This is a genomic window from Acinetobacter sp. C13 (assembly GCF_016809775.1).
Classification (GTDB): domain Bacteria; phylum Pseudomonadota; class Gammaproteobacteria; order Pseudomonadales; family Moraxellaceae; genus Acinetobacter; species Acinetobacter pittii.
In genome coordinates, this window is the sequence record NZ_JAFBJL010000005.1 from 57,672 (window position 1) to 173,014 (window position 115,343).

General features: G+C 38.6%; 102 protein-coding genes, 6 tRNA genes, 2 pseudogenes and 1 riboswitch (2 of these 111 cut by a window edge). Of the genes and pseudogenes, 61 read left to right on the forward strand and 49 right to left on the reverse strand.

The genetic code is table 11. From position 1 onward, the window contains the following. Both JGE69_RS14260 and JGE69_RS14265 read right to left on the reverse strand, forming a co-directional pair. On the reverse strand, nucleotides 1-1,021 hold the 5' portion of the coding sequence (locus JGE69_RS14260; RefSeq protein ID WP_199113855.1) for a protein adenylyltransferase SelO. The gene continues 422 nt to the left of window position 1, outside the view; 1,021 of the gene's 1,443 nt are visible here — the first part of the coding sequence; the start codon lies at nucleotides 1,019-1,021; its stop codon lies off the left edge, out of view. 99 nt (nucleotides 1,022-1,120) lie between these two features. Continuing rightward, nucleotides 1,121-2,293 (reverse strand): acyl-CoA desaturase, encoded by a 1,173-nt coding sequence (locus JGE69_RS14265; protein WP_017385625.1) that lies wholly within the window; start codon nucleotides 2,291-2,293, stop codon nucleotides 1,121-1,123. Nucleotides 2,294-2,501: 208 nt separating this feature from the next. Between JGE69_RS14265 and JGE69_RS14270 the strand changes: the two genes are divergently transcribed. Continuing rightward, nucleotides 2,502-3,035 (forward strand): META domain-containing protein, encoded by a 534-nt coding sequence (locus JGE69_RS14270; protein ID WP_017385624.1) that lies wholly within the window; start codon nucleotides 2,502-2,504, stop codon nucleotides 3,033-3,035. Nucleotides 3,036-3,063: 28 nt separating this feature from the next. Here JGE69_RS14270 and JGE69_RS14275 read toward each other — a convergent pair whose 3' ends face one another. The 3 genes from JGE69_RS14275 to JGE69_RS14285 form a co-directional block, all read right to left on the reverse strand. Further along, nucleotides 3,064-3,777: a glycerophosphodiester phosphodiesterase gene (locus JGE69_RS14275; RefSeq protein WP_017402650.1), complete on the reverse strand. Its 714-nt coding sequence runs from the start codon at nucleotides 3,775-3,777 to the stop codon at nucleotides 3,064-3,066. 74 nt (nucleotides 3,778-3,851) lie between these two features. Continuing rightward, nucleotides 3,852-4,430, reverse strand: coding sequence for a cob(I)yrinic acid a,c-diamide adenosyltransferase (locus JGE69_RS14280; protein WP_069124060.1), 579 nt, complete (start codon nucleotides 4,428-4,430; stop codon nucleotides 3,852-3,854). A gap of 95 nt (nucleotides 4,431-4,525) precedes the next feature. Next, nucleotides 4,526-6,400: a TonB-dependent receptor plug domain-containing protein gene (locus tag JGE69_RS14285; RefSeq protein ID WP_199113857.1), complete on the reverse strand. Its 1,875-nt coding sequence runs from the start codon at nucleotides 6,398-6,400 to the stop codon at nucleotides 4,526-4,528. A gap of 35 nt (nucleotides 6,401-6,435) precedes the next feature. After that, nucleotides 6,436-6,643, reverse strand: a riboswitch (cobalamin riboswitch). Between the two features lie 126 nt (nucleotides 6,644-6,769). Between JGE69_RS14285 and JGE69_RS14290 the strand changes: the two genes are divergently transcribed. The 4 genes from JGE69_RS14290 to JGE69_RS14305 are packed head-to-tail and all read left to right on the forward strand — an operon-like array spanning nucleotide 6,770 to nucleotide 10,197. Further along, entirely contained in the window at nucleotides 6,770-7,429 is a 660-nt protein-coding gene (locus JGE69_RS14290) for a phosphoribosylanthranilate isomerase (protein WP_086443327.1), read from the forward strand. Further along, complete coding sequence (trpB, locus tag JGE69_RS14295) at nucleotides 7,413-8,642, forward strand: tryptophan synthase subunit beta (protein WP_000372737.1); 1,230 nt, start codon at nucleotides 7,413-7,415, stop codon at nucleotides 8,640-8,642. Before JGE69_RS14290 ends, trpB begins: the two co-directional genes overlap by 17 nt. A gap of 9 nt (nucleotides 8,643-8,651) precedes the next feature. After that, nucleotides 8,652-9,164 (forward strand): DUF1543 domain-containing protein, encoded by a 513-nt coding sequence (locus JGE69_RS14300; protein WP_199113859.1) that lies wholly within the window; start codon nucleotides 8,652-8,654, stop codon nucleotides 9,162-9,164. A gap of 37 nt (nucleotides 9,165-9,201) precedes the next feature. Continuing rightward, nucleotides 9,202-10,197, forward strand: a complete 996-nt coding sequence (locus JGE69_RS14305) for a DUF2804 domain-containing protein (RefSeq protein WP_199113861.1) — start codon at nucleotides 9,202-9,204, stop codon at nucleotides 10,195-10,197. An 8-nt stretch (nucleotides 10,198-10,205) separates the two neighbouring features. Here the strand turns inward: JGE69_RS14305 and JGE69_RS14310 are convergent, their stop codons facing one another. Continuing rightward, nucleotides 10,206-11,081 carry a metal-dependent hydrolase gene (locus JGE69_RS14310; protein ID WP_032036968.1) on the reverse strand — a complete coding sequence of 292 codons (876 nt, stop codon included), beginning with the start codon at nucleotides 11,079-11,081 and terminating at the stop codon, nucleotides 10,206-10,208. Between the two features lie 121 nt (nucleotides 11,082-11,202). On the opposite strand from JGE69_RS14310, the gene JGE69_RS14315 reads away from it, so the two are divergent. From JGE69_RS14315 to JGE69_RS14335, 5 genes are all read left to right on the forward strand, one after another. Further along, complete coding sequence (locus JGE69_RS14315) at nucleotides 11,203-12,252, forward strand: AraC family transcriptional regulator (protein WP_017482184.1); 1,050 nt, start codon at nucleotides 11,203-11,205, stop codon at nucleotides 12,250-12,252. 246 nt (nucleotides 12,253-12,498) lie between these two features. Continuing rightward, nucleotides 12,499-13,302 (forward strand): tryptophan synthase subunit alpha, encoded by an 804-nt coding sequence (gene trpA / locus JGE69_RS14320; protein WP_063099583.1) that lies wholly within the window; start codon nucleotides 12,499-12,501, stop codon nucleotides 13,300-13,302. Further along, complete coding sequence (gene accD, locus JGE69_RS14325) at nucleotides 13,299-14,195, forward strand: acetyl-CoA carboxylase, carboxyltransferase subunit beta (protein ID WP_005804699.1); 897 nt, start codon at nucleotides 13,299-13,301, stop codon at nucleotides 14,193-14,195. Before trpA ends, accD begins: the two co-directional genes overlap by 4 nt. After that, nucleotides 14,192-15,478 (forward strand): bifunctional tetrahydrofolate synthase/dihydrofolate synthase, encoded by a 1,287-nt coding sequence (gene folC / locus JGE69_RS14330; protein ID WP_199113863.1) that lies wholly within the window; start codon nucleotides 14,192-14,194, stop codon nucleotides 15,476-15,478. The genes accD and folC overlap by 4 nt, the downstream gene beginning before the upstream one ends. Further along, nucleotides 15,469-16,527, forward strand: a complete 1,059-nt coding sequence (locus JGE69_RS14335) for an SPOR domain-containing protein (RefSeq protein WP_130119485.1) — start codon at nucleotides 15,469-15,471, stop codon at nucleotides 16,525-16,527. Before folC ends, JGE69_RS14335 begins: the two co-directional genes overlap by 10 nt. Before the next feature lie 29 nt (nucleotides 16,528-16,556). Here JGE69_RS14335 and JGE69_RS14340 read toward each other — a convergent pair whose 3' ends face one another. The 3 genes from JGE69_RS14340 to JGE69_RS14350 form a co-directional block, all read right to left on the reverse strand. Further along, complete coding sequence (locus JGE69_RS14340; RefSeq protein ID WP_197738968.1) at nucleotides 16,557-17,135, reverse strand: dual specificity protein phosphatase family protein; 579 nt, start codon at nucleotides 17,133-17,135, stop codon at nucleotides 16,557-16,559. After that, nucleotides 17,132-17,944, reverse strand: coding sequence for an MBL fold metallo-hydrolase (locus JGE69_RS14345; RefSeq protein WP_199113989.1), 813 nt, complete (start codon nucleotides 17,942-17,944; stop codon nucleotides 17,132-17,134). Before JGE69_RS14345 ends, JGE69_RS14340 begins: the two co-directional genes overlap by 4 nt. A 215-nt stretch (nucleotides 17,945-18,159) precedes the next feature. Continuing rightward, on the reverse strand, nucleotides 18,160-18,810 hold the full coding sequence (locus JGE69_RS14350; RefSeq protein ID WP_005050084.1) for a peroxiredoxin: 651 nt from the start codon (nucleotides 18,808-18,810) through the stop codon (nucleotides 18,160-18,162). Nucleotides 18,811-19,216: 406 nt separating this feature from the next. Here JGE69_RS14350 and secA point away from each other — a divergent pair, with 406 nt between their 5' ends. Both secA and JGE69_RS14360 read left to right on the forward strand, forming a co-directional pair. Further along, nucleotides 19,217-21,937, forward strand: coding sequence for a preprotein translocase subunit SecA (gene secA, locus JGE69_RS14355; RefSeq protein WP_068564965.1), 2,721 nt, complete (start codon nucleotides 19,217-19,219; stop codon nucleotides 21,935-21,937). Nucleotides 21,938-22,068: 131 nt separating this feature from the next. Beyond that, nucleotides 22,069-22,512 (forward strand): hypothetical protein, encoded by a 444-nt coding sequence (locus JGE69_RS14360; RefSeq protein WP_033850706.1) that lies wholly within the window; start codon nucleotides 22,069-22,071, stop codon nucleotides 22,510-22,512. 67 nt (nucleotides 22,513-22,579) lie between these two features. Here JGE69_RS14360 and JGE69_RS14365 read toward each other — a convergent pair whose 3' ends face one another. Together JGE69_RS14365 and trhA are read right to left on the reverse strand one after the other, a co-directional pair. Beyond that, nucleotides 22,580-23,890 (reverse strand): MFS transporter, encoded by a 1,311-nt coding sequence (locus JGE69_RS14365; protein WP_002116183.1) that lies wholly within the window; start codon nucleotides 23,888-23,890, stop codon nucleotides 22,580-22,582. Nucleotides 23,891-24,022: 132 nt separating this feature from the next. After that, a complete protein-coding gene (trhA, locus tag JGE69_RS14370; protein ID WP_199113865.1) occupies nucleotides 24,023-24,664 on the reverse strand; it encodes a PAQR family membrane homeostasis protein TrhA in 642 nt (213 codons plus the stop codon). A 128-nt stretch (nucleotides 24,665-24,792) separates the two neighbouring features. Here trhA and JGE69_RS14375 point away from each other — a divergent pair, with 128 nt between their 5' ends. Continuing rightward, nucleotides 24,793-26,004: a class I SAM-dependent methyltransferase gene (locus JGE69_RS14375; RefSeq protein WP_014207603.1), complete on the forward strand. Its 1,212-nt coding sequence runs from the start codon at nucleotides 24,793-24,795 to the stop codon at nucleotides 26,002-26,004. 12 nt (nucleotides 26,005-26,016) lie between these two features. Next, nucleotides 26,017-26,436: a GNAT family N-acetyltransferase gene (locus JGE69_RS14380; RefSeq protein ID WP_086265209.1), complete on the forward strand. Its 420-nt coding sequence runs from the start codon at nucleotides 26,017-26,019 to the stop codon at nucleotides 26,434-26,436. 29 nt (nucleotides 26,437-26,465) lie between these two features. Here JGE69_RS14380 and JGE69_RS14385 read toward each other — a convergent pair whose 3' ends face one another. The 5 genes from JGE69_RS14385 to JGE69_RS14405 all read right to left on the reverse strand — a co-directional run bounded on the left by JGE69_RS14385 (nucleotide 26,466) and on the right by JGE69_RS14405 (nucleotide 32,304). Further along, nucleotides 26,466-27,326, reverse strand: a complete 861-nt coding sequence (locus JGE69_RS14385; RefSeq protein ID WP_069036195.1) for a patatin family protein — start codon at nucleotides 27,324-27,326, stop codon at nucleotides 26,466-26,468. Between the two features lie 15 nt (nucleotides 27,327-27,341). Beyond that, complete coding sequence (locus tag JGE69_RS14390) at nucleotides 27,342-27,599, reverse strand: hypothetical protein (protein ID WP_001280981.1); 258 nt, start codon at nucleotides 27,597-27,599, stop codon at nucleotides 27,342-27,344. A 165-nt stretch (nucleotides 27,600-27,764) separates the two neighbouring features. Continuing rightward, nucleotides 27,765-29,900, reverse strand: coding sequence for a 3-hydroxyacyl-CoA dehydrogenase NAD-binding domain-containing protein (locus JGE69_RS14395; protein ID WP_199113867.1), 2,136 nt, complete (start codon nucleotides 29,898-29,900; stop codon nucleotides 27,765-27,767). Between the two features lie 18 nt (nucleotides 29,901-29,918). Beyond that, nucleotides 29,919-31,124, reverse strand: coding sequence for an acetyl-CoA C-acetyltransferase (locus JGE69_RS14400; protein WP_199113991.1), 1,206 nt, complete (start codon nucleotides 31,122-31,124; stop codon nucleotides 29,919-29,921). A 169-nt stretch (nucleotides 31,125-31,293) separates the two neighbouring features. Then, the gene (locus JGE69_RS14405) at nucleotides 31,294-32,304 is read right to left on the reverse strand and encodes an AraC family transcriptional regulator (RefSeq protein WP_002116561.1); all 1,011 of its coding nucleotides are present in this window, start codon (nucleotides 32,302-32,304) and stop codon (nucleotides 31,294-31,296) included. Nucleotides 32,305-32,514: 210 nt separating this feature from the next. Between JGE69_RS14405 and JGE69_RS14410 the strand changes: the two genes are divergently transcribed. The 6 genes from JGE69_RS14410 to JGE69_RS14435 all read left to right on the forward strand — a co-directional run bounded on the left by JGE69_RS14410 (nucleotide 32,515) and on the right by JGE69_RS14435 (nucleotide 40,322). Continuing rightward, nucleotides 32,515-33,633 carry a CaiB/BaiF CoA transferase family protein gene (locus tag JGE69_RS14410; RefSeq protein ID WP_086265204.1) on the forward strand — a complete coding sequence of 373 codons (1,119 nt, stop codon included), beginning with the start codon at nucleotides 32,515-32,517 and terminating at the stop codon, nucleotides 33,631-33,633. A gap of 155 nt (nucleotides 33,634-33,788) precedes the next feature. Next, nucleotides 33,789-35,021 carry a carbohydrate porin gene (locus JGE69_RS14415; protein ID WP_199113993.1) on the forward strand — a complete coding sequence of 411 codons (1,233 nt, stop codon included), beginning with the start codon at nucleotides 33,789-33,791 and terminating at the stop codon, nucleotides 35,019-35,021. Between the two features lie 174 nt (nucleotides 35,022-35,195). After that, nucleotides 35,196-37,601 carry a glucose/quinate/shikimate family membrane-bound PQQ-dependent dehydrogenase gene (locus JGE69_RS14420; RefSeq protein ID WP_017400275.1) on the forward strand — a complete coding sequence of 802 codons (2,406 nt, stop codon included), beginning with the start codon at nucleotides 35,196-35,198 and terminating at the stop codon, nucleotides 37,599-37,601. Nucleotides 37,602-37,766: 165 nt separating this feature from the next. Further along, a complete protein-coding gene (locus JGE69_RS14425; protein WP_004789205.1) occupies nucleotides 37,767-39,410 on the forward strand; it encodes a nitrite/sulfite reductase in 1,644 nt (547 codons plus the stop codon). Further along, nucleotides 39,403-39,888 carry a DUF934 domain-containing protein gene (locus tag JGE69_RS14430; protein ID WP_130173375.1) on the forward strand — a complete coding sequence of 162 codons (486 nt, stop codon included), beginning with the start codon at nucleotides 39,403-39,405 and terminating at the stop codon, nucleotides 39,886-39,888. The genes JGE69_RS14425 and JGE69_RS14430 overlap by 8 nt, the downstream gene beginning before the upstream one ends. A gap of 80 nt (nucleotides 39,889-39,968) precedes the next feature. Continuing rightward, on the forward strand, nucleotides 39,969-40,322 hold the full coding sequence (locus tag JGE69_RS14435; protein ID WP_199113869.1) for a DMT family transporter: 354 nt from the start codon (nucleotides 39,969-39,971) through the stop codon (nucleotides 40,320-40,322). Nucleotides 40,323-40,373: 51 nt separating this feature from the next. Here the strand turns inward: JGE69_RS14435 and JGE69_RS14440 are convergent, their stop codons facing one another. From JGE69_RS14440 to JGE69_RS14450, 3 genes are all read right to left on the reverse strand, one after another. Continuing rightward, on the reverse strand, nucleotides 40,374-40,817 hold the full coding sequence (locus JGE69_RS14440) for a VOC family protein (protein WP_017392465.1): 444 nt from the start codon (nucleotides 40,815-40,817) through the stop codon (nucleotides 40,374-40,376). A gap of 129 nt (nucleotides 40,818-40,946) precedes the next feature. After that, nucleotides 40,947-42,122 (reverse strand): thiolase family protein, encoded by a 1,176-nt coding sequence (locus tag JGE69_RS14445; RefSeq protein ID WP_014207591.1) that lies wholly within the window; start codon nucleotides 42,120-42,122, stop codon nucleotides 40,947-40,949. 108 nt (nucleotides 42,123-42,230) lie between these two features. Beyond that, nucleotides 42,231-42,746 carry a GspH/FimT family pseudopilin gene (locus JGE69_RS14450; RefSeq protein WP_017385601.1) on the reverse strand — a complete coding sequence of 172 codons (516 nt, stop codon included), beginning with the start codon at nucleotides 42,744-42,746 and terminating at the stop codon, nucleotides 42,231-42,233. A 379-nt stretch (nucleotides 42,747-43,125) separates the two neighbouring features. On the opposite strand from JGE69_RS14450, the gene omp38 reads away from it, so the two are divergent. Continuing rightward, nucleotides 43,126-44,190, forward strand: coding sequence for an outer membrane protein Omp38 (gene omp38, locus JGE69_RS14455; protein ID WP_060466028.1), 1,065 nt, complete (start codon nucleotides 43,126-43,128; stop codon nucleotides 44,188-44,190). A 121-nt stretch (nucleotides 44,191-44,311) separates the two neighbouring features. Here omp38 and JGE69_RS14460 read toward each other — a convergent pair whose 3' ends face one another. From JGE69_RS14460 to JGE69_RS14480, 5 genes are all read right to left on the reverse strand, one after another. Next, entirely contained in the window at nucleotides 44,312-44,470 is a 159-nt protein-coding gene (locus tag JGE69_RS14460; RefSeq protein ID WP_199113873.1) for a hypothetical protein, read from the reverse strand. Nucleotides 44,471-44,473: 3 nt separating this feature from the next. Continuing rightward, nucleotides 44,474-45,679, reverse strand: a complete 1,206-nt coding sequence (locus tag JGE69_RS14465) for an RtcB family protein (protein ID WP_199113875.1) — start codon at nucleotides 45,677-45,679, stop codon at nucleotides 44,474-44,476. 264 nt (nucleotides 45,680-45,943) lie between these two features. After that, nucleotides 45,944-47,404: an amino acid permease gene (locus tag JGE69_RS14470; RefSeq protein ID WP_014207587.1), complete on the reverse strand. Its 1,461-nt coding sequence runs from the start codon at nucleotides 47,402-47,404 to the stop codon at nucleotides 45,944-45,946. A gap of 21 nt (nucleotides 47,405-47,425) precedes the next feature. Next, entirely contained in the window at nucleotides 47,426-48,439 is a 1,014-nt protein-coding gene (locus tag JGE69_RS14475; RefSeq protein WP_199113877.1) for a methyltransferase, read from the reverse strand. A gap of 63 nt (nucleotides 48,440-48,502) precedes the next feature. Beyond that, nucleotides 48,503-49,861, reverse strand: a complete 1,359-nt coding sequence (locus JGE69_RS14480) for a uracil-xanthine permease family protein (protein WP_174723249.1) — start codon at nucleotides 49,859-49,861, stop codon at nucleotides 48,503-48,505. 178 nt (nucleotides 49,862-50,039) lie between these two features. Here JGE69_RS14480 and typA point away from each other — a divergent pair, with 178 nt between their 5' ends. Both typA and mscL read left to right on the forward strand, forming a co-directional pair. Then, nucleotides 50,040-51,875: a translational GTPase TypA gene (gene typA / locus JGE69_RS14485; RefSeq protein ID WP_199113879.1), complete on the forward strand. Its 1,836-nt coding sequence runs from the start codon at nucleotides 50,040-50,042 to the stop codon at nucleotides 51,873-51,875. Nucleotides 51,876-52,131: 256 nt separating this feature from the next. Beyond that, nucleotides 52,132-52,563: a large conductance mechanosensitive channel protein MscL gene (gene mscL, locus JGE69_RS14490; protein ID WP_069124034.1), complete on the forward strand. Its 432-nt coding sequence runs from the start codon at nucleotides 52,132-52,134 to the stop codon at nucleotides 52,561-52,563. Nucleotides 52,564-52,615: 52 nt separating this feature from the next. On the opposite strand, the gene JGE69_RS14495 is transcribed toward mscL, so the two are convergent. Beyond that, nucleotides 52,616-53,317 carry a hypothetical protein gene (locus JGE69_RS14495; RefSeq protein WP_004705745.1) on the reverse strand — a complete coding sequence of 234 codons (702 nt, stop codon included), beginning with the start codon at nucleotides 53,315-53,317 and terminating at the stop codon, nucleotides 52,616-52,618. A 227-nt stretch (nucleotides 53,318-53,544) separates the two neighbouring features. Between JGE69_RS14495 and JGE69_RS14500 the strand changes: the two genes are divergently transcribed. Next, the gene (locus JGE69_RS14500) at nucleotides 53,545-53,898 is read left to right on the forward strand and encodes a gamma-glutamylcyclotransferase family protein (RefSeq protein ID WP_069124032.1); all 354 of its coding nucleotides are present in this window, start codon (nucleotides 53,545-53,547) and stop codon (nucleotides 53,896-53,898) included. Nucleotides 53,899-53,908: 10 nt separating this feature from the next. Here the strand turns inward: JGE69_RS14500 and JGE69_RS14505 are convergent, their stop codons facing one another. Further along, nucleotides 53,909-54,199, reverse strand: coding sequence for a peptidylprolyl isomerase (locus JGE69_RS14505; RefSeq protein ID WP_002051379.1), 291 nt, complete (start codon nucleotides 54,197-54,199; stop codon nucleotides 53,909-53,911). A 19-nt stretch (nucleotides 54,200-54,218) separates the two neighbouring features. After that, nucleotides 54,219-55,043, reverse strand: a complete 825-nt coding sequence (gene mutM, locus JGE69_RS14510; RefSeq protein WP_032005485.1) for a bifunctional DNA-formamidopyrimidine glycosylase/DNA-(apurinic or apyrimidinic site) lyase — start codon at nucleotides 55,041-55,043, stop codon at nucleotides 54,219-54,221. 75 nt (nucleotides 55,044-55,118) lie between these two features. Between mutM and JGE69_RS14515 the strand changes: the two genes are divergently transcribed. The 4 genes from JGE69_RS14515 (at nucleotide 55,119) to JGE69_RS14530 (ending at nucleotide 60,105) form a co-directional block, all read left to right on the forward strand. After that, nucleotides 55,119-55,685 carry a DNA-3-methyladenine glycosylase gene (locus tag JGE69_RS14515; protein ID WP_199113881.1) on the forward strand — a complete coding sequence of 189 codons (567 nt, stop codon included), beginning with the start codon at nucleotides 55,119-55,121 and terminating at the stop codon, nucleotides 55,683-55,685. Between the two features lie 134 nt (nucleotides 55,686-55,819). Further along, nucleotides 55,820-58,006, forward strand: coding sequence for a TonB-dependent receptor family protein (locus tag JGE69_RS14520; RefSeq protein WP_199113883.1), 2,187 nt, complete (start codon nucleotides 55,820-55,822; stop codon nucleotides 58,004-58,006). A 9-nt stretch (nucleotides 58,007-58,015) separates the two neighbouring features. Continuing rightward, nucleotides 58,016-59,125, forward strand: a complete 1,110-nt coding sequence (locus JGE69_RS14525; RefSeq protein WP_199113885.1) for an NADH:flavin oxidoreductase/NADH oxidase — start codon at nucleotides 58,016-58,018, stop codon at nucleotides 59,123-59,125. A 56-nt stretch (nucleotides 59,126-59,181) separates the two neighbouring features. After that, complete coding sequence (locus JGE69_RS14530) at nucleotides 59,182-60,105, forward strand: AEC family transporter (protein ID WP_199113887.1); 924 nt, start codon at nucleotides 59,182-59,184, stop codon at nucleotides 60,103-60,105. 31 nt (nucleotides 60,106-60,136) lie between these two features. On the opposite strand, the gene JGE69_RS14535 is transcribed toward JGE69_RS14530, so the two are convergent. From JGE69_RS14535 to JGE69_RS18085, 4 genes and pseudogenes are all read right to left on the reverse strand, one after another. Further along, nucleotides 60,137-60,961: a tetratricopeptide repeat protein gene (locus JGE69_RS14535; RefSeq protein WP_199113889.1), complete on the reverse strand. Its 825-nt coding sequence runs from the start codon at nucleotides 60,959-60,961 to the stop codon at nucleotides 60,137-60,139. Between the two features lie 184 nt (nucleotides 60,962-61,145). After that, nucleotides 61,146-61,856 (reverse strand): DsbC family protein, encoded by a 711-nt coding sequence (locus JGE69_RS14540; protein WP_199113891.1) that lies wholly within the window; start codon nucleotides 61,854-61,856, stop codon nucleotides 61,146-61,148. Nucleotides 61,857-62,003: 147 nt separating this feature from the next. Beyond that, a complete protein-coding gene (locus JGE69_RS14545) occupies nucleotides 62,004-62,726 on the reverse strand; it encodes a YgfZ/GcvT domain-containing protein (RefSeq protein WP_199113893.1) in 723 nt (240 codons plus the stop codon). A 107-nt stretch (nucleotides 62,727-62,833) separates the two neighbouring features. After that, nucleotides 62,834-62,902 (reverse strand): annotated as a pseudogene (locus JGE69_RS18085) (hypothetical protein); the annotation flags it as partial. A 38-nt stretch (nucleotides 62,903-62,940) separates the two neighbouring features. Between JGE69_RS18085 and JGE69_RS14550 the strand changes: the two are divergent. From JGE69_RS14550 to JGE69_RS14565, 4 genes are all read left to right on the forward strand, one after another. After that, nucleotides 62,941-63,393 carry an SRPBCC family protein gene (locus tag JGE69_RS14550; protein WP_174724601.1) on the forward strand — a complete coding sequence of 151 codons (453 nt, stop codon included), beginning with the start codon at nucleotides 62,941-62,943 and terminating at the stop codon, nucleotides 63,391-63,393. A gap of 139 nt (nucleotides 63,394-63,532) precedes the next feature. Beyond that, a complete protein-coding gene (locus JGE69_RS14555) occupies nucleotides 63,533-63,889 on the forward strand; it encodes a DUF488 domain-containing protein (protein WP_199113894.1) in 357 nt (118 codons plus the stop codon). 91 nt (nucleotides 63,890-63,980) lie between these two features. Further along, complete coding sequence (locus JGE69_RS14560) at nucleotides 63,981-64,325, forward strand: zinc ribbon domain-containing protein YjdM (RefSeq protein WP_002116259.1); 345 nt, start codon at nucleotides 63,981-63,983, stop codon at nucleotides 64,323-64,325. 211 nt (nucleotides 64,326-64,536) lie between these two features. Further along, nucleotides 64,537-64,878 carry a YegP family protein gene (locus JGE69_RS14565; RefSeq protein ID WP_199113895.1) on the forward strand — a complete coding sequence of 114 codons (342 nt, stop codon included), beginning with the start codon at nucleotides 64,537-64,539 and terminating at the stop codon, nucleotides 64,876-64,878. A 53-nt stretch (nucleotides 64,879-64,931) separates the two neighbouring features. Here JGE69_RS14565 and JGE69_RS14570 read toward each other — a convergent pair whose 3' ends face one another. From JGE69_RS14570 to JGE69_RS14585, 4 genes are all read right to left on the reverse strand, one after another. Next, nucleotides 64,932-66,647: a proline--tRNA ligase gene (locus tag JGE69_RS14570; protein WP_086265182.1), complete on the reverse strand. Its 1,716-nt coding sequence runs from the start codon at nucleotides 66,645-66,647 to the stop codon at nucleotides 64,932-64,934. Between the two features lie 58 nt (nucleotides 66,648-66,705). Continuing rightward, on the reverse strand, nucleotides 66,706-69,804 hold the full coding sequence (locus JGE69_RS14575; protein WP_199113896.1) for an efflux RND transporter permease subunit: 3,099 nt from the start codon (nucleotides 69,802-69,804) through the stop codon (nucleotides 66,706-66,708). Nucleotides 69,805-69,819: 15 nt separating this feature from the next. Further along, the gene (locus JGE69_RS14580) at nucleotides 69,820-70,929 is read right to left on the reverse strand and encodes an efflux RND transporter periplasmic adaptor subunit (RefSeq protein ID WP_199113995.1); all 1,110 of its coding nucleotides are present in this window, start codon (nucleotides 70,927-70,929) and stop codon (nucleotides 69,820-69,822) included. A 68-nt stretch (nucleotides 70,930-70,997) separates the two neighbouring features. Next, nucleotides 70,998-71,636: a hypothetical protein gene (locus tag JGE69_RS14585; protein ID WP_199113897.1), complete on the reverse strand. Its 639-nt coding sequence runs from the start codon at nucleotides 71,634-71,636 to the stop codon at nucleotides 70,998-71,000. A 284-nt stretch (nucleotides 71,637-71,920) separates the two neighbouring features. Between JGE69_RS14585 and pilG the strand changes: the two genes are divergently transcribed. The 7 genes from pilG to JGE69_RS14620 all read left to right on the forward strand — a co-directional run bounded on the left by pilG (nucleotide 71,921) and on the right by JGE69_RS14620 (nucleotide 81,741). Then, nucleotides 71,921-72,304 (forward strand): twitching motility response regulator PilG, encoded by a 384-nt coding sequence (gene pilG, locus JGE69_RS14590; protein WP_000389061.1) that lies wholly within the window; start codon nucleotides 71,921-71,923, stop codon nucleotides 72,302-72,304. A 23-nt stretch (nucleotides 72,305-72,327) separates the two neighbouring features. Next, nucleotides 72,328-72,690 (forward strand): response regulator, encoded by a 363-nt coding sequence (locus JGE69_RS14595; RefSeq protein WP_046811934.1) that lies wholly within the window; start codon nucleotides 72,328-72,330, stop codon nucleotides 72,688-72,690. A 56-nt stretch (nucleotides 72,691-72,746) separates the two neighbouring features. Next, on the forward strand, nucleotides 72,747-73,283 hold the full coding sequence (locus JGE69_RS14600; RefSeq protein WP_069124013.1) for a chemotaxis protein CheW: 537 nt from the start codon (nucleotides 72,747-72,749) through the stop codon (nucleotides 73,281-73,283). A gap of 46 nt (nucleotides 73,284-73,329) precedes the next feature. Then, a complete protein-coding gene (locus JGE69_RS14605; protein WP_068565018.1) occupies nucleotides 73,330-75,411 on the forward strand; it encodes a methyl-accepting chemotaxis protein in 2,082 nt (693 codons plus the stop codon). 147 nt (nucleotides 75,412-75,558) lie between these two features. After that, complete coding sequence (locus JGE69_RS14610) at nucleotides 75,559-80,088, forward strand: Hpt domain-containing protein (protein ID WP_199113898.1); 4,530 nt, start codon at nucleotides 75,559-75,561, stop codon at nucleotides 80,086-80,088. After that, complete coding sequence (locus JGE69_RS14615; protein WP_199113899.1) at nucleotides 80,085-80,552, forward strand: hypothetical protein; 468 nt, start codon at nucleotides 80,085-80,087, stop codon at nucleotides 80,550-80,552. The genes JGE69_RS14610 and JGE69_RS14615 overlap by 4 nt, the downstream gene beginning before the upstream one ends. A gap of 307 nt (nucleotides 80,553-80,859) precedes the next feature. Continuing rightward, on the forward strand, nucleotides 80,860-81,741 hold the full coding sequence (locus tag JGE69_RS14620) for an alpha/beta fold hydrolase (protein WP_199113901.1): 882 nt from the start codon (nucleotides 80,860-80,862) through the stop codon (nucleotides 81,739-81,741). A gap of 89 nt (nucleotides 81,742-81,830) precedes the next feature. On the opposite strand, the gene dapE is transcribed toward JGE69_RS14620, so the two are convergent. From dapE to JGE69_RS14635, 3 genes are all read right to left on the reverse strand, one after another. Further along, nucleotides 81,831-82,967 (reverse strand): succinyl-diaminopimelate desuccinylase, encoded by a 1,137-nt coding sequence (gene dapE / locus JGE69_RS14625; RefSeq protein WP_199113903.1) that lies wholly within the window; start codon nucleotides 82,965-82,967, stop codon nucleotides 81,831-81,833. Between the two features lie 126 nt (nucleotides 82,968-83,093). Then, on the reverse strand, nucleotides 83,094-83,237 hold the full coding sequence (locus tag JGE69_RS14630; RefSeq protein ID WP_014207555.1) for an entericidin A/B family lipoprotein: 144 nt from the start codon (nucleotides 83,235-83,237) through the stop codon (nucleotides 83,094-83,096). Nucleotides 83,238-83,360: 123 nt separating this feature from the next. Then, nucleotides 83,361-84,242, reverse strand: coding sequence for a DUF1853 family protein (locus JGE69_RS14635; protein WP_199113905.1), 882 nt, complete (start codon nucleotides 84,240-84,242; stop codon nucleotides 83,361-83,363). Nucleotides 84,243-84,345: 103 nt separating this feature from the next. On the opposite strand from JGE69_RS14635, the gene JGE69_RS14640 reads away from it, so the two are divergent. The 8 genes from JGE69_RS14640 (at nucleotide 84,346) to JGE69_RS14675 (ending at nucleotide 86,293) form a co-directional block, all read left to right on the forward strand. Then, on the forward strand, nucleotides 84,346-84,714 hold the full coding sequence (locus tag JGE69_RS14640) for a YbaN family protein (protein WP_174725434.1): 369 nt from the start codon (nucleotides 84,346-84,348) through the stop codon (nucleotides 84,712-84,714). Between the two features lie 151 nt (nucleotides 84,715-84,865). After that, complete coding sequence (gene elsL, locus JGE69_RS14645) at nucleotides 84,866-85,369, forward strand: cell wall-recycling L,D-carboxypeptidase ElsL (RefSeq protein ID WP_046811942.1); 504 nt, start codon at nucleotides 84,866-84,868, stop codon at nucleotides 85,367-85,369. Nucleotides 85,370-85,575: 206 nt separating this feature from the next. Then, nucleotides 85,576-85,651 (forward strand) — tRNA-Val (locus JGE69_RS14650). A 24-nt stretch (nucleotides 85,652-85,675) separates the two neighbouring features. Continuing rightward, nucleotides 85,676-85,752: transfer RNA gene (locus tag JGE69_RS14655), tRNA-Asp, on the forward strand. A 47-nt stretch (nucleotides 85,753-85,799) separates the two neighbouring features. Further along, nucleotides 85,800-85,876 (forward strand) — tRNA-Asp (locus tag JGE69_RS14660). An 86-nt stretch (nucleotides 85,877-85,962) separates the two neighbouring features. Next, nucleotides 85,963-86,038, forward strand: a tRNA-Val gene (locus tag JGE69_RS14665). A 36-nt stretch (nucleotides 86,039-86,074) separates the two neighbouring features. Continuing rightward, nucleotides 86,075-86,151 (forward strand) — tRNA-Asp (locus JGE69_RS14670). A gap of 66 nt (nucleotides 86,152-86,217) precedes the next feature. Continuing rightward, nucleotides 86,218-86,293: transfer RNA gene (locus JGE69_RS14675), tRNA-Val, on the forward strand. Nucleotides 86,294-86,668: 375 nt separating this feature from the next. Here the strand turns inward: JGE69_RS14675 and JGE69_RS14680 are convergent. The 4 genes from JGE69_RS14680 to yccS all read right to left on the reverse strand — a co-directional run bounded on the left by JGE69_RS14680 (nucleotide 86,669) and on the right by yccS (nucleotide 93,163). Then, nucleotides 86,669-87,454: a YdcF family protein gene (locus tag JGE69_RS14680; protein WP_199113907.1), complete on the reverse strand. Its 786-nt coding sequence runs from the start codon at nucleotides 87,452-87,454 to the stop codon at nucleotides 86,669-86,671. A gap of 114 nt (nucleotides 87,455-87,568) precedes the next feature. Next, nucleotides 87,569-90,157 carry a PepSY domain-containing protein gene (locus tag JGE69_RS14685; RefSeq protein WP_199113909.1) on the reverse strand — a complete coding sequence of 863 codons (2,589 nt, stop codon included), beginning with the start codon at nucleotides 90,155-90,157 and terminating at the stop codon, nucleotides 87,569-87,571. A 155-nt stretch (nucleotides 90,158-90,312) separates the two neighbouring features. Beyond that, nucleotides 90,313-90,888: an SdpI family protein gene (locus JGE69_RS14690; protein ID WP_002116136.1), complete on the reverse strand. Its 576-nt coding sequence runs from the start codon at nucleotides 90,886-90,888 to the stop codon at nucleotides 90,313-90,315. Between the two features lie 100 nt (nucleotides 90,889-90,988). Next, nucleotides 90,989-93,163 carry a YccS family putative transporter gene (gene yccS / locus JGE69_RS14695; RefSeq protein ID WP_151302303.1) on the reverse strand — a complete coding sequence of 725 codons (2,175 nt, stop codon included), beginning with the start codon at nucleotides 93,161-93,163 and terminating at the stop codon, nucleotides 90,989-90,991. A 127-nt stretch (nucleotides 93,164-93,290) separates the two neighbouring features. Between yccS and JGE69_RS14700 the strand changes: the two genes are divergently transcribed. Continuing rightward, nucleotides 93,291-94,505, forward strand: a complete 1,215-nt coding sequence (locus tag JGE69_RS14700) for a multidrug effflux MFS transporter (protein WP_199113911.1) — start codon at nucleotides 93,291-93,293, stop codon at nucleotides 94,503-94,505. A 25-nt stretch (nucleotides 94,506-94,530) separates the two neighbouring features. Here the strand turns inward: JGE69_RS14700 and JGE69_RS14705 are convergent, their stop codons facing one another. Continuing rightward, nucleotides 94,531-95,238, reverse strand: coding sequence for a nitroreductase (locus JGE69_RS14705; protein ID WP_199113913.1), 708 nt, complete (start codon nucleotides 95,236-95,238; stop codon nucleotides 94,531-94,533). A gap of 510 nt (nucleotides 95,239-95,748) precedes the next feature. Between JGE69_RS14705 and JGE69_RS14710 the strand changes: the two genes are divergently transcribed. From JGE69_RS14710 to JGE69_RS14740, 7 genes are all read left to right on the forward strand, one after another. After that, nucleotides 95,749-95,952: a hypothetical protein gene (locus JGE69_RS14710; protein WP_005064392.1), complete on the forward strand. Its 204-nt coding sequence runs from the start codon at nucleotides 95,749-95,751 to the stop codon at nucleotides 95,950-95,952. Nucleotides 95,953-96,135: 183 nt separating this feature from the next. Continuing rightward, on the forward strand, nucleotides 96,136-96,276 hold the full coding sequence (locus JGE69_RS14715; protein ID WP_014207545.1) for a hypothetical protein: 141 nt from the start codon (nucleotides 96,136-96,138) through the stop codon (nucleotides 96,274-96,276). A 99-nt stretch (nucleotides 96,277-96,375) separates the two neighbouring features. After that, nucleotides 96,376-97,851 (forward strand): alanine/glycine:cation symporter family protein, encoded by a 1,476-nt coding sequence (locus JGE69_RS14720; protein WP_005064394.1) that lies wholly within the window; start codon nucleotides 96,376-96,378, stop codon nucleotides 97,849-97,851. Between the two features lie 170 nt (nucleotides 97,852-98,021). After that, nucleotides 98,022-98,996: a patatin-like phospholipase family protein gene (locus JGE69_RS14725; protein WP_005804673.1), complete on the forward strand. Its 975-nt coding sequence runs from the start codon at nucleotides 98,022-98,024 to the stop codon at nucleotides 98,994-98,996. Nucleotides 98,997-99,199: 203 nt separating this feature from the next. Beyond that, nucleotides 99,200-100,435: a threonine ammonia-lyase gene (locus JGE69_RS14730; RefSeq protein ID WP_005064397.1), complete on the forward strand. Its 1,236-nt coding sequence runs from the start codon at nucleotides 99,200-99,202 to the stop codon at nucleotides 100,433-100,435. 238 nt (nucleotides 100,436-100,673) lie between these two features. Beyond that, nucleotides 100,674-101,867 carry a peptide antibiotic transporter SbmA gene (gene sbmA, locus JGE69_RS14735; protein WP_017400233.1) on the forward strand — a complete coding sequence of 398 codons (1,194 nt, stop codon included), beginning with the start codon at nucleotides 100,674-100,676 and terminating at the stop codon, nucleotides 101,865-101,867. Between the two features lie 266 nt (nucleotides 101,868-102,133). Further along, nucleotides 102,134-104,182 carry a M13 family metallopeptidase gene (locus tag JGE69_RS14740; RefSeq protein WP_199113915.1) on the forward strand — a complete coding sequence of 683 codons (2,049 nt, stop codon included), beginning with the start codon at nucleotides 102,134-102,136 and terminating at the stop codon, nucleotides 104,180-104,182. 43 nt (nucleotides 104,183-104,225) lie between these two features. Here the strand turns inward: JGE69_RS14740 and JGE69_RS14745 are convergent, their stop codons facing one another. Then, on the reverse strand, nucleotides 104,226-104,975 hold the full coding sequence (locus tag JGE69_RS14745) for a DUF4850 domain-containing protein (protein WP_199113917.1): 750 nt from the start codon (nucleotides 104,973-104,975) through the stop codon (nucleotides 104,226-104,228). Between the two features lie 125 nt (nucleotides 104,976-105,100). On the opposite strand from JGE69_RS14745, the gene JGE69_RS14750 reads away from it, so the two are divergent. Together JGE69_RS14750 and JGE69_RS14755 are read left to right on the forward strand one after the other, a co-directional pair. Beyond that, a complete protein-coding gene (locus JGE69_RS14750; protein WP_199113919.1) occupies nucleotides 105,101-106,165 on the forward strand; it encodes a DUF1176 domain-containing protein in 1,065 nt (354 codons plus the stop codon). Between the two features lie 83 nt (nucleotides 106,166-106,248). Further along, nucleotides 106,249-106,767 (forward strand): hypothetical protein, encoded by a 519-nt coding sequence (locus tag JGE69_RS14755; RefSeq protein WP_069030725.1) that lies wholly within the window; start codon nucleotides 106,249-106,251, stop codon nucleotides 106,765-106,767. 78 nt (nucleotides 106,768-106,845) lie between these two features. Here the strand turns inward: JGE69_RS14755 and JGE69_RS14760 are convergent, their stop codons facing one another. Beyond that, nucleotides 106,846-107,424, reverse strand: a complete 579-nt coding sequence (locus tag JGE69_RS14760) for a DJ-1/PfpI family protein (protein ID WP_199113921.1) — start codon at nucleotides 107,422-107,424, stop codon at nucleotides 106,846-106,848. Nucleotides 107,425-107,632: 208 nt separating this feature from the next. Here JGE69_RS14760 and JGE69_RS14765 point away from each other — a divergent pair. Beyond that, nucleotides 107,633-107,815: pseudogene (locus JGE69_RS14765) on the forward strand (hypothetical protein); the annotation flags it as partial. Between the two features lie 105 nt (nucleotides 107,816-107,920). Here JGE69_RS14765 and JGE69_RS14770 read toward each other — a convergent pair. From JGE69_RS14770 to gatC, 4 genes are read right to left on the reverse strand one after another with little or no spacing between them, the layout of a single operon-like run. Further along, nucleotides 107,921-109,897 carry a hypothetical protein gene (locus tag JGE69_RS14770; protein ID WP_199113923.1) on the reverse strand — a complete coding sequence of 659 codons (1,977 nt, stop codon included), beginning with the start codon at nucleotides 109,895-109,897 and terminating at the stop codon, nucleotides 107,921-107,923. Between the two features lie 59 nt (nucleotides 109,898-109,956). Then, entirely contained in the window at nucleotides 109,957-111,426 is a 1,470-nt protein-coding gene (gene gatB, locus JGE69_RS14775) for an Asp-tRNA(Asn)/Glu-tRNA(Gln) amidotransferase subunit GatB (protein ID WP_199113925.1), read from the reverse strand. After that, nucleotides 111,426-112,904: an Asp-tRNA(Asn)/Glu-tRNA(Gln) amidotransferase subunit GatA gene (gene gatA, locus JGE69_RS14780; protein WP_199113927.1), complete on the reverse strand. Its 1,479-nt coding sequence runs from the start codon at nucleotides 112,902-112,904 to the stop codon at nucleotides 111,426-111,428. The genes gatB and gatA overlap by 1 nt, the downstream gene beginning before the upstream one ends. A 53-nt stretch (nucleotides 112,905-112,957) precedes the next feature. Continuing rightward, a complete protein-coding gene (gene gatC / locus JGE69_RS14785; RefSeq protein ID WP_000107699.1) occupies nucleotides 112,958-113,272 on the reverse strand; it encodes an Asp-tRNA(Asn)/Glu-tRNA(Gln) amidotransferase subunit GatC in 315 nt (104 codons plus the stop codon). A 133-nt stretch (nucleotides 113,273-113,405) separates the two neighbouring features. Between gatC and JGE69_RS14790 the strand changes: the two genes are divergently transcribed. The 3 genes in view from JGE69_RS14790 to mreD are tightly spaced (at most 16 nt apart) and all read left to right on the forward strand, a layout consistent with a single transcriptional unit that may run on beyond the window. After that, the gene (locus JGE69_RS14790; protein WP_000601379.1) at nucleotides 113,406-114,446 is read left to right on the forward strand and encodes a rod shape-determining protein; all 1,041 of its coding nucleotides are present in this window, start codon (nucleotides 113,406-113,408) and stop codon (nucleotides 114,444-114,446) included. A gap of 16 nt (nucleotides 114,447-114,462) precedes the next feature. Then, a complete protein-coding gene (gene mreC, locus JGE69_RS14795; protein WP_002116449.1) occupies nucleotides 114,463-115,320 on the forward strand; it encodes a rod shape-determining protein MreC in 858 nt (285 codons plus the stop codon). Next, nucleotides 115,307-115,343, forward strand: partial view of a rod shape-determining protein MreD gene (gene mreD, locus JGE69_RS14800; protein WP_199113928.1) — the start only. Its footprint extends 455 nt past the window's final position; the window shows 37 of its 492 coding nt (coding positions 1-37); its start codon is at nucleotides 115,307-115,309; its stop codon lies off the right edge, out of view. Before mreC ends, mreD begins: the two co-directional genes overlap by 14 nt.

The following is a 115,343-nucleotide window of genomic DNA, read 5'->3' on the forward strand; positions in this document are numbered from 1 at the left end:
GGGGAAGCCCCATTTTTTGACATAAACCTTGTCCATAGTGTTCTAAAAAGATTGGTTCAAATTGTTCTAAGCAACGTGCTAACTCTTCTTTAAACTCATCTTTTTGTTCAGGCTCAGCGAGAGGGATTAAGTTGTTTAACCACGTCCATAAGTTCCAATGGCCTATGCTTGGCTGATTTTGATAAGTATAACGGCCTTGGTAGTCCGAGTGATTGTTGATCCAGTTGGGGCGGAAACGCTCCATAAAACCATATGGCCCAAAATCGAGTGTTGAACCTGTAATATTTAAGTTATCGGTATTCATCACTCCATGAGCAAATCCAACCAATTGCCATTTTGCAATCATAATTGCAGTACGTTCAACTACCTTTTTGGCAAAGGATAAAATTGGATTTTCAGTTTCTAAGCATTCTGGATAATGCCATTTAATACATTTTTGAGTGAATTCTGACAGCAATTCAGGCGCATATTGATTAATCCATTCGAAGTGTCCTAAACGAATATGACATTCAGATGTTCTAAGTAGCATTGCGCCTAACTCTAGTTTTTCACGCTGTACACCTTGAGTCGAGGTTGTAAAACCGACTGCATGACTAGATGCGACGCCTAAAGCATTTAGAGCATGTCCTGCTAAATATTCACGGACCACAGAACGTAATACTGCTCGTCCATCTCCCATCCTTGAATAAGGGGTAGGGCCTGCACCTTTGAGATGAAGGTCGATGGTTTGGCCCTTTGTATTCAGTATTTGTGCAATTAGTAAACCACGTCCATCGCCGAGTTGTCCTGCCCATTGTCCGAATTGGTGGCCAGCATAGACCATCGCAAGAGACGGAAATTCAGGGAATGTACGCTGTCCACTACAGATCTCAACCCATGCATTTTTATCGTCTTCTGACCATTGCAGTTCATCAGCCAAAGCATTGTTAAAATGTCCTGCTTTTGCACCACGTAAAGGTGATGGTTGCTGAACATGAAATAATTTAGACGGAAGTGAAGGGTAGAGCGGATTAAACTGCATAGGCTTAGCAAAATAGAGAGAGCAGATTTCACTATAACACAGTTAAAAAGCAGGCATAAAAATAGCTCCCGAAAGAGCTATTTTAGATCAGAATTTATTTTAGTCTGACACCACGTTGGTATTCTTTTTAACACTACGCATCAGTGTTTCTAAGCATTCGCGGTGATGACTTAAACGGTGTTCAAGCAATTGAAAATCAACTTTAAGCTTATGATCCATTCTATGAATCTTTTCAGCCATTGCTGCTTTTTTCGCTTGTAACTCTTGTTCTTTAAGTTTTGCCCAATCATTTAAGGTGTGTGTAAATGCTTCGTACTCTTGTGCAATACGTTGTTTCATTTGAGTAATGTCTGCATTTACATCATGACCATAAATAGCTAGGTCTTGTTCAGCGTATTTAAATTTCATCGCCAGTTCTGCTTTTTTAATATTAAAGCTTGGAATACGACGTAAATTTTTAGCTAAACCAATTTTAGAACATGACCAGATCAACCATTTTGTTGGGTCATATTGCCACCATTTCACACCATTACGATAGTCGTATTGGAAGATATGGTGATAGTTGTGGTAACCCTCGCCCCAAGTGGCAATAGCTAACCAGAAATTATCACGTGCTGAGTTTTCGTCTGTATAAGGACGTTTACCAAACATGTGGCAAAGCGAGTTAATAAAGAATGTAACTTGATGGCTAATGATTAAACGTAAGAGACCACCTAGGAGGACTACACCCCATAGATCACCTGTTGCCCAACCAATTAAACCTAAAATACCAACATGAACTGCGACTACAAGTAGTGCGTAATATTTATGCTGGAACATGACCAATTTATCATTGAGTAGGTCTGGTGCATTTTTAAAGTCTGGCTCAGATGGTGAATGATCGCGGATCATCCAACCCATATGGGCATACCAAAAACCACGCTCAATTGAATACGGATCTTCATCAACATCATCAACATGTCGATGGTGAGTACGGTGACCAGATGCCCAGAACAAAATACTATTTTGTACGGCAAATGTTCCACCGATCATTAAAAGAATTTTAAGCGGTAACGACGCTTCATAAGCTCGGTGAGCCCAAAGGCGATGGTAACCAGCAGTAATCCCCATACTACTTAGAGCTAAAAGAAAAAATAAGCTTACCCATGCGCTTACACTAAAATCATAAAAATACGCATAAATCGGGATTATGATTGCGGCAAGAATTGGTAAACCAATTAAGGTAATGCTAGCGGTCCAGTTAATTGGGGCTTTGAGTGGGGCGGAAGTCATATCCGGCAGCGCTCCTAGAATCCTTGTGAAACAAGGTACAAAGACAAAACGACATAGCAAAACCAATCATCAAGATATATTGCTATTCTATCCTTCATATTAGCACGTGCTTAGTGAGAATCACTAGCATTATTGTACAGATGTATTGAAAGAACCGTAACAGAATTAAACTATGTCAAAGAGTTTTTCAAGCAGGAGAAGTTGTTTAATGAACGTACAACGATTGAAAAAAAAGAACAGCATTGATATTTCAAGAAAATTATCATTGAAGTGTATCTTGGTCACAATCAGTCTTGTATTAGCCGCATGTCAAAGTGCACCCGAACAAACTACGAAAAAAGTTCAACCAAAAAGAACAGTTCATCAGACTCAAACCCCTGTTGTAAAAAAGAGAGTGAGTCCAGATGGCATTCAAGATATTGATTGGCAGATCACTCAGATCAGTGGTCATAAGGCAAAATTCTTTAACCAATGGCCAACTCTTTCACTGAACTCAGCAGTTAAAACAGTATCGGGCCATACTGGCTGTAATGCTGTTTTTGGCCGTTATACATTTAATTTCAGCCAGCAAAAACTTGATATGCAAGTAAATGCAGGTCATTCAAGCTGTGATGGTGCTTTGGCTCAAGAAGCAGAGTTGGTAGATGCTTTGCAACGTATTCAACGCTTCCAACTCGTAGGTAATACGCTATATTTACTTGACCAGAATGGTCAGCGTCTCATTCAGGCACAAAAGAAATAAAAGGTGGTTTTTACCACCTTTTTTATATTTATAGGGCTTGTAACATCGTGGTTGGAATATCTGTAATTAAGCCCTGAACTTCTAAATCACGTAGTCTTTTTGCTCTTTCTACATCATTTACTGTCCAGACACTAATGTTCAAACCAGCTTGATGTGATAATTGAATCATTTCATCTGTTGCCAGCTGATCGTGCCAACCAATATGACAGCACCCATACTGATGCGCGAGTTCAATCGCTGTTGCGCCAACCGGAAGTTCAACTAACAATCCGCGTTTAAATTGAGAGTTTATATCGCGTAAGGCAGTTAAAATTTGAAGATCAAAACTTGTGATGGTTACAACTTTCTCAAAACCCTGTAATTCAGTCTCAAGCTTTTGAACGAGTTTTTCGGCCAACACCATATCTCTTACAGCTTTAACTTCAACTTCAATATGATCGAAATTATCAAGTAAATTTAAAACACCTTTTAGTGTAGGCGTTGGTTCAGAGGTTGGCCAATTGGGCCAGCTTTGACGATGATCAAATGACAACGCTTGAGCCAAAGTAGATTGCTCTACAACTTGATCGACTCCAGCTGTACGTAAAAAACTATCATCATGAATAACAACTAACTCTTGGTCTTGAAGCTGACGAATATCGAATTCGACACCACGAATACCTAAATTTTTTATGTGCTGAAACCCACCAAGTGTATTTTCAGGAGCTTCTCGGCGTGCACCACGATGACCAATAATGCGCATAATTTTCTTCTATGAAATATTTTGACTATGGTCTCTTTAAAAAGACCAGAGACCATGTTTAATCTAATCTATTTTTAAATAATCTCATTAATATTTTTTTGCCAAAGTACTTCTTGTCCGCCTTCGGCACGCTGTAAAGCGCGTGATGCGACAAATAACCAGTCAGATAGACGGTTTAAAAGCTGGAGCGCCGTGGTTTGAATATTTTGATCACGAGTTTGCACCGACATGAGTGATCGCTCTGCACGACGACAAACGGCACGAGCTTGATGAGCATAACTACAAGATAAAGAACCAGATGGTAGAATAAACTCCTTAAGCATCGGTAAGTCTTCATTCATACGATCAATTTCTTTTTCAAGAAATTCAATACAAACCGGCTGGAGTAGATTGTAATTTGGAATACAAACCTCTCCACCTAAATCAAAAAGCCAATGTTGAATCAGACTTAAGCTTTTATCCCAATCAGCCTTATTAGTTACTTGACTAGCTGTGATTTGAGCACGAAGTACCCCAATAATGGCGTTGAGTTCATCAACATCACCAAGTGCTGCAATTCGTAAGTCATCCTTGGCAACACGAGAACCATCGCCTAAACCTGTGGTACCTGAGTCGCCTGTGCGTGTATAGATTTTGCTTAAACGGTGTCCCATGATGGATATCCTGAACATAAAAAAGGGATAATGTCGGTCAGAACATTACCCCGAAACTGGAGTTAAGAAAATATTTTTATAGTTGGCGTGAGAAATTAATAACGGAAAGTGACCCCAACAGAAGCTTGACGGCCACCGTTGATATATTCTGAACCGAAATCGTTAACGACAATATTTTCTACATCACCAATATTCTGAATATTAGTAAAAAGTTTTACATTTGAGCTGATATTCCAAAAAGCATTTAGATCAACTGTTGCATAACCTGGAACTTTAATATTAGCAGAGCTTGTATTTGCTTTGGAGCGAGCAACTACAGCAGCATTGACACCATACAATCCATCATCATAGCCCACTGTCAATGTATAAGTTTGACGAGGTCGATAAGGAGTATCTAATTTAGTCTCTTTATTTTGTGCTTTTGAGTAGACATATTCAGCATTTGCAAATAGGTTGTCGAGTACCCATTTCAAGCCAATTTCACCGCCTTGAATTTTTGCTTTATTTAAATTGATGTAGGTTGTTTTTCCGTCTATCTTACCCGAGCTAATCAAATTCTCCACATCAGTAGAATAACCTGAAATATAAGCTGATAATCCGTAGTTTAGTTTTTGATCTAAACCAATTTCATAAGAGACACTTTTTTCTGGCTTGAGATTCGGATTACTATAAAAGCTACTACCATAAGAACCATATAAATGTTCTAGTGTTGGTGCTTTAAATGCCGTACCAACATTGGTATAGATACTTGTAAGTGGTAAAAGCTGATAGCGTACTGCGATTTGTCCAACAGTATGTGTGCCAAACCAATCATTATCTTCTAAGCGTATGCCAGCTTGAGTGTTGAGACCATTCTTCTGATATTGGTGTTGTAAATAATAACCTGTAGAGTTCGTACTGCGTATCGCTTCCGGAGTAGATGATGCATCATATTCTGACTTGCTATATGTAACACCAGCTAAAATATTCTGATGTTCCATGAATTTCCAAACTGCGTTTAGATCACTTTCATTTGTTTCAGTATTATAGTGACTAGATGTAAGCTTATAGGTTTGCCAATCTGTATCTGTTGATACCCTTGTGTTCTTAATATTGGAATAACGTGCATTAAGCTTAATATCAGGATTGACTTGATATGAACCTAACCAATTGATGAGTTGATTTTTGAAATCACGTATTCCTGTGTTGGAATTTAAAGTTGAGTCATAATATACATTGGTACCTTGATTCTCACTAATAGAGATGCTGGTATCAATCTGATTTTGCTGATAACCTATTTTTGCATGGTATCCTTTTTGATCAAAGCCAGCTTTATCATTTTTATCTTGAATGCTAAGTATTCGTGTTCCATCCGATTCTAAACGTTGTCCGCCTACCTGAGCATAGAATCCAGAAGCATCAACATAATCTGCATTAATAATCGACTTATAAGTATTATTCTCTCCATAAATTCCAGTCAAATTTATGCCTGATTTTGTTGGTTTTTTTGAGATTAAGTTGATTACACCACTAATAGCATCTGAACCATATTGTACTGAAGCTGGACCTTTTAGAATTTCAATTTGATCAATATCAGTTAAATTTATAAATTCTGGATTGACTGGACCGAAACCATTTTGTGAATTTAAACGGGCACCATCTTTCAATAAAAGTGTTTGCCCAGTTTGCCCACCTCGTAAAGATAAGTCTGCAAGTTGGCCAATTCCACCATTTTGTTTTACATAAATAGATGCATCTTTTTGCAAGATATCAGATAGATTTAAAGCAGGATTTTTTTCAATTTCTTCTTTAGAGATTACTGAAATACGCGCTGGAACTTCACTGGCTTTTTCAGCACTTTTTGAAGCAGTGATAACAATTGGGTCAAGCTGAGTTGCATTTGTTGCATCTTCAGCAAAAATAACAGGTGAACACCCCATCGCAATAGCGATAGCCCCTACCAGACGAGTAGGTTGAAAAGATTTAGACATAACATGCTCCATACATTCACCCCACGTGAATGATCGGGTAGATAGATGAAACAAGTAGGTCTCCGGACTTCAGCGCCATAATTCATTTATGGACATATTCACCTTCCCACACTACTGCAGTGGTGTAAGTCGATTTCGACTTAAAAAATATGCTTTACATTGTTACCGTTGCGGGGGCAGTGCCGGACTTTCACCAGCTTCCCTAAAGCATGAATTGCTTACACTTGCTTCTATTTGAACGCAGTATAAAGTGCCGAATTACTTCGTACAATGTCATTTAAAGCAATTCCCTGAGAACTTTTACGCAAGGGGCAAAAATTGCATTACAATGGCGCTTATTTTAAGAAATGGTTGTAGTTTAATCAGCTCATGAGCCAATCAAACCAAAAACGTACACGAGCAAAAATCTGTGGAATTACTCGCAAGCAAGATGTTCAGGCAGTAGTTGCAGCGGGAGCAGATGCGATAGGTTTTGTTTTTTTTCCGCCGAGTCCAAGAAATGTAACAGTTGAACAGGCAGATGAATTAGCAAAACTCGTTCCGCCTTATGTACAAATGGTGGGTTTGTTTGTAAACGCGAGTGTTACTGAAATTCAGGATGTACTTGATTGTATTCCCCTAGATGTATTACAACTACATGGCGATGAAACTCCAGAACAATGTCAGGAAATAGCGCGTCATTGTAAACGTCGCTGGTATAAAGCGATTCAGGTTAAACCTGATCTGGATGTAATTGCTGAAATTCAAAAATATCAGGCAGCTGGTGCCAGTGCTGTATTGCTCGATGCATGGCATCCTGAGCTTAAAGGGGGCACAGGACATCAGTTTGACTGGTCTAAATTCCCGAAACTTGATATTCCATTAATCTTGGCAGGTGGTTTAACCCCTGACAATGTCATTGACGCTATTCATACTACCGGTGCTTTTGCAGTAGATGTGAGCGGAGGCGTAGAGTCCGCAAAAGGTATAAAAGACCAACAACTCATTGAACGATTTATGCAAGGAGTCCAACGTGGATCAGCAAAATAATGTGATTGACTATACCCAATTCCCAGATGCAAATGGGCATTTCGGTATCCATGGCGGACGTTTTGTGTCAGAAACTTTAATGGCGGCATTAGAAGATTTGGAAAATCTCTATTCCCGCATGAAAAATGATGAACAGTTTTTGGCAGAATTCGACCGTGACCTCGCCTACTATGTAGGTCGTCCTAGTCCACTTTATTATGCTGAGCGATGGTCAAAAGAGTTAGGTGGTGCGCAAATTTACCTTAAACGTGAAGACTTAAACCATACAGGTTCACACAAGGTAAATAACACGATTGGTCAGGCGTTATTGGCAAAGCTTTCTGGTAAAAAACGTATTATTGCCGAAACTGGTGCAGGCCAGCATGGTGTAGCAACAGCAACAATTGCAGCACGTTTAGGTCTCGAATGTGTTGTTTATATGGGCGCTGAAGACGTTAAGCGTCAAGCGATGAACGTTTATCGTATGCGTTTGTTGGGTGCTACAGTTGTTCCTGTACAAAGCGGTTCTAAAACGCTGAAAGATGCCATGAATGAAGCAATGCGTGACTGGGTAACCAACGTTGATACGACGTATTATGTGATTGGTACAGTTGCAGGTCCGCATCCTTACCCTCAACTTGTTCGTGACTTCCAGTCAATTATTGGCCGTGAAGCTCGTAAACAGATTTTGGAGCAAGCAGGTCGCTTACCAGATGCATTAGTTGCTTGTGTAGGTGGTGGTTCAAATGCAATGGGCTTGTTCTATCCGTTCTTAAACGATGCCAGTGTAAAAATGTATGGTGTTGAAGCCGCTGGTTTTGGTATTGAGACTGGTAAACACTCTGCGCCTTTAAATGCGGGTCATGTGGGTGTATTACATGGTAACCGTACTTATTTAATGAGTGATGAACAGGGCCAGATTATTGAGACACACAGTATCTCGGCGGGCCTTGATTATCCGGGTGTTGGTCCTGAACATAGCTTCTTGAAAGATATGAAGCGTGTAGAGTACGTGCCGATTAATGATACAGAGGCTCTTCAAGGTTTTCGTGACTTAACCAAAATCGAAGGGATTATTCCTGCGCTTGAAAGCTCGCACGCGATGGCCTATGTGTCTAAGCTTGCACCGACGATGTCTAAAGATCAGATTATTATTGCGACTGTTTCAGGCCGTGGCGATAAAGACTTAATGACAGTTGCACGCATTGATGGCGTAGAAATGGTCGAGATGTAAGAGGATACAATGCCAAGCTTGTTTATGGTGATGTTGGGCGGGCGTCATGCACGTGCTAATACAGAAGTTCATGATGTGGTCATGGCTGTAGGAGATACTTTGGAAGAAGTTTATCCTCAACTTAAACAAGCTTGGTTTGGTGAGGCTCAAGGATTACATATTGATGCTTGGGCTAAGCTCTCAGGAGTTAGTTCTCAAGGACAGAACTATCAAATTCATTTTACAGATGCTGCTCCACAACCAGATGATTTAAAGTTATATTTAATTAATCTAGGTGGATATAATGCAAGTGAATTCGGTGAACTTCATCGTTATGAGTTTGTGGTGGCACCGAATGTGGTAGTTGCCAAACAATTAGGTAAACAATTTATAGATCGGCAGTGGCAAAAAGCACATACAGACCGGGTCATTGATATTGATGACTGTTTAGCGATAGATTGCGTGGCAGGCCGTTATATTCATTTAATAAAAGGCGATTTTGCTGCAACAATTTGGGAAAATACATATTTGACTGTGGGATAGGTCATTTGAAATCTAATATTCATATGGAAGTGGGTAAATGGATTTAATTCAAGAAAATGGACAGCCTCGTTATGGGCGTTTTGAATCTGTACCGTCCACCATTCATGTCCAACGTTATATTTATAAAACTCCTTATGGCAAAGTCCTAAAAGGCTGGCGCAAACAATTAAAATATAAGAAATTTAAATTTTGTGGCATTCAACATAAACATTATAGTATTGGTTTGGCAATTGCAGATATTGGCTGGGTCGGACACGGTTTTTTCTATATCTATGACCATGAAACAGGGCAAGTCATTGAGTGGAATGCTATTCAGCCGTTAGGTCACAAGACGTATCTTGATGAACAGCCTTTGTTTAATCAAAGTTATTTTTCTAAATCGCCTTATCAGTTTGATATTCAGCATGCCAATGGTGTGCGATACATTCGGGTGACTAAATATGGGGAAATTTGCCTGAGCGCTCGTATTTTCTGTGCTGGAACAGATATTTTGAGCTTGTGTACACCAACAGGCATCAATGGTTGGACCTATACCCAAAAGCAGACCACTTTGGCTGTAGAGGGGATGTTCATTAATAAGCAAAATCAAGTTGTACAATTTGATGAAAAGACATTTGCCTCTTTAGATGATACCTGCGGTTTTTTGCGACCTGAAACGGCTTGGTTCTGGCTTTCATGTAATTTCTGGGATGAGCAAGGGCGACGTATTGGTTTAAATTTAGCTTCTGGTGTTAATGAAAGCTTTGGTAATGAAAATTGCTTATGGATTAACGGCGTTTTATTTCCACTGACTGATGTTTTATTTGAAAAAGTAAATGATGAGCTTTGGCAAATTAGCTCTCTAGATCAAAAGCTTAATCTCCAAGTGCATATTGGTTGGTGCCGATACGAAAATATTAATTTAAGAATGATTGGCAGCCAGTTCAACCAGTGGCAAGCTAAAATTAGCGGAACAATTGAGCATGAGGCAACCGATATAATCAATTGCAATGAGCAATACGGTTTACTAGAACAACATTATGCAAAATGGTAACAAGCAGGTTATAAACCTGCTTGCCAGAATGCCTCACCAGCTGCAATAGGATCATTTGTCTTTTCGAGTGTTTCAATCCAAACAGGATATTGACGAATGACTGGATGCTGACTTGGATGAAAGTCTTTTTTAAACCAATCTAAATATTGGTTTTTCATAGCGGTTAATGTGCCATTTTTGCCAAAGAACCAAGGTAAACCTTTAAGGTTCATCAAGAGTCTTTCTCTTGGACTAAAGCCATCACATTTCAACATGATGTTGGTGCGATAGAGTGTAAAGCCAAACATCAGTACTGTTGTAAGAACCAATACAAAACGACGAGTCGACTCAGGAACTTCACCAACTTGTTTCATGACATCAAAAGCAACATCACGGTGTTCCATCTCTTCAATGGCATGCCAAGCAAACAGTGCTCGAACATAGGGGTGAGCATTTTCCAAAGTTTTTTTATTGCTATAAAAGGTTTCTGCCATTAGTGCTGTTAAATGTTCCGCTGCCGCCGTCATCGCAATATTGTATTGCGGTGAGCGTTTAGTGAGTTCAAAACGAAAAATTCTTTTAAGTGTAGCTGTGAACTGGTCAACAGGCATGCCTTGCTCTTTCATGAGCTGATTCATTTTGTCATGTGCAATACCGTGTTGAGCTTCTTGTTTAATAAAGTCTGCAACCCGTTTTTGTAGTTCGGGATCATCAATTTTATCTCGGAACATACGGACACATTCAATAAAATAACGCTCTCCATCTGGAAAGGTTAAGCTGAGCGCATCAAACATACGAGTCAAAAAAGGATCGTTATTAAACCAAAAGCGAGGCGCTTCGTTTAAATGAAAATCCAGATCTTTACGAACCACTGGCTCGACCTGATAAGAAACATGTGCGTTCATATTTTTATTTCTCGCATCTAACATGTTCATTAGTATGTCGCTAATAGTCGGCTTTGTTTTGACAGTTATTGCCAATTTTTATACAGTTTGCGACAAGATGGCATTAAAAAAAGGATGAGCCATGCAGGATTTTACGATTTCAAATGGCTACTTTTATCTGTGGAATACTTATCTAAAAGAAAAAGGAATCGATTGGCAGGCATTAAACCTTACAGATGTTCAGGCCCGTCAAGTTCAAAATATCTTAGCTTCATCTATTGATGCTCAATCTTCTTTAAACTTTTTTCTTGAACTTTTAGAGCTGACAGAGTCTCGTCTACAAGTTTCTAATTTAGCCCTAGAAATGGCAACTTGTATTACACCTGCCAATTTTGGTGTACTGGGATATATGGCTTCTCGAAGTGGGAGCTTTGCAGAGGTTCTTGAATATGTCATGAAATTCCATCGTCTCGTGATTGACGGTGAGCAAGTCGTACCTATGCAAGTTGAACAAGATGCTTCTAACATTCGTTTGTATTGGCCGTTAGTTGATGCCAGTAATATCATACTTTGTGAGCTGACTTTAGCTGCTATGGTGCAGCTTGCTAAACAAATTGCTCCTTTTCATGATTTTCTCTTGCAACATGTTGAGTTCGTGCACCGTTCACGTGGTCCATTAGTTCACTATCAGCGTTTCTTTCAATGTAAATTATCATTTGAGCAACCTTACTATGCATTAACTTTTGCAAGTGAGGGATTGAATGTTCGCCCTCGACATGCAGACCCCAGCTTAATGCAACTTTTAGTGAAACAAGCAGAAGAGGCATTGGCTCAGCGGAAAATACATACAGATTTAGCCCAGCAAATACATTGGATCGTCCATGAATATTTCAAACACAAGCAACAAGCCCCTAAAATAGAGGATATTGCTATTGAGTTGAATATTTCAGTACGAAGCTTGCAGCGTCAATTACAGTCATTAAATACTTCATTTAAATTAATTTTAGATACTGAACGCATGAAACGCTGTGAAATATTACTTCACCAAAATGAAAGCCTCACCACAATTGCTGAACAGTTGGGATATTCGGATCAGTCGGCACTTGCACGGGCTCATAAAAATTTGACAGGACAAACTTTACTCACGCGGAAAAAGGAATTACAACTCGCCAATAAAAATATTGAGAAATAAGCTTTATGCGGTTAATTTTTGGTCAGTCGACGATCTAATAATGGCTCGAAAATAGGAAGCTTTGATCATTGAGAAAAGTTTCAAAATATTGATAAATGTACACCATGGGTTGTATGAATCATACAATCGAATATCGCCATAACGTTAGACCTGTTCAATGGACAAAAAATAGCGTTAAAATGCGATGTTCTTGTATTTCTACAAACAACTCCTCAATTTTAAATAATTCAAGGAAAGCACAACCCTATGTCACGTCTTGCCACCCGTTTTGAAAAGCTTAAGTCCCAACAACGTAAAGCGCTTGTATCTTATGTTATGGCGGGTGATCCACAGCCACAAGTAACGGTTCCGTTACTGCATAAAATGGTTGCGGCAGGAGTAGATGTCATTGAGCTTGGTTTACCATTTTCAGATCCAATGGCTGATGGTCCGGTAATTGCGCTTGCAGCTGAACGTGCGCTTGCAGCAGGGACTAACACGTTGGATGCACTCAACATGGTAAAAGAGTTCCGTGAGCAGGATCAGGAAACACCCGTTGTTCTAATGGGTTATCTGAATCCGGTTGAAGTGATTGGTTACGAGAAGTTTGTTTCTCATGCGAAACAATGTGGTGTAGATGGCTTATTACTTGTGGATTTACCACCAGAAGAGTCAAAAGAGTTTGGTGCTGTGTTGAAACAACATGATATGGACCAAATTTTCTTGCTTGCGCCAACTTCTACAGATCAACGCATTCAACATGTGACTAATCAGGCAAGTGGTTTTATTTACTACGTTTCACTTAAGGGTGTAACTGGAGCAGCAACACTTGATACGGCAGAAGCTGCTGCACGTATTCAAAAAATCAAAAATGCCACTGATATTCCAGTGGGTGTTGGTTTTGGTATTAGTGATGCCGCTTCAGCAAAAGCAATGGGTAATGTTGCTGATGCCGTGATTGTAGGTAGTGCTTTCGTTAAAAATTTTGCAACGTTGGCAGCGGATGACGCTGTTGAACAGACGGTGAGTAAAGTCAAGGAGCTTCGAGCAGCGCTCGATGAGTTAGTATGAATCAAGAAGTGAAACCAGGGAAAGTTCTTAGCCCTTCGACACCATGGACAAAACGTCCGGTTCCAGGTATTGAAGTCGCAGATGAGCAACAAATTCTCAAAGCAACATTTACTGAGCCAACGATTGAATGTCCTGAATGTCATGCACTAGTGACACGTACAGCAATTTCTTTCAACGCATATGTTTGTCCACAATGTGATGAACACTTACGAATGAAAGCTCGTGACCGCTTGAACTGGTTCTTCGATAATGTTGTAACTGAATTGGGTCAAGAATTTACTGCAAAAGATCCATTAAAGTTTGTTGACTCTAAACCGTATCCAGATCGTATGCGTGAAGCGCAAAGCAAAACTGGTGAAACGGAAGCATTAATTGCCATGCAAGGTAACTTAAATGGCGTAGATATGATTGCATGTGCTTTTGAGTTCGACTTTATGGGCGGCTCAATGGGTACCGTTGTAGGTGACCGTTTTGTACAGGCTGCCGAGCTTGCAATTGCAAAACGTCAGCCATTAATCTGTTTCGCAGCTTCTGGCGGCGCGCGTATGCAAGAAGGTATGTTATCGCTTATGCAAATGGCGCGCACTTCTGCTGCGATTCAAAAATTAAAAGATGCTGGCTTACCATATATCGTTGTGTTAACACATCCTGTGTATGGTGGTGTAACAGCTTCTTTAGCAATGTTGGGTGATATTCATATTGCTGAACCTAAAGCAATGATTGGCTTTGCTGGTAAACGTGTAATTGAGCAGACTGTACGTGAAACTCTTGAAGAACCGTTCCAACGTGCTGAATATTTGCTTGATCATGGTGTAATCGATCAGATTGTTCATCGCCACGCTTTACGTGATACTGTATCTCGACTTGTATCGAAATTGATGAACTTACCTTGAACCAACAAGCTCCACTTTCAATAGACTCTTTAGATACATGGCTCAATTATTGGAGCCATGTTCACGTTACAGGGATAGATCTTGGTCTGGAACGTGTAATTCCTGTTGCAGAAAAGCTGGGTGTAACTCAGCCTCATGCTAAAGTTTTTACAGTAGCCGGAACGAATGGTAAAGGCTCAACCACAACCACACTGGCTGCGATATTAAACGCACAAGGTTATAAAGTTGGGTTATATCAGTCACCGCATATCTATCGCTTTAATGAGCGAGTTAAGTTAGGTGGAGTTGAAGTCGATGATCAAAGTCTGATTGATGCTTTTGTTCAAGTCGATCAGGCTCGTCGCGATTGTGATTTAAGCTTATCTTTTTTTGAAGCAACCACTTTGGCTGCTTTTGTTATTTTTAAACAACAACAATGTGATGTATGGGTGCTCGAAGTTGGTCTGGGCGGACGTTTAGATGTCGTCAATGTGATTGATCCCGACATTGCAGTGATTACTAATATTGGCCTAGATCACACAGATTGGCTAGGCGATACCATCGAAAAAATTGCTTTTGAAAAAGCAGGCATTATTCGTCCACATATTCCGGTTATCTTTGCGGGTGAGCAACAATTACCGCAAGCAATTCAAGATAAAGCACAAAGTTCACAAGCAGACTTATATACCGTTAATCGTGATTATTTTTATAAGCTCGCAGAAGATGGACAAAACTGGTACTTTGCTTCGGAAGGAACCACTTTAAAACTTCCTTTAGGTACATTAGCGATTGAAAATATTGCAGGAGCAGTTGCGGCCATTTTAAATAGCGGACTTGAGATTTCTCAGTCAGCATTAGAAAAAGGTATCCAATCTGCTCGCTTAGCTGGACGTTTTGAACAGCGTCAAGTGGATGGGAAGACGGTCATTTTTGATGCCGGACACAATCCTCATGGTGTTGAATTTTTGTTAAAGCAATTGCGAAATTTCTTAGAATACAATAAACAGTACACAGAAGTTGTCGCAGTATTTTCAATGCTGGCAGATAAAGATATAAAATCAGTAGCCGATTTATTGAAACCTACTGTTTTACATTGGAAAATTGCTGAATTGAATGTGCCGCGTGCTGCACCGATTCAGCAACTCAATGATGCCTTGCAAGGCCAGACAGTACAACAATATGGCAATATCAAAGAGGCTTTTAAATCAGCGCTTGAGCAAACAAATAACAATCAGCTGATTTTGGCCTGTGGTTCGTTTCATACTTTAGAAGCGATTTGGGAGTATTTGGAAGAATGTCAATGAATAACAAACAACGCTGGATGGGTGGCGTTGTTTTACTAGGAGGTGGTGTTTTATTGGCAGCATTACTTCTAAAAGGAAATGAGGAAATAAAACAGGTTGAAGCTCAACCATCCGCATCCACATCGCCAAAAACTCAAACTAAACCAAAACAGACAACTGAAGGGCAAATGGTACAACTACAACCTCTTGCGGTTGATGTTGAAACTGAAAAACGTTTGCTAGAAGAACAGCGTCGTGCGCGTGAAAAGGCCGTTGCTGAACAAGAAGCACGTGCAGCTGAGTTCTTAGCAATGCAGCAGCAAGCTGAAGCTGACGCTGCTCGTAAAGCTGCAGCAGAGTACGCTGCGATTAATGCGCGCCGTACAGCGGCTCAAGAAAGTTCAGATAATATTCCACCGGAGTTAGTGGGTGAGGCGAAAGCTAAAAACCAGCAAGCTAATACGGTGAATAAAACAACTGATACTTCAAAAATAGATGCAGACAAGAAAGCTGCTGAAGCAAAACGCCAAGCGGAAGCAGACAAGAAAGCGGCTGATGCTAAGCGTCAAGCAGAAGCAGACAAAAAAGCAACTGAAGCAAAACGTCAAGCGGAAGCAGACAAGAAAGCTGCTGAAGCTAAACGACAGGCAGAAGCAGATAAAAAGGCTGCAGAAGCAAAACGCCAAGCAGAAGCAGACAAGAAAGCTGCTGAAGCCAAACGACAAGCAGAAGCTGATAAAAAAGCCTCTGATGCTAAACGAAAAGCTGAAGCTGAGAAAAAAGCTGAAGCTGAAAAAGCGCGTGAGCTGCTTGAAAATGGCGATAAAAAGTGGATGGTTCAAGTCGCTTTGGCTGCTAACCAAGCAAATGCAGATGCAGTTGTTTCTAAATTACGAGCTAAAGGCTATAAGGTCACTACAAGCCCAACCAGTAAGGGGATTCGTATTATGGTTGGACCTGCAAAAGACCGTGATACAGCAGATGCTGCTCGTAAGAAAATTACTTCTGATTCAAGTTTAAACATGAAATCAGCGTGGGTGATTGACTGGGTACCGTTAGACCAACGTTAACCAGATTAAAAATTCCACTCAAAATGTTACTAAGATGGATTCGACAGTTGCTGTTGAATCCATTTTACATTTTCAGGTGTAAATAAACGGTCAATGTTCTTCCAGATAATATGATAACCGTAACCACCTTGTTTCATTTCCTTAACCGCATCGTCAATTGCCCAATTTTCAAAAATAATGCGATACATGGCAACGCTGGCGCCGGTACGGTCTGAACCATGGTAGCAGTGTAATAAAACGCGCTGGTCATTCTGCTTGGCAATTTTGATTTGTTGCATGACTTCTAAGAGATCTTGTCGGTCAATTGCCCAAGTGTTGATAGGAATATGCACAAGATTAAAATTTTCATTTTTAAAAACTAAAGTATCTGCGTCTTTGGCTCTTAAATTAATGATCGTTCCAATTTGATGATTCTTTAATTCAGAAATCATTGCAGCATCAGGCTGTTCACTGCGATAAACATCATTACTAATTTGATAAAAGTTATGAGTCTGAGAAACTAAGCTTCCCCAATCTTGTGGTCGATGCTCATGGGCGATACTTTCGTGCTGCATACACCCTTGTAAACTTATACAGATGACAAGTGTAAGGAGCGATAATTTTTTCATGTTTGATACCGTTTCAGCTCATCAGGGTCGTGAGCACAAATTATTTCAATCATTGGTTCATGTTGAGCTAAATGCTGTAAACGCTTGAGATTAAAAAGACGTTTTTGATTGTCTTCTGCAAATGTTTTTTCCAACAGACCAAGTGATCTTAATTTATTTTTAGGGTTTAACTCTAGGTGTGAGTAGTAGGCATCTCCACAAAATAATAACCATTGATTTTGTTGCTTTATTGCAATACCGCAATGTCCAGCTGAATGCCCCAACAGTGGTACCATTAAAATTTCATCTTGAAACAGTGGAAATCCTTTTACTTTTTCGAGGTTAAACCATGCTTCACCTTTTTGATATTCAATAAAGTTCCAGTAGCGATGATCTTTATATTGATTGGTTCTATAACGAAGTTTGCCCTTAAAATTTGGAAGTTGGGCTGCGTTATATTCTGCAGCTAAAACATGCACAGTGGCATGTGGAAAATCTGAGATACCACCAGCATGATCAAAATCAAGATGAGTGACAAAGATGTGCTGTACATCCTTCGGATTAAATCCTAGCTTTTGAATTTGTTGGATCGCACTAAATTCAAGATTATGCTCAATATTGCCTAAGCGTTTAACTAATGAGCCTAGGCGCTGCTTCATATGTAAGTAATCTTGCAAGCCAAAGCCAGTATCGATAAGCACTAAGCCTCGATCAGTTTCAACTAAAAGACAATGACAGATTACTTCAGCTCGGAAGCCTTTTTGTCCAAATAAGGGTGCACAAACTGGGCACATGCTGCCACACTTTAAATGATGAATTTTATAGATCATGATTTTTATTTTTTTACCGAATCGTTTCGAGTTATAACTGATCTGAACAATAAAAACCATGAGTATTCAATACATAAATAAAAAAGCCATCACTACGGATGACTTTTTCGGGTGTGATATTTAATCTAAGTGTGCCTACGCGCTTTGCTTGTCTTGTAGGGAATTTTTCAGATATTTGCCTACGCACTGCGTTTGTCTTGCAAGCAATAAAACCTTTAGTCGGTTTTATTGCTTTCAGGCTGTGGCGTGAGGCGTAAATAAGGTTTAACAGCCGTATAACCTTTAGGGAAACGTTGTTTAATTTCTTCTTCATCTTTAAGTGATGGCACAATAACGACATCTTCACCTTGCTGCCAGTTCGCTGGTGTAGCGACTTTATGCTTGTCTGTTAATTGTAATGAATCCACAACACGTAAGACTTCGTTAAAATTTCGGCCCGTCGAAGCAGGGTAGGTAATGATTAAGCGAACTTTTTTGTTAGGATCAATAATCACTAATGAGCGCACTGTTAGAGTTTCACTGGCATTAGGGTGAATGAAGCCATAGAGCTCAGATACTTTACGATCTTTATCTGCAATGATTGGAAAGTTTACAGTTGTATTTTGTGTTTCATTAATATCGTTGATCCAGCCCTTGTGCGACTCTACATCGTCTACAGACAAAGCAATCGCTTTAACATTCCGCTTCGTAAATTCATCTTTTAATTTTGCTGTATAACCTAATTCAGTTGTACATACGGGAGTATAGTCGGCTGGATGTGAAAATAAGATTCCCCAACTATCCCCTAAAAAATCATAAAAATTAATTGTGCCTTCACTCGATTCTTGTTGAAAATCGGGAGCAGTATCTCCTAATCGTAGTGTCATTATCTTTCCTCAATTGCTCATAATTTGTTATTCGATTGAATGAATATGCAGCATTTACTTTATGATTAAAATTATTGTTTTTGTATTTTATTATGAACTTTTTATATAAGTGTAAATATATATGACTAAAACTCATTATTTTAAGTGCTTAATCAATGTAACTTTAAGGTAAATTTGCTAAATTAGATTTCTCGGAAGTTATGCTTAATCGATGAGCGTTAATGGTGTGTTTTTGGTGCTCGGCACATTAAGGGGAGATTAGATGAATGAAAAACCATTCGTCTAACTATCAGATTTTTTTTAGGGGTTTTGTGCAAACCCCTTGTACTTCAAATTTCTGACACCATAATAAACGACTGAGAAAAAGTTTATTCATTTGACCAAGCAAGATTTAGAGAGTTTATCCATGTTGGCAAGTCTGATCGGAGGTATCTTCGGTACAAAAAATGAGCGTGAACTCAAACGCATGCGCAAAATTGTTGAGCAAATCAATGCGCTCGAGCCGACGATATCAGCTTTAAGCGATGCAGACTTATCTGCAAAAACTCCAGAATTCAAACAACGTTATAATAATGGCGAAAGTTTAGATAAATTACTTCCAGAAGCGTTTGCAGTTTGTCGTGAAGCTGCTAAACGTGTAATGGGTATGCGTCATTATGACGTTCAGTTAATTGGCGGTATTACCTTACATGAAGGTAAGATCGCCGAGATGCGTACTGGTGAAGGTAAAACCCTTATGGGTACTCTGGCGTGTTATTTAAACGCTTTGAGTGGTCAGGGTGTACATGTCATTACTGTGAACGATTATTTGGCACAGCGTGATGCCGAATTGAACCGCCCATTATTTGAGTTTTTGGGTCTATCAATTGGTACGATTTATTCAATGCAAGGTCCGTCAGAAAAAGCGGAAGCTTATCTTGCAGATATTACTTACGGTACCAATAACGAATTCGGTTTTGACTACTTACGTGACAACATGGTGTTTTCTTTAGCAGAAAAGAAACAACGTGGTTTGCACTATGCCATTATCGATGAAGTTGACTCCATCTTAATTGATGAGGCACGTACACCATTAATTATTTCTGGTCAAAGTGAAGACTCTTCACACCTCTACAGTGCAATCAATACGATTCCACCTAAATTGCATCCGCAAAAAGAAGAAAAAGTATCAGATGGCGGTCACTTCTGGATTGATGAAAAGCAGCGTTCAGTTGAAATGACCGAAGTTGGTTATGAAACTGTTGAACAAGAACTTATCCAAATGGGCTTGTTGGCCGAAGGCGAAAGCTTATATTCAGCAACAAACCTAAACCTTGTTCACCATGTATCTGCTGCTATTCGTGCGCATTTCCTATTCCAACGTGATGTTCACTATATTATTCATGATGGTGAAGTGGTTATTGTCGATGAACATACGGGTCGTACGATGCCGGGTCGTCGTTGGTCAGAAGGTTTGCATCAAGCTGTTGAAGCAAAAGAAGGTTTAGAAATTCAGCCTGAAAACCAAACTTTAGCGACAACAACATTCCAGAACTATTTCCGTCTCTATAAAAAGCTTTCAGGTATGACAGGTACTGCTGATACCGAAGCTGCGGAAATGAAAGAAATTTACGGTCTTGATGTTGTGATTATTCCAACTCACCGTCCAATGATTCGTAACGACCAAAACGATTTAATTTATTTAAACCGTAACGGCAAATATAACGCGATTATTCAAGAAATTATGAATATTCGTCAGCAGGGTGTTGCTCCTATTCTGATTGGTACAGCAACCATCGAAGCCAGCGAAATTTTATCTTCTAAGTTAATGCAAGCTGGTATTCATCATGAAGTTTTGAACGCAAAACAACATGAGCGTGAAGCTGACATTATTGCTCAAGCGGGTAGCCCGAATGCAGTAACGATTGCAACTAACATGGCTGGTCGTGGTACGGATATTATCTTGGGTGGTAACTGGAAAGCTAAGCTTGCCAAACTTGAAAACCCAACTGCAGAAGATGAAGCACGTCTAAAAGCACAATGGGAACAAGACCACGAAGATGTATTGCAAGCAGGTGGTTTGCATATCATTGGTTCTGAACGCCATGAATCACGTCGTATTGACAACCAGTTACGTGGTCGTGCCGGTCGTCAGGGTGACCCTGGTGTTTCTCGTTTCTATTTATCTCTTGAAGATGATCTGATGCGTATTTTCGCAGGCGACCGTGTCGTTGGTATGATGCGCGCGATGGGTTTGAAAGAAGACGAAGCGATTGAACATAAAATGGTGAGCCGTTCGATTGAGAATGCTCAGCGTAAAGTTGAAGCACGTAACTTTGATATTCGTAAAAACTTATTGAAATACGATGACGTGAATAATGAACAGCGTAAGATCATTTATTCTCAACGTGATGAAGTATTAGCTGAAAACACCTTAAAAGACTACGTTGAAGAAATGCATCGTGAAGTGATGCAAGGCATGATTGCTAACTTTATTCCACCAGAGTCAATTCATGATCAGTGGGATGTGGAAGGTTTAGAAAATGCTTTACGTATTGATTTAGGTATTGAGCTGCCAATTCAAGAATGGTTAGACCAAGATCGTCGTTTAGATGAAGAGGGTTTGGTTGAGCGTATTAGTGATGAAGTAATTGAACGTTATCGTCAGCGCCGCGCTCAAATGGGTGATGAATCAGCAGCAATGCTTGAGCGCCATTTCGTTTTAAACTCTCTTGATCGCCATTGGAAAGATCACTTGGCTGCAATGGATTATTTGCGCCAAGGTATTCACTTACGTGGCTATGCGCAAAAGAACCCTGAACAGGAATATAAGAAAGAAGCTTTCAACCTGTTCGTAAACATGTTGGGTATTATTAAAACTGATGTTGTGACTGATTTGTCTCGTGTACATATCCCAACACCAGAAGAACTTGCAGAAATGGAAGCTCAACAGCAGCAGCAAGCTGAATCAATGAAGCTTTCTTTTGAACATGATGATGTAGATGGTTTAACTGGTGAAGTTACACTTTCTCAAGAAACCATGAACGAGTCTGCTGAACAGCAAGCTTTCCCTGTTCCAGAAAGCCGTAATGCACCATGCCCATGTGGTTCAGGACTAAAATATAAGCAATGTCACGGTAAGATCTAATCTGCCTTCACAAAAAAAGCAGAACAATTGTTCTGCTTTTTTTATGTTTGTAGTAAGCCTGTGAATAATGTTTGCAGTTTTAAGCATTAAATGCTATTTACTTCTCATCCAGAGTGTATGTTGGAAAGACAATGAAAAAAGTATTACAACCTTTATTTTTAACTGTTCTTGCTGTACCAAGTTTTGTTTTTGCAGCAGAAGCAGCTTCAGCCCCTCAAACGACAACGGTTGACAAAGTACTTGCAGCAAAAGGACCAACTTCGGCTCAAGCTGTAGTGAAGCAAGAAAATACTACAGTGATTAGTCCACGTACAGGTATTCGCTATACGTTGGGTAACACAGGTAATCGCCCAATTATTTTACAAACTACTGCGATTGCTCCAGCAAACTCAGCAAATATTAATCGTATTGTGGCAAGTAACCCAGCTCTCTCTGCAAAAAGCCAAGAAAAAGCAAAAGTTGCTTTAATCGGTGAAGCAGCTGTAGCAGGACCAGCGGCAGTTGCAGCAAGCAATGTGACAACGTCAGCTGCAACAAATAGTGTTGCTCCAGCAAATCCTGCATCAATGAATTAATTCATTTACGTATAAAAAAAGCCAGTTCAAATTGAACTGGCTTTTTTATGGGGGTGTCTTTAAAACTTTAAATCTGATTATTTACATCATCATTTTTTGTTTCACGAATAAGTAAGAACGCAACTAATGATAAAAGTGATGCAGCAGTAAGATAATAACCAACTGCATATAAACCATAAGTTTCAGCAAGTTTAGTCGCAATCAATGGGGCAAAAGATGCACCAAAAATACCAGCCAAGTTAAAAGTTAATGCTGAACCTGTATAACGAACCGAGGTTGGGAAAAGTTCAGAAAGAACTGTACCAATCGGACCATAGGTTAAGCCCATAATTGCCAAGCCAGTACATAAGAAAAGGAATACGATTAAGGTATTTCCAGACTCTAACATACTAGAGAAGAACAAGCCGAAAATCGCAGCAGCAATACAAACGCCAATAGAAGTTGTTTTACGACCAAATTTTTCTGCAAAAATAGCCGATAAAGGAATGAATGCGGCGAAGCAAAGTGTGGCAAAGAGTTGAAGTTCTAAGAATTCACCACGCGCATAACCCAGTTTAGTGGTTCCCCAGTTTAAGGCAAATACGGTAGTAAGATAGAACACAACAAAGGTACAGATTGCTGCAACTGTACCAAGAATAAGCTTACCGGTATGTTTGGTTAAAACTTCTTTAAATGGAATATTAACTTCTTTTTGCTTATCTAAGACTTTCTGGAAAGCTGGAGTTTCATGAAGTTTTAAACGAATATATAAGCCAACAATAACTAATACAGCACTGGCAATGAATGGAATACGCCAACCCCATTGCATGAATGCTTGCTCAGGAATAACTGCGCTTAATAGTAAGAATGAACCTGTTGCCAAAATAAAGCCAATTGGGGCACCTAGCTGCGGAAACATGCCGTACCATGCTCTTTTTCCTTCTGGGGCATTTTCAGTCGCTAATAATACTGCACCGCTCCATTCACCGCCTAGGCCTAAGCCTTGTCCTAAACGACAAACAGCTAATAGTAATGGTGCGACAATCCCGATTTGGGCATAGGTTGGAAGTAAACCAATACATACGGTTGAAATACCCATGGTCAGTAAAGCCGCAACTAAAGTTGCTTTACGGCCGATACGATCTCCTAGATGGCCAAATAATGCGGCACCGATAGGACGAGCAATAAAGGCAATTGCAAAGGTTGCCAGAGATTGTAAGACTGCGGCACTGCCACTACTAGCAGGGAAAAATAGATGAGGAAAGATAATCACGGCGGCTGTTGCATAGATATAAAAGTCGAAGAACTCAATAGTTGTACCGACTAAGCTTGCAAACAAAACTCGTGTTTTTGAATTAGTGGCTACTACAGGAGCAGCAGTCGCAGAAGTTGACTCCATATAAGTCCTTATATCCGTTAAAATTTATTTTTAATGACTATTCTTTTTAAAGACGTATTTTTCTCAAAGAATAGCGTGAAAGAACATCATCCATGACTCTTTCAGGATCACTGAATATGAGTGAAAAATGGACTAAACTACGTACCAATAGATTGCAAGAAAATGTGCCCCTGCACCTAAAAGCACAAAAATATGCCAGATCGCATGGGTATATCTTACCTTTTTTAACGCGTAAAACAATGCTCCAACCGTATAAGCTAATCCGCCAATAATTAACAAAATCAACGCGTCTTTACTCAGATAGGTGCGCATATCATCCATAACAAAAACAGCAAGCCAACCCATAAGAACATAAGCAAGTATCGAAATTTTCTGAAAACGATGAATAAAAACTAACTTGAAAAGTGTACCAATTGCAGCAATGCTCCAGAGAGCAATAAGTAAAATATGAGCTTTTTGCGTAGGTATAGCAATGCTTAAGAACGGGGTATATGTTCCAGCAATTAAATAATAAATAGCAGTGTGGTCGAGTTTTTTATACCAGTAGCGTAGGTTTTGTGTTTGAGCAAAATGATAGAGTGTAGAACTGGTAAAAACTAAAATTAGGCTAAATGAATATACCCATAAGCCCACCCACTGAGCAGTTGAAAGATAAGATCCCTTTATAATTAAAAAGATAGAAGCTACAACTGCCATAACAACACCAGCACCATGACTATAGGCATTAAATAGTTCTTCTTTTGGATCGTAAGTTTCCAACACAGATTTACTCATAACTTTAATTTTTTTGATTAAAAATACAAATGTATAGAAATACAAAACAGTCGTAAAGTTATTTTATTTTTAATCCTAGACCCTTTAAACTTCTATTTTATATGAGTCTTCATTTTTCAGGTATATCCGTGTCGGTTTTCTCCTTTGAGCAAGAACAGCAATTCTTTCATGAAATCAAGCAAATGCTTGACCAACAAGCTTTTGAGCGTTTGATCTTGAGCCAATATAAGGGAGAGTTGGCGCAACTGGAAAAAATTACTTTCCGCGTTGTAGAGCTACATGGCCAAAAACAGCTTTCAGCTCTCTACCATCACACTACCCAAGATGTGACTAAAAACTATTCATTTCAAGAAGGTTTGCAACAGATTGAGCAATTAATCACACAGTGTAAGCAAGCAAACTTATTTTCAACTACTCAAGAAATTCAACTTAAAAAAAATAAGAAAAAAGCCATACTAAATATGGGTAAAAAGCAGGCAGTAAATGCGACACAAACGGTTCAGGCACATGACCGTGAAAAGCAGCGCTATGTACAGCAGGGGAATGCATTTTTAAAAGAGCTGGGTATTACTGATGAAAAAGCTCAGGTCATTCCAAGCATGGCTCGTAAATGGAAACAGATTAATAAATTTATCGAAATTTTTGCGAGTGCCTATGAACAGATTGATGCGTCTCAACAAGAGTTACGCATTGTCGATTTTGGATCAGGTAAAGGTTATTTAACTTTTGCATTGTATGATTATCTGCAACAACAACAGAAAACACCATTAATTACAGGTGTAGAGCTACGCCGTAATTTGGTGGAGTTTTGCCAGAACGTTGCAGACAAAGTTCATTTCAATCATTTAGACTTTTTTGAAGGTGATGTTCGTAGTTATCAACCGGAAAAGCTGGATGTTATGATTGCCTTACACGCATGTGATATTGCGACTGACTTTGCTATTCATACTGGAATTCGTTTAAACGCTTCGATGATTATGTGCGCACCATGTTGCCACAAAGAGTTACGTCCACAATTACATAGTCCGGAAGTTTTACAACCAATGCTACAGTTTGGTATTCATGCTGGACAACAAGCCGAGATGCTGACTGATACTTTACGTGCGTTACTTTTAAAAGCTTATGGTTATGAAACCAAAGTTTTTGAGTTTGTATCGCTTGAACATACCAGCAAAAATAAAATGATTTTGGCGACAAAACGCAAAAATGTTTCACAACCTGACGCCAAGATTATGGCTCAAATCCAAGCATTGAAAGAAATGTACGGAATTAAAAAACAAACGTTGGAATTGTTATTGCAAGATCAGTTGCCGATCGAAAATATCGGCTGTAAGTGCTAGGAAGGTGAATGGATGTATAAAATTGTAGAGGGTGGTTGGGAACAGCTTGAGCAAGATGCCAAATACATCCGTGAACAAGTCTTTATCCAAGAACAGGGAATTGCACCTGAAGATGAATGGGACGACTTGGATGCCACAGTTCTACATTTTATTGTCTATGATAAAGAGCAACCTATCGCTACAGCACGTTTGTTGCCACAGCATAGCGTAGGGCGTGTTGCTGTTTTAATTTCTTATCGAAAGCAAGGTATAGGTAAAATTTTAATGCAGCATATTATTGACTATGCACGTCGTCATAAACTGCCTTACTTAAAGCTTTCAGCACAAACCTATGTGACAGCTTTTTACGAAGCTTTAGGTTTTAAAGTGCAGGGGGAGGTTTACGAAGACTGTGGCATTCCACATATTGATATGGTTTTAGAGTTAAATTGAGACTTCTTTTTAGAAATCTCAATTTAGATTTATTTCATTGCATTCCAGTTTTCGATGGCTTGTAAGCCAGTCTCTAAACCAACTTCATAACTGTAGCGAAGCTTTTTCGGATTGGTAGTTAAACGGCCAGCCATATTTTTAAGAGGCGGTGGACACACTTCTAAAATTTGCTGGTCTGAGTTTTGACCACGAACGAAATCGACTGAAGCGTTATAACGAGCACAGCGGCTACGCAAGCTACTAGCGAAACCATAATGATGTTTAAAAGCATATTTCGCGAGGAATTGATCACCTCGACTACTTGCTTTGAAATAGTTTTTCGGACGAGTACGTAAAACTAACAGTTTTTTTACGCCACTTTGCTGAGCCGTCCAGCGAACAGGTAGGGCATCTGCAACGCCACCATCAAAATAAGGTTCACCCATAATATCGACGGGATGACGCGTTAAAACTGGAATTGAGCTAGAAGCACGAAGCGCATTTAGCAAATTATCTTTACCCGCACGAAGATATTCTGCATGGCCTGTTTTAGCATGCGTCAACACCATATAAAAATCAGGATTTTTGGCAAAAAGACTCTGTTGATCAAGAGGATGCTCTTTTTCACCAATTTCCCACATCCATTTTAAATCAAGTAAATCACCGCCTTTAAAAAAGCGTTTGTAATCGATGAATTCAGGACGAAGTGAATGATCAATATAAAACGTTAGAGTGCGGCCTTGCTGGCCTGCCAAGTAATTAGCCACATTGGTTGAACCAGACGATACACCAACGTATAAGTCAAAAGGATTAAACTGCTGTTGTAAAAATGAGTCAAGTACACCACTGGTAAAGGCACCACGCATGCCCCCACCTTCTACAACCAGTGCGTTGCGGGAAAAATCTGTCATTTGAAAAATATCTGATTACTGAGTTGATTGCTTATGTTCTTGCATATCCATTTCAGGCATGTTGTCACTATGTTGAGCATGTTGCTCTGTAGAGTGTTCAGCCTTTTGCTGCATTTGCTCTTGTTGAGCTTTGCGCTGTGCACCTGGCATATAGTCAGGTTCATTACTCATTGCTAAATAGAAAAAGCCAAGGAAAATCGCACTTAAAACACCAACGATCAGAACAAATTTCCAGCCTAAAATTGCTGACTCGGAAGAATTTTTATCGGACATAAGAATTTCTCGAATGTGCTATAGAAGCACAAAAATGAAGTCTATTTATAGCATATTTAGGCAGGGGGCTGAAATCTTAAAGGTCATAAAGAAAAACCCATATAAATAAAATATATTTATATGGGTAAGGTTTATGCAGTTTTTTAAATATTCAATAGGACTAAATTACTGAATATTTTGTTTCTGCTCAGCTTTGGTTCTTAGTAAAACTGGCGGTGTAAAACGTTCACCATATTTTGCAGCTAATTCTTCAGCTCGTTTTTGTGCTTTATCAGTGCCGTATTGATTTAGGAATTGAATTGCTCCTCCAGTCCAAGGCGCATAACCAATTCCAAAAATAGAACCGACATTGGCATCAATTACAGACTCCAGTACGCCTTCTTCATAACAACGTAAAGTATCTAAGGCCTGTACAAACAGAATGCGATCAATCATATCTTGTTCAGAAATATCATGATCTTTTTTCCAGCGGTTTAAGCCTTCCCATAGATGCTTTTTGCCATTTTCTGGGTATTCATAAAAACCAGCTCCAGCAGCTTTACCTTTACGGTTTAACTCATGAATCATGGTGTGAACCACTTCATCTACAGAAGTTTTAGGTAAATCTTTTCCTTCGGCTTGTAGAGCTTTGCGTGCTTCACTAGCAACATGTTCAGTTAATGTTAAAGATACTTCATCTTGAATAGCGAGGGGGCCAACTGGCATACCAGCTTTCAGTGCTGCCATTTCAATACGCGCTGGGTGGACACCTTCGGCAAGCAAGCGCATACCTTCTTGAATGAACGTACCAAACACACGACTGGTAAAGAAACCACGGCTATCATTGACAACAATCGGTGTTTTTCCAATTTGTTGTACAAAGTCGTAAGCTTTGGCAAGTGTCTCTGCGGAGGTGTTTTTACCTTTAATAATTTCAACCAACTGCATTTTGTCGACAGGGCTAAAGAAATGCAGACCGATAAAAGCTTTATCATTCTTACTTGCTTGCGCTAAACCTGTAATTGGCAGGGTTGAGGTGTTTGATGCCATCACACCGTTAGGCGCTAGATATTGCTCGGCTTCTTGAGTGACTTTAGCTTTGAGTTCTTGATTCTCAAATACCGCTTCAATAATTAAATCACAACCTTGAAGATCTTGAGCGGAAGCTGTCGCCGTGATGAGAGATAAAATCTGATCACGTTTTTCTGCGGTCATGCGGCCTTGTGAAACACGTTTATCTAAGAGCTTTTGTGAGTAAGCTTTACCTTTCTCAGCATTTTCAACAGATACATCTTTAAGTACAACTGGAATGCCTTTAATGGCTGTTGAATAAGCAATACCTGCACCCATCATGCCTGCACCCAATACACCAACTTTAGTCGCTTGCCATTTTGGAACGTCGGCAGGACGACTAGCACCAGACTTAATTGCATTTAGACCATGCCAGAAAGTGCCGATCATATTTTTAGAAATTTGACCTGTTGTAAGCTGAGTAAAGTAGCGAGACTCAATACGTAAAGCAGTATCGACATCAACTTGTGCACCTTCAACTGCGGCAGCCATAATTGCTTCAGGGGCAGGGTAACAACCTTTGGTTTTGTCTTTTAACATGGCTGGTGCAATTGCAAGAACTTGTGCAACTGCTGGAGTTTTTGGATCGCCACCCGGAATTTTATAACCCTTCACATCAAATGGCTGCTGAGATTTTGGATTGGCCTTGATCCAAGCAATTGCTTTATCTAAAAGTTCTTGTTCATTTTCGGCAGTGTCATGAATTAACCCTAAAGATTTTGCTTTATCGACACCGAACTGTTTGCCCTCCATTAAAAATGGGAACGCATTTTGAAGTCCGAGGAGACGTACCATACGCACAATACCGCCGCCACCCGGTAACAAACCTAAAGTAACTTCTGGTAGACCAAATTTGCTCTTCGGGTCATTGATTGCAATACGATGATGGCAACTTAATGCAATTTCCCAACCACCGCCAAGTGCCGTGCCATTTAATGCTGCAACCACTGGAATCCCTAGTGTTTCAATTGTACGTAAATGACCTTTTAGCTTTTCAACCATATTGAAAAAGTCAGTTGCGTGTTCAGGCTGAACTTGAATCAGCTCATCTAAATCACCGCCTGCAAAGAAAGTTTTTTTAGCCGAGCGGAAAATAACCCCTGAAAGTTCTGTTTCTGCTTTAAGTTTCTGAGTCGCTTCATCAAGCGAGTCACGAAACTCAGCATTCATGGTGTTCGCAGATTGACCAGTTGAATCAAGCGTTAAAATGACAATATTGTCGGCATTTTTTTCGTATTGAATTGCACTCATCTTTTATATCCCTAATTTTTATACGCGTTCAATAATGGTGGCAATACCCATCCCACCGCCAACACAGAGCGTCGCTAAACCGCGCTTTTTATCTTGTCGTTCAAGCTCATCAAGTAAAGTACCTAAAATCATGGCACCTGTTGCACCTAATGGATGACCTAAAGCAATCGCACCACCATTTACGTTGACTTTTTCAGTAGGGACATTGAGCTCATTAATAAAACGCATAACAACTGCCGCAAATGCTTCATTGACTTCAAATAGGTCAATATCATCAATCGTAAGCCCAGCTTTTTCTAAAGCTTTACGTGCAGCAGGCGCAGGGCCAGTCAGCATAATGGTTGGGTCAGTACCAACCAGTGCGGTCGCTAAAACTTTAGCCCGTGGTTTTAAGTTTTGTTCTTTTACCGCTTTTTCAGAAGCTAATAAAACTACAGCTGCTCCATCGACAATGCCTGATGAGTTACCTGCATGGTGAACATGATTGATTTTTTGTGCTTCTGGATATTTTTGTAAAGCGACTGCATCAAAGCCCATTTGGCCCATCATTTCAAAACTTGGGTTGAGCTTTGCTAGGCCTTCGAGTGATGTATTACCTTTAATAAATTCATCTTTCTCTAAAATCACCACACCTGCGTGATCTTTGACTGGTACGACTGATTGGTCGAAATAACCATTTGATTGAGCCGTCGCCGCTTTTTGCTGTGATTTTACAGCGAAATTATCAACATCTTCACGGCTATAGCCATCTAAGGTTGCGATGAGGTCGGCCCCAATACCTTGCGGAACAAATGATGACTTAAGGTTTGTTTCTGGGTCTAAAGCCCACGGCCCACCATCCGAACCCATTGGAATACGTGACATTGATTCAACGCCACCAGCAACTACTAAATCTTCCCAACCAGAGCGAACTTTCATTGCTGCCATGTTGACTGCTTCTAAACCAGATGCACAAAAGCGATTGATTTGCACCCCAGCAACATCATCATTCCAACCTGCTGCAATCGCTGCAGTTTTGGCAATATCACCACCTTGATCGCCAATTGGTGTTACACACCCCAAAACAATGTCATCGACTTTAGAGGTATCGAGTTGATGGCGTTGTTGTAATTCATTTAATAAGGTGGTCAATAATGTAATTGGTTTTACTTCGTAAAGAGAGCCATCTTTTTTTCCTTTTCCGCGTGGGGTGCGAATGGCATCAATAATATAAGCCTCGCTCATAACAGTTCCTTTTTTATTACTTAAACTTTGTTGTGTTTTGAGTGTACTGGTTTTAAAAGGCAACGCAATGACGATAAGCGCACCAGTCAGGTGATGATTTTTGCCAATAGAAATACAAAAAAGCCCAAGTTGAACTTGGGCTAAATGTGAAACTAAAGAGATTTGAGAATTAGTGATAACCATGTAGCTGGCGATATAGGCCAGGTGTTACACCCGTCCACTTTTTAAATGCGCGGTGGAAGGTACTGGTTTCACTAAAGCCAACTTGTTGAGCAACATCTTCAAGTGTTAACTCAGGGTTGAGTAACAAGTGAATTGCAGCATCTCGGCGTAAAGCATCTTTTACACCTTGGTAGCTTTTACCTTCGGCAGCCAGGCGGCGGCGTAAGGTTTGAGGAGATAAATATAACATTGATGCAACGTCATTAAGCGTTGGCATTTCTTCACCAATTTGGCTTTTGAGTACTTCACGAATACGAGAAGTTAGTGAGTTGGTGTTTTTGAATTTCACTAAAAGCTGAGCAGGAGCTGCTTTTAAGAATTCTTCTAGCGTTTTTTCATCTTGGCGGATTGGTAAATCAAGATAATCAGCTGCAAAGGTAATTTCAGTACGTGGTGCATCAAACTGCATGACTGGTGCAAAAAATAATGCATCATATTCATCGGCATGTGCAGGACGTGGATAGCTAAAATGAACGCGCTCTAATGGCAAACGACGTTCAATCAACCATGATGCTAGACCGTGCCAAATCATGAGCATACTTTCAGTAATGAAATGGTCTGGATCTAAAGTTTTTGGAATGAGGGGAACTAGACGTGCTTCATGTTTGTCACGCTCTAGAGTTACAGACCATTCATCGCCAAATAATTTGTAGAATTGAGATGACAGCTCAAGGGCTTGGCCCAATGTTTTTGCGTGAATAATCAACTGACACATAATGGCAAAAGTGCCCAGACGACGCGGTTGTACGTCAAATCCAACGTGTTCATCCTGTGTGACCATCCACAACATTTTTATAAATCGAGTGTATTGTTCTGGTGAGATTCGAGCTTTAGGTTGACGTAATAATTCCGCTTCAATACCCACATGTGAAAGGAGCATTTCAACATCCATGCCAAGGCGTTTTACGCCTGTCAAAGCCGCATTCACGAAGTGGATGCTAATCGTATCGCGACTCATATTGAATCCTTCAGTCTCTTTGATGTTCACTTTAAATTGACCTAAATGACCGTCTAAAAAAATAAATTGGCGATTTACAACAGAGTAAAAGCACTTTTTACATGTTAAATTGCCGAAATGATCAAGGTAAATGGCTGAACATGACATTGTTTTAGAATATTTGCTTAACTAATATAAAAGAAAATTCGAATAATAGTGGTTAAAAATACGATGACGACAGCATTAAATGGACTTAAAGTTCTCGATTTCTCGACGCTCTTACCAGGACCTTTTGCCACAATGTATTTAGCCGATATGGGGGCAGAAGTCATCCATATCGAATCTCCTTCACGACCAGATCTAATCCGAATCATGCCACCATACGCAAATGGGCAAGCAACAGCACATAGTTATTTAAACCGAAATAAACAGTCGATTGTTCTGGATTTAAAAGATAAGGCGAGTATTGATCTGATTAAAGCCAAAATCTCTGAGTTTGATATTGTCATAGAGCAGTTCCGACCTGATGTCATGCGCCGTCTCGGACTAGACTACGCGACACTTGCTGAAATTAACCCGCGTCTCATTTATTGTTCAATTACAGGATATGGACAAACAGGAAGCTATAAAGACAGGGCTGGGCATGACATTAACTATTTAGCTTTAGCTGGTATTGCTGGATATAGCGGCCGACAAGACAGTGGTCCGCCACCGCTCGGTATTCAGGTTGCAGACATTGCAGGTGGTTCACTTCATGCTGTCATTGCGATTTTAGCTGCGGTCGTCGAACGCGGACGTAGTGGAATGGGACAATATATTGATATTTCTATGACTGATTGTGTTGCTAGCCTAAATAGTATGGCGGCATCCGCCACACTTGCTGCACAGGTTGAACAGGCACCAGAGCATGGCATGCTCAATGGCGGCATTTTCTATGATTATTATATGACTCAAGATGGCCGTTATTTTTCAATAGGTAGTCTTGAACCACAATTTATGTCTGGTTTATCAGTGGCGCTTGATTTGCCTTTATTATTACAAAAAGGTGCTTCCTTAGATGTAGAAGACCGACAGGAAGTTAAACAAGCCATTCAAGAGAAAATCAAAACGAAATCATTTAAAGAATGGCATGAAATTTTTGCAAATCTTGATGTGTGTGTAGAACCTGTTTTAAGCCTAACAGAGTCCTTAAACTCGCCTTTAGCACAAGAACGTGGATGGATTGTGGATGTACCTTTGCAAAATAATGCGACGGTTACAGAACCACAATTGGCTTGTCCAATTAAGTTTTCAAGATCGGAAATGAGATATTCCTTTATTGGTCAAAAACTTGGTGAAGGGCAATGGTAAACAGCTGAGGCCATTTTTCATACAATGTGTATTAAGATTATTATTAGATTAATCAATCGATTAACATTTTGAATAATTTCTATACATAAAATTAGCGTACCCTTAATAAACAAAGACATAAAAGGTATGTAAACATGAAAACACATAAATCCTTGATGGCTTCCTGTTTATCCGTTTTATCAATTACTCTTTTTATACAGCATGCACAAGCTGCTGCTGCATTCGACCCAAATAGTCCTTGGATGTTGGGTGATTGGAACGGTCAACGCACCGCGTTACAAGCACAAGGTTATGATTTTTCTTTTGGATATACCGGCGAATATGCCGGTATTTTAGATTCAAAAAATACATCTACGCATGGCAGTGCTTATACGGGGCAACTGGCATTAGGAACTCATTTTGATCTAAATAAAATTTTAGGTTGGCAAGATACTGAAGCTCAAATCACATTAACATATCGTGATGGACAGTCGCTTTCTGAACATTCACCAGCTTTAGCAGGGCACTTAAGCTCGGTACAAGAAGTGTGGGGGCGTGAGCAAACTTGGCGTTTAACAGATTTATGGATTAAGAAAAAATTCATGGATCAAAAATTAGACGTTAAAGTCGGTCGTTTTGGTGAAGGTGAAGACTTTAACAGTTTTGACTGTGATTTCCAGAACTTGGCACTTTGTGGTTCGCAAGTTGGTAACTGGGTGGGTGAACAGTGGTATAACTGGCCGGTTAGCCAATGGGCAATGCGTGTTAAATATAACTTGCAACCTGACTTATATACTCAAGTTGGTGTATATGAATATAACCCAGAAAATCTGGAGCGAGGCAAAGGTTTTAACTTAAGTACTGATGGTTCTCACGGTGCAATTATTCCTGCCGAAGTGGTTTGGTCACCTAAATTAGGTGCTCAAAGTATGGCGGGTGAATACCGTTTAGGTTATTACTACAGCACTGCTGACGCTGAAGAAATTACGAATAAGGCTCAAACATCTCATAAACAAGGTGTTTGGGTAACTGCAAAACAAAAATTATTCCAGCCTGCTGATCAAACAGATCGCGGTTTAACAGGTTTTGTGAACCTGACTTTCCACGACTCTGATACCAACAAAATTGATAACATGCAAAATGTAGGCTTGGTCTATAAAGGTTTGCTCAATCAACGTCCTCAAGATGAATTGGCACTCGGTGTTGCTCGTATCCATATCAATGATGATTGGAACGATGTTCAAACTAAAGAATATGACACCGAATACAATACCGAGCTTTACTACGGTATTCATGCCACTAACTGGTTAACTATTCGTCCAAATGTGCAATATGTTCGTCATGTTGGCGCATTAAAAAATGGTGATAACACTTGGGTTGGCGGTATTAAATTCTCAACTGCATTCTAAGCGTAATTACTCCGAAAAACGGATTGTCGAGGGCTAACTCATTAATTGAATTATCCTGACCTTCCGTTTTTTCTTGATGCCTGAATTTGTTTTAGATGTATTGGTGATGCCATTTTTCTATAAGGTTCTTGGCACATCTTTCCTATAAAAATGATGATTGATAAGAGGTGGTTTATGAATCAACCTACTTCAAGATCAGGTTTAACGACTTTTACCGTAATTATTATTGGGTTACTGGCGTTATTCCTGTTAATTGGAGGTATTTGGCTCGCTACACTAGGCGGTTCAATTTACTACATTATAGCTGGAGTATTACTCCTCATTGTTGCATGGCAACTCTACAAGCGTGCTTCTACTGCTTTGTGGGTTTATGCTGCATTAATGCTAGGTACCATTATCTGGAGTGTCTGGGAAGTTGGAACAGACTTTTGGGCGCTTGCACCACGTTTAGATATTTTAGGTATTCTTGGTTTATGGTTATTGGTTCCGGCTGTAACTCGTGGAATCAACAACCTTGGATCAAGTAAGGTTGCCTTATCTTCAACTTTAGCAATTGCAATCGTGTTGATGGTTTATTCTATCTTCAATGATCCGCAAGAAATTAATGGTGAAATCAAAACACCTCAACCAGAAACAGCTCAAGCCGTGCCTGGTGTTGCTGAAAGTGATTGGCCAGCTTATGGTCGTACTCAAGCAGGTGTGCGTTATTCTCCATTGAAACAGATCAATGATCAAAACGTAAAAGACTTGAAAGTTGCTTGGACTTTACGTACTGGCGATCTTAAGACAGATAACGACTCTGGCGAAACGACTAATCAGGTTACACCGATTAAAATCGGTAATAACATGTTTATCTGTACAGCTCACCAGCAGTTAATTGCGATTGATCCTGCTACAGGTAAAGAAAAATGGCGTTTTGATCCGAAACTTAAAACGGATAAATCATTCCAACATTTAACTTGTCGTGGTGTGATGTACTACGATGCAAACAATACAACTGAGTTTGCAACGAGTCTTCAAAGCAAGAAATCTAGCTCTACACAATGTCCACGTAAGGTATTTGTACCAGTCAACGATGGTCGTTTAGTGGCTGTAAATGCTGACACTGGTAAAGCATGTACTGACTTTGGTCAAAATGGTGAAGTGAACTTGCAAGAGTTCATGCCATATGCGTATCCAGGCGGTTACAACCCGACATCTCCTGGTATCGTGACTGGTTCAACTGTCGTGATTGCAGGTTCTGTAACAGATAACTACTCAAATAAAGAGCCATCTGGTGTGATTCGTGGATATGACGTTAACACTGGTAAACTTCTTTGGGTATTTGATACTGGTGCAGCAGATCCAAATGCAATGCCGGGCGAAGGTACTACTTTTGTTCATAACTCACCAAACGCGTGGGCACCTTTAGCATACGATGCAAAACTTGATATCGTTTATGTACCAACAGGTGTAGGTACACCAGACATCTGGGGTGGTGACCGTACCGAGCTGAAAGAGCGTTATGCAAACTCAATGTTAGCGATTAATGCTTCTACTGGTAAATTAGTGTGGAACTTCCAGACAACCCATCATGATTTATGGGATATGGACGTACCATCACAACCATCTTTAGCTGATATCAAAAACAAAGCTGGCCAAACTGTTCCTGCAATCTATGTATTGACGAAAACAGGTAATGCCTTTGTGCTTGATCGCCGTAATGGTCAACCGATTGTTCCTGTAACTGAGAAACCAGTTCCACAAACAGTTAAACGTGGACCACAAACTAAAGGTGAGTTCTATTCAAAAACTCAGCCATTCTCTGACTTGAACTTGGCACCACAAGATAAATTGACTGATAAAGACATGTGGGGTGCCACTATGCTTGATCAGCTCATGTGTCGTGTATCTTTCAAACGTCTAAATTACGATGGTATTTATACGCCACCATCTGAAAACGGTACTTTAGTTTTCCCTGGTAACTTGGGTGTGTTTGAATGGGGCGGTATGTCAGTTAACCCTGATCGTCAGGTTGCTGTAATGAACCCGATTGGTCTGCCATTCGTAAGTCGTTTAATTCCTGCTGATCCAAACCGTGCACAAACTGCAAAAGGTGCAGGAACTGAGCAGGGCGTACAACCGATGTACGGCGTACCGTATGGTGTTGAAATTAGCGCATTCTTATCTCCGCTTGGTTTACCTTGTAAACAACCGGCTTGGGGCTATGTAGCTGGCGTTGATTTGAAAACTCATGAAGTGGTATGGAAAAAACGTATTGGTACAATTCGTGACAGCTTGCCGAACTTGTTCCAGTTACCAGCTGTGAAAATTGGTGTGCCTGGTTTAGGTGGTTCAATTTCTACTGCCGGTAATGTCATGTTTGTTGGTGCAACTCAAGATAACTACTTACGTGCGTTTAACGTCACGAATGGTAAGAAACTTTGGGAAGCGCGTTTACCAGCAGGTGGACAAGCAACACCAATGACTTATGAAATCAATGGTAAGCAATATGTTGTAATCATGGCTGGTGGTCATGGTTCATTTGGTACGAAAATGGGCGACTATTTAGTGGCTTATGCTTTACCAGATAACAAATAAAAAGCTTTTATAGAAAGGGCCTGGATTTATCCGGGCTTTTTTATGTCGATTTATATTAAAGCTTATCAATAAAACCGCTATTAAATATGCAAAAAAAGCATTTTATTGATGAATAAAAGCTCGCTATGCTATCCGCCTTAATAATGAATCTACTAGCCATACGCCATGTATTTATATACCGATTTCGACCAGCAGCTGGTTAATGAACGAGTTGCTCAGTTCCGTGATCAAACAGAACGCTATTTAGCTGGCAAACTTTCTGAAGATGAATATCGTCCATTACGTTTGCAAAATGGTTTATATGTGCAACGTTATGCGCCTATGCTGCGTATAGCTGTGCCGTATGGCTTAATGAATTCTAAACAGTTACGTAAAGTTGCCGAAGTTTCAACTGCTTATGACCGTGGTTATGCACATGTATCTACGCGTCAAAACATTCAATTAAACTGGCCAGCACTTGAAGATGTGCCAGACATTTTGGCTGAACTTGCAACTGTACAAATGCATGCCATTCAAACCAGTGGTAACTGTATTCGTAACACCACAACTGACCAATATGCAGGTGTGGTTGCTGGTGAAATTGCAGACCCACGTCCAACATGTGAGTTAATTCGTCAGTGGAGTACATTCCACCCAGAATTTGCATTCTTGCCACGTAAGTTCAAAATTGCTGTTTCTGCACTTGAAGAAAAAGATCGTGCGGCAACTGCATTCCACGATATTGGTGTTTATATCGTGCGTAATGAAGCAGGCGAAATCGGCTATAAGATTATGGCTGGTGGTGGTTTAGGCCGTACCCCAATCATCGGTAGCGTTATCCGTGAGTTTTTACCACGTGAAGATTTAATTGCTTACTTAGAAGCGGTTTTACGTGTTTATAACTTGCATGGTCGTCGTGATAACAAATATAAAGCGCGTATCAAAATTCTAGTTAAGGCATTAACTCCTGAAGTGTTTGCACAAAAAGTTGAAGCTGAATTCGAACATACACGTGAAGCATTGAAGATTCAGCCAGAAATCTTGAAAAAACTGGATGAAGAATTCACACCGTTTGACTATCAAGATTTAGCAGATGAAGACTTCACAGCATTGTTTGCTGAGCATCCAAAATTCAAACAGTGGTTTAATATCAACACACATGCGCATAAAGTGAAGGGCTATCGTATTGTGACGATTTCTCTAAAACGTGCAGGTATTGCGCCAGGTGATATGACCACCGAAGAAATGAATTTTATTGCAGACCTTGCTGATAAATATACATTCGGTGAACTTCGCACGACTCACGAACAAAACATTGCTTTGGCAGATGTACCTCAAAAAGATTTGTTTGATGTATGGCAAGCGCTTGAACAACAAAATATGGCGCGTGCACATATTGGTTTTATTACCGATATCATTAGTTGCCCGGGCGGTGATTTCTGTTCACTTGCAAATGCAAAATCAATTCCAATTGCTGAAGCGATTACACGTCGTTTTGATGACTTAGACAAAGTTTATGATCTTGGTCATTTAGATCTAAATATTTCTGGTTGTATGAATGCTTGTGGTCATCACCACGTAGGTAACATCGGTATTTTAGGTGTAGATAAGAAAGGCGCTGAATTCTACCAAATTACATTAGGTGGTAATTCTGATCATGATGCATCAATCGGTGACATCTTAGGGCCATCATTTGCAGCAGATGCTGTGCCTGATGTCATTGAGGAAGTATTAAATACTTATCTTGATTTGCGTACTGAAGGTGAGCGTTTTGTTGATACATATCGCCGTGTAGGAATTCAACCATTTAAGGAGCGTGCATATGCTTAATACAGCTCTACCAGTGCTTTATAAAGATGGCACGATTGCAGATAATACTTATCAAATCATTGCTGAAGATGGTGTTATTCCCCAAGGTGATGTTGTGGTTACAACAGCTCAACTTGATCAATTAGCTAACGTTCAAGGCAAAAAAGCTTTGTATGTAACTGTAAATGATTCACCTGAAGAGCACACATTTCCATTAAGTGAACTTGATGCAATCTTCATTGAGTTTGCAGGCTTTGGTGATGGTCGTGGTTATTCATTCGCTGCACTATTGCGTCGCCAAGGTTTCCAAGGTGAATTGCGTGCAACTGGTGATGTGTTTAAGGATGTTCTAAATTACTTAAAACGTTCAGGTTTTGATAGTTTTATGATTAAAGAAGGTAAAGATGTGCAAGAAGCGGCAGCTGGTTTGCAAGACTTTACCAACCCATACCAAGCTTCAACAGCCGTACCGCAAGCAAGTTATCAAACTGGTGCTTAAATAGTTTTTAAATATAAAGGCTGAACTCAGGTTCAGCTTTTTTTATGAATAATTTTAAATAACTCAACTGAAGAACAACAATGTTAGGTTTAATTTCAAAAATAAATCCTGGTGCTTGGTGGCTACTTTTTGCTATTGCGACAGATGTACTCTCAACATTTTATTCTGCTAAGGGGAATGGCTTAGTCAATAAAACAGCGCAGGGCATTGCTCTGGTCTTGTATATTATTTCTTTTGCATGCGCTGCTATTGCTTTGAAATATATGCAAGCTGGAATCTTATATGTGCTTTGGTCTGGGATAGGTGTATTAGCAACAGCTTTTTTGGCAAAGATTTTTCTTGGTCAGAATATTGATATGGCAGGATGGGTGGGAATTGGTTTTATTACTGTAGGTTTAATGATTATTGCGCAATATTCCAATATCGATGTTTAAAGCCCTTATAGAAATAGTAAGTATTTCTATAAGGGCTAAATATTGAAAATATTAGGTGTCAAGCTGGCAGTTAATCATCCACTTTATACCGAACTGATCGGTAAAAGCACCGTACAATGCACCCCAGAACGTTTTTTCTAAAGGCATTTCAATTTGACCATTAACAGATAAAGCATCAAAAAGTTGTTTTGCTTTTTCTTGCTCATCTTTTTCAAGATTGATCGAGATGTAGTGATTATTTCCTTGGGTAAAAACGCTGTTAGGGGCACAGAACTGATCATTTGTATCTGAGGCCATAAGTACAGTGTATTCATTAATTGGTAGAGACACATGCAGAACTAGATTTTTGTCGGCTTCAGATAGAGTCACGCCCTCGGTAGGTGGCATATCACCATATCGGCTTAACATACCGAATTCACCGCCAAATACTGACTTATAAAAATTAAAAGCTTGCTCTGCCTGACCTTGGAAATTGAGATAGTGATTGAGTTGCATTGTTATTGTCCATTGTTGTTTTCGTTTAAAGGAATAAGTTAAAACTTAAAAGTGATTTTGTGGGTCATTTTTTGTAGTTTTTTCATAAAAAATCCCACCGAAGTGGGATTTAAAAATAATGAATCTGGATTAAATGAGTTCAATTGCAACCGCTGTTGCTTCACCACCACCAATACAGAGTGCAGCAATACCTTTTTTACCGCCAGTACGTTTGAGTGCGTGAATAAGAGTAAGAATAATACGAGAACCCGTAGAACCTACAGGGTGACCTAGGGCACAAGCACCGCCATTGATATTCACTTTCTCTGCATCAAGTTTGAAATCATCAATTGGACACATTGTAACCATAGCAAAAGCTTCGTTAATTTCCCAAAGGTCGACGTCTTGAGCATTCCATCCCGCTTTTTTAAGAACTTTTTCAATAGCACCAACTGGAGCGATCGTAAATTCTGAAGGATGTTGCGAGTTTGACGCTGTCGCGATAATTTTTGCAAGCGGTTGCAAACCGCGCTGTGCTGCAACTTCACTTGAAGTTAATACTAATGCAGACGCACCATCCGAAATAGAACTTGCATTTGCGGCGGTAATCGTACCGTCTTTTGCAAAAGCTGGTTTGAGTGAAGGAATCTTGTCAATCTTGGCATTTAAAGGTTGTTCATCCTGATCAACAACGACATCACCTTTACGACTAGGTACGGTAACTGGAACGATTTCGTCTTTGAAATAACCTTCAGTAATTGCTGTTTGAGCACGTTTCAAAGAGCGAATCGCAAAGTCATCCATTTGCTCACGTGTGTAGCCACGAGTATTGGCCATATCTTGAGCAAATGAACCCATTAAACGCCCAGTTTCAGCATCTTCAAGCCCATCAAAGAACATATGATCTTTAATTTCACCATGGCCCATGCGGTAGCCAGCTCGTGCTTTTGGTAAAACATAAGGTGCATTTGTCATAGACTCCATGCCGCCAGCAACAACAACTTCTGCACTACCTGCTTTAATCATATCAGCGGCTTGCATAACAGCTTTCATGCCAGAACCACAAAGCTTGTTAATCGTTACTGCACCTGTAGAATCTGGTAAGCCAGCTTTGCGCATCGCTTGACGTGCTGGACCTTGCTTTAGGCCAGCAGGCAGTACACAACCCATAATGACTTCTTCGACATCAGTAGGCTGTAAACCTGCTCGTGCGATTGCTTCTTTAATCGTTACCGCACCCAATTCAGGCGCTGTAAGTCCTGATAGTGATCCTTGAAAACCACCCATGGCAGTACGAGCACCATTTACAATTACGATGTCAGTCATTGTTGTAATCTCCGATTGTTCTTAATCTCAAAATAAGAAATGTTTAAAACCTAGGCAGTATATTGCAAAAATCAAAGAGAGATATCTTCTGCATTAGACTGTAGAGTTCTAACAATTTTTAAGGTCTTCTAAACGGGTGTGTCCCATTTTGCTGAGAATTAATTTAAAGTTTTTAAGCTGGTTATAAGAACAGTAAGTAAAAGTGCCGTTAGATTCGCGTGGCAGTCCTGTGTCGCCCTGAAATACAATACTATTTAGTTTTTTTCCAAACTTTTGAAATTTTAAAGAACCGTAGCGATGAGCCAGTTCAACATTGGTTAATACTTCTTCATTGTTTTCTCTTTGTAGATTCTGATTCGTGTCTACAAAGCTTATGAGACTTGTATCCCAGTTACTATTACATGTAGACAAATCAACACTTGGGCAAAGTACGACACTCTTATGTCGTAGAATTGCGTCGTATTTGGCTTTTTGTATATGAATTGTGAGTAGTCGAGACGAATTTTTTAATTCTACAGAAGCCATAAATTGATGATATAAAGGAAGCGCTATAGTGGCCATAATCATAAGAATTGCGAGCGTTATAGTGAGTTCCAACAACGTGAAACCGGGAGATTTAAACATTAAAATTCCTTAATATATAAATAAATATTTTGATTTTATGCTTTCTATCAATGATTTATAATGATTTTTATAGTGAGGAAACACAAAATTAAATAAAGGTTATCAGGATGCTAGAATACTGGTAAAATCACCGTAAGCGAAAGAAAGAAGTTGTTCATATTTGCTAGTTGAGTGAAAAATTACCGAATTACAACGGAAATTGTAAGTAATTTTGTCAATAATTTACTTGATTAAAATTATCAAGCACTTGGAAAGTCTATCAAGTGTTTGTATGATTCAAATGTGAATAGCTTAAAAATAATACTGGGGTGAAAATATCTCAGGGGCCAATAAATTTAGGCTGAGCTTGAACAACAATTGTTATCTCTGGAGGATATCCATGAAATTGAGTCGTATTGCACTTGCTATGCTTGTCGCTGCTCCATTAGCTGCTGCTAATGCTGGCGTAACTGTTACTCCATTATTGCTTGGTTACACTTTCCAAGACACTCAACACAACAATGGCGGTAAAGATGGCGAGTTAACTAACGGACCTGAATTACAAGACGATTTATTCGTTGGTGCAGCTCTTGGTATCGAGTTAACACCATGGTTAGGTTTCGAAGCTGAATATAACCAAGTTAAGGGTGATGTAGAAGGTATTGCTGGTGCTCCAAGCGCTGAATACAAACAAAAACAAATCAACGGTAACTTCTATGTTACTTCTGATTTAATCACTAAAAACTATGACAGCAAAATCAAGCCATACGTATTGTTAGGTGCTGGTCACTACAAATACGAGATTCCTGACCTTTCTTATCACAATGATGAAGAAGGTACTTTAGGTAATGCTGGTGTTGGTGCTTTCTGGCGCTTAAACGATGCTTTATCTCTTCGTACAGAAGCTCGTGGTACTTATAACTTTGACGAAAAATTCTGGAACTATACAGCTCTTGCTGGTTTAAACGTAGTTCTTGGTGGTCACTTGAAGCCTGCTGCTCCTGTAGTAGAAGTTGCTCCAGTTGAACCAACTCCAGTTGCTCCACAACCACAAGAGTTAACTGAAGACCTTAACATGGAACTTCGTGTGTTCTTTGATACTAACAAATCAAACATCAAAGACCAATACAAGCCAGAAATCGCTAAAGTTGCTGAGAAGTTAACTGAATACCCTAACGCTACTGCACGTATCGAAGGTCACACAGATAACACTGGTCCACGTAAGTTGAACGAACGTTTATCTTTAGCTCGTGCTAACTCTGTTAAATCAGCTCTTGTAAACGAATACAACGTTGATGCATCTCGTTTGTCTACTCAAGGTTTCGCTTGGGATCAACCGATTGCTGACAACAAAACTAAAGAAGGTCGTGCTATGAACCGTCGTGTATTCGCGACAATCACTGGTAGCCGTACTGTAGTTGTTCAACCTGGACAAGAAGCGGCAGCTCCTGCAGCAGCTCAATAATTTGAGTTCTTGAACAGTAAAAAAGCGACTCGTTAGAGTCGCTTTTTTTATGGCGATTTTTAAAATATTTAGTCATTTCTGTGTCTCCTTAATAATGACTTTCGATCTTGGTCTAAATTATTTACCAATCACCTTTTCTCAATTGCTGTTTAGCATCTTGTCTATCTCTACGATGTTGAGCGCGAGGTTTTTCCGTTTCGTGCATACCACCTTTGTGGAGTAAAGGGGATAGAGCTAATTGATTACGGAGTTTGATCTTTGGCATTTCTTTAATTTTCATGCTTTAACCTTTAATACATAAAACTTGTTTTAGAGTATGAACGACTTCAATGAGGTCTGACTGATTTGCCATGACTTCATCAATGTCTTTATAGGCGCTTGGAATTTCATCGACAACGCCACTATCTTTGCGACATTCAATACCTTGGGTTTGTTCAATAAGATCTTGCTGATTAAAAAGAACTTTTGCTTTACTTCTGCTCATCTTGCGACCAGCGCCATGAGAACAAGAACAAAATGATTCAGGATTTGCTTTGCCTTTAACAATATAAGATCGTGCGCCCATTGAACCTGGAATAATACCTAGCTCATCTAAGCCTGCTCTAATTGCACCTTTTCGGGTAATCAATAGATTTTCGCCAAAATGTGTTTCACGGCTTACATAATTATGATGACAATTAATTGCTTCTTTTGTCATTTGAAAAGAAGGTAAAAGGGGGCGGATAGCTTCTAATATTAAACGCATCATCTCTTTGCGATTTTCAAAAGCATACTCTTGCGCCCACTCTACAGCTTCTACATAATCATCAAAACTGTTTGAGCCTTCGGCAAAATAACTTAAATCTTTATCTGGAACATGGCCAAAGCGATGTTGAGCTTCTTTTTTGGCTAACTCAATAAAATAAGTGCCAATAACATTGCCAAGCCCTCTGCTGCCAGAATGTAGCATCATCCAGACATCTTGATTCTCATCAATACATAATTCTATAAAGTGATTGCCACCACCTAAAGTCCCAAGTTGCTTTTGCCATGTTGCATCAAATTGCCGAAGCATTCGGACAAGACCAGGATGCTTTTTGATAATTGGCTCTAAACGTTTTTCAAGTGGAATAATGCTAGAAGCTTTCGCTTTGACTTGTTTATGCAAAGCAAAGCCAACAGGAACTTTACGTTCAATTGCATCACGCAAACGACTTAAGTTATCAGGTAATTGTGAAGCCTTTAAACTCAAGCGAATTGCATTCATCCCGCATCCAATGTCAACTCCTACAGCAGCAGGAATAATGGCGTGTTTGGTTGGAATAACACTACCTACAGTAGCGCCTTTACTCACATGCACATCAGGCATAACTGCAATGTGAGAATAGATGAATTGCAGCTGAGCCATTTTCTTGAGTTGTTCGATACTTTCACTATCTATATCTTGAGTGAAAATTTTAACAGGGACACCATAGAGTGCCTCCTTGTTTAATATTTTTTGTATGCCCATAATTTTTCTCTTATTTTTGTCCGAGCAGGCATAAAAAAACCTAGCGAATGCTAGGTTCTAAATTTAAGCATTCGGACAAGTGGTGTGAATTTGTACACTTGTCCGTGAGCTGACATCGTGCCAAATTATTTAATCTGTTTTACCTTGTACTAATGGCATGATGTCCTCCTTATTTAAAAGTGCCGTTGAAAATCTGAACGGCATTTTACGCTCTTTTAATCAAAGATCAAGTTTTTGATCTTTGATTTACTTTAATGACCAGTTTTAATCTTGCTCAGGTTTGACGTTCATTTGATCGTAAGAGATCAGTTTGGTTTTATTTTTCCACTTATAACCTAACCAAATGATCAAGAACAGTGGCAAGCTAATATAAGTTGAAAGTAAGCCTAACCAATCAATTTTTCCACCTAAAATGGCTTGGTAGTTCTGCCCTAAGATAATGATTGAACAGAGAATAAATGCAAACCAAGGTGCAAATGGGAAAAATTTGGCACGATATGCTAAATCTTCTAATTTATAGCCTTGAGCAATGTATCCTTTACGGAACCGATAGTGTGAAATCGCGATTCCTAACCAAACAATAAAACCGCACATACCCGACATATTGAGTAGCCAGTTAAATACTTGTTTTTCACCAATAAATGTCGTTAAGAAACAGAATGCAGCAATAAACGTCGTTGCGTATAGCGCGTTCATTGGAACGCCACGACCATCAAGTTTTGCAAACCACTTTGGTGCACGGCCTTCTTGAGCCATTTTAAACAACATACGAGTTGAGGAATACATGCCTGAATTACCGGCTGATAAAATAGCAGTAAGAATGACAGCATTCATTAAACTCGCAGCAAAAGCAAAACCTACTCTTTCATAAAGCAATGTAAATGGAGATAGTGCGATATCTTCAGTGGCAGCTGCTTGTAATAAATTCGGGTCATCATAGGCAATCAGAGTGCCGATAATGAAAATACATAGGATATAAAATAATAAGATTCGCCAGAAAATCTGTTTGATTGCAAGTGGAATTGTCTTCTTTGGATCTTTTGATTCGCCAGCAGCAACCCCAACCATTTCCGTGCCTTGGAAAGAGAATCCGGCAATCATGGCGACACCAATCATGGCTTGTAAACCGCCTACAAAAGGTGCCTCTTTATAGGTCCAGTTTCCGAAAGTTGCCACACCTGGAGTTAGCATAATCTTGATAATCATGGCTAAGCCAATAATAATAAATGCAACAATCGCAATTACTTTGACCATCGAAAACCAGAATTCGCTTTCCCCAAATCCCTTTACTGTCATGGCATTGATCAGAAAGATAACGATAAGGAACAGGGCACTCCAATAGAACCCTGGAATATCAGGGAACCAGAACTTCATAATAAACTGAACCGCAACAAGTTCGAATGCAACCGTAATTGCCCAGTTATACCAATAGTTCCAGCCTAGAGCGAAACCAAAGCCTTCTTCGACATAACGACTGCCGTAAGTAAAAAAGGCGCCGGATGTTGGTGTATGAGTTGCAAGCTCACCTAAGCTGGTCATTAAGAAGTAAATCATAATGCCAATGAGTGAGTAGGCGAGTAGCGCTCCACCAGGGCCAGCGTTTGCAATGGTTGACCCAGAAGCAAGGAAGAGGCCTGTACCAATGGAACCACCAATGGCGATCATATTCAGATGACGAGCCCCAAGCTTACGCTGGAGTTTTTCAGGAGCATGTGTTTCGCTCATGGAGATTCCTTACATAGTTTGTTATGCACAGGCATATAACACCTTAAAGCCTTGATGATCAGTTTTAATCTGGCACTGACCAAAGTGCTTCTCAATTAAGATCGGATAGTTTAAAAAACGGTTTGCTACAATCCATAGCTCACCTGATGCCTTTAAATGTTTTTTAGCGTTTTGGCAGAGTCCTTCACTTGCATCATAGTTGGTATGAATACCTTGATGGAAAGGGGGATTACTGACAATGGCATCGAGTTCTGTTGGAGCGTCTGCAATTCCTGTAACAGGCTGCAATCTCAACTGGTCTGAACCTATTCCATTTCGACTAAAAGTCATTTCCGTTGACCGTAAAGCGAAAGCATCAATATCTAGGGCATGAATAATATTACTTGAATTTATTTTTGCCAAATAGCAACTGATAATTCCAGCACCACACCCGAAGTCGGCAATTCTACCTGATTTCACCTGATTAAGATAAGGGAGTAAAACAGCAGTTCCGACATCTAGATGATTTTGGCTAAACACACCAGGAAGGGCACAAATCGTAAGTTCTTGTTCATTAACATGAACAGTGTAAGTTTTAAGCCAACTTTCGAGAGGTTTAAGCTGTTCTGTTTTTTCAATCTTTAAGTGCCATAGCTGACAGTGACGTGCACTATCAAGTTTAAGTGCTTTGCCGAAGTTTTGTAATTGTTTGGCAGCGCGTTCAACGCCACCTTTTTTTTCACCGACTAAAAAAATAGACTGAGTAGTTTTAAGATTGCTCATTACGACATGCAGTATGTAATTTAACAGTTCTTTAGATTTGGGAACAAAAATGACGGCTTGATCGAATTCTTGTAATGGAAACTCAACTGAGAAATGCGCATTTGTTCCACTATTTATAAAGCTCTGATAGTCAGCATGGTTCCATGTCCAGACTGAAGCATCAATATCAGCTGGTAGTTGACTAACTAAGGCATCATTCGGTGCATTAATGAACAAGATTCTACCTTTTAAATAGTCTTGCTGTCTTAATATCACTTCACTTCTAGGATCCATGTACATCTCTCATGAAGAAGAATGCCCAGTGGAAACTGGGCAGTAATCAAAATTAAAAAATAGTTATTTGTGTGTTTCAGGAAGTACAACATTTAAAATTAATGCTGCTATACCACCCGTCGCTACGCCAGAGCTAAAAATATTTTTAAATAATTCTGGTAGGTGTTCCAAAATTTGAGGAACTTGAGCAACACCCAAACCTAGTGCAAGTGAAATTGCGATAATTAAAAGTGCTCGGCGATCAAGGTGAATAGATGAGAGAATGTTAATACCTGATGCAGCAACCGCACCAAACATCACCATAACTGCTCCACCTAATACCGCCTGTGGTACGGCTTGTATTACACCAGCTACTGCTGGAAATAAACCTAATAAAATAAGTAAAGCAGCAATCCAGATACCCACATAACGACTTGCAACGCCAGTGAGTTGGATTACACCATTATTTTGGGCAAAAACAGAACTAGGGAAAGTGTTAAATAAGCCTGCAAGTAAAGAGTTCGCACCATTCACTAAAACGCCACCTTTAATACGTTTCATCCATTCCGGACCATTAACGGGTTGGTTTGAAAGTTTACTGGTTGCAGTCACGTCACCAATCGCTTCTAAAGATGTGACTAAATAAATAAAAGCCATTGGAATGAATAAGCCCCAAGAAAAGCTTAAACCAAAGTGCATCGGCGTTGGAATCTGTACAATAGGCGCATCTTTAATACCTGAGAAATCTAGGTAACCCATAAATCCTGCAAGAATGTAACCAATCACTAAAGCAATTAAAATGGCTGAACTTTTAATCCACACCACTCGAATGCGGTTTAGCACAATAATAATAGCAAGTACGGTACATGACATAATAAGGTTGTCTGCACTTGCAAAAGTATGGTCTTGCATGGCTTGGTAGCCACCACCCATACTAATCAAGCCTTCCTTAATAAGCGTTAAGCCAATTAATAAAACAACAATGCCAGTCACCAAGGGGGTAATTAATCTTTTTACCCATGGAAGAATTTGCGAAACACCCATTTCAATAAAGGAGCCAGCAATGACTACACCAAAAATTGCAGCCATAACTTGGTTTACAGGAGTTCCAGCAGCCACCATTGCACTACCAATACCAATAATTGGACCAATAAAGTTAAAGCTTGTACCTTGTACAATCAGAAGGCCAGCGCCAAAAGGGCCAACTTTTTTACATTGAAGAAATGTAGCAATACCCGAAATCACCAAAGACATCGATAAAATCATGTTGGTTTCGGTGCGTGATACGCCTAAAGCTAAACAAATTAAAAGCCCTGGTGTAACAATTGGTACAATAATCGCAAGCAAATGCTGGAAAGCTGCTAAAAAAGCGATCAAAGGTTTTGGTCGATCATCTAAGCCATAAACAAGGTCAAGATGGTCTTGAGAGTGTTGATTGGACATGGGTGTAGGTCCGCCGCAATTTTGCAAATTGGCGCTATTCTAATCGAGATACCTATCTTTACAAAACGAAATACAGGCTATTGGAAAATTTTTTTGTCAATGTCAATAAACTGTCACTACTCAAGAGTAGTGTTTTTCTGTATAATTTGCCCTCAAATTTCAGGCGTTTCGAATTTTCATGTCAGATATCAAAAATCTCCGTAATATCGCAATTATTGCGCACGTCGACCACGGGAAAACCACACTTGTCGATAAACTACTTCAGCAATCTGGTGCTCTCGGTGAACGAGCAGGCGAGATTGAGCGTGTCATGGACTCAAATGCGCTTGAAAGTGAACGTGGTATTACCATTCTTGCAAAAAACACTTCTATTACTTGGTTAGATAAGCGTACTGATACAACTTACCGTATCAACATCGTGGATACCCCGGGACACGCCGACTTCGGTGGTGAAGTAGAACGTGTAATGTCGATGGTTGACTGCGTATTACTTTTAGTTGACTCTCAAGAAGGCCCAATGCCACAAACTCGCTTTGTGACACAAAAAGCCTTTGCTCGTGGTTTAAAACCAATTGTTATTATCAACAAAGTTGACAAACCAAGTGCGCGTCCAGATTGGGTTATTGATCAAGTATTTGATTTATTTGATAACCTTGGCGCAACTGATGAGCAATTAGATTTCCCAATCGTTTATGCATCAGGTTTACGTGGTGTAGCGGGTCCTGCTCCAGACGAACTTGCAGAAGACATGACTCCGTTGTTTGAAACGATTGTAGACATCGTTGAACCACCAGCAGTTGATGTTGATGGTCCATTCCAAATGCAGATTTCATCACTTGACTATAACAGCTTTGTAGGTGTTATCGGTGTTGGTCGTATTCAACGTGGTTCAGTAAAATTAAATACTCCTGTTACTGTAATCGACAAAGAAGGCAATACACGTAACGGTCGTATCTTAAAAATCATGGGTTACCATGGTTTAGAGCGTATTGATGTTGAATCAGCATCTGCTGGTGATATCGTATGTATTACTGGTATCGACGCACTTAACATTTCTGACACGATTTGTGATCCGAAAAATGTTGAAGCATTACCAGCTTTATCTGTAGATGAACCTACAGTATCTATGACTTTCCAAGTAAACAACTCTCCGTTTGCTGGTAAAGAAGGTAAGTTCGTAACTTCACGTAATATCCGTGAACGTCTTGATCGCGAATTAATTCATAACGTAGCTTTACGTGTTGAAGACACTGACAGTCCAGACCGTTTCAAAGTATCTGGCCGTGGTGAACTTCATCTTTCAGTTTTAATTGAAAACATGCGTCGTGAAGGCTTCGAAATGGGCGTATCTCGTCCACAAGTAATCATCAAAGAAATTGATGGTGAAAGACAAGAGCCTTACGAAAACGTAACTTTTGACGTTGAAGAACAGCATCAAGGTGCTGTAATGGAACAAATGGGTCACCGTAAAGGCGAGATGACCAATATGGAAGTTGACGGTAAAGGCCGTATCCGTATTGAAGCAACTGTACCTTCACGTGGTTTGATTGGTTTCCGTTCTGAATTCTTGACCATGACTTCTGGTACAGGGATCATGACTTCAAGCTTCTCGCATTATGGTCCTGTTAAACAAGGTACTGTTGCGAAACGTCAAAACGGTGTATTGATCTCTATGGTTCAAGGTACTTGCTTGGGCTATGCATTGTTCAGTTTACAAGACCGTGGTCGTTTGTTCGCTAAACCACAGTTAGAAGTTTACGAAGGTATGATCGTGGGTATTAACTCTCGTTCAGACGATATGGTTGTAAACCCTACTAAAGCGAAACAATTAACTAACGTTCGTGCGTCTGGTACAGATGATGCTTTAACTTTAGTACCTGCAATTGAATATACGCTTGAACAAGCGCTTGAATTCATTGAAGATGACGAGTTAGTAGAAGTAACACCTAAATCAATCCGTATCCGTAAGCGTTACTTGACTGAAAACGAACGTAAACGTAATCGTGATAAATAATTTTTCTTAAATGAAAAAGAAAAAACCGCTAAATTAATTTAGCGGTTTTTTTAATTGTTATATTTGAAATTAAATTAACCTTAAATTCATATTTTTCTTCTAAACGAATATGTTGTTAAAGTGTGAGATAGTTTTCTTTTTTTTGATAAAAATATTAAATTATCAATATCATGGCGAGTACTATCTAATTCGATAAAATGCCAATGAAAAAGAAAAATATGACGTGTTTCGGCCCCCGACATCTGGAGATGTTTAGATGAGTATTATTCAAGAATTTAAAGAATTTGCCATTAAAGGCAATATGATGGATTTAGCCATTGGTGTGATTATTGGTGGTGCTTTTGGCAAAATCGTGGACTCTTTGGTGAAAGATATTATCATGCCAATTATCAGTGTAATTACTGGTGGTGGTGTTGATTTTACACAAAAATTCATTGTGTTAGGTGCAAACCCTAACAATTTACAGTCTTTGGATGCCTTGCAAAAGGCAGGTATCAATGTATTAACTTATGGTAACTTCCTGACCATTTTAATTAACTTCCTTATTTTGGCTTGGGTTGTATTCTTAATGGTGAAATTATTAAACAGACTTCGCCGTGATAAGAATGAGCCAGAAGCTCCAGCTGCAACGCCTGAAGACGTGCAATTACTGCGCGAAATTCGTGATGAGTTGAAAAAGAAAGCTTAAGCAGATTTCAAATAAAAAACGGTACCTAGCGTACCGTTTTTTTATAGTTATTTTATCGAACTTCTCCAATTAAGAATCTTTCAGTAATTTCATAGCAATTAGAAATAATATCTTGAGTAGTTTGATTATCTGTACAATTCTGTAAGTAATATTCAATTAGAATAGAATTAGAAGGTTCATCGTTGTGATATTTAGAAACATTTATGCCAAGTTTTGAAAAATCTTTTTGAGCCTGAAACTCTAAAATCCTGTGTACTCGATCAGACTGTTGTTCAGTTACTGTAGGGATATAAATTTTAAGGGTTTTATCATTTTGTTTAATAATTAAATTTTCTTTAATTTCTTTAATATTATTAAAGAGAGTAAAATTTTTGTTAAATAAATCTTCGACATAATAGTCAAAATCAATGAAATCTAATAAATAAAAATATTGATCGTATTGGTAACTATTACCTTGGAAATAAGTATTAAAATTATAACTACCTTCAAACTCTCCAGTCCCTTCCTCTTGTACAATAAAACTGTATTCAGGATATTTCTGGCTAAAATTAAGCATATCTTTTTCAAGGCTATACCATTTTACTTCATTTTCAGAGTTACCATCTAAATTAAAGGCATATTCAGCTTCATGATGTGAATTTGATTGTGCATCATCATATAACGCTTGAATGATCTTACGTGTTTCATCACGATTAGCTGGGCGTTTTTCTTCATGCACCCAAACTCGTAAAGATACATATGTGTACATCCCCATTTAAAATTCCTTAGATAAGTAAAATATTTATTAAAGTTAAAAATAAATTCATTAAACTAAAACTACTTATAATTCATTTTATTAGCTTGTAAAATACAATTTATTTTATGCTTAAAGAATACCAAAATGAGAGTATTCTTAATAGTCTTTTTGCATTTAAGTTATCTTAGAAGACTAATTTTTAAAGGATATTAATATTAAACTTATATTAGTAAAGGTAAGTTATTATGAATCAGCTATTTGTATATGGCACTTTATGTCCGAATCAAGCTAATGCTCATATTTTAGAACAAATCGATGGACACTGGACAAAAGCCAGTGTAAGAGGCGTGATTCATATTTTAGATTGGGGGCCAGACAAGGGTTTAAAAGCACTGGAGTTAGATTCGCAAGCCGATTGGATAGATGGTTATGTGTTTAGCACAGAAAAACTTGGTGAAAACTGGCAGATGCTGGATGATTTTGAAGGTTTTCAATACCAGCGTGTCATCGCAGATGTAAAACTAGAGTCGGGTGAATATATTAAAGCCTGGACATATCAAATGAATGCACAGGCTCAATCTACTGAAAACCATAATTAAATTAATGGAATCAGCGTAAGCTACCCATTCTGAATTTAACTTCTAAAAGATGATAGCCAAATTGGCTTTTGATTGGGCCTTGTAACACACGTTCAGCAGCTGTAAAAACAACTTTGTCGATGACGGGCACCAATTGCCCTTTTTTGACTTCACCAAGTTCACCACCACGTTTTGCCGAATTACAGGTAGAGTATTGCTTGGCAAGTTTGGCAAAGTCAGCGCCACTTTGAAGCTTCTTTTTTAGCTGCTCAGCTAAGTCTTTATCTTTAACTAAAATATGTCGGACAATTGCTGTTTGCATGTTGTCTTCCTCCAAAAAATTAAGGCTTTCTCAGCTTTTTAAGCGGTTGGCACTGTGGGCAAAATACACTGGCACGCTGACCAAGTTTTAAGTTTTCTAATGTGGTTTCACAGTTAACACACATTTCTCCAGCACGACCGTAAGCAAGAAGTGTTTGCTGGAAATAACCATTTTCTCCCATGGCATTGCTGTAGTCTCGTAATGTCGAGCCACCTAAATCAATTGCCGACTTTAAAATGCGTTTAATCTCGACAACAAGTTTTTCAATTTGTTGCATAGTCAAATCGCCAGCAGGCTGAGCTGGGTGAATGCCTACATTAAATAAGCTTTCAGTTGCATAGATATTGCCTACACCAACCACTACATGATTATCCATGAGTGCAATTTTTATGCCGACAGACTTATTCTTGAGCTTAGAAGCTAAATATTCTGCATGAAAATCAGTACTTAAAGGTTCAGGCCCTAAAGTATCTATGAGTTTGCCTTGAGTCTCGGGATTAAGCCAAAGAATACAACCGAAACGGCGAGGGTCATGGTAACGTAATTGCTGATCTTCGAATTGAATAATTAAATGGTCATGCTTTCTCAGTTCGTCATTTGGCTCGGTTAGACGAAAGCTTCCTGACATGCCTAAATGCCAAAGCATTTGATCTTGTTCAAACTCTGCCAAAATATATTTTGAACGTCGATTTAACCCAATGAGACGTTGCCCAACAAGTTTCTGAACATCATCTGGTATAGGCCAGCGTAAGCTAGGATTGCGTACTTCAACACTTAGAACTTTTTGATTCAATAATGGAAATAAACTGGTTTTGGTGGTTTCGACTTCGGGTAACTCAGGCATGCCAACTCGCAGAATTAACAGATATACTGGATTAATCAAGTATAACGTGTGGTATGTAATATTTCAGAGATTACTATGTCATATATTTTACCATTAAGCTGGTTTCAACGAGAAACCTCAGAAGTAGCTTATGATTTAATCGGCTGCGTATTGTGTAAGCGACAACCTGATGGCCAAGTGATCCGCTGTACAATTAGTGAAACTGAAGCTTATTTGGGCGTTCGTGATAAAGCTTGCCATAGTTACAATGACAAACGCACCGCTCGAACAGAGGTAATGTATTGTCCTGGTGGCACAATTTACGTCTATTTAATTTATGGCATGTATGAAATGCTCAATCTCATTACTCAGACAGAAGGTGTGCCTGAAGGGGTAATGATTCGTTCTGCATTTTTAAATGGTGCTTCAACCAAAAAAGACTATAAGCTTTTAGCTGGGCCTGGCAAATTGACACGCTATTTAGGGATTGATCGATCTTTAAAAGGACAAACCTTGGGAGAGGAATCTGGACTATGGGTTGAAGCGGCATCAACGCAACCAGAAGTAGTTCTAACGCCACGGATTGGAATTGATTATGCCGAAGAAGCAAAACATTGGCCTGAACGATATTGCTGGAAAGATCATCCATCTTTGAGTCGATAATTTTAATCTGGAAATCAGTTTTTAGATATCGAGGAAGAGTGTTCCAGATTTACAACAATGCAGATCGAATTCAATATCCAGACAAGACACCGCTTTTTGTTATCATAACTACAATATAAATAAAGGAAATAAGCATGTCCTTATTACGCTTAGACCGACTTCATTACTGTATTTTGATGAGTATGGGCTGTATTTCTAGCCCACTTGTTTGGGCAGAAGATTTAACACAAGACGTAACTGTATTGCCAACATTACATGTGGAAGCAACCCGTACCGATACAACCTATTTGCAGACGCCGGCTTCGGTTTTTCGGATAGATGCACCTAAAGTTGATACTTCTTCACAAGTAAATTTAACCGAAGTTGTGAAAGGTGTACCGAGTTTACAGATTCGTAATCGTGAAAATTATGCCCAAGATTTACAGCTCTCTATGCGTGGTTTTGGTGCACGTTCTACTTTTGGTGTCCGTGGTATTCGCCTTTATGTAGACGGGATTCCTGCAACAATGCCAGATGGACAAGGCCAAACGTCTAATATCGATTTAAGTAGTCTGGACCATGTTGAAGTTCTAACAGGACCTTTTTCTTCACTTTATGGAAACTCATCGGGTGGGACGATTTTAACTTCTACTAAAGAAGGGCAAGGCAAAGATTCAATTGAGCTGAGCTATTCGGGAGGCAGCCACGATAAAAGCCGAGCAGGACTTGTGCTACAAGGTGGAGCAAAGGGCGCGAATGAACCAAGTTATGTTATTAGTTCATCATACTTCGATACTGATGGTTACCGAGAACATAGCGGTGCAGAAAAAGTACTAAATAATGCAAAGCTCAGTTGGAATCTTGATGATGGTAGCAAAATCAACTGGATAACCAACTATGTCAAAATTCATGCAGACGACCCGCAGGGTTTAACGCATGACCAGTGGAATGCTAATCCAAAGCAACAAGTTCCATTTTTAAAGCAATTTAATGTCCGTAAAGATATTGAACAGACCCAAACAGGGGTGACATGGTCTAAGCCTATTAATGATAAAAATGAACTCTATGCCATGGCATATTTAGGTAATCGCCAAGTCACTCAATATCAATCTATACCTAAAGGTGAAGTGAAGCTAGAAGAGGGGAAGCCTATTTATTCAGGTCAAGCTAGCCCAAAGCATGCTGGTGGAGTCATTGATTTTGAGCGTAATTATTATGGCGCTGACTTCCGCTGGACGGGTAAAGAGTTACTTCCAAATACTACTCTAAGCGTTGGTGTTGCACTTGATATAATGGATGAAGAACGTAAAGGCTTTGAAAATTTTAATGTAAACAATGTTTATGGTGTTATAGGTAATTTACGCCGTGATGAAGATAATACTTTATGGAATATCGACCCATATTTACAAGCTTCATGGCAGTTCTTACCAACGTGGCGTTTAGACACGGGGGTACGCTATAGCAATGTCCATTACAAATCAAAAGATCATTTTACTTCAGGACCTGATCAGTATGGAACTGTGAACGGTGATGATAGTGGCAAAACAAATTACGATAAAGTTTTGCCCTCTGCTGCTTTAAGCTGGCAAATTTTACCTGAACTGATGGCCTATGTGAGTTATGCCAAAGGCTTTGAAACACCAACTTTTACTGAAATGGCATATCGACTAGATGAAGAAAGTGGTTTTAATTTTAATTTAACGGCATCAACAAGTGATACCTATGAAACAGGTTTAAAGTCACAAAACCAGTTAGGTGATTTTACTTTGGCAGTTTTTCAAACTAAAACCAAAGATGACATCGTTTCAGCAGGAAATTCAAATGGCCGATCAACGTTTCGTAATGCAGATAAAACTTTACGTGAAGGCGTAGAGTTTGCATGGAATAAAAAATTGTGGCGAGATTTAACCGCGACTGCTAGCTATACATATTTAGATGCAACTTTTGCTGCTGATATTCCAGCTTATAGAGATATTGCTCAAATTCCATCAGGCAATAACATTCCAGGAATAGCCAAAAACCAAGCTTATGCCTCTTTGGCTTGGCAGCCATCGCACGGTTTATATGGCGGTGTAGATGTACAGTATATGGATAAAGTATACGTGAATGATACCAACAGTGACGCAGCGCCAAGCTACAGTGTAACCTCAGCTAATGTGGGTTATGCATGGGTAATGGGTGACTGGAAAGTGAATAGCTTTGCCCGTGTAGATAACCTATTTGATAAAAACTATGCAGGTTCAGTGATCGTAAATGATTCAACTAAACCAGTTGGACGTTACTTTGAACCAGCAGATGGACGTAACTGGAGTGCAGGTTTACGTGTAATTAAGCAATTCTAGGAATTAAAAATGGCAAAATTATTTGAAACGGTTAACTTTGGTTCACTACAACTGGTCAATAGAATTGTAATTGCTCCTATGTGCCAGTATTCGGCAACAGATGACGGTGAAATTACCTATTGGCATGAACAGCAATGGGCAAATTATGCATTGTCTGGTGCGGGCCTTTGTATTGTAGAAGCGACTGCTGTACAACCTGAAGGTCGGATTAGCTATGCTGACCTTGGGCTTTGGAATGATCAACAACGTGACAAAATGAAAACGTTGTTAGCTAAGGTTCATACACTTTCACCGATGCCATTTGGAATTCAGTTAGCTCATGCAGGGCGTAAAGCATCTACTGAAAAACCGTGGTTAGGTAAAGGTCAGATTGCAAAAGATCAGCCTCATGGTTGGCAAACGGTTGCACCAAGTAAAAGTACTTTTTCTGTTCATGATGCAGCGCCCCATGCTTTGACCATTGCAGAGATTAAACAAGTTCAGCAAGACTTTGCAGCAGCTGCAAAACGTGCTGTAGAAGCTGGGTTTGAGTTGATTGAAGTTCATGCTGCACATGGTTATTTACTACATCAATTCTTATCGCCAATTGCCAATCAGCGTACTGATGAATATGGCGGTTCTTTAGAAAACCGTATGCGTATGACTCTTGAGGTTCTTCAGGCAATTAAACTCGCTGTACCAGAAGGTTATCCTGTAGGTGTTAGGTTATCTGCGACCGATTGGTTGGAGAGCATTGAGCATTGGGATATTGAGTCTACAGTGGGTTTATCAAAAGCTTTAGAGCAATTGGGCGCAGCCTATGTGCATGTGTCTAGTGGCGGTTTGCACGAGCATCAATCTATTACGATTGGGGCTGGTTACCAAGTTCCATTTGCTGAACAAGTTAAAAAGCATGTGTCTATTCCAGTCATTGCTGTAGGATTAATTACTGAGCCAGAACATGCCGAACAAATTTTGGAAAACCAACAAGCCGATGCCATAGGTCTTGCCCGTGCAATGTTATATGACCCAAGATGGCCTTGGCATGCAGCAGCGGCTTTAGGGGCAGAAGTGAAAATTGCACCTCAGTATTTACGTTGCCAACCACATGGATTAAAACAACTTTTTAACTCTTTTTAATTGTATTGGGCAAAGTCATCTTTGCCCATTTTTCTTTCGCTAAGTGAGGACGGTCAGTGGTTTTTCAGGTTATTTTACCTATCTTGATATTGCTATTGATGGGCTATGTTTGTGTCCTCATCAAATTGGTAACACCTGAACAGATCAGGGCTCTTAGCGCATTCGTAATTAAAATTTCCTTACCAGCTTTTTTAATTCACTCATTGGCAAATAAAAATTTACAAGACATTTGGCACCCAGCTTATTTTCTTGCTTATGGCGGTGGGTCCTTAATTTTATTTTTCTTGGCTTTCATTCTCTATCGAAAATATTTTAAAAATAGCTTAACCCATAGCGCCGTCATATCGATGGGTGCATCTATGTCCAATACTGGATTTATGGGAACAGCTATTCTAACCATGTTGATAGGTAATCACGCTGCGATCTATATTTCTTTAACACTTATTATTGAAAATTTATTGATTGTGGCGCTCATGCTGATTTTGGCCGAAGCTGGTTTACATCAACAACAAAGTCTTTTGCCACTTTTAAAACAGACTTTTTTAAACTTACTCAAGAATCCTGTCATTATCGCTATTTTGGTTGGGATGGGATGCATTCTTTTAGATGTTAACCTTCCTGCGACGCTTGACCAGTCTTTAGAGTTACTTGGGCGTACAGCTTCGCCTTTGGCCTTGTTTGCAATTGGCGGAAGTTTAGTAGGTATTGGAATAACAACTGTAAACATAGAAAGTGTTTTGTTGGCGACCTTTAAAGTTGTGCTAATGCCATCTGTTATTTTTGCACTTTTTTTAATAACTCCAAATGTAAGCCGTGAAATGCTTTACGCAGGAACATTAATCGCTGCTTTACCAATGCCGATTGCTTTCGGAATTTTTGGACAAGCCTATGGCTTAAATGAAAAAGCGTTAACACCGCTTATGATTAGTACAATTGTTGGTTTTATTGGGGTGAGCTGGCTTATTGCTTTGTGGTGGTAAAAGAAAAGCCCCATAAGGGGCTAATTATTTACTATTTTTTAGGCGCTGGTTGTGCGGGAGCATTTGCAGCCTGTTTACTTTTTTCTGTGATAATCTTATCAACCGAGGCTAACGATTCTTTAGCGTTAGGCACATTTTGATTGGCAAGTTCAGTAAAGATCTTTTTAGCTTGCGGTAGATTTTGCGGAATGATATTGCCATTCGCCATCATGGTTGCTAAAGCCATAGACGCAGGCGCATAGCCTTTTTGCGCAATTGACTGTAAAGCTTCGATACCTTGGCGTTTCATTAAAGGATTTTTATTTTCAACCCCTTGGCTAATGTCATAGAGTGCTTTGACCTGAATAGCAGGGTAGTTACCTTTTCGAATTAAAGGCGCCAATTTTTGAAGGGCAATTTGATGTGACTGCGGTTTTTTCTGAGCAAATAAAATTGTCGCAATTTTCACAGTTGCATCATCAGAACCTTGAGCCGATGCCTTTTGAATATATTGACTGAATTTGTTGCTGTCTTTGGCAACCCCTAATTCACCAGTCTCATAAATTTGTGCAAGCGTGTAACTCGCTTGGGCATAACCCTTATTTGAAGCATCTTCATAATATTTGAGGGCTTTAGAAGAGTCTTTTGCTGTACCTTGGCCCATTTGAGTCATATAGCCTAAGTTATAGATAGCTTGGGCGTTACCTGATTGGGCTAAGCGTTGCATTTCTTGAAATGCAGCGGAGTAATTTTTTGCTGCGTAGAGTTGCTCAGCTTGTTTGAAAACATCGGTTTTAGCAGCAGTCGCTGTGTTATCAGCTGCAAAAATTGATGCACTTGAAAGGGTGATTAGGCTTGCGATTAGTAATTTCTTCATTTCTTTTTAACCTTTTACTTCGTAGCTACATCATTCCATTGATGCATGAAAGAGTTTCAATTTCTCATCATAAATATTGATTGCTGAAAGTAAACAGCCGATTTGTATATAAAGCACTGCACTTTGGGCAAATTGTGGAGAAAAAATACCCACTCACATTCATATAATGGAGTGGGTAATATTATTATTTTGCTGACTGAAGTAATGCTTCAATTTGCTTGGCATCAGTTGGTACGCCAGAGAGTCTTTGGCCATCTTGCAAGAACAGGGTAGGTGTTCCATCGATATTTAATTTTTGACCTAAAGCAATATTTTTCTGAATTGGGCTTGAGCAACTTTTGCTATTAGTTGGCAATTTGCGATTAAGCATGTAGCTTGTCCAAGCTTCTGCCGGATTTTTTGAGCACCAGATTTGATTTGAAACTTTTTCAGCATTTGGATGCAAACTAGTAAGAGGATAAAGGAACACATATACGGTTACGTTATCAACCCCAACCATATTTTGTTCTAGGCGTTGGCAATATGGGCAATCTGGATCACTAAAGACATAGAGCGTACGTTCGCCTTTACCTTTTACATATTTAATCGCCTGATTTAATGGCAAAGTTTTAACGTCAATCTTACCCAATTCGGCAATACGTTCTTCAGTCATGTTTTTTTGTTGTTTGATGTCGACTAAATTACCAACAAAAAAGTACTTCGCATCTTGATTAGTATAAACAATGCGGCCGCTTGTATAGACTTCATAAATGCCTTGTACAGGCGATTGATAAACACCTTTTACAGGCAAATCCGGATAATTCGTCTTAAGATTTTGTTCAAGTGTTTTAACATCAGCATGAGCAGAACCGAAAATAGCCAGACTCAACATGAGTGTAGCAAGTTTAGTTTTCATCTTTTTTCTCTTTAATTTCAACAGGGCTAATGATGGCATATAAAGCTTAAAAAATTGACGTTCTAATCTAATGAAATCATTAGTGTTTTGTATCTATAAAAAAGCCCACTAACTTAGCAGTGGGCAGTTTGGACTAATAAAAAACTATTATTGTGGTCTTGCTACGTCGCCACTTAAAGCTTCTGGTAACTCAAGAACTTGAAGTCCTAACTCTTGTAGAGCAGCAGGTTTAGCTACAACTAAAGCAAGATAGCCTTCATCATTTGCAATACTATTAACGATTTCTATATCGTTATTTAATTGAGTTGCTGAAGTAGGTGCTTCACCTGTACCTTGTACGAGATGTAACCAGTGTTTTGGTTTTGCTTTAAACCAAAGACGCGCCACAATTTCCTGACCTAAGTAACAACCTTTGTCGTAATTGACGCCTTCACGTTGATGTAAACGTAATTCTTGGGGCTGGAATTCATGTTCAGTAGCCTGTGTAATCCAAGCTTGACCAGTCATAATGGCTTGTTTTTGCCATTCTGAAATATCAGTTTCAGCAGTAGTGAATTCAGTTTGATGATTCACAACTTTTGGGAACACAGTGCCTTGTTCACTTAAAGTCATTTTTGAAAAGGCACCATACTTTTTAATATGCTTGGCAAACTCTTCAACTTGATCTTGAGTAACTACAATTTCAAAACTTTCAGGATTAATCTTCTTTAGCCATAAGCCAAAATGAATACGGCCTTTAAGATCACAAATCGCTGTATAGCGAGTTTCATTTTCAGCTAAACGTTCAGTATCTACAGTAACTTGGCCTTGTAAAAACTTTTGTGCATCTACACCGTTTAAAGCATATGAGGAGAAAGCGAGCAGACTCATGATTAATCTCAAATTCAATATGTTTCTTTATGATTGCTGACTATTTTGCTCCATTTTTAATAAAAAATCAGCCATAGTTTTCGTAATTTGAGTTTGTCCTGAAGTTAGCTTTTTTGTTCAAAAAAACACCAAAAATATACGTTCGGATAAATCGGAAGGTTTAAGCTAATAGCCATAATTTCAATAATTTTAAGGAAATTAAAATAAGGAGAATATGATGGCAACAGGTACAGTGAAATTTCATCGCGTGTTTAAGGCACCAGCCGAGCGAGTCTATCGTGCATTTTTAGATCCAGATGCTTTAGTCAAGTGGTTACCGCCCCACGGTTTTACTGCGAAAGTTCATAGTTTTGATGCAAATGTTGGTGGCTCATACAAAATGAGTTTTACCAATTTTTCAACAGGTTCAACACATGCTTTTGGCGGAACATATGTGGAATTAGTTCCAAATGAACTAATTCGCTACAACGATCAATTCGATGACCCAAATTTACCTGGGACTATGCAGGTTACTATTACGTTAAAAAGCGTATTGGTAGGTACAGAAGTGCATATTACGCAAGAAGGCATACCGAAAGTGATTCCTGTAGAGGCATGCTACTTAGGGTGGCAAGAATCCCTATCTTTGCTTACTTTATTGATTGAAGCTGAAATTCCAGATCAATAAAAAGTTATTTTTTAGAGTCACATAGAAAAGTGAGTAGATTTATTTCTACTCACTTTTTCTTTTTGAACTTTATTCAAAATGAATAAAATATAGAATAATTTTATAACTTCAAAATATAAACAATATGCAGAGAAAAACGATGGATATCCAAATTAAAAGAATTTATGAAAAGGCCGACCCTAGTGACGGTAAGCGAATTTTGGTTGACCGCCTATGGAGCAGGGGAATTAGTAAAGAGAATGCCCACTTGGATTTGTGGCTAAAAGAAGTGGCTCCTTCAACTGAACTTAGAAAGTGGTTCCATGCTGCAACACCAGACCATTGGGAAGAATTTAAACAGCGTTATTTAGAGGAACTTGAAACCAACTCCGCAGTTGAGGAGCTACAACACATCGCAGCAAAACATACAGTTACGCTTTTATATTCAGCAAAAGATGTTGAAAATAACCATGCAATTATTTTGAAAGAATATTTATTAAGTAAAAACTTAAAATGAATATATAAATTTTTTTTTGGTAAAAGTCTCTTATTTAAAACTTTAAAAAATGAGTCATTTCTCGCATAATATATTTTTTGAGATTTTTTTCATGTCTTTGCCAAACTGCCCAAAATGCCAATCAGAATATACTTACCAAGATGGCGACTTATTGATTTGTCCTGAATGTTCACATGAGTGGAAAGAAGGAGAAGCATCAGCAACTGAAGAACAAGAAATCATTAAAGATGCAAATGGAAATGTCTTGGCAGATGGTGATAGCGTCACTGTAATCAAAGATTTAAAAATTAAAGGTTCATCTTCAGTCGTTAAAGTCGGTACAAAGGTAAAAACGATTCGTTTAGTTCCAGATGCAAGTGATGGTCATAATATCGATTGTAAAATTGATGGTATTGGTCAGATGAAACTAAAATCTGAATTTGTAAAAAAAGCTTAAACTGTTAATTATTATTACATTTCAGCAGAGATATATGTCTATATCTCTGCTTTTTAAATTCCTAACATCATTATAATTTTATTACGAAAAAGTATAAAAAATGGGCTGTTCAAGGGATATTTACGCCTTTATATTGTCATTAATAACAAATAACTTTCGTCCAGAATAATAACGAAAGTCATACCCACACCAACAAAAAAATGAGGTTTTTATGGCAGGATGGTACGAAATTTCACAAGCGAGTGATGGACAATATCGCTTTATCTTAAAGGCAGGAAATGGTGAGCCTATTTTAAATAGCGAGCTATATAAGGCAAAAGCCTCTGCTGTAAATGGTATTGAGTCAATTCAGAAAAACAGTGGTGATGATGCCCGATATGAGCGTTTAACTGCAAAGAATGGGAAACCTTATTTCAATTTAAAAGCTGCAAATCATCAGATTATTGGCACGAGCCAGTTCTATGCGAGCGAAGCTTCACGTGATAAAGGAATTGAGTCGGTTAAAAATAATGGTTCATCTACGACTATCAAGGATTTAACTGTTCAATCATAAAAATTGAAATAAAAAAGCAGCTTCTAAAAGCTGCTTTTTTATTTATGTATTTATTAACGCACTAATTTAGCTAAAAGCTCTTCTTTAGTTAAATTACTCGCTTCAGCATCGCGGCGGCCTTTGTATTCAAAAGTACCAGCATCCAAACCTTTTTCACCAATTACAATACGGTGTGGAATACCCATCAATTCAAGGTCAGAGAATTTAACACCTGGACGTTCGTTACGATCATCAAGTAACACATCAAAACCTTGAGCTTGAAGTTCTGCATAAAGAGACTCTGCTGCTTCAAGAGTACGTGGTGATTTGTGCGCATTCATTGGAACAATTGCAATTTCAAAAGGTGCAATGGCTTGAGGCCAGATAATACCTTTGTCATCGTAGTTTTGTTCAATTGCAGCTGCAACAACACGTGTTACACCAATACCGTAGCATCCCATGGTTACTGTAAATGGTTTGCCATCTTCACCTAGAACTTTACAGCCCAAAGCTTCAGAGTATTTAGTACCAAGCTGGAAAATATGACCTACTTCAATACCGCGTTTAATTTGTAGTGTGCCTTTGCCATCTGGAGATGGATCGCCTTCAACCACATTACGTAGGTCAAAAACTTCGCTAATTTGTGCATCACGTTCCCAGTTTACGCCAACCGCATGTTTGTCCGCTTCATTTGCACCAGCAACGAAGTCAGAAAGAACAGATGCAGCACGGTCAACAATTACAGTTAAGCCTTTTTCGACTAAACCTTGTGGACCTGTAAAGCCAGCAGTTAAACCAAATGCTTGGAGTTGTTCTTCAGTTGCAAAAGTAAGAGGCGCAGCAACTAAAGGATGCTTCTCAGCTTTAATCTCATTAAGTTCATGGTCGCCACGTACAAATAGAGCAACGACAGGAACATTACCTTTTTCATCAGCAACGCCTTGAACCAATAAAGCTTTAACAGATTGCTTAGGATCAGCATTTAAGAATTGGCAAACATCATCAATCGTTTTTTGGTTTGGTGTTTCAACCAATTTAAATTCTTGTGTCGGTGCTGCACGTTCACCCACTAAAACAGCCTCAGCCATTTCAACGTTTGCTGCATAATCAGATTCAGTTGAAAATGCGATGTCATCTTCACCACTTGCAGCCAATACGTGGAATTCGTGTGAAGCTGAACCACCAATAGAACCTGTATCTGCTTGTACTGGGCGGAAATCTAAACCTAAACGAGTGAAAATACGACTATAAGTGTCGTACATCACATCATAAGTTTCTTGTAATGACTCTTGAGTTGCATGGAAAGAATAAGCATCTTTCATGATGAACTCACGTGAACGCATTACACCAAAACGTGGTCGAATTTCATCACGGAATTTGGTTTGAATTTGATAGAAGTTTACAGGGAGCTGCTTATAACTTTTTAATTCGTTACGCGCCATATCTGTAATAACTTCTTCATGCGTTGGCCCAAGTACGAATGGGTTCGTATGACGATCTTTAAAGCGTAATAACTCAGGACCATATTGTTCATATCGACCTGATTCTTCCCAAAGACTTGCGGGTTGAGTCACGGGCATGAATACTTCCATCGCGCCTGAACGGTTCATTTCTTCACGAACAATCGCATCTACTTTTTTAAGCACACGTGTTCCCATCGGCAGCCATGTATATAAACCAGATGCCAATTTACGAATCATCCCCGCACGTAACATGAGCTGGTGTGAAATCACTTCAGCATCATTTGGGGTTTCTCTCAACGTTGCAAATAAAAAGCGGCTTGCGCGCATGGAAAAAGTCCTAAAAGTTAAGCGTTATAAAAACGCAGATTATACGATAATCGCTGCATTATGACATGAATCGTCGTGTTTGACGCAGCATAAAGTTTTTCAAGTCATCCAGATAAGTGAAAATGACGGGTACAACCACAAGAGTTAATAGGGTAGAGGTAATCACACCACCAATAACCGCATGAGCCATTGGTGCGCTTTGCTCACCGCCTTCGCCGAGACCTAAAGCTAAGGGAACCATCCCCATCACCATAGCACTTGTGGTCATCAAAATTGGACGTAAACGGGTCTTACCAGCTTGTAAAATAGCGTCATAACGGCTTACACCCTGATCCATCGCTTTCTTAATAAAATCGATCAGCAAAATCGCATTTTTAGTGACAAGCCCCATCAGCATGATAATACCAATAATCGAAAACAGATTTAGCGTGCTTTGGAACAGGAATAAGGCAAGAAAAACACCAATCAATGACAAAGGTAAAGAGGCCATAATTGCTGCGGGATGAATAAAGCTATTAAACTGAGAACCTAGCACGATATAAATAAATACAATCGATAGGGTAATGGCTGTTAATGCGTATCCCGCAGATTCAGCCATATCGGCGTTTGCTCCTTGAGTATCGAATGTATAGCCCGCAGGTAATTTAAATGCCTTTTGCATTTTGTCGATGTCTTGACCAATATCTCCGCTCGGGCGACCAGAGGTATTTGCCTCAATAAGAACCTCACGTTCAAGATCACGTCTGTTAATTTGCGAAGCCCCAAGTTTTTCTTCGGTCGTTGTGACGGCACTCAATGGAACTAATATATTTTGTCCAGCTGCATTGGTTTTATTAGAGTTGATATATAAATTTTGAACATCTTGCGGAAGCATACGTTTATTTTCATTTAAACGTAAATTCACATCATAAGTTTCACCATCACGGTCTTCCCAAGTGGTGACATTATCTCCCGCAATTAATGGTCGAATGGCATTCGCAATTTGGGAAACAGATAAGCCCAAATCACTTGCCAGCACGCGATTAATATGAACACCCAAAGTAGGTTTAGGTTCTTTCAATGAACTTTCTAAATCAACTACGCCTTTAATTTTTTCCATTTCTGCAATAAAGCGATCTGAAATTTTTTGTAGTTCATTTAGGTCAGATCCTTTAATCGAAATCATGATTGGTTTCTGACCGCCAGATACAGAGTCTTGTGCTGCGGCAACAGAAGTCACTCGAATACCCGCTACAGTTTGCAAACGATCACGGAACTCATTATTGAGTGTATTTAGATCTGAGCTACGTTCTTGTTTTGGCTTTAAGGTCACTCCTAAACCGGCATGGTTTTTACCAGAGTCTACTTCACTGTTCACTACACCATAAGTAGAAACGACATCAGGGAATTGTCTAATAATTTGATCGACCTGATGTAATTTTGCTTGGGTATATTCTAAAGAAGAATCTACAGGAGTCTCGAACTGAATGCGCACTTCACCCTTATCTGGTGTAGGTACAAATTCGGTCCCAATCAGTTTCGATAGTCCTAATGCAGCAAATAATGAAGCGATTGCAACAATAACCGTGATTAAACGGAAGCGTAGAGCAAGTTTTAATAGCTTTTCATAAACATGGGTAAGCCGATCTAGTATTTTAGAAATATGGTTAAAAAACCGTTGTAGCCAATTATCTTTTTTCTTTACAGGATCTTTCCAATGAGCAGAAAGCATTGGATCGAGCGTAAAACTAATAAACATTGAAATGAGAACAGCTGTACTGACTGTTACACCGAACTGATAAAAGAAACGTCCAATCAGACCACCCATAAAGGCAACAGGTAGAAATACTGCCACAATGGTAAGTGTAGTTGCGAGTACGGCTAAACCAATTTCTTTTGTCCCTTCAAGAGCTGCTGTTACGTGGTCTTTGCCAAGTTCAGTATGTCGGACGATATTTTCGCGAACTACAATTGCATCATCAATGAGTAAACCAATACTGAGCGATAGTGCTAACAGCGTCATCATGTTAATGCTAAACCCAAAAGCCCAGATAAAAGTTAAGGTTCCGAGCAAAGTAATCGGTAAGGTTAAACCGGTAATAACTGTAGAGCGGAAAGAGCCTAGAAAGAGTAAAACAATAAGAACTGCTAAAGCAGCACCTTCAATAATGGTTCGAACAACATCTTTGATTGAAGCGCGAATACCTTTAGAGCTATCAGCTACGACTTTGTAATCTAAACCCGCAGGCATTTGATCTTTTAATTTTTCTAACGTTTGATAAGTCTGATCGACGACTTTAATTACATTGGCATCGGAACTTTTTAAGATATCGACTGAGACCGCAGTTCTTCCATTATAAAAGGCACTCGATTGTAGTTCGGCTTGAGTATCTTCAACGGTTGCTACTTGTTTTAAAAAAATAGGGGAACCATTTTTATTAGCAATAACTAAATCACCAAATCCAAGAGGATGGATGACTTTTGATTGAATCTGTACAACCAGTTCAGAATTCTTTTGTTGTAAGGTTCCTGCAGGTACTTCTATATTTTCATTTTTTAGCGTGTTAATGACCTGATCAATACCAATACCGTAGCTTTGTAATTGTTCAGGATGAACCTTAATCCGAATTTGACGTTTAGCATCACCTAGTAAATTGACATTACCCACACCAGAAACAGTTTTAAGCTGAGGCACAATTTTTTTGTCTACATAGGAACTTAATTGAGCCAAACTCATGCTGTTTGATTCAAATACGACTGACATGATTGGGCTAGACGAGGGGTCATAGCGTTGCACAATCGGTGTATCAATTTCGTCACGGAACTGCGCTGTGACGGGTGCAATTTTGTCACGAACATCCTGAGCAGCAATCGCCGAAGAAGTATCAAGATTAAACTCGGCAATCACCATTGAAAGGCCTTCACTTGAGCGTGAAGTAATCTGTTTAATGCCTGAAATAGTATTGATTTGATCTTCAAGTTTTTTTGTTATATCTGACTCAACAGCTTCAGGTGACGCACCCGCATATTGTGTGGTGACTACTACGAATGGGAAATCTATATTTGGAAACTCTTCGACAGTCATACGTTTCCAAGACGCCAACCCGAGTACCATTAAGCTGAGCATCATCATAATGGTAAAAACGGGGTATTTCACACTGATTCGAGTAAACCACATACGCTATTTGCTACCTTATTTATTTTTGTCGGTTGTAACCGTCACTTTTTTATTAATGTCGGAATCTTCAAATTGAATACGGCTAACCAGATCTGTGCTTTGTAAACCTTCGACTAAACCAATATTGTCGTTATAACGCTGTTCAATCACACGAATTTTCACTTTTTGAATGGTGTGATTGCGTATCACCCACACAAAAGGGTCATGTTGCATATTTTGAATGCTGTCTAAAGGAATCGTTTGGCCTTGATGAGTGTCATTGCGCAGAATGTTTCCATTAATGAAGGCTCCAATACTTAACGAGTCAATTTTTTCTTTAGGAGCAGCAAAGAACTCAATTTGTCGACTATCTTGATCTGCAACAGGTGAAATGCGAGTTAGCGTTGCATTTAACTGTTTTGAATTGCCCTGAATTTGATATTGAATGTTACTACCGACCTTAAGTGCAGCTTGCTGTTCAATTGGCAACTTGGCCTGTATTTCAAGTTGATCTGGATTTACGATTTCAAATAGTGTTTGTCCAACTGAAACAGTTTGGCCGGGTTCAACTTGGCGTTTAGTAATCACACCTGAAATTGGACTAGTAATAATTCCGTCTTGATCCGCTTTTTTAGCAATATCAACATTGGCTTGTTGTGCTTTTACACTTTCAAGCTGGCCTTTATAGTCAACCTGACTTTGTTCAAACTCGACACGAGCAATAAAACCTTGATTAAATAATCTTTGTTTTCGGTTCATCAAATTACGAGCAAGTTCAGCTTGTGACTGAGCTGATGCAAGGTTAGCTCGTGCTTGTGCTAATCGTGCAACATTGTCCTGATTATTTAATCTGACTAGAACTTGGCCTTTTTGTACCTGTTGACCCACATTTGCAGTGACATTCGTCGCTGTTGCGCTTACTTGTGCCTGAATGGAACTTTGCTGAACCGCACGAATAGTTCCTGTAAATGCAGTTTGAGAATCAAGAGCTCCTTCTTTAACTGCAATAAGGTCTTGAGGAATAAGCTCAATTTTTACAGGAGCTGAGGCTGAGGTTTGGGTTGTTTCTTGCTGATTACATGCAGCTAAAATTAAACATAAACTAATAATACTCAGTTTAAAAAAAGTAGAAGGGGTGAGATGCATTGTGTGCATACAGCATCATCCTATAATTCAAATTTTATTTTGCCCCTATTCTTGATAAACCTTTGCAGTTATTCAAGCTTTTTTAAACGATCGATAATATTTTCATACTCATTGTTGGTTCGGTTATAGGTCTTGGAAAGTGTTTCAAGTGTTTGTTTAACCCGATTAATATTATTTAGATTGTTTTCAATCAACGCCTTATGACGCTCAGGAATCGGTTCTCCTTTTCTGAAATACTCCATTTCCTGACGCTTAAATAAAATTTTGTCTTGTTGTAACTGATTAAGTTGTTCTTGCTGATAATTAATTTGCTTTTTTATAGACACTAATGCCTGATCTCTTTTAATCGAAGCTGTCTTGCTATTGCTATAAGCTTTTTTTAATTTGATATCTTGTTCTTTATGTCGCGCCAATAATGCCCGTTGACTTGATTGATTTAAATCAGCTTCAGCATTATAAGAGTGGTTTCTTTTTATTACTTGCATATTACGATCTAGAGCTTCATAACCATAACGAATATGAGCAGGTGTGACCGATGTACTAATATTGGCAATACCATGTGGATCATAATAACGATACCAAACCGCTTTAGGCGTATCGGCAAGAGCGACAACAGAGGGTAAGAAAAAGAGTGATCCGAAGGAAATAATGCCTATAGATACAGACAAACAGTTCCTGTAAAAGGCATATTTCATCCTGTCATTCATTGAAAATCCCCAAAAAAGATAGCTAAGTCGCTTATTTTTAAATATTTAATCTTCATTATATTAATTATTATTTAGCTGAATAAAAATATAGTCATTATAAAAAAAATGATAATTTTAATTAAAGTGTGATGAGGTTAAAAGTTATTGTTTATAAATGAGAAAGTAGACAAAAATGCCTCATTGAAAATAGAAGGTGAGATATGTTAAAAATGCGTATAAATGTGTAAAAACAAATTTAAGTTAAATTGCATTTATATTTTATTTTTATGGGGATGGAAGATTAAATGGAAGATGCGTTCCAAAATCTGAAAGTAATGGTGATTGATGACTCAAAAACCATTCGCCGTACAGCAGAAACCTTATTACAGCGTGAAGGCTGTGAAGTCATTACTGCTGTGGATGGATTTGAAGCTTTGTCCAAAATTGCAGAAGCAAATCCAGATATTGTTTTTGTCGATATCATGATGCCTCGTTTAGACGGTTATCAAACCTGTGCGCTGATTAAGAACTCTCAAAATTATCAGAACATTCCCGTTATTATGCTCTCTAGTAAAGATGGTCTGTTTGATCAGGCAAAAGGGCGTGTGGTAGGTTCAGATGAATACTTGACGAAACCTTTTAGCAAAGATGAATTGCTAAATGCGATTCGTAATCATGTAAGTTCATAATTAAGTAATTTAAGGGCAAAGAAATGGCACGTATTCTTATTGTAGATGATTCACCAACAGAAACTTTTCGTTTTAAAGAAATTTTAACCAAGCATGGTTATGACGTACTTGAAGCATCTAATGGTGCAGATGGTGTAACTTTGGCAAAAGCAGAGCAACCAGATCTTGTATTGATGGATGTAGTCATGCCAGGTGTAAATGGTTTTCAGGCAACACGCCAGATTACTCGTGATGAAGACACTAAACATATTCCGGTCGTGATTGTGAGTACTAAAGACCAAGCAACTGACCGAGTATGGGGCAAGCGTCAAGGTGCACTTGACTACTTGATTAAGCCAATCGAAGAAAAGCAATTGATCGATGTAATTAAACAATATCTAAATTAACTCATCCAACCATAAAAGCATAAATGGCGGGGTACGCCCGTCTTATAGGATCGAGTATGGCCGCGAACGGATTTATCGAGTTACTTCGTTTGTCTAAACGAGGTAACAGGAATTACGCTTCAGTCCAAAATGAAGCAGAACGGTGGTCAGGAATTGCTTTTGAAATGAGAGGGCAATACTTCGTCGCACCACTTGGGGAAATCTCAGAAGTTATCTATCCACCAAAATATACATCTGTTCCAAATACCCAAAGTTGGGTAAAGGGATTGGCAAATATCAGGGGAAGATTGCTTTCAGTTTCTGATTTGGCGCATTTTATTTCAGGGCAACGAAGTTCATTTTCGTCTGCCCAAAAAGTATTATGTATTAGCCATCACGACCAGTATGTGGGGTTGGTTGTTGATCAAGTCTTGGGGATTCAACACTTTAATAAAAAAAGCTTTTTTTCTCAAAGTTTAAACTTGGAGGAAAATCTAAAAGAATATTGCCAAGGGTATTTTCACCAGCACAATCAGCACTGGCATGTCTTTTTATTTAGTCGATTATTGCAAAACCCACATTATATGAATGCATCGACAAAATTTATAAACTAATTTTTATGCTGTTAATAAACAGTATATTTTTCTGGGGAGAAGCTGTATGGGCTTTAAACTTAAAAAGAAAAGTGGCAATCGTAGTCTAAACGAAAAATCGAATGTCAACTTTATTGCGAAAATCCAGTCAGAAATTGAGCAATATGCCAGTTTATTTGGGGAAAGTAAAAAGTCCAAGCCTATCCTTTATGTAGCTTCTGTATGTTTAGTATTAGCTTCAACTTCGCTCACTTATTTATTTTATAGTGTACCTCGTCATAACCAATTAACACGTAGTATGGGTGAGTTGCGCTTACTATCACAAACAATTTCTAGACAGGCTACGGAAGCAACGGCTTCTGGATCGCCTGAAGCGATGAAAGAGTTAATTGAATCACGCCAACTTTTTGCCAAAAATATTAAAAATGTCGAAAACATTTATGGCACATCTTCAAAAGAATACAAAAAAGTAGCCAGTCTGTGGAAATCTTTGTCTTATGACGTTGACTTGATCTCATCACAACAGAACGTAATTAACCAGTTATATAATATGAATATCTCTATTAGTGATTCTATTCCTGAGATTCAAGCTGAATATAACTTGATGGTTGATAAGATGGTTCGCGAAAAAGTATCAAGTAATCAGGTTGTTATTGCTAAAAACCAGGTATTTATTGCGGAACGTATTTTACGATCTATTAACTCCGTTTTCGTTAGTACAGAGAACTCTGAGAACTCAGCACATGACTTTAGTATCGATATCGAGACTTTCGGCGTGTACTTAGAGGCGCAGCTAAACGGAAATGCTGAATTAGGCGTAGCTAAAGTTGATTCTCCTGAAATTCGTGAATCCTTGGAAGGTATTAAAAGTGAGTATGATAAGGTTTTAAAATCTGCGGCGACGTCAGTTCTTAAAAATACAAACCAGATTGTAAACGTACGTCAATCATCTAGTGAGATCTTCTCACAGTCTGATACAATGTTAACTGCATTAGGTGATCTTTCAGAGCAAACACAATATGGTTGGAAGGCTTTTGCATTAGTTGCATTACTCACATTATCACTTCTTGGTTTGATTGGTTCTGTCTTAAAGCTTTTATCCCTTCGTAGTAAAGCAGATAAACAACGTGTAGCTACATTACAAGAAGAGTATGATCGTAACCAGAATGCTATTTTACGTTTACTTGACGAAATTGCCGATCTTGCAGATGGTGACTTGCGCTCATATGCAACTGTATCTGAAGACTTTACTGGTGCGATTGCCGACTCGATTAACTTTGCGATTGACCAATTACGAGACCTCGTATCTCGAATTCATGAAACTTCGCAAGAAGTTGCTCGTTATACACATAATACACAGAATATTACTAACCAGTTAGCAGAAGCATCTGAGCACCAGGCACAAGAAATTGCAGGTGCATCAACAGCAATGAATGAAATGGCATTGTCTATTGACCAAGTATCGTCTAATGCATCCGAATCTGCTAGCGTAGCACAACGTTCGGTATATATTGCCTCTAATGGTGCACAAGTCGTAAACCGTTCTATTGAGGGTATGGATACGATTCGTGAACAGATTCAGGAAACCTCAAAACGTATTAAACGTTTGGGTGAGTCTTCACAAGAAATTGGTAACATCGTATCGCTCATTAACGATATTGCAGACCAAACAAACATCCTTGCATTAAATGCAGCAATTCAAGCATCTATGGCCGGTGAAGCAGGCCGTGGTTTCGCCGTGGTTGCCGACGAAGTCCAGCGTCTTGCGGAACGTTCTGCTTCGGCGACTAAACAGATTGAAACGCTTGTTAAAACGATTCAAACGGATACTAACGAAGCCGTTATCTCGATGGAACAAACGACAACTGAGGTTGTACGTGGCGCTAACTTGGCGAAAGATGCGGGTATTGCACTCGATGAAATTCAAAAAGTATCGGGTGACTTGGCAAACTTAATTGCGAGCATTTCTGATGCTGCAAAACTTCAATCAGCATCTGCAAGTCATATTGCTGCAACCATGACAGTCGTACAAGAAATTACTTCACAAACAACAACGGCAACCTTCGATACTGCTCGTTCTGTATCTGAATTAGCGAATATGTCGGAGTCATTACGTGAGTCAGTAACGGACTTTAAATTACCTGACTAAATTGGGGGATGAGAATAGCTATTCTCATAATAGCTATTCTTTTAAAAGTATGAGCAGCGCCAAACAAATATTGGGGAAATAGTTATTTTTTTGGTGTTGACTCTGTAGTTTTCCCCACTCAGGGGGTAAGCAAAAGAAGCCTTTGCTATGAAAGAAATATTAAAAACTTTAACTGAAGCAATGATGCTACCTGAAGATAGCTATTCTGAACAAGATGCTGAGTTTCTTGAGATTTTCGTCGAAGAAATTGAAGAAATTTTTGTTGATTTGCAACCATTGCTAAATGAATGGATGCGGTCTGAGAATACTGCTACGCTCACTGAAATTCGCCGCCATTTCCATACCTTAAAAGGTTCTGGGAGAATGATTGGTGCTAAATCTTCAGCTGAGCTTGCTTGGACAGTTGAAGACACGCTCAATCGAGTAATCAATCAAAGCCTTAAGTTGACTCCAGCTATCCAGAGTTATGTTCAGTTAGTGTTTAAGTTCTATTTCCTTAAATTAGTAGATAACTTTAAGCAAAAAAGAGCACATGCAGTAGATTTTAGACCGCTTATTTTATTGGGACAACAATTACAACAACAGCAAAGTTTAGAACCTGCTTTAGAAGAGCTTTTACAACTTTCAAATACGCTTACTGCCGAAACAATAACTGGACTTGAGCTAGACTATCTTGAGCAAGATTCATTGGCTGAGTCAATTGTTGAAGATGTACATACTGAAATTGAAATAAATCTAAATGAAACCTTAGCCTTATTTATGGAAGAAGCGGAGGAGCATTTATCGACAATTAATCAGTTCTTAAATCAAGAGCTACATCAGTATGATAGTTACAATGCTTTAATACGTGCTCTACATACTTTGCGTGGCAGTTCTGCAATGGCGCAGGTCGAAACAATTTTTGAAGCCAGTACCAAAGTTGAGCAGTTATTTAAAATCTTATTACAAGAAGAACTTTCTTCTAATTCAGATGAGATTTTATTATTACAAGAATATCGCGATTTTATTGGAGAGAGCTTAGAGCTGCTATCTAGCAATAGTTCAAGTGAACAGCTTGAAGTGAGATTAGAGCAGTTTAATCAATCATGGGATGTCTACGTTGAGGAGCATAGTGATCGAACAGATCCATTAATGCCTTCACATGGTTTGGTATCGCAATTATTACTGTTAGATGTTTCTGAGCTACTCGATGCAGAATTAGATTTTGAGAAAGGAATTCGTAACGAGTTTCCTGGTTATCTTGAACGTCTAAGTGAACAGGCTGATTTGTTGCTACAGCATACCCACTCTCAAGCAATGCTAGGTTTACATGAATATACGAGCCAATTGAAAGACAGCTATAATGTATTGCTTGATAAACCTGTGTTATTGCAATCGGACTATATTTTTGAAATTTATCAAAAAGCGCATCAACAACTTATTCAATTGTTCGATGCTTTAGCTGCTGGTCAGCGAGTCGGTATTGTTAAGCAACATCAAAGTATTCTAGAAGAATTAAAACTTTATACGCTACATACACCTAGTATTCAAAATGATGTATCTCAGCAGAATTTTACTTTTGATGAGTCACTATTCAATATTGAACTAGAGCCTGAAGTTCCAGAAGTTATTAGAGTAGAGAATTTATCAGACTCTGCTGACTGGACCCTATTAAGCCAAAGTGTACAGCAAGATCGTCAATATATTTCCTCTACACAGGTAAATCAAAACTTTGATCCAGATCTATTAGACATTTTCCTCGAAGAAGCTGATGAGTTGCTTGAAGGAATGGATACAGATCTTAATATTTGGATTAATGATCAACAGAACTTTGCGGCTCTCAATAATTTGATGCGTTATTTGCACACCTTAAAAGGTGGAGCAAATATGATCCAAGCAATTTATATTGGCTTAATTGCACATGAATTGGAAAGTATTTATGAGCGATTAATTCAAAGACAGCTAATTGCTTCATCTGCTCTCATTGATTTTATACGTCTGGTTCAAGATGACTTGGCTGACCGTCTACAAATCATGCGTGAAAAACAGCTAGATTATGAAGCTTATTACACAATTAACGCATTGAAAAGAGCATGTCAAAACTCTAACTTCCAATCTGCACCTGAGATTGAAGTATCTGATATTGAACGTGAGATATTCTCTGAACAAGAGGTGATATCTGAAGTATTAATAGATGAAGTACCGGCAGAAATTGAAGCTGTTATTGAAGAATTAGAAGCTCATCATGATCAAGTATTTGATACAGCTGTTACTGAATTGGCTGCGCCAGTTGAAGCAATAACATCAGTTGTATCGTCGCACGAGAATGACGCTCTGGTTGATGAAGAGGACATTACTGCTGTTGTTGAGCAGACATTCCTTGAAGAAGCTGCTGAATTGTTAGAAATGGCTGATATGCTATTGAAACAATGGTTTGATCAGCGTACGAATCGTAGTATCTTGCTTCAATTACAAAGGGCCGTGCACAGCTTGAAGGGTGGTGCACGAATGGTTGATTTAGAAGCCGTGTATGCGATTGCCTATCAACTTGAGAATACTTTTGAACAATTTGCACTACATCACTTCAACTCGAATATTTATGACCATTTGCTCGAAAGTGCAATTGCATGGCTAAAAGACGCAATTTTCAAGTACAACTACCAGCATTTCGATGGACTACAACAAAGTCTGGAAAATATTCAATTCTTTGAAACGAATATCCAAATTCCAGCTAAGTTAAGTAAAGCTGATTTGTTTAGCTCAGAACCCGTGATGACCTTTATACAAGGTGATGGTACAGAACCACCGCCAATGATGGGAGCATGGGAACAAACTCAACGGCTCGATCAAAATAATGAGATGATCCGAGTTTCGGCAGATTTAATTGAAAAAATGATTGATCTGTCGGGTGAAAATTCGATTAACCGTTCGCGAATTGAAATGGATTTAAGCCAATTTGGACATACGCTAGCGGAAATGGAATTGGCCATTCAGCGACTTGCAGATCAGTTGCGTCGAATGGAAGGTGAATTGGAAACCCAAATTATTGCAAAACACGGTATTGAGCACTCTCGATATACGGAGTTTGATCCGTTAGAGATGGATCGATATTCGTCTTTAAATCAATTATCAAAATCTCTTGCTGAATCTGCATCGGATTTGGTCGACTTTAAAAATACATTATCTGACAAAATCAGAGATACAGAAAGCTTACTTTTACAACAGTCACGGATTCAAGCAGAAATTCAAGAAGGTTTGATGCGAACGCGATTAGTACCTTTCTCTCGATTACTGCCGCGTTTACAGCGAATTGTCCGTCAGACATCTACAGCTTTGAACAGACCTGCAGAGCTTTTTGTAAATAATACCGAAGGTGAGTTAGATCGCAATATTTTAGAACGGTTAGTGACCCCGCTTGAGCATATGCTCAGAAATGCAATTGACCATGGTCTAGAAGATCGCGTGCAACGTCAACAAGCACAAAAACCAGAAACTGGACGTATTGAACTTAATATCCATCGTCAAGGTACAGATGTTGTTGTGACATTTAAGGATGATGGAAGAGGTATTGATATCGAAAAGGTTCGTCAAAAGGCATTGATGTTTGGTTTAATTAATCCTGAACAAGTATTGGAACATCAAGATATTTTACAGTTGATTTTCCATCCGGGTTTAAGTACAGCTGATCAAGTTACTCAAATTTCAGGTCGTGGTGTAGGACTGGATGTAGTACAAAGTGATATTAAGGCTCTAGGTGGCCATGTGAGCGTAGAGTCTGTGTATGGGCAGGGAACGGTCTTTACAATACGTGTTCCAACTACAGTAGCGGTTAGTGATGCCTTAATGGTTAAAGTTGCTGATCAGCAATTTGCAATCCCTCTGGCCCAAATTGATCGAATTGTACGAGTTTCACCTGCATCATTAGAACAATATTTTGGAAGCGTACAAGAATTCTTTGAATTTGAAAATAAACGCTATCCATTGCGCTATTTATCTGAATTTGTTGGTAGTCAACCAATTCCGCGTTTAAGTGGAATGATGTATTCATTACCAGTATTAATGATTAAGGCAAATAATGGCCAAACTGTCGCATTATTAGTTGACCAACTGATTGGATCACGTGCACAGATTGTAGTCAAACCAATTGGGCAGCAGTTCTCTAGTATCGGTGCGATTGCAGGAGCAACTATTTTAGGTGATGGTCAAGTTTGCTTAATTTTAGATGGTCAAAATATTGCTCGCCAAATTCAGTCTACTCGTCGACTTAAGCTGGTTAATGAAGCGGTTTATAGACAACGAGAGTCTGATGAGCGACGTCTCATCATGATTGTGGATGACTCAGTAACTGTGCGTAAAGTAACCTCTCGTTTACTCGAGCGCCAAGGCTATGATGTTGTGACCGCTAAAGATGGTGTGGATGCTATAGAGCAGCTAGAAAACATTAAGCCAGATCTGATGCTGCTTGATATTGAAATGCCACGCATGGATGGTTTTGAAGTTCTTAATCTTGTACGACATCATGATATGCATCAATACATGCCAATTATTATGATTACATCCCGAACAGGTGAAAAACATCGTGAACGAGCATTCTCATTAGGTGTAAGTCAATATATGGGTAAACCTTTCCAAGAGGAAGAGTTATTAGAGAATATCGATGCTTTACTTGTGGCGTTTGAAAGTGAGGTCAAATCATGAAAGGTAGTGTAAATACATCTTTGATCGGTAATATGGACCAACAAGAGCTACAGCATCTTATTACGGTTTCAACTGGTTTTATTGATGCCTATATCATTGAATGTAATGATGAGGTACCTATGTTGTTGCCGCAAAATATAGTGTTATCTGCTATGGATGTTAAAAACGGTATCAAGCATATTGAATGGCATGATGTAAAACTCCCTGTTTATTCGGTTCACAACGAAATAGATTCTCGAGCAGTAGCTTTAGTCATTGAAAGCGAAGATATTAGTCAACGTTTTGCACTTGTGTGTAAATCGATGCCAGTTTCAGTTCGTCTGCGTATTTCTGAAGTCGTAGATGAAAATGAAGATATACAAGAGTCTTTACAGCACTCAACTGTATTTAAATATGTTCGTATGGACAATCAACGCTACCATGTTCCTAATTTGCAATATATTCAAAATTCACTTCATCTATAAAATATCTAAAAAAGGAATTCATTTTGAGTTCCTTTTTTATAAAAAATAGGTGAAATTCTTTTATAGAATATAAATTTTTTTGTTTAAAAAATCCATGAAGTGCTTGCTTTATTTATATCGCAAATTTATATTTTATATGTATTTCAAATGCTAGAATATAAGAAATTACCAATATTTACTTTTAATAAAGTCTCATACTAAATTTTAAAAGGAGATAAATTGAAGTTATAGTTAAAGGATGAGCCTAATTTTATTATATTAATCATAGCGAAATAACCTAGAATAAAATCTTTATAGCAGAAAATAAATGTCAATTCATAAAGAGCTACATATTTTAAAAACAGATGATCATGGTGAATTTGCTTTATGGGAAATTTCTAAAAGAAATAATTCTCTAATAAAAAAAGAAGCAATTTTCTTATCTCATGGTGCATTTTCGGATAAAGATGTTTGTATAGGCATTGCAGATTATTTGGCAAATCATGGTTATATTTGTTTTATTTTAGAGTGGCGAGGGCATGGTACTAGCCCAAAAACAGATATACCATTTAATTTTGAAACTGTTGCATTATATGAATATAAAACTGCATTTCATTATATTCAACATAATTTTAATGTAACCTCATTACACTGTGTAACACACAGCGGTGGAGGTCTATGCTTAACCATGTTCTTAATTAATTATCCTGAATATTTAAAAAATATTCAAAGTATTACTTTTATTGCTTGCCAAGCATTTGGAGTAGTAAATAATTCTTTTGATTTTATTAAACTATTTTCTGCAAAATTAGTTGTAAAAGGTCTAGGTCAGATACCAGCTAATAAATTTAAATTAGGACGAGTAAATGAAAGCTATTACACGATGCGTCCATGGTTTAATTGGAACTTAAAGGAAAATTTTATAAGTGAATTTAAAGATATAGATTATAAAAAATTTATGAGCTCTATTAGAGTTCCAATATATTCTATTTGCGGGGCTGGCGATAAATTTATTGTCCCTACTAAAGGATGCTATAAATATTTGCAAGCTTTTGAAAATGAAAATAATATATTTCGAGAATTTGGTCATTCCAATAATAACTTAGAAAATTATTCTCATAGTCGAATTGTACTTAGCCAAAATGCTGCTAAAGAAGTCTGGCCAACTATATTGCAATGGATAGATAAGAATTCAAAAGCAGCTTTTTAAGCCATTTATATTAAAACTAATTTTCTAGTTTATTGAATTGAAAAAACGCCCCAAAAAGGGCGCTTTTTCAATTCATTCGATCTTAACTTTTACTTAGCTAACAAATTTTCCAAAATTTGCTCATAAATATCAGTTAGTGGATCAAGGTCGTGTACATCAACATGTTCGTTAATTTGATGAATTGTTGCGTTCAGAACACCTAACTCTAATACCTGTGCGCCTGTTGGAGCAATAAAACGGCCATCAGAAGTACCACCACTCGTTGAAAGCTCAGTTTCAGTACCCGTTACGTTCAAAATAGCAGTTTGCGCTGCATTAACGAGTTCACCCACAGGTGTTAGGAATGGTAAACCAGAAAGATTCCAAACGATTTCGTACTGTAAACCGTGTTTATCTAAAATCTCATGCACACGTTGTTTAAGTTGTTCTGCTGTTACTTCTGTTGAATAACGGAAGTTAAAAGTAACTTCTAGGGTGCCAGGAATGACATTCGTTGCGCCAGTGCCAGCATGAATATTTGAAATCTGAAATGATGTTGCTGGGAAATATTCATTTCCATTATCCCAAACAGTTTGGCACAGTTCTGCTAAAGCTGGTGATGCTTCATGAATTGGGTTACGCGCCAAGTGTGGATAAGCCACATGACCTTGCTTACCTTGAACTTTTAATACGGCATTAAGTGAACCACGACGACCATTTTTAACAATGTCACCCAATTTATGAGTACTTGAAGGTTCACCTACCAAACACCATGTCATCTTTTCGTTACGTTTTTCAAGAGTCTCAATCACTTTAACCGTACCGTTAATAGCAGGGCCTTCTTCATCAGAAGTAATTAGAAAAGCAATTGAACCTTTATGATCAGGATGTTTTGCGACAAAACGCTCAGATGCAACGACCATGGCTGCAAGAGCAGTTTTCATATCTGCCGAACCACGACCATATAATTTTCCATCGCGAATTTCAGGTACAAACGGATCTGAATTCCATGCTTCTAACTTACCTGTCGGAACTACGTCAGTATGACCGGCAAAACAAAATACAGGTTCTTCAGTTCCGCGACGCGCCCAAAGATTGTCAACTTCACCAAAACGCATTGGTTCAATATGAAAACCAATTTTGGCTAAACGGTCTGCCATGATGGTTTGGCATGTATGATCAATAGGAGTAACAGAAGGTTGTTGTAACAGTTCTAAGCTAAGCGAGAGAGTGTCTGAATGGTTCATACCGAAAATTGCGTGCTGATCAGGTGAAATATAGTCCGATATAATAGGCGAATCTCTAGGGGATGGGTACGTAAAAATAAAAAAACCTTATCGGAACGATAAGGTTTTTGACGTAATAACTCTAACTTACATTTTATCTTGTGTTTTTTCAGCAGTATTTGTTACAGCATCACCTGCTTTAGAAACATCTTGCCCAAAACCTTTAAACGTATTACACCCTGTTAAAATCACAGCAACCATTACAGACGCAGCTAAAACTTTTTTCATCATTTTCTCCGTTTAAATTTAATAATGAAGTAAATTTAGATTAAAAAACAAACGGAAAAAGAAACATGACTGTTTAATAGTAAAAACGTTATAAAATGTTTCTAGAAGCTTAAAACTTATTGTTAATTAGCTTAATTTTTGCAGGTGAGGCTTGATGTTTAAGTACGAAGGATGTCTAAACATATAAAACAAAACCTCTTCACTATTTTTACAATATAAACCGTCTGTCCACCAATGTGCTGAATTCGAACTAGGTTGTTTATTTGGACACAACCATTCGTGTCTTTCCAATCGATAAAAAGAAGAGTGTGGAATGCTAGTGCCCCAATATCCCAATCGACGCTTTAAATTTATCCAGTCTGGTAATGATTGTTGCAAATTTAATTGTAAAGGAAGATAGAGCTGTCCTTTTAAAACAGCAAAACGTTGTTGAATCTTAAAATTTAATGCTTCAGGGAACTGAAATTGTTTGTTAGTAAAATGATAAAGTTTTTTGCTTAAAGTATCTTGACGGTTTAATCCAATCCATTGTTCTAAATGTAAGTCTGCCTCGCCCAAATAGTATTTTAACGCGACTTCCCAATGTTCAATTTGTTGAGTTTCTTTATTTAAAATTAAAAAATCTAGCTCACCTAAAGTTTTTGCTCCATCAATTTTTTGAATACTATGGCCTAATAGTTGGTAAGGATGATAATTATTCTCTTGTAGCCAGAACCAAAGTAAATTCTCAAAGCGTAAACCTAAGCGTGTACTTTTAAGTTGAGATAAAAACTGGATTAAAGGCTCTGGGGACTGATCGAGCTCTTTTAACCGTGGTAAATAATTTTGGAAATGCTCTTCCCATACTTCGGTTGGGTGCAGCTTAAAGTCGTGTTGTATAGAAAAACTTTTTGGTAATTGGCAAAGTAAATTTGGACTAGCAATACAAAAAGCCAGCTGTCGCACTATAGGATGTTGAAATTGAAGCCATGGTTCGAAATAGGAAGTTTTCACTGAGGCAATATTCATATATTTAATACTCGAAGTAATTCATCCTAATTTCATAAGGGATCAACAAACAATATTAGAAAAACACTTTATACTAACGCTAACAGCAGGTTAAGGTTTATATATGCGAACATTGTTCTGGCGCTCTTTGGTCGTGATTTTTATCACACTAGGCATTATTGGAGCAATTTTACCAGGTATGCCCACAACAGTGTTTTTAATTCTAGCTGCATGGGCAGCTTCAAAAGGATGGCCACAAATGGATGATTGGTTGTTAAACCATCCCAAATACGGCCCAACATTACGTGATTGGCGAACCAATGGTACAGTACCACGTAAAGCCAAATGGATTGCAAGCATAATGATGGCAATCAGTGGCCTTATAATGCTATTTACTTCAGCACCGCTTTGGGTCAAGATTTTTACTGATACTACCATGTTCATCGTTGCAGTTTGGTTATGGCTACGCCCTGAGCCAAAATTAAAAGATTGATAATCTTTTAATTTTGGCGCAAGACAAGCAGTGAAACTGCGCGTAGATAAGAGAAGATTGATAATCTTTTAATTTTGGTGCAAGACAAGTTCTTCATATAAATTTTTACTTAAACTCAAAGTATTTGAGTTGATATAAGAGAATAAGTTCAATGTCTCAATTTAAGCTCGAAGATGCAGATGTCCTCATCGATTTAGCAAATCAAACATTAACTTTGCCTAAACATAATAAGTTTTATGTCATTTCTACCGGAAAGAACGGAATCGGTGAGCAAGAGAATACTGGTAGGACTCCACGTGGATGGCATAGGGTTGCAAAAAAAATTGGTGCACAATCTCCTCAAAATGCGGTTTTTATTGCACGTAAGCCAACAGGGGAGGTCTATAGTAGTGAACTAGCAGCACAATTCCCTGAAAGAGATTGGATATTGTCACGTATTCTTTGGTTAGATGGCTTAGAAGAAGGCTTTAATAAAGGCGAAGGTCATGACACCATGCAGCGTTATATCTATATTCATGGCACACCTGATAAAGAACCGATGGGTGTTCCCATGTCACATGGATGTATTCGAATGCGTAATGAAGAAATCATTGAACTGTTTGATTTAGTCGCTGAAGATGCATTGGTTTATTTATCTGAGCAATCTTTAACCTAAAATAAGATTTTAAAAATTCTTATTTAATTAGCTGAATGATCAAAATATTAAAATAAGTGCTTAAATAAAATACAAAAAATTGTTTTTTACTTAATAGTGACTTATTTTTAATCATTCATTCGCATTTTTTTGAAAAGTTGTCGAAAAGCGTTTGACACCTGTTAAAGATTCTCTATAATGCACCTCACAAACGATGAAGACGTTAAGGGCGCTTAGCTCAGTTGGTAGAGCGTCTGCCTTACAAGCAGAATGTCGGCGGTTCGATCCCGTCAGCGCCCACCAAGCCTTTACGTTAAGCTCTCAAGTGCAGCGGTAGTTCAGTTGGTTAGAATACCGGCCTGTCACGCCGGGGGTCGCGGGTTCGAGCCCCGTCCGCTGCGCCACTTAAGACTTAACATCGTTTACCCCACAATTTCGATATTGTGAAAGTGCAGCGGTAGTTCAGTTGGTTAGAATACCGGCCTGTCACGCCGGGGGTCGCGGGTTCGAGCCCCGTCCGCTGCGCCACTTTTCAGTTCGGGTTGTGTTTGGAAGAAGGTTTGAAATGTAAAAATTTTAAATCAAAAAATTAATGAATAATTAGTTTTCTTCTAGGGCGCTTAGCTCAGTTGGTAGAGCGTCTGCCTTACAAGCAGAATGTCGGCGGTTCGATCCCGTCAGCGCCCACCATATATGTGACCATACTTTATCTTAAAGTATTGTAGTGCAGCGGTAGTTCAGTTGGTTAGAATACCGGCCTGTCACGCCGGGGGTCGCGGGTTCGAGCCCCGTCCGCTGCGCCATTCTCTTGATTCCCTTGTCTAGAGAATGTAGAGTATAAAGATACATTCGCTATCTTTTCTCATTAAGGGCGCTTAGCTCAGTTGGTAGAGCGTCTGCCTTACAAGCAGAATGTCGGCGGTTCGATCCCGTCAGCGCCCACCATAATTTCTATCAGAAATTTAAAATTCCCTAAATTTATACTCATCTATAAATATCTTATACTTACATGTAAATTTATTTACTATGTGACTCAGTGTAGATACAACTTTTCTATTCTAAAATTAAAGTCCTTATATCTTTAATTTATTCTTTTTACTGATCGCTATTTTTTTAGTTTTTAACATTAGTGTTTCCTCATGCTTTTGATGGGATTCCTCAACCTCATTAAATTGCGTTACTAGTGGTTAAAGATAAGTATCTAACTTGCAATTTATGATCTTCAGCTTAGATCAACTCTGTATTTGTACCGATCACTAATATTTTCACAAATAAAAAAACTGCTATTTTTTAAATAGCAGTTTTTTTATTAAATTATTTTTAATATTCGTTTAAAAGCCATCCACTTGCATATGCGAAATATTCACGTAACCATGCATTGTAGCGATTAGCTAATGGTGTTTCTGCCGCTACTCCATAAACTTGGGTATAGCCCTGTTTTTTTGCAATTGCTATTGCTCGAGGAATATGAAAATCACTTGTCACAATAGCGATTGGCTGCTCTAAGGTAATGTGGTGCTGTTCTAATAAGGGTTTACTATTTTTTAAGTTAAGCTCTGTGCTAGTGCTTTTATCTTCAAGGATCATTTGATCTCTTGCGATATGATACTTTTGTTCAAGATAACGAGACATAACCAATGCTTCGCTTTCTTTTTCTGAAAAATCAAGACCACCTGTTAGAACAATCTGTGCTTGCTGCTGTTTTAGGGCTAGAGGGGCGGCCGTATCTAAACGTTTTGCAAGAATTGTGGATGGCTGACCATTCTCAACACAGCTTCCTAAGACAATAATTGCTTTTACTGGAGGAATATTATTTGAAGTATCTTTATTTTCTTTAATAAAGCTAAAAAAATAGCCTAAGCCAATTAACCATATCCAGAAGCATAACCATCCAAAACGCCAAAGTGTGTGTAAGCGATAGTGATAGAAGAAAAAGCGTTCTAAATGATAATAAAATAAGGAATATAGGCAGAGGAAAGCACCTAAAATTAAAGGAATAACGGTGCCTACATTAATTTTATTGAGACAAATTAGAACTAATCCATCTAGAAATAAAATCGAACCAATGATTGCTAGGAAAATACGGATCCACTTACTGACTTGCATTGTGCTTAGAGTTGCAATTTAAATTGCAGACAGTGTATGCAAAATCATTCTGAATGCAATAAAAAACCGAGTAAAGCATTTAAGCTATTACTCGGTTTTAGTTTTTATTGATCTTTAATAAACATCACGGCGGTAACGGCCTTGTTGTCTTAAATCATCTACCTGTTCTTCACCTAGAATTTCGATAAGTGCTTGATCGACTCCACTTGCCATACCATCAATACTACCGCATACATACAGAACAGCACCCCGTTCTACCCAGCTTACTAATTCTGCTGCATTCTGACGGATTACATCTTGAACATACATGCGTTGTTCTTGATCTCTCGAAAATGCTAAATCGAGGCGTTTTAACATTCCTGTGGTTTTCCATGCCTCAATAGTTGATTCATAGAAGAAATCACATGCTCTTTGACGTTCACCAAAGATTAACCAGTTTTCAGTGTAATCATGACGTGTACGGGTGTGTAATAGGCTCATTAAGCCAGCAATACCTGTTCCGTTACCAATACAAATAATAGGGCGGTTATCATCAATAAGATGGAATGATTCATTGGTACGAATACGCAAAGCAATTTCATTATTAACTTGTGTATGTTGAGTCAGCCAACCTGACCCTAAACCTAAATTACCAGACGCATCATATTGTTGACGAACAACCAAACGAAGGACTTGCTGAGACGGAATGCTCGCAATCGAATACTCTCGCGTTGGTAGAGTAGGGAGCTGCTCTAATAAATGATCCAGATTGGCAAATGGTTCAATTTCACCAGTTAAATCTTTATTCCAAAGCGCTTTTTCGATTGAAATCTGCAATGAATCAACTTTTGAATTTTTAAGAATATGATGCTTTTGCAAAAAAGCATGAATACGTTCAGGACTATTACCAGGCTGGATTTCAGCAATATCACCCGCTTGCCATATCGCCTCATGATTTGCTTTAAGTTCAATATTATAAGCAGGCTGACCTAAGCTATTTGGGTTGAGTAAATCACGTTGTTGTAATGTCCAACTATCAAATACTTTTTCCAGATTTACAGCATGTAAATCTAATTTGGTTGCTTTAGCGAGAGATTGATTCCAATTTTGAATATCCGATGGGTTTGCATTATCAACTTCAATTGTATTGAAGAGAGCATGGGCACCATTTGCTTTAAGCCAAGCATCTACTGCATGGCCAAAACTACAATAAGTGTCTGGATATTCTTTAGAGCCCAGCGCTAGAACAGCATAGTTGATGTGCTTAAGATCCACATTCAATTTTAAAAGTTTTTTAGCAAAGCTTGTAGCAAGATCAGGAGCATCACCAGTACCATAAGTACTGATCACAAATAAAACCTGCTGATGTTGCTCTAAATCAGTTTGTGTTAGCTGCTGTACAGGTTTTACCTGAACGGGTTGATGAGCCTCTTGTAAACTTGTTGCCGTACTCCAAGCGAGTTGTTCAGCTACGCCGGTTTGAGTTGCATAAGTAATAAGCCAAGGTTTTGCATTTGGATCAATGTATTGTCCTGCTAAAGACTGACGAGCCGCCTGTGTTAATTTTTTCTGTTTACGGCGTTTAAGGTAAAGCATCCACCCAGTAACTAAGAACAAAGGCATTGCTAGAGAAGCAAGCATCGCAACGAATTGATAAATTGGTCCAAAGAAGCTACCGCGGTGTACGGGTAACATGCTGCTCATAATCTTTTGATTAAGCTTTTTGTCTTCGTAAAGCTCCATCTTTTCGATGTTGCCAGTTTGATAATTATAGATGGCTTGGTTACGTGCCCGTTCGTGTTGTGGGGTAGCATCGACAAAGCTTAACTCAATTTTTCCATCATCTTTTTTCGGTAAGCTTAATGTTAGAGTCGAATAATCACGTCCAACCTGACTATTGAAGCCACTCCATGTTTGATTAAGTACTGTAATGAGTTGAGTATTATCTAATTGAGGCTCTGATTTTTTATCATTATTACGGTCAGATTGTTTACCTTGCTGTATTCCACGATTTTGATTTTGAGGAGTAGCGCCATGATCTTGTCGTTTAGGCTGTTCAACTCCCATCACTTTGAACATGCCACTACGCCACCAATCATAAGACCAATATAGTCCTGTACATGCGAAAAGAAGATAAAAAACAATGACCCATGTGCCGACAACAGCATGTAGATCCCAAATAAAATTCCGGCCTTTGAGTTTCGGTTTAACAGCAAGCCATTGACGAGCAGAGTGCTTTTTAGGCCAACGTAAATATAACCCACTGAGTACGAAGTAAATTAGCATGAGTGCGCAGGCACCAGTAATTTGTTTACCAACTTCACCTGCTGTTAAATTACGATGAATTTGTTGTATGAGTAACAATAACTTTCGACCTTTAACATCTGGAAGAACCTCAGCGTTATAAGGGTTCACCATCATATTGTAGCCACGGCGTTCACCTTCTTTTTCAATGTTTACAATAGAAGAAGAGGTGGGGTCCTTGGCAATCGTAATGCTATTAATTTTGATTTCAGGTTGGGTTGTATTGAAATGCTGGTAAAGCTGAGCAGGAGTTAATTTTGGAGTGTTTTCAGCTTGAACAACATAACTATCAGAATTCACCCATTTTAAAATTTGTTGGTCATAAGAATAAATTGCACCTGTAACACCCATAATGGATAAGATTAGGCCAGCAGTAATACCCAGAAACCAATGAATTTGAAATAAAATTTTTTTAAACATGGTCGAAAATGTAAATATGATGGAGATCTTGTAACGAAGTATAGCCGAAGATTGGGGAGATAATATGGATTTTGGAGATAATATTAATTTTCATTATCATTTATTTTTAGCTTTATAAAAAACCTCCATGAGGAGGCTTTTTATAAAATCTAGAATTACAAGGTTTTTGGTTCGCCTACAGATTCTTTTAAGTGTGTGCGAATTGTGTTGAACGAGAAGTTTTTAGAATCCATGCGCTTAGGTAGGATATAAGCACCTTGTTGTTCTTGGCCTTTTGGATCTTTTACTTTGAAATTGACCAAAATAAAATCAGGTGTATTGTACCATTCGTAGATATTTTTCCATCCAATAGTACCTACGCCTTCTTGTAAGCCCATTTGTTGACGCATCACAATACCATGAGGCTGCACACCTAAACGAATACCTTTGATTTCCTGTACCGGAAATTCATTCATTTTGCGTTTAACGTACCACTCTAATCCGTATTTACGACCTAGGTAGTAAAGTACTACAGCAACAATAGCAACCCAGCAAAAAACAGTAGAGTAGTTCTTAATAAAAATAAGACCTAATATAGCTAGGGCTAAAACGACACCCATAATTGCCCAAATTTTTGTGCTGATTTTATTAGTACTGCGCCAGATAAGAAGCTGTGCATTACGTTGTTCAGCTTCTGACACGTCATAGGGAACAGGCTGAAGCGTATAAGCGTATAAAGTTTTCGCGGTCATAGTGCAAATAACAAATTGTAAACTGTTTTAAGTTTAGCATTAATTGGCATAAGTCAGGAAAGGATATTATGCCAATTTCATACTAATTTCCGACTCAAATTTATAACGATGCAAGCTCGCTGGCATCATTATCAAGATCATGACTTAGGCGTTGTTTTAGCATACTAAAACGGTTCAATACACCAAGCATGAGTGATAGCTGCTGTAAAATAATGAGTGATTTTTGATCCTCTTCATTATTTTGGCTCAAACGTTGACGTATCGTCTGGAGCATATTTTGTGCTGTAAGATCAGGCATCTCATCTCTTAATAGAGCACCCTGAATATCATCCAGTGCTTGATCTAAGAGTTTAAGAACAGCTTGATCTTGAATGCTTTCTCGATGTGCTCCAAGTGCTGCGATATAACTTAAAAATGTATGGTTTAAACATAAAAATTCAAAGATATCCGACTTACGGGTAGGGTCAAAGTCTGGCTCTGTTGCTAAAGTTGAAATAAGTGAAGCAACCTCGGCATCTGTATTATGAGCAGCCCGTCTTACAATACGGTAATTCAGCGCATGATTGCGACCTTCATGATATTGTTTAACAACTTCAGCTAAATAATTGCATTGAGCTTGTAATGAACGTCTGATGTTGCGAGGTAAGCGTCGGAATTTCCAGTCGGGCCAAATAAATGTCACTCCAAACCAAGCTAGGGCACATCCAATTAAAGTATCTACAAATCGCGGAATAGCAGCGGCCATTGCCGAACCATCTAGATTAAAGTTAATTAATGCCAAAATTGTAATAAACGCGGTTGCTTGAGCATATTGCTTACTGCGTAGCTCAAAAAACAATACCCCGCTTAGGATTAACATTAATAGTTGTCCTTCGACGGAAGGCACGAGAAATACAATGGTAAGACCAACAATAATTCCGACTAATGTTCCGACAATTCGTAAGCGTAAGCGACGTTTGGTTGCGTTGAAGTTAGGCTGGCTTACAAATAGGGCTGTAAGCATAATCCAGTAGCCGTACTCGATATTGGTCATTTGAATCAACACATATCCAATAAAAAGAACAATCGAGACGCGAATTGCATGGCGGAAGAGTACAGATTCGGGAGTTAGATTTTGCTTTATTCGGATGACAATATCATTCCATCCTTGTAAATCATCATCTTTAAGCTGGTTCTCTGCTTGTTTAACTTTATCAGACTGAATGTGTTGTTCCGTTTCTAAGTTAAGTAACTGAGAGTCGATAGATTTTAAATTTTGGTATAAAGCGAAAAGAGCATTTACCCATAAAAGATCATAATGCTGATCACGTCTTAGCTTCTCTAAAGATAGTCTTAAGTTCTCAAAACTCTGCTTGAAACGTTTGTTATGTTTATAGGGTTTACGTTGTAAAATACATTCATTTAACTCTTGGCAAGCTTTACCTTGAACTGCCAAAATTCGTTGAAATCTAAATAAAATATCGCTGTGCTGAAAAATTTTGGCTAACTTTTGATAGTCGATATGGGCTGAGTCAGCACGCTCATGAATGTCTTGAGCGACAAAATAATAATGTAAGCTTCGACGTGTATCTTTTTGTCCACGGTCACCTTTTAAACGAGTCAATAAAGCTGTTTTTAAGTCATTAAAAATCGTAATTAATTTGCCATTTTCTAATGACAACTCAATCATGCTTTGCTGATAGCTGGCAGGAGTCATATCTACATCAAATAAGTTTGATTTTGCAAATAGAAAATCACCTAGAGAGGCATAAGACGCTGCGAGTTTGTCTTGAAGTTGGCGAACGGGGAATAATAAAAAGCTAATCGTTGCAATGAGGCCATACCAAGCAGCGCCTGCAACTAAAAGAGCAGGTTGAATATACCAGTGATCGAAAAGGTGAACACCCAACATGGTATAGACCGAAACAACCAAACAGCCATAAGAAATGGTGGCGTAACGACGTCCTAATGAACCTAGTAAAATCCAGCCAATACATGAAGCAATCAACCCTAAGGCAAAAGCCATTGGGTAGGGGAAAAGTAGTTGTACAGAAGCTGCGGTAACGAAGAACCCAATATAAGTATAAATTAGGTTCATGATTCGCACGGAAAAGCGATCATCAATATCACTCAAACCTGCTGCGACTACACCTAAAGTGAGTGGAATAGTTGCTAATTGATAGCCTAAAAAATAAGGCACGAAAGCAGTTCCTGAAAAGGCTATCAGCATTCGTACGTTATACATAAATGTTGTGTTATAAGTCGCTCTTTTTAGGCGTTTAAACCAAGATTTCAAATGAAGTCCTTGCTGATCAACCTGAGTGATAAAGGATTTGTGTATTTCTACACCAATGTTGCACAAATCATACGATAGACAGTGTAAGCTTGTCTGTATGCAAATGAGTGAAAAATGAAATATCGTTATGTCTGAACAAACAGCCCAGCGTCAATATTCTATTGGCTGGATTATGTTGCTCGCTTTACTTACGGCTTTAGGGCCGTTATCCATTGATATGTACTTACCTGCGTTACCACAAATGGCCCATGATTTTGGGGTAAGTACGCAAATGGTGGCAAATACACTACCAGCTTATTTTTTTGGTTTAGCCATTGGGCAGTTGGTTTATGGTCCTTTAAGCGATCGTATCGGTAGAAAGAAACCACTTTACTTTGGCCTCGCGCTTTATGCAGTCGCAAGCTTATTTTGTGTAATGGCTACTAATGAATGGAGCTTGATTGCGGCCCGTATTTTACAAGCTTTAGGTGGTTGTGTTGGCGTAGTCATGGCTCGTGCGGCAATACGCGATAAATTGGATGTACAAGGCTCTGCACAAGCTTTCTCAAGCATGATGATTGTCATGGGGCTTGCACCAATTTTGGCTCCTATGATCGGAGCATGGATTTTAATTTGGTTCCCTTGGCAGGCTATTTTTATTGCGCTTTCAGTTGTGGGTGCACTATGTTGGCTGTGTGTACATTTCTTTTTTAAGGAAACTTTGGCAAATGATAAAAGGCTTAAGCTATCGCTCTATCAAGTGGTGACTTTATATGGAGCTATTTTCAAAGATGCGAGTTTCCGCTTACCTATGTTTGCAGGCTGTTTAACAGGGGCTGCATTATTTTGCTATATCAGCTCAGCGCCTGCGGTTTTTATGGATCAGTACGGGCTTAATCAGCAAGAATTTGCCTACGTATTTGGACTAAATGCTTTTGGTATTATGTTGATGTCTTCTTTAAACAAGCATTTAACAACACGTGTTGAAATTACCAAACGCTTAAAATCGGGTTCACTTGTGCAAGTGACTGGAGCCATCATTGTATTTATTGCTGGTTTAATTCCTGCGGCGCCTTTATGGCTGGTTATGGTAGGGTTGTTTTTAGCTATTTCAGGCATTGGTTTAACAGGCCCAAATGCGATGGCGTTAGCAATGTCCAAACAAGGTGCTCGCGCTGGAACAGCAAGTGCAATTATGGGAAGTATGCAATTCGCTTGTGGCCTTTTAGGTGGCGTGCTTCTTAACTTCCTGATTTGGTCTGCATCGCTCAATATGGGGGTGATGATGGTGTTATTTACACTAAGTGGTTTTATTGTCGTCTTGAAAGCGACACAACAGGTCGAAAGCAAGCCATTCTCATAGCTTTTAGAGAATGGCCACTTATAGCTTATTCGTCTAGAAAAACTGTGAAATTTTCAACAGGTTCTCTAGGTGTAATAAAGGTATTTACAATATGATTAGGGTCAGCATGGCCTAACGCAATTGCACATACTAGTTCTTCGTCATCTGAGGCACCTACTATATCTAAAACAATAGGATGAAAATGATTCCAAGCTGCTTGTGGGCATGTATCTAAGCCACGTGCCTTGGCAGCGACCATCACGTTTTGAATCATCATTGCGATATCCATTTTAGAGCCGATTCCCATCGTTTTATTTACGGTAAAGAAAAGGCCGACTGGTGCATCAAACAATTTAAAATTACGTAGCTGCTGTTCAGCCATTTTTTCTTTTTCGCCCTTTTTGATTTCGAGTAAACCGTAGAGTCCCCAACCATTCTCGCGGCGGCGGTCAATAAAAGGGGATATCCATTTTTCAGGGTAATAGGCAAAAGTCTCTTTATATTGTTCTGCTAGTTCAGGATTTTTTGAAACTTCAATTTGTGCAGCACAGACACGTTCAACTATTTCATCACGCTTTTTACCTGTGACCACATAGACTTTCCATGGTTGGGTGTTCGTTCCAGAAGGTGCTCGACTTGCGACTCGTAATATATCTTTAATGACTTCTGGCTCAATTGGAGTATTTAAAAAAGCACGGACAGAATGTCGAGAAGTGATAGCTTCATCAACGAGACGAACTTGTTCCAGATTCATGCGTACTCCTATATCTTTTCTTAAATACTTAATACTTTTTTGAAGTTTAATTTCATGTTTTGAAAGTACTTCATTTATAAGCAAAAAATATTAGAAAAGGGATATCCTTAAAGATATGATGATGTGTTTAGTTTGGATATAATGTCTAATTAACTCTAATGTGAATATGCCACTTTAGATCTAAATAGACAAAAAAGTATGATGTTTTTGACTATAAAAATAAATTTATAGCATCAGTTGGATTAAAAATCACTCAATTGAAAAAAAGGTATAATATGTTTAAAAACAGTACAAAACAGATGATTTTGGATAAAAAATAATCGGAAATAACATAAATTTTTAATGAAAAACATACACAAAATTTTAAATTTCTGCATAATACCGACTTTTTTACGCAGGTATGATTTCTCCATACTCATGTTAGGAAAGAAATGGCTGCATACAAAATCCCTTTACAAAAAGGATTTGGATGTAGAAATGGAGAAATACACGAGGAATAAGGAGCTTTACATGAGTTTACCGCTCATCAACAAGCAGTTCATGAAACAAGGATTGGCGATTACCATTGCAACCATGAAAATGAACGTAACTCACGCAACTACTGAGCCACAAGAAATACAACAGCTTGGTACAGATCTAAATGCACTCTTCTCCAATCAGAGGGAAAAGGGCGCAGATAGCCGCGTTATGGCGATGGCTCGTTACAGTCTTTGAAATTCATATCCATTTTAGACATTCGCTCTCAAGTATATGTAAATATGCTTATTGGCTTAAATCCAGATTTTTATAACTCGATTAATTGATGGGAATCATTAAGCGAGCTGATTTAGCGGTGGTCATTTGTTAGTTTCCAAGTTTGTAGCCGAGTCGATGCATTCTGTTCACCCAAATGGGAATATGTTCAGTGGTGCGATGAATTCATTTTATCTGAAGGGTGCTTTCTCTCATGCGACCTTCAAAGGCTTAGTGCTGGGCATTATGTTGCTTAAACTTGTGACGTTAATTGCTATTCAAGTGACATTAAAAGTTTTTCCTTAAATGTACTGAAGAAGTCCCTATTTTGAGGGGCTTTTTTGTTTATTGCAGTATTTTGGCTTGTGCTATTAGCACATTAGCAAGAACGTAAGCGGACCGAGTATGAATGAACAACTCAATGCCACACTGATGTCGTGGGTACAATTTTTTAATGATCCTTTATGGGATTTTCTGGTTATTTTCTTGCTGGCTGTCGGTATTTTTTATACGGTCTTAACAGGGGCAGTGCAGATCCGCATGTTCTTGCAAAGTATCCGTGTCATGAAAAGCAGCCGTACAGAAGGCGAAGATGAGCATGGACTTACACCTTTTCAAGCGTTTGTAACGGGTCTTGCGAGCCGTGTTGGGGTGGGTAACATTGCAGGTGTGGCAATTGCGATCGCAATTGGTGGTCCTGGTGCTGTGTTCTGGATGTGGGTAACTGCTGTACTTGGTATGAGTTCTGCTTTTATTGAGTCTACACTTGCTCAGCTTTTTAAAGTTAGAGATAGCAAGTCTAAACAGTTCCGCGGTGGACCAGCTTACTACATTACCCAAGGTTTACGCAGTAAAACCTTTGGTGTGGTTTTCGCACTAGCACTTATCTTTACGTATGGTTTCGTATTCAACTCAGTCCAAATTAATGCAATTGCTAATGCTTCTTCGCATGCTTGGGGTTGGGATAAAGCCAATCTTATTGCTCATTTAGGTGGGGTTGATCTTGAAATTTCATGGGTTGGCCTTGCGCTTGTCGTTATGGTTGCATTGGCAATTTTTGGTGGTATTAAACGTATCGCTAAATTTGCGGAGATGTTTGTACCTTTAAAAGCGGGGCTTTATCTAGCCGTTGCTCTCTATATTGCAATTAGTAACTATGCAATTTTGCCGGATATTTTAAAGCTGATTGTGACTGAAGCTTTCCAATTCAATGCTGCGGCAGGTGGTTTCTTTGGTGCTGCTGTATCTATGGCAATGATGCAAGGTATTAAGCGTGGTTTGTTCTCAAACGAAGCAGGTATGGGTTCTGCGCCAAACGCAGCTGCTGCATCTGATGTAAAACATCCTGTAAACCAAGGTTTAGTACAAATGCTTGGTGTATTCGTAGATACGTTCATTGTATGTACAAGTACCGCAATCATCATCTTAGTTTCTGGCGTTTACCAAGACGCAGGTTTTGTTGGTGTTGAATTAACACAACGTGCCTTAGAAACTCAAGTTGGGCATTGGGGATCTGATTTCCTAGCTGTTCTATTATTCTTATTCTGTTATTCAGCTGTATTAGGTAACTATGCCTATGCAGAAGGTAATGTACAGTTTATTAATAACAACCCGAAAGTCATGTTCATCTTCCGTATTTTCGTATTGGTGATGGTGTATTTCGGTGCAATCGGTAGTGTTCCACTCGTTTGGTCAATGGCTGACTTGTTTATGGGTATCATGGCAACCATTAACTTGATTGCAATTTTACTATTAACGCCAATGGCACGTACTTTGTTAAAAGATTATCGAGAGCAATTGAAACGAGGCATTAAAGAGCCTGAGTTTAAAATTGACAAGTATCCGGAATTGAAGAAAAAAGTTGATTCAGATATCTGGTAATTTTCAAAAGGCCTCTTATACATAAGGGGCCTTTTTCATGTAGGTGATGAATAAAATACTTGAGTCTAAATTTTAAACATGACAAATTAAATAAATTCACTACAGCTTTTCACGAAAGTAGCAACTAAAATTGCAATCCGAACTTAAACCTCATAGTGCGAAGATGGGCCATGAAACAGCTTAAATTGTGGGTTCTCGGACTCTCTATGGTGTTGGCAGGATGCCAGACCACCACACACTTGTCTGCTGCTCTAAAACCGCAAACGACAGAAGCTTATGCTCGTCCTGTCGATCAACCTTTTGCAAGAATTAAAAAAATGCAAAAACGTCCTGTTGTTGCGCTTGTATTGGGTAGCGGTGGGGCACGAGGTTATGCTCATATAGGGGTGATTGAAGTTTTAGAACAACATGGTATTCGCCCGGATTTTATTGTAGGTACGAGTGCGGGTAGTATTGTTGGGGCAATTTATGCGAGTGGTAAAACACCTGCTGAACTGCGTGATACTGCTTTAAAAATGAAAGCTGGCGATGTCCGTGATATTAGTATCGGTTTAAAAGGCTTTTTTGATGGCAAAAAAGTAGAGAACTACGTTAACCAGCAAGTAAATAATATGCCACTCGAAAAAATGAAGATTCCAATGTATGTGGTGGCAACTGAACTGAAGCATGGCACTAAGACCGTATTTAACTACGGCAATACTGGGCAAGCCGTGAGAGCCTCTGCTTCGATTCCGAGTATGTTTGTGCCGACTAAAATTGGTAAATCTGAATATGTTGATGGCGGCTTGGTGAGTCCTGTGCCAGTTGAAGTGGCTCGTGATTTAGGTGCTGATGTCATTATTGCAGTTGATATTCTAGCTCAACCTATTTACACAGAAACTTCGAATGTCTGGGGACTGTTTAATCAGAATATTAATATCATGCAAGGGCGTTTGGCAGCAGAAGAATTGCAATATGCAGATGTTGTTATTCAGCCAGATTTAAGAGAAAAAGCACATATTTTTGATGTCAAAGGCCGTGAAGCTACTATGAAATCTGGTATAGATGCAGCTAATGCCAAGCTTTCTGATATTCAGTTTGCTATTGATGAAAAAATAGCTGAACAAAATATGTCTACGGAAGGCTTGAGTGCTCAAAGCCAATAAATAAAGGTTAATATTCTGAAAATTAAATAAAAAGCCCACAAAGGGCTTTTTTTATGGAAGTTTAAATCTTCAATTTTTGGAATAAAATTTTTTGTATATTAGAGATATGTTGGATATGCTGAAAACTCTAATGGTCAATATGAAATATTGTTGCCGTTTTTAAAAAATAATTGATTTGTAGTGTATTGAGGCTGACTGGATAAATGATACAGCAACAGGTTAAAAATGGCTTTCCAACATTAGACGATGTTCATGCTGCCGCAGAGCGTTTGGAAGGTTTAGTTGTAAAAACTCCCTTTGTTTTCTCAGAAACCATTTCTAAAACCTTAGGGGCTGAGATGTGGTTGAAATTTGAAAACTTACAATTTACAGCTTCATTTAAAGAGCGGGGGGCTCTAAATAAACTGTTGTGTTTATCTGAGCAAGAAAAGCAACATGGTGTTATTGCAGCTTCGGCAGGCAACCACGCCCAAGGTGTAGCCTACCACGCTCAGCGGACAGGTGTGACCGCGACCATTGTGATGCCGAAATCGACACCAAACGTTAAGGTACAACGAGTACGTGAGTATGGTGCACGCGTTATTTTGCATGGGCAGGACTTTTCGGAAGCTGCTGCTGAAATGCACCGTGTTGCACAAGAAGAATCTTTAACGATTATCCACCCATTTGATGATGCTGAAATTATTGCAGGTCAGGGAACCATTGCGCTAGAAATGCTTGCAGCTGTGCCTGATCTAGATATTCTAGTTGTGCCAATTGGTGGTGGTGGTTTAATTTCTGGTATTGCAATTGCTGCTAAAGCGATCAATCCAAAAATTAAAATTATTGGGGTGCAATCAGTTGTATACCCAAGTATGGCAAAACTACTTTGTAATTATCAACATGCCGTTTCAATGGGCTCTACAGTTGCTGAAGGTATTGCGGTAAAAACTCCAGGTGAGCTTACGACCCAAGTTGCTAAAGAATATGTTGATGACATTGTTGTTGTCACTGAAGACATGATTGAAGAGGCTATTGCACTATTACTTAATATTGAAAAAACAGTATGTGAAGGAGCAGGGGCAACAGGTATTGCTGCAATTATGTCGCGCCCTGATCTGTTTTTAGGTCATAAATTAGGTGTGGTTCTGTCAGGTGGAAATATTGATACACGTGTTATGGTCTCTGTATTACAACGCCATTTAACTCGTACAGGCCGTATGGTTCGTATTCGTGTTGAATTACCTGATAATCCAGGTGCCTTAGCTCGTTTAACAGCCATTATTGCTGAGCAGGGCGGTAATATTTATGAGCTGCGTCATGAACGCTTTGCGGCAACAAGCCGTGCCAAAGAAAGCGCTGTGAGCGTTGATGTCGAATTAAAAAGTGCCTCGGACCTAGATTTGCTCATTCAAGCAATGCAATTAGAAGGCTATATTGTTCGTAAAGAAGAGATTTAATCTCTGATATCACTGTGTTATAAAAGCTGTATATGGCTCTATCAAGAGTCATATACAAGGTAATTTAAATGGATTAAATTGCCAAAAAAGGGATTTATTTACAAAAAAACGATCAAATCCTTCAATGGAATAGGAAAAACTGACAATTCTCTAAACTTTACCCTTCACAATTTTAAGGTTTAGGTTTTAGTATTCCTTTCATTGTAAATTTGAAGAAATATAGGGATATCCACGCTCAATGTTCAAATCATTTTTTCCATCACCAAGGTATTTCTTTATATCTGCGGTCATTTGGATCGCGCTCAATATGGTGCTCTGGTACTCAGGTGGAAACACATGGGGAACTTTTATCGGCTTTGCTAAGGGCTACCATGATGCTCAACTACCATTAGGTGTGAGCCGTTTTTGGTCTCCCACTTTCTTATGGTTTTATGTTTGGTTTTTAGTCTCTACTGCGCTTTTTGCTGGTTTCTGGAGGACTATATCGAATAATCCTTGGCAACGTTGGTCTGTGTGGGGCTCGGCGTTTATTTTATTTAATATCTGGTTTAGCGTTCAGGTTAGTGTAGCTGTTAATGCATGGTATGGGCCTTTTTATAATCTCATTCAAAGTATGTTAGATCACGGTGGTGGTGATATTAATAAACTTTATATGGGAACAGTTACATTTCTTTTAATTGCGATGGTCGGTGTGACTTTAGCTGTTATTAATGCTTTTTTTGCTAGTCATTATGTATTCCGCTGGCGTACAGCAATGAATGAATATTACACAGAGCATTGGGAAAAGCTTCGTCATATCGAGGGGGCTTCACAGCGTGTTCAAGAAGATACCATGCGTTTCGCCTCTGTTTTAGAAGACCTCGGAGTAAATTTTGTTAAGGCTATAATGGTTTTAATTGCCTTTTTACCTATTCTTTTTGAACTTTCTAAACAAGTTAGAGTACTGCCTATTGTAGGTGAAATTGATCATTCATTGGTCTGGGCTGCAATTGTATGGGCTGTTTTTGGTACTGTTCTATTAATGGTGGTTGGTATTAAATTACCTGGTTTACAGTTTAATAATCAAAAAGTAGAAGCTGCCTATCGTAAAGAACTTGTCTATGGTGAGGATCATGAGGAGCGTGCACAGCCAAAAACATTAAGAGAATTGTTCTCAAGTGTTAGGCTGAATTATTTCCGTTTATATCTGCATTACTCTTATTTTAATTTAGTTAGTATTTGGTATATCCAATTAGATATTTTATATAGTCTAGTTGTTTTATTCCCTTCTATTGCCGCAGGTAAAATGACATTGGGTTTAATTACGCAAATAGGTAATGTTTTTGATAAAGTCCGTGAATCATTCCAATATTTAATTAGTTCATGGAAAACGATTATTGAACTGCTTTCAATTTATAAGCGTTTAAGAATATTTGAGAAAATTTTAGATTAAAAAGTAATCATATCTCTGAAAGATGCCTTGGTTCAAGCCATGGCATCTTTAGAATATTAAGTATTTAGTAGAATAAAAGATTTGGTAAGTTTCTTCGTTTATAATTTTGATTTATATAAAAATATATTTTTGAAAATATTATATTTTCGCGGTATAAAACTTGCTTCTATATTGGTTTTAGTTTTGCCATTCGCTTAATTAATAAAAAATAATCACTTTAAGCTATTGTTTTAGATCATTAAATATTTAAATATGAGGTTAAGTCTTTGAAATCTATTTTACTTAAAAGTGCTCTTACGATTGCACTTATGACTTCTGCTAATTTGGTACGTGCGGAATTAGTAACAAATTCTCAAATCAAAAAAATATCAGGTATAGATCAACAATATATTGATTCCTCTATTAATGAAAAGAACGATTTTTATTCACATGTAAATGGTATTTGGTTAAAAAATACTGAAATCCCAGCTGATAAAGCAAGTTGGGGAGCTTTTAATCAGCTCCGTGAGTTATCAATCAGCCAAGTACATGGAATTGTAGAAGAGCTCTCTGGTCAAAAGTGGGTGGATGGTAGTTTAGAGCAAAAAGTAGCTACTCTATATGCTAGCTTTATGGATGAAAAAAGTATTGAGAAGCAAGGTATTAGTCCTCTAAAAAATAAGATAAATCAAATTGATAAATTGAAAAATAAGAATCAAATTGCAATTTTAATGGCACATTTTGCTCGTATTGATGTCAATAGCCCAATCCGTCTAAGCATTGAACAGGATATGAAACAATCTACTGAAATGGTGGCTGGTTTGGAGCAAAGTGGTTTGGGTCTACCTGACCGTGATTATTATTTGAAAGATGATAAAAAATTTATTGAAACTCGTGCACAGTATTTAAAGTATATTGAAAAAACTTTAACACTTGCTGGAGACTCGCAAGCAGCACAACATGCTCAGGAAATTTTAAAACTTGAAACTCAGTTGGCAAAAATACAGTGGAGCAACGTTCAAAACCGCGATCTTGCAAAACGCTACAATAAATATAAACCCGCAGATTTGTATAAATTGACCCCTGCATTTGATTGGCAAGGTTATCTAACTGCAACTGAATTAAAAGGAAAAATTGATACTATTCAGGTAAATCAGCCAGACTACTTTCAGGGCTTAAATACAATTATTCAAGATACACCCTTAGATATATGGAAAGCTTATTTTAAATTGCATTTGATAAATAATTTTTCTCCATTATTAAATAGCGTTTTTGTAGATAATAAATTTGATTTTTATAACAAGACACTTCGAGATATTACTGAACAAGAAACACGTTGGAAGCGGGGTGTACAGCTTGTTGATAAGATTCTGGGAGATGGTATTGGCAAACTGTATGTTGAAAAATACTTTCCTGCTGAGAAAAAACAACAGATGGAATTATTGGTTCAAAATCTGATTCGTGCTTATGACCAAAGCATTACAGAATTGGACTGGATGAGTCCTGCGACGAAAATACAAGCTCGTAAAAAGCTTTCTCACATGTCAATAAAGATCGGGTATCCAAAAAAGTGGCGTGATTATTCTGGTCTGCACATCGCTAAAAATGATTTAGTTGGAAATATAATTCGTGCAAGTGAGTTTAGATACCAATATGAACTTAATAAATTGGGTAAGCCGATTGATCGTGATGAATGGTATATGAAACCACAAACGGTGAACGCTTATTACAATCCATCATTGAATGAAATTGTATTTCCAGCAGCGATATTACAACCACCTTTTTTTAATATAAACGCAGATGATGCAGTGAACTATGGTGGTATAGGTGCTGTGATTGGCCATGAAATTAGTCATGGCTTTGATGATCAGGGTAGTCAGTTTGATGAATTGGGCAATATGAGAAACTGGTGGAATGCTAAAGATCATCAGCATTTTAAAGCTAAAACACAAGCGTTGATTGAACAATATAACCGTTATGAACCGATTGCTGGTTATCATGTTAATGGTGAATTAACATTAGGTGAAAACATTGCAGATAACTCTGGGTTAGCAATTGCCTATAAGGCTTACCAAATTGCACTAGGCGGTAAGCCAGCTCCTGTAATTGATGGACAGACTGGGGAGCAACGTTTTTATATGGGATGGGCTCAAGTTTGGCGTGCGAAAACCCGCGAAGCTCAAGCGATTATCTATTTAAAAACAGATCCTCACTCTCCTGATAAAGTACGTGGCAATGGAGCTTTAATGAATCAAAAACCATTTTATGAGGCTTTTAAAATAAACGAAGATGATCAGATGTATTTACCACCAGAGAAGCGGGTAACTATTTGGTGATTAAGAAAACCCGCGAAAGCGGGTTTTCTTATTAAGTATTGGATTAGTGCGTTGCATTATAAAAATTAAGGATAGGGCCAACTAAAGACTGCTGCGATTTATCTAAGGTGATTTGAATTTCTTTATAGTTAAAAGTGTCTTCATCATCATATTTGGCAATACCATGCGTTTTATTGTTCACTTGTGGAATTTGATAACTAAAAAAAGCCACTTTCTTAGAAGGGTGAACAATATTGATGAGTTTTTTAGGGTCTTTATAGCCACCGAATTCATTTTCAAGACTTTCTTTTAATAACTCTGGGAAATAGAGCGTTGCATTTGGTAGTCCGCAGCCAACACAAAATGAAGAATCATAGAGTTCTATTGCTTGTTTTTGATCTGTACTCATTATTAGAGCAAAACCAGTCCCATTAGCGCCTGCATTTGCTTGCACATCTTGCCAATTTCTTGGAATGAGCACCAAACCTGTTTCAGGTAATGCAAGAAGCTTGAGTTGTTTTGCATGTTGAGCATCGAGTTTAAAATTAAAATGGCAGCTTTTAGGTGTACAGGTTTCAAAGTCTTTAAGTAAACCATTCTCTGTTGGGCTTTGTGCTGTAACACCATAAAACGGGACTGTAACGCCGTTTAAAAACTTTGCCTCTCCTAGAGAATAGAACTGATTATCTGCTTTGCGGGTCGCAGCAGAGCTATAAAATTTGGGGAAATGGGGTGTAAAGCTTTTTACTTCTGCATAAGCAGGTGAAGTTAGACTGGTAAATGCAGTAAATAATAAAAAATTCAGTTTTTTCATTTTTAGAAAGTAATCAATTTAAATCTTATATAAATCTAACATATTCTTTTAAACTAGACGGTAACTCAAAATTTTAAACTGTTTTTAGCTTAATAAGAAAAACAGACTTATAGAGATATGAAATAATGAAAAATATACTTTCAATCTGCTGTTTAGCGGTAATGAGTTCTTATAGTTTTGCTCAAGACATCAAAGGTATTTCATTTTCATACCAAGAGTGGGAAGTTTCTTGCAGTAATACGGGAACATGTAAGGCTGCAGGGTATCAAAATGAAGAAAATGGTGATAACCCAGCTTCAATTTTATTAACACGTAAAGCAGGCCCAAAACAACCTGTGCAAATTGAATTTGCTTTGTCAGACTATGAACAAAGCATACCTGAAAACCAGCTTAAAAATATCCATTTTTATATAAATGGTAAAGACTTAGGCGCTGTGACTGTAGATGGTACTGAGTTACCACTTATGGGTAAACTCAACAGCTTGCAAGTCAATGCTGTACTACAGCAATCCAAACAGAAGAACGAAATTGTATTTAAAAATGCTCAACATCAATGGAAAATTTCCGATGCAGGAATGACCGCTGTGCTATTAAAAATGGATGATTTTCAGAAGCGAATTGGGACTGTTGGTGCTTTGGTTAAAAAGGGCAGTGCCAATGAAACTAAAGTACTTATGCCTGAGCCAAAACTACTTGTTAAACGCATTAAAACTACAGTCAAACCTTATTTAACGCTACAACCGAAAAGCAAGCAGTACCAAGTAATACACCGTAGCTTGATGGCAGCTAATCCGAATCCTAAAGAAGACTTTTGTGAAGGAATTTATGGCGGTAATAGTGATGGAGCTGAACCACAAAAAATTGAGCTATATAAACTAACCAATAAGAAAGTTTTGGCGACTACGCTGTGTTGGAGAGGGGCTTATAACGAAGGGTATGGGGCATGGGTACTCGATCAGTCTTTGGCTGGTAAGGCAACATTTGTGTCTGATTCCGCTTCAGATTTTGATAGCGGTATTATCAGTAGTGCTCAAAAGGGAAGAGGCATTGGAGACTGCTGGGCAAGTGAAGAATGGGTGTGGGATGGTAAGAGTTTTGTACATACTAAGGATATGTGGACGGGTATGTGTAAAGGCTTGGCAGCAGGTGGGGTGTGGGAACTTGATCGAATAGAGTCTGTGGTGAAATAGGTATTTTGCGGTTACAGAGTCATAACAGGTAACTTTAGTGACTCTGTGATAAAAAGAACAGATTGTTTATTGGAGCCAGACCTATGTCACATCATCTTTACGCTATTGTTCGCCGTAAGTTTTCACACCTGAGCCGTTCAATATGTGTGGCTGCTGCTGTATTGGGGACTACTCAAATTACGATGGCTGGTCCAACAGTTGATCAGCTCAGTGACTGTCTGGTTAAGGCTACAACGGCTTCAGACAAAACTACTGTACTTCAATGGACATTTACAGCTTTAGCGGCTCATCCCGATTTAAAAGCATTTAGTAATGTAACGCCTGAGCAAAAAGATCAGCTAGACCAAAAACTGGCTCAGGTTTTACAACGTGTGATTGTGGAGCAATGTTCTGCTCAGACCAAAGCTGTAATTCAAGCAGAAGGTGTGAAGGCTGTTGGGGAGGCATTTCAACAGTTAGGTCAAAGTGCGGGTGAAGATATTGTTAAGGACCCAGCTGTTAAACAGCAGTTACAAGGTACATTGCGTTATATCGATTTAAATAAATTAGTGACGACGTTTTTAACACCAGAAATTTGGAATAAATTAGGGATTACAAGATAAAAATCTAGTTTTCTATTTTAGTAATAAAGCCTGCTATCTAAGAGCAGGCTTTATTGTATTTGGGATAAAGAGATCTCTTTAGATCGTAATTGTAGCCCCTAAAACTTTCACAAATTGAGCTAACCAAGCTGGATGTGCAGGCCAAGCTGGGGCAGTCACCAAATGACCATCTGTAACTGCTTCAGTCACAGCAATGTCTGCATATTGCCCACCTGCCAATTTTACTTCGGCAGCACATGCTGGATAAGCTGAGCAGAGGCGGCCTTGTAATATATCTGCCGCTGCGAGTAATTGAGCGCCATGGCATACGGCTGCTATTGGTTTTTTCACTCGATCAAACTCACGCACAATTTCGATAACACGATCATTCATGCGCAAATACTCTGGTGCACGACCACCCGGAATAACTAAACCTACATAGTCTTCGGTATTAACGGCATCAAAATCATAGTTAATCGCAAAGTTGTGGCCACGTTTTTCGCTATAAGTTTGTTCGCCTTCAAAATCATGAATAGCTGTCGCAATATGGTCACCATTCTTTTTATTTGGGCAAACAGCATGCACGGTATAACCTAAACCAATTAAAAACTGAAAAGGAACCATAGTTTCATAGTCTTCGGCATAGTCACCGACTAACATTAAAATCTTTTTAGACATGATTTATCTCTCTTTTTAAAATATAAGTGATTTCAATTTTTAATTTAAATTAGCATAATCACTGAGTAATTCTTTAGAAAAAAGCACATTCTTTAGTCGAAGGGTGTTTCATAAGAATGTAAAAAAGCCCCGATAAATCGAGGCTTTTTCTTGAGTTGACTAATGAAATTAATCAATTAATTTTGTCCAAAACCGTGATTCAGAGGTAGGAGTTAAGACGGTTGGAGATGCTTTTTAGCAAGGTCAAAGCATGGTTGAAGGTATTGTTAAAGACCCAGCAGTTAAACAACCGTTGCAAGGTACATTGCATTATATTGATTTAAATAAATTGGTGATGTTGTTTTTGACGCCTGAGATTTTGAATAAGTTGGGTGTGGTGAGAGATAGGTAGCTATCTTAATTAATTTTAAAATATGTTTCACCATTAGATAGTGAAACACATAGAGCTCGTATATTAAAGAAAACTATTTATATTGTGTAATTATTAAAATGAGTACTATATTTTATTATAATTTTTTTCTATATGTTCTGCTACTTCTTCGAGTGAGAATCCGAATCGTTGACATGATATTGTAATATCTTTGACTTTTAATTTTACAAAGTTTTCATGTGCTAAGAATTCATAATCAGATATAAATTTTCCATTTATAAAGTCAATAAGATCATTTTCATGAAAACTTGAATTTTTCCATAAACTATACTTGTTTGAGTTTATGGTGACTAGGCCTTTATCTAATAAGTTGTTTAAAATATAAGAGTTTATACATCTATAGTTGTTGTAGATATATCCATTGAACATTCTATTTGATAGGATAATTGCATAATGAAAATTTGCTTTATATAATGAGAATCCTATTTTTTTAGATAAACTTTGTCTAGTAGATTTATTTTTTATCATTTTTTCTAAATTATTTAACTGATTTGAAGCTTTTTGTATGTGTGAAAAGCTATTTCTTAGTTCAAACTCATTAACTGGGTGATATGAATTTTTACATTCAAAAATAAAAACATTGTTTCCTTTTTTTGCAATAATATCTATTTCATAAGCTCCTAACTTAACTTCAGTAGCAATGGAAAATCCTAAATTTATTAATTTTTTTTCTAAGCTTTGTATCATTTTGTCTCCATTAGAACTAATAGATAGGTTGTTGTTTATTTTTATTAATATGCTTCTAATAAGATTGGACTTTGCTAATATTGTTGGCGATATAATGAAATCATTACCTAAAGACAGAATTGGATTGTATTGAATGTCAAAATGGTCGTTAAGTTTATAGAAATCAGTTGATATAATATCTTTAACTAGTTCTAAATAGTTTTTATTATTACTATTTAGTGTTTTTTGTAGTAAATCATCCAAGAAAGCTATGCTAGAAATAGGTATTATTGATGCTAATTTTATTTTATTTTTATTGAATTTTATTTTATTTTTTTTGAGATATATTCTATATATTTTGCTTATAAATTTAAAAATTCTTTGTATTTTTATAATGTCTAATATAGTGAAATTTTTATAAATAGGTTTATTTATGTAATTTGCGGAAATAAAATTATCAATAAAGAAGAAGTTTAGTAGAGATTTTTCTTCAAGATAAATGAAATCCGTTGTAAATAGTTTTAGTAAAATAGGGGTAGTAATTATTTTAGGGCAAACTCTAGGGAAAGGGAGTAGTCTAATTTCGGCAAATAAATTGATGTTTGATTCATTTAAAATTTTGTTAACTGTTTCCTCAAATGTCTCATTTTTTTGATTAATTTTTATTGTTTCGTGATGGATAGCATAGCGTTGTTGATCATATTGGATATAAGACATTGATATATTTTTTTCAAAAGATTCATTTGTTAATTTATAATTTTTATTATTTACTTTTTCCAAAAAATATTCAAAAAAATCAATTTTTATTTCAATTTTTTTGAAGCTCACTATAATTTTTGAAAGACTGATTAAGGTTGTATAATCTTTGTCATTAATAATATTTATTAAACTCGCATTAATTCCATTGGTATGTTGATTGTTCTTGATCTCTATAATTAAAAATGAAATACATTCTAAAATTAATTCAGGTTCTTTATTGTTCTCATATTCGTAAAAAATATCATCCGATTTTGCAAAAAAATATTTAATTAAATTTCTTTCAGATAGGATGAACTCTTTTATTTGATTAAAACAGTTTTTTGCTTTTTTTGAGGTCAGAAATAAATTTTGAATGCTTATTAAATATTGGGAAAATTTTTTAAAATTAGTGTGATTTATGGTTTCTTGGAAGAACATTGATATTACTTTGATGTCGAAATTATATTTTGATGGCCTAAAGAAACCAACTTTTTGGATGGATCTTATCACTAAATCTGGATTAGTTTTATCTAAAAATATTTTGTAAGTATCCATATTTGTTTGATTAATATGATTATTTTTATTTATTTGTTTGATAAGTGTCTTGAAATATTTTTCAATTTCGTCTTGCTTAAGCATAAAAAAACCCCACATTAAGTGAGGTCTTTATATCATTCAATCAATTAAATATGAATAAGTTAACCAATCAACTTCTTCATCAACTCATTCACTTGCGCAGGGTTAGCTTTACCTTTTGCTGCTTTCATGACTTGACCGACAAGACCATTAAAGGCTTTCTCTTTACCAGACTTGTACTCTTCAACCATTTTTTCATTGGCAGCAAGCACTTCTTTAATGATTGCTTCAATTGCACCAGTGTCGGTCTCTTGCTTTAAGCCTTTTTCGCTAATGATGTCATCGGCTGATTTACCTTCTGATTCCCACATAAAGCCAAACACTTGCTTAGCGATTTTGCCATTAATCGTGTTGTCCACAATACGTGCAATCATGCCGCCAAGTTGTTCAGCAGAAACAGGAGAGTCTGCTAAGTCTAGGCCAGCTTTGTTTAACGCACCTGAGAATTCACCCATTACCCAGTTTGCTGATACTTTACCTTGCTTCGCACCGCCAGCAGCAGCCACAACAGCTTCATAGAAGTCTGCCATTTCGCGTGAGAGCGTAAGTACGTGAGCATCGTACTCAGTTATACCAAAGTCTGCGATAAAGCGTGCACGGCGAGCAGCAGGGAGCTCTGGAAGTGCAGCGCGAGCAGCTTCAATTTGCTCATCAGCAATAATCACAGGTAACAAATCTGGATCGGGGAAGTAGCGGTAGTCATTCGCTTCTTCTTTAGAACGCATAGAGCGCGTTTCCATTTTGTTTGGATCGAACAAACGAGTTTCTTGGTCGATACTTCCGCCGTATTCCAAAATTTCCATTTGGCGTTCAATTTCAACATTGATCGCTTGCTCAATGAAACGGAATGAGTTGAGGTTTTTAAGCTCACAGCGTGTACCAAACGGCTGTCCCGGACGACGTAAAGATACGTTACAGTCCGCACGGAATGAACCTTCAGCCATGTTACCGTCAGAAATACCTAACCAACGTACTAGTGTGTGAATTGCTTTGATGTAGGCAACTGCTTCTTCAACCGAACGCATGTCTGGTTCAGAAACGATTTCAAGCAAAGGCGTACCAGCACGGTTTAAGTCAATGCCAGACATACCTTCAAATTGGTCGTGCACAGACTTACCCGCATCTTCTTCAAGGTGAGCACGAGTTACGCCAATGCGTTTTGTTGTGCCATCTTCAAGCTGGATATCAATGTGGCCTAAGCCAACAATTGGGTTATCCATTTGGCTAATTTGGTAGCCTTTTGGCGAGTCAGGGTAGAAGTAGTTTTTACGTGCAAACACAGATGCTTGGTCGATGTATGCATCAATACCCAAACCAAAGCGGATAGCAAGATCAACCACTTTTTCATTCAAAACAGGGAGTACACCCGGCATAGCCAAGTCGACAAGGCTTGCTTGTGTGTTTGGGTCTTGACCAAATTCAGTTGATGAACCAGAGAAAATTTTAGAATTGGTTGCAAGCTGAGTGTGAATCTCGATACCAATAACGACTTCCCAACCGTCAATCAATTTCAACTTTTGAGCTTCAGCCATTATGCATTCTCCTCAGCAATTGCCGCACGTTGAGTATGGAAATCGGTGTTTTGTTGGTATTGATGGACAATCGACAATAATTGTGATTCTGACCAATAGTTACCAATCAACTGTAAGCCAACAGGCAAGCTATCTTTATCAAAACCAACAGGAGCATTAATCGCTGGTAAGCCTGCCAAGTTCACTGCAAGTGTATAGATATCGCCTAAATACATTTCAGTTGGACTTAAGTTCGCACCAATTTTATATGCAGTTGTTGGTGCAGCAGGAGCCGCAATCACATCCACATTCTCAAATGCTTTTAAGAAGTCTTGTTGAATTAAACGACGTACTTTTTGTGCTTTCACATAGTAAGCATCGTAATAACCCGCAGAAAGCGCGTATGTACCAATGAGAATACGGCGTTGAACTTCTGGACCGAAACCTTCTGAACGTGAGCGCTTATAAAGATCCATCAAATCGGCTGGGTTTTCACAGCGGTAGCCGTAACGAACACCATCGTAACGTGACAAGTTAGATGATGCTTCTGCTGGAGCAATGAGGTAATAAGTTGGTACATAGGCTTCAGTCATGTTGAGATCGACCTCAACAAGTGTTGCACCCATTTCTTCAAGCTTTTTCAAAGACTCTTCAACACGTGCTTTTACGTCTGCATCTAAACCTGCAACGTTAAAGTACTGTTTAGGAATACCAATGCGTAAACCTTTTACAGGTGTGCCATTTAAATTTGCAACGTAGTCATCAACTTCCTTTTTAACCGAAGTTGAGTCTTTTGCATCGTGACCTGCAATTACATTCATGAGGTAAGCACAGTCTTCGGCAGAACGAGCCATTGGACCCGCTTGGTCTAAAGAGGATGCATAAGCAATGATCCCGAAACGAGATACACGACCATAGGTTGGTTTTAAGCCCGTTAAGCCACAGAATGACGCAGGTTGGCGAATTGAGCCGCCTGTATCAGTACCTGTAGCAAAAGGAGCTAAATCAGCCGCTACAGCCGCAGCAGAACCACCTGATGAGCCACCAGGAACGTGGTCGAGTGCCCATGGGTTACTTGTTGCGCCAACATAGGAGCTTTCAGAAGTTGAGCCCATCGCAAACTCATCCATGTTCACTTTACCTAAAGTGACCAGACCAGCTGCTTTAGTTTTTTCAACAACAGTTGCATCGTAAGGTGAGATGAAGTTGTCTAGTATTTTTGAACCGGCAGTTGTTTTAATGCCTTTGGTACAAAAGATATCTTTATGAGCAAGAGGAATACCCGTTAAAGCTGTTGCATTACCTGCTTTTAATGCTGCATCGGCAGCGTCAGCTTCAGCAAGAGCTTGTTCAGGCGTAACCGTCACGTAGCTTTTTACCAGTGGGTCAATTTTAGCAATACGTTTTAAATAGTGTTCAGTCAGTTCGCGAGATGAAAACTTCGCTTGGCTTAAGCCCTCAGCAAGTTCACGAATTGATAAGCGATGTAAATCAGTCATGAGTAAAATTTCTTTACATTCAAAATAGGGAAGATGGGTTAATTGAGTAAAAGTTATTCAATCACGCGAGGAACAAGATACAAACCATCTTGAGTTGCAGGCGCAACTGCTTGGTATTCATCTCGATGATTGCTTTCAGTTACCACATCAGCACGTAAAGGTTGAGGATTGTCAAAAGGACTTTTCAAAGGTTCTACGCCTTCCGTATCAATGCCTTTTAAGGTTTCCATCATGCCTAAAATTTTATTTAGACTTTGAGCATATTCAGCAGATTGCGTATCATTGAGCGACAATCGAGCAAGATTGGCGATTGCTGAAACTGTTTGTGCATTTAAATCTGCTGAATGCTGTGCATCCGATGTAGACATAACATCACCTAATCAGTATTAAAAATTTTCAAAATATCGTGCGTTATAATAAGCGATTGACTTGTTCAAATCATCACATTTAGTTTAAAGTTGCCACCTTGCATCCACATGAAAGTTTAACTGAGAACGAACCGTGATTCTAAAACGACTAATTGGCTTGTTTTCGCCGGATCTAGCCATTGATTTAGGTACAGCAAATACACTTATTTATGCACCAGGCCGCGGCATTATATTAAATGAACCAACAGTTGTGGCAATTCGTCACAGTGGTTCACAAAAAATTGTTGCTGCTGTAGGTCTAGATGCTAAGCAAATGCTGGGCCGTACGCCTGCGAATATTTCTGCAATTCGTCCAATGAAAGACGGTGTAATTGCGGATTTTGAAGTGACTGAAACCATGTTGAATCAGTTTATTGGTAAAGTTCACGAAAAACGTTTGTTCCCACCTGCACCTCGTGTAGTTGTATGTGTACCATGTAAATCAACTTTGGTCGAGCGTCGTGCGATTCGCGAAGCAGTATTTAATGCTGGTGCCCGTGATGTTCGTTTGATTGAAGAGCCTATGGCAGCAGCAATTGGCGCAGGTATGCCAGTTGAACAAGCATGTGGTTCTATGGTTGTGGATGTTGGTGGCGGTACAACAGAAATTGCAATTATTTCATTGCAAGGTTGCGTCTATGCTGACTCTTTACGCATCGGCGGCGATGTTTTTGATGAGCAAATCATCAATTATGTTCGTAAAGCTCACGGTTGTGTGATTGGTGAAACCACTGCTGAAATTATTAAAAAAGAAGTAGGTATGGCTGTTTCTGATGGTACAACATTAGAAATCGAAGTACGTGGCCGTAACCTTGCAGAAGGTGTGCCTCGTGCAATTACCGTAACTTCTGACGAAATTACTCAAGCCATTTCTGATCCGTTACAAAGCATTGTAAGCGCTGTGAAATCTGCTCTTGAGCAAACTCCTCCTGAACTTTCTTCTGATATTGCTGAGCGCGGTATTGTGTTGACAGGTGGTGGTGCGCTACTTCGTAACCTTGACAAGTTATTAGCTCAAGAAACTGGTTTACCAGTTGTTGTTGCTGAAGATCCTCTTACTTGCGTAACCCGTGGTGGTGGTAAAGTATTAGAATTCTTCGACAACCCGAACCACGACATGCTTTTCGTCGGTTAAGTTTAAGGATTAGGCGGTGCAACCGAATATTTTTTCAAGACAGCCGCCATCTTTCCGCTCGTTCATTATTGCGGTCATTACATGTTTGGTTGTGCTGTTCTTTGATTGGCGCATGCCTTATGTAATTCAGCCAGCAAGGGATGTCTTGTACGCTGCATATAACCCAATTTATGCATTGGCTAGTTATCCGGTACTGTCGAGAGAATGGCTGAATCAACAAACAAAATCTGAAGCACAACTGCGTCGTGAAAATACCGCGATGCAGGCTGAGCTTTTACAAGCTCAAGTCCGCTTACAGAAACTTTCTGAACTGTCAGCTGAAAATACCCGTTTACGAGGACTTCTTGATACACCATTAATTATTGATGGTCGTATGGAAATTGCCGAAGTGATTGGGACAGATGCAGACCCATTACGTCATATCATCATTATTAACCGAGGCTCTACAGACCATCTAAAGGTCGGTCAAACAGTTTTGGATGATAAGGGGATTATGGGGCAGATTATTAATGTATATCCTCATAGCTCACGTGTGATGTTGTTATCAGATAAAGAACATTCACTCTCTGTTCGTTTAGAGCGTACAGGAATGCGGGCGATTGTTTCTGGTACAGGTGATTTGGGCCGTTTAAAAATGGAATATGTCCCGACCAGTGCGAATATTCAGGTGGGTGATAAAGTGTTTAGCTCAGGCTTGGGTGAACATTTCCCAGCAGGTTACGCAGTGGGTACAGTTGCTAAAATAAAACGCCATAATTCAGGTGAGTTTGCTGAAATTGATGTAACACCATCAGCACAATTAGCAACAGGCCATCATGTAGTTGTACTTTTCTCTGAATCATTAGCGAAGGAGCAGCCGTATGCCGATCGCTAAACTTAAAGGAGAAAAGCGTAAAG

Bases quoted from the DNA above. Each gene is read 5' to 3' on its own strand.
- JGE69_RS14265 (WP_017385625.1), bottom strand. From the start codon at position 2,293: ATGACTTCCGCCCCACTCAAAGCCCCAATTAACTGGACCGCTAGCATT.
- JGE69_RS14270 (WP_017385624.1), top strand. From the start codon at position 2,502: ATGAACGTACAACGATTGAAAAAAAAGAACAGCATTGATATTTCAAGA.
- JGE69_RS14275 (WP_017402650.1), bottom strand. From the start codon at position 3,777: ATGCGCATTATTGGTCATCGTGGTGCACGCCGAGAAGCTCCTGAAAAT.
- JGE69_RS14280 (WP_069124060.1), bottom strand. From the start codon at position 4,430: ATGGGACACCGTTTAAGCAAAATCTATACACGCACAGGCGACTCAGGT.
- JGE69_RS14285 (WP_199113857.1), bottom strand. From the start codon at position 6,400: ATGTCTAAATCTTTTCAACCTACTCGTCTGGTAGGGGCTATCGCTATT.
- JGE69_RS14290 (WP_086443327.1), top strand. From the start codon at position 6,770: ATGAGCCAATCAAACCAAAAACGTACACGAGCAAAAATCTGTGGAATT.
- JGE69_RS14300 (WP_199113859.1), top strand. From the start codon at position 8,652: ATGCCAAGCTTGTTTATGGTGATGTTGGGCGGGCGTCATGCACGTGCT.
- JGE69_RS14305 (WP_199113861.1), top strand. From the start codon at position 9,202: ATGGATTTAATTCAAGAAAATGGACAGCCTCGTTATGGGCGTTTTGAA.
- JGE69_RS14310 (WP_032036968.1), bottom strand. From the start codon at position 11,081: ATGAACGCACATGTTTCTTATCAGGTCGAGCCAGTGGTTCGTAAAGAT.
- JGE69_RS14315 (WP_017482184.1), top strand. From the start codon at position 11,203: ATGCAGGATTTTACGATTTCAAATGGCTACTTTTATCTGTGGAATACT.
- trpA (WP_063099583.1), top strand. From the start codon at position 12,499: ATGTCACGTCTTGCCACCCGTTTTGAAAAGCTTAAGTCCCAACAACGT.
- accD (WP_005804699.1), top strand. From the start codon at position 13,299: ATGAATCAAGAAGTGAAACCAGGGAAAGTTCTTAGCCCTTCGACACCA.
- JGE69_RS14335 (WP_130119485.1), top strand. From the start codon at position 15,469: ATGTCAATGAATAACAAACAACGCTGGATGGGTGGCGTTGTTTTACTA.
- JGE69_RS14340 (WP_197738968.1), bottom strand. From the start codon at position 17,135: ATGAAAAAATTATCGCTCCTTACACTTGTCATCTGTATAAGTTTACAA.
- JGE69_RS14345 (WP_199113989.1), bottom strand. From the start codon at position 17,944: ATGATCTATAAAATTCATCATTTAAAGTGTGGCAGCATGTGCCCAGTT.
- JGE69_RS14350 (WP_005050084.1), bottom strand. From the start codon at position 18,810: ATGACACTACGATTAGGAGATACTGCTCCCGATTTTCAACAAGAATCG.
- secA (WP_068564965.1), top strand. From the start codon at position 19,217: ATGTTGGCAAGTCTGATCGGAGGTATCTTCGGTACAAAAAATGAGCGT.
- JGE69_RS14360 (WP_033850706.1), top strand. From the start codon at position 22,069: ATGAAAAAAGTATTACAACCTTTATTTTTAACTGTTCTTGCTGTACCA.
- JGE69_RS14365 (WP_002116183.1), bottom strand. From the start codon at position 23,890: ATGGAGTCAACTTCTGCGACTGCTGCTCCTGTAGTAGCCACTAATTCA.
- trhA (WP_199113865.1), bottom strand. From the start codon at position 24,664: ATGAGTAAATCTGTGTTGGAAACTTACGATCCAAAAGAAGAACTATTT.
- JGE69_RS14380 (WP_086265209.1), top strand. From the start codon at position 26,017: ATGTATAAAATTGTAGAGGGTGGTTGGGAACAGCTTGAGCAAGATGCC.
- JGE69_RS14385 (WP_069036195.1), bottom strand. From the start codon at position 27,326: ATGACAGATTTTTCCCGCAACGCACTGGTTGTAGAAGGTGGGGGCATG.
- JGE69_RS14390 (WP_001280981.1), bottom strand. From the start codon at position 27,599: ATGTCCGATAAAAATTCTTCCGAGTCAGCAATTTTAGGCTGGAAATTT.
- JGE69_RS14395 (WP_199113867.1), bottom strand. From the start codon at position 29,900: ATGAGTGCAATTCAATACGAAAAAAATGCCGACAATATTGTCATTTTA.
- JGE69_RS14400 (WP_199113991.1), bottom strand. From the start codon at position 31,124: ATGAGCGAGGCTTATATTATTGATGCCATTCGCACCCCACGCGGAAAA.
- JGE69_RS14405 (WP_002116561.1), bottom strand. From the start codon at position 32,304: ATGAGTCGCGATACGATTAGCATCCACTTCGTGAATGCGGCTTTGACA.
- JGE69_RS14410 (WP_086265204.1), top strand. From the start codon at position 32,515: ATGACGACAGCATTAAATGGACTTAAAGTTCTCGATTTCTCGACGCTC.
- JGE69_RS14415 (WP_199113993.1), top strand. From the start codon at position 33,789: ATGGCTTCCTGTTTATCCGTTTTATCAATTACTCTTTTTATACAGCAT.
- JGE69_RS14420 (WP_017400275.1), top strand. From the start codon at position 35,196: ATGAATCAACCTACTTCAAGATCAGGTTTAACGACTTTTACCGTAATT.
- JGE69_RS14425 (WP_004789205.1), top strand. From the start codon at position 37,767: ATGTATTTATATACCGATTTCGACCAGCAGCTGGTTAATGAACGAGTT.
- JGE69_RS14430 (WP_130173375.1), top strand. From the start codon at position 39,403: ATGCTTAATACAGCTCTACCAGTGCTTTATAAAGATGGCACGATTGCA.
- JGE69_RS14435 (WP_199113869.1), top strand. From the start codon at position 39,969: ATGTTAGGTTTAATTTCAAAAATAAATCCTGGTGCTTGGTGGCTACTT.
- JGE69_RS14440 (WP_017392465.1), bottom strand. From the start codon at position 40,817: ATGCAACTCAATCACTATCTCAATTTCCAAGGTCAGGCAGAGCAAGCT.
- JGE69_RS14445 (WP_014207591.1), bottom strand. From the start codon at position 42,122: ATGACTGACATCGTAATTGTAAATGGTGCTCGTACTGCCATGGGTGGT.
- JGE69_RS14450 (WP_017385601.1), bottom strand. From the start codon at position 42,746: ATGTTTAAATCTCCCGGTTTCACGTTGTTGGAACTCACTATAACGCTC.
- omp38 (WP_060466028.1), top strand. From the start codon at position 43,126: ATGAAATTGAGTCGTATTGCACTTGCTATGCTTGTCGCTGCTCCATTA.
- JGE69_RS14460 (WP_199113873.1), bottom strand. From the start codon at position 44,470: ATGAAAATTAAAGAAATGCCAAAGATCAAACTCCGTAATCAATTAGCT.
- JGE69_RS14465 (WP_199113875.1), bottom strand. From the start codon at position 45,679: ATGGGCATACAAAAAATATTAAACAAGGAGGCACTCTATGGTGTCCCT.
- JGE69_RS14470 (WP_014207587.1), bottom strand. From the start codon at position 47,404: ATGAGCGAAACACATGCTCCTGAAAAACTCCAGCGTAAGCTTGGGGCT.
- JGE69_RS14475 (WP_199113877.1), bottom strand. From the start codon at position 48,439: ATGGATCCTAGAAGTGAAGTGATATTAAGACAGCAAGACTATTTAAAA.
- JGE69_RS14480 (WP_174723249.1), bottom strand. From the start codon at position 49,861: ATGTCCAATCAACACTCTCAAGACCATCTTGACCTTGTTTATGGCTTA.
- typA (WP_199113879.1), top strand. From the start codon at position 50,040: ATGTCAGATATCAAAAATCTCCGTAATATCGCAATTATTGCGCACGTC.
- mscL (WP_069124034.1), top strand. From the start codon at position 52,132: ATGAGTATTATTCAAGAATTTAAAGAATTTGCCATTAAAGGCAATATG.
- JGE69_RS14495 (WP_004705745.1), bottom strand. From the start codon at position 53,317: ATGGGGATGTACACATATGTATCTTTACGAGTTTGGGTGCATGAAGAA.
- JGE69_RS14500 (WP_069124032.1), top strand. From the start codon at position 53,545: ATGAATCAGCTATTTGTATATGGCACTTTATGTCCGAATCAAGCTAAT.
- JGE69_RS14505 (WP_002051379.1), bottom strand. From the start codon at position 54,199: ATGCAAACAGCAATTGTCCGACATATTTTAGTTAAAGATAAAGACTTA.
- mutM (WP_032005485.1), bottom strand. From the start codon at position 55,043: ATGCCTGAGTTACCCGAAGTCGAAACCACCAAAACCAGTTTATTTCCA.
- JGE69_RS14515 (WP_199113881.1), top strand. From the start codon at position 55,119: ATGTCATATATTTTACCATTAAGCTGGTTTCAACGAGAAACCTCAGAA.
- JGE69_RS14520 (WP_199113883.1), top strand. From the start codon at position 55,820: ATGTCCTTATTACGCTTAGACCGACTTCATTACTGTATTTTGATGAGT.
- JGE69_RS14525 (WP_199113885.1), top strand. From the start codon at position 58,016: ATGGCAAAATTATTTGAAACGGTTAACTTTGGTTCACTACAACTGGTC.
- JGE69_RS14535 (WP_199113889.1), bottom strand. From the start codon at position 60,961: ATGAAGAAATTACTAATCGCAAGCCTAATCACCCTTTCAAGTGCATCA.
- JGE69_RS14540 (WP_199113891.1), bottom strand. From the start codon at position 61,856: ATGAAAACTAAACTTGCTACACTCATGTTGAGTCTGGCTATTTTCGGT.
- JGE69_RS14545 (WP_199113893.1), bottom strand. From the start codon at position 62,726: ATGAGTCTGCTCGCTTTCTCCTCATATGCTTTAAACGGTGTAGATGCA.
- JGE69_RS14550 (WP_174724601.1), top strand. From the start codon at position 62,941: ATGATGGCAACAGGTACAGTGAAATTTCATCGCGTGTTTAAGGCACCA.
- JGE69_RS14555 (WP_199113894.1), top strand. From the start codon at position 63,533: ATGGATATCCAAATTAAAAGAATTTATGAAAAGGCCGACCCTAGTGAC.
- JGE69_RS14560 (WP_002116259.1), top strand. From the start codon at position 63,981: ATGTCTTTGCCAAACTGCCCAAAATGCCAATCAGAATATACTTACCAA.
- JGE69_RS14565 (WP_199113895.1), top strand. From the start codon at position 64,537: ATGGCAGGATGGTACGAAATTTCACAAGCGAGTGATGGACAATATCGC.
- JGE69_RS14570 (WP_086265182.1), bottom strand. From the start codon at position 66,647: ATGCGCGCAAGCCGCTTTTTATTTGCAACGTTGAGAGAAACCCCAAAT.
- JGE69_RS14575 (WP_199113896.1), bottom strand. From the start codon at position 69,804: ATGTGGTTTACTCGAATCAGTGTGAAATACCCCGTTTTTACCATTATG.
- JGE69_RS14580 (WP_199113995.1), bottom strand. From the start codon at position 70,929: ATGCATCTCACCCCTTCTACTTTTTTTAAACTGAGTATTATTAGTTTA.
- JGE69_RS14585 (WP_199113897.1), bottom strand. From the start codon at position 71,636: ATGAATGACAGGATGAAATATGCCTTTTACAGGAACTGTTTGTCTGTA.
- pilG (WP_000389061.1), top strand. From the start codon at position 71,921: ATGGAAGATGCGTTCCAAAATCTGAAAGTAATGGTGATTGATGACTCA.
- JGE69_RS14595 (WP_046811934.1), top strand. From the start codon at position 72,328: ATGGCACGTATTCTTATTGTAGATGATTCACCAACAGAAACTTTTCGT.
- JGE69_RS14600 (WP_069124013.1), top strand. From the start codon at position 72,747: ATGGCCGCGAACGGATTTATCGAGTTACTTCGTTTGTCTAAACGAGGT.
- JGE69_RS14605 (WP_068565018.1), top strand. From the start codon at position 73,330: ATGGGCTTTAAACTTAAAAAGAAAAGTGGCAATCGTAGTCTAAACGAA.
- JGE69_RS14610 (WP_199113898.1), top strand. From the start codon at position 75,559: ATGAAAGAAATATTAAAAACTTTAACTGAAGCAATGATGCTACCTGAA.
- JGE69_RS14615 (WP_199113899.1), top strand. From the start codon at position 80,085: ATGAAAGGTAGTGTAAATACATCTTTGATCGGTAATATGGACCAACAA.
- JGE69_RS14620 (WP_199113901.1), top strand. From the start codon at position 80,860: ATGTCAATTCATAAAGAGCTACATATTTTAAAAACAGATGATCATGGT.
- dapE (WP_199113903.1), bottom strand. From the start codon at position 82,967: ATGAACCATTCAGACACTCTCTCGCTTAGCTTAGAACTGTTACAACAA.
- JGE69_RS14630 (WP_014207555.1), bottom strand. From the start codon at position 83,237: ATGATGAAAAAAGTTTTAGCTGCGTCTGTAATGGTTGCTGTGATTTTA.
- JGE69_RS14635 (WP_199113905.1), bottom strand. From the start codon at position 84,242: ATGAATATTGCCTCAGTGAAAACTTCCTATTTCGAACCATGGCTTCAA.
- JGE69_RS14640 (WP_174725434.1), top strand. From the start codon at position 84,346: ATGCGAACATTGTTCTGGCGCTCTTTGGTCGTGATTTTTATCACACTA.
- elsL (WP_046811942.1), top strand. From the start codon at position 84,866: ATGTCTCAATTTAAGCTCGAAGATGCAGATGTCCTCATCGATTTAGCA.
- JGE69_RS14680 (WP_199113907.1), bottom strand. From the start codon at position 87,454: ATGCAAGTCAGTAAGTGGATCCGTATTTTCCTAGCAATCATTGGTTCG.
- JGE69_RS14685 (WP_199113909.1), bottom strand. From the start codon at position 90,157: ATGTTTAAAAAAATTTTATTTCAAATTCATTGGTTTCTGGGTATTACT.
- JGE69_RS14690 (WP_002116136.1), bottom strand. From the start codon at position 90,888: ATGACCGCGAAAACTTTATACGCTTATACGCTTCAGCCTGTTCCCTAT.
- JGE69_RS14700 (WP_199113911.1), top strand. From the start codon at position 93,291: ATGTCTGAACAAACAGCCCAGCGTCAATATTCTATTGGCTGGATTATG.
- JGE69_RS14705 (WP_199113913.1), bottom strand. From the start codon at position 95,238: ATGAATCTGGAACAAGTTCGTCTCGTTGATGAAGCTATCACTTCTCGA.
- JGE69_RS14710 (WP_005064392.1), top strand. From the start codon at position 95,749: ATGAGTTTACCGCTCATCAACAAGCAGTTCATGAAACAAGGATTGGCG.
- JGE69_RS14715 (WP_014207545.1), top strand. From the start codon at position 96,136: ATGTTCAGTGGTGCGATGAATTCATTTTATCTGAAGGGTGCTTTCTCT.
- JGE69_RS14720 (WP_005064394.1), top strand. From the start codon at position 96,376: ATGAATGAACAACTCAATGCCACACTGATGTCGTGGGTACAATTTTTT.
- JGE69_RS14725 (WP_005804673.1), top strand. From the start codon at position 98,022: ATGAAACAGCTTAAATTGTGGGTTCTCGGACTCTCTATGGTGTTGGCA.
- JGE69_RS14730 (WP_005064397.1), top strand. From the start codon at position 99,200: ATGATACAGCAACAGGTTAAAAATGGCTTTCCAACATTAGACGATGTT.
- sbmA (WP_017400233.1), top strand. From the start codon at position 100,674: ATGTTCAAATCATTTTTTCCATCACCAAGGTATTTCTTTATATCTGCG.
- JGE69_RS14745 (WP_199113917.1), bottom strand. From the start codon at position 104,975: ATGAAAAAACTGAATTTTTTATTATTTACTGCATTTACCAGTCTAACT.
- JGE69_RS14750 (WP_199113919.1), top strand. From the start codon at position 105,101: ATGAAAAATATACTTTCAATCTGCTGTTTAGCGGTAATGAGTTCTTAT.
- JGE69_RS14755 (WP_069030725.1), top strand. From the start codon at position 106,249: ATGTCACATCATCTTTACGCTATTGTTCGCCGTAAGTTTTCACACCTG.
- JGE69_RS14760 (WP_199113921.1), bottom strand. From the start codon at position 107,424: ATGTCTAAAAAGATTTTAATGTTAGTCGGTGACTATGCCGAAGACTAT.
- JGE69_RS14770 (WP_199113923.1), bottom strand. From the start codon at position 109,897: ATGCTTAAGCAAGACGAAATTGAAAAATATTTCAAGACACTTATCAAA.
- gatB (WP_199113925.1), bottom strand. From the start codon at position 111,426: ATGGCTGAAGCTCAAAAGTTGAAATTGATTGACGGTTGGGAAGTCGTT.
- gatA (WP_199113927.1), bottom strand. From the start codon at position 112,904: ATGACTGATTTACATCGCTTATCAATTCGTGAACTTGCTGAGGGCTTA.
- gatC (WP_000107699.1), bottom strand. From the start codon at position 113,272: ATGTCTACATCGGATGCACAGCATTCAGCAGATTTAAATGCACAAACA.